General features: G+C 66.5%; 85 protein-coding genes, 1 tRNA gene, 1 other RNA gene, 1 pseudogene and 1 riboswitch. Of the genes and pseudogenes, 43 read left to right on the top strand and 45 right to left on the bottom strand.

Annotated elements, in window-relative coordinates; translation table 11 throughout:
• The 3 genes from G3O00_RS02400 to G3O00_RS02390 all read left to right on the top strand — a co-directional run.
• Window positions 1-669: CobD/CbiB family cobalamin biosynthesis protein (locus tag G3O00_RS02400; protein WP_206141918.1), on the top strand; the 669-nt coding region annotated here is incomplete at its 5' end.
• Window positions 662-1,681 (top strand): threonine-phosphate decarboxylase CobD, encoded by a 1,020-nt coding sequence (gene cobD / locus G3O00_RS02395; protein WP_206141917.1) that lies wholly within the window; start codon window positions 662-664, stop codon window positions 1,679-1,681. The genes G3O00_RS02400 and cobD, both read left to right, overlap by 8 nt.
• A complete protein-coding gene (locus G3O00_RS02390; protein WP_206141916.1) occupies window positions 1,678-2,592 on the top strand; it encodes a cobalamin-binding protein in 915 nt (304 codons plus the stop codon). The genes cobD and G3O00_RS02390 overlap by 4 nt, the downstream gene beginning before the upstream one ends.
• 89 nt (window positions 2,593-2,681) lie before the next feature.
• On the opposite strand, the gene cobC is transcribed toward G3O00_RS02390, so the two are convergent.
• From cobC to G3O00_RS02365, 5 genes are read right to left on the bottom strand one after another with little or no spacing between them, the layout of a single operon-like run.
• Entirely contained in the window at window positions 2,682-3,266 is a 585-nt protein-coding gene (cobC, locus tag G3O00_RS02385) for an alpha-ribazole phosphatase (RefSeq protein ID WP_206141915.1), read from the bottom strand.
• Window positions 3,251-4,027 carry an adenosylcobinamide-GDP ribazoletransferase gene (locus tag G3O00_RS02380; RefSeq protein WP_206141914.1) on the bottom strand — a complete coding sequence of 259 codons (777 nt, stop codon included), beginning with the start codon at window positions 4,025-4,027 and terminating at the stop codon, window positions 3,251-3,253. Before G3O00_RS02380 ends, cobC begins: the two co-directional genes overlap by 16 nt.
• Entirely contained in the window at window positions 4,017-5,072 is a 1,056-nt protein-coding gene (gene cobT / locus G3O00_RS02375; protein WP_206141913.1) for a nicotinate-nucleotide--dimethylbenzimidazole phosphoribosyltransferase, read from the bottom strand. Before cobT ends, G3O00_RS02380 begins: the two co-directional genes overlap by 11 nt.
• Window positions 5,073-5,124: 52 nt before the next feature.
• Window positions 5,125-5,940, bottom strand: coding sequence for an ABC transporter ATP-binding protein (locus tag G3O00_RS02370; RefSeq protein WP_011352903.1), 816 nt, complete (start codon window positions 5,938-5,940; stop codon window positions 5,125-5,127).
• Window positions 5,937-7,052, bottom strand: a complete 1,116-nt coding sequence (locus G3O00_RS02365) for an iron ABC transporter permease (RefSeq protein ID WP_206141912.1) — start codon at window positions 7,050-7,052, stop codon at window positions 5,937-5,939. The genes G3O00_RS02370 and G3O00_RS02365 overlap by 4 nt, the downstream gene beginning before the upstream one ends.
• Before the next feature lie 41 nt (window positions 7,053-7,093).
• A riboswitch (cobalamin riboswitch) is annotated at window positions 7,094-7,345 on the bottom strand.
• Window positions 7,346-7,499: 154 nt separating this feature from the next.
• Here G3O00_RS02365 and G3O00_RS02360 point away from each other — a divergent pair.
• The 5 genes from G3O00_RS02360 (at window position 7,500) to G3O00_RS02340 (ending at window position 9,879) form a co-directional block, all read left to right on the top strand.
• Entirely contained in the window at window positions 7,500-7,850 is a 351-nt protein-coding gene (locus G3O00_RS02360; protein ID WP_011352905.1) for an ATPase, read from the top strand.
• Window positions 7,847-8,161: a cell division protein ZapA gene (locus tag G3O00_RS02355; protein WP_011352906.1), complete on the top strand. Its 315-nt coding sequence runs from the start codon at window positions 7,847-7,849 to the stop codon at window positions 8,159-8,161. The genes G3O00_RS02360 and G3O00_RS02355 overlap by 4 nt, the downstream gene beginning before the upstream one ends.
• Window positions 8,162-8,242: 81 nt before the next feature.
• Window positions 8,243-8,424: non-coding RNA, 6S RNA (ssrS, locus tag G3O00_RS02350), on the top strand.
• A 71-nt stretch (window positions 8,425-8,495) separates the two neighbouring features.
• Complete coding sequence (locus G3O00_RS02345; RefSeq protein ID WP_122946043.1) at window positions 8,496-8,957, top strand: EVE domain-containing protein; 462 nt, start codon at window positions 8,496-8,498, stop codon at window positions 8,955-8,957.
• Between the two features lie 181 nt (window positions 8,958-9,138).
• Complete coding sequence (locus G3O00_RS02340) at window positions 9,139-9,879, top strand: SIMPL domain-containing protein (RefSeq protein ID WP_011352908.1); 741 nt, start codon at window positions 9,139-9,141, stop codon at window positions 9,877-9,879.
• 111 nt (window positions 9,880-9,990) lie between these two features.
• On the opposite strand, the gene lgt is transcribed toward G3O00_RS02340, so the two are convergent.
• Window positions 9,991-10,881, bottom strand: coding sequence for a prolipoprotein diacylglyceryl transferase (gene lgt, locus G3O00_RS02335; protein WP_206141911.1), 891 nt, complete (start codon window positions 10,879-10,881; stop codon window positions 9,991-9,993).
• Window positions 10,882-10,970: 89 nt separating this feature from the next.
• On the bottom strand, window positions 10,971-11,885 hold the full coding sequence (locus tag G3O00_RS02330) for a LysR substrate-binding domain-containing protein (protein WP_174941590.1): 915 nt from the start codon (window positions 11,883-11,885) through the stop codon (window positions 10,971-10,973).
• A 135-nt stretch (window positions 11,886-12,020) separates the two neighbouring features.
• Between G3O00_RS02330 and ilvD the strand changes: the two genes are divergently transcribed.
• On the top strand, window positions 12,021-13,694 hold the full coding sequence (ilvD, locus tag G3O00_RS02325) for a dihydroxy-acid dehydratase (protein WP_011352911.1): 1,674 nt from the start codon (window positions 12,021-12,023) through the stop codon (window positions 13,692-13,694).
• Window positions 13,695-13,820: 126 nt separating this feature from the next.
• Entirely contained in the window at window positions 13,821-14,147 is a 327-nt protein-coding gene (locus G3O00_RS02320) for a c-type cytochrome (protein WP_011352912.1), read from the top strand.
• 140 nt (window positions 14,148-14,287) lie between these two features.
• Here the strand turns inward: G3O00_RS02320 and G3O00_RS02315 are convergent, their stop codons facing one another.
• The 3 genes from G3O00_RS02315 to G3O00_RS02305 are packed head-to-tail and all read right to left on the bottom strand — an operon-like array spanning window position 14,288 to window position 17,037.
• On the bottom strand, window positions 14,288-15,049 hold the full coding sequence (locus G3O00_RS02315) for a DUF2486 family protein (protein ID WP_206141910.1): 762 nt from the start codon (window positions 15,047-15,049) through the stop codon (window positions 14,288-14,290).
• A 25-nt stretch (window positions 15,050-15,074) separates the two neighbouring features.
• Window positions 15,075-15,491 (bottom strand): DNA polymerase III subunit chi, encoded by a 417-nt coding sequence (locus tag G3O00_RS02310; protein WP_011352914.1) that lies wholly within the window; start codon window positions 15,489-15,491, stop codon window positions 15,075-15,077.
• A 34-nt stretch (window positions 15,492-15,525) separates the two neighbouring features.
• Window positions 15,526-17,037, bottom strand: coding sequence for a leucyl aminopeptidase (locus G3O00_RS02305; RefSeq protein WP_011352915.1), 1,512 nt, complete (start codon window positions 17,035-17,037; stop codon window positions 15,526-15,528).
• Between the two features lie 122 nt (window positions 17,038-17,159).
• Here G3O00_RS02305 and lptF point away from each other — a divergent pair, with 122 nt between their 5' ends.
• The 3 genes from lptF to G3O00_RS02290 are packed head-to-tail and all read left to right on the top strand — an operon-like array spanning window position 17,160 to window position 19,814.
• Complete coding sequence (lptF, locus tag G3O00_RS02300; RefSeq protein ID WP_011352916.1) at window positions 17,160-18,251, top strand: LPS export ABC transporter permease LptF; 1,092 nt, start codon at window positions 17,160-17,162, stop codon at window positions 18,249-18,251.
• 3 nt (window positions 18,252-18,254) lie between these two features.
• On the top strand, window positions 18,255-19,403 hold the full coding sequence (lptG, locus tag G3O00_RS02295) for an LPS export ABC transporter permease LptG (RefSeq protein WP_011352917.1): 1,149 nt from the start codon (window positions 18,255-18,257) through the stop codon (window positions 19,401-19,403).
• A gap of 27 nt (window positions 19,404-19,430) precedes the next feature.
• Window positions 19,431-19,814: a CbiX/SirB N-terminal domain-containing protein gene (locus G3O00_RS02290; protein ID WP_174931666.1), complete on the top strand. Its 384-nt coding sequence runs from the start codon at window positions 19,431-19,433 to the stop codon at window positions 19,812-19,814.
• An 81-nt stretch (window positions 19,815-19,895) separates the two neighbouring features.
• Here the strand turns inward: G3O00_RS02290 and cobA are convergent, their stop codons facing one another.
• The 6 genes from cobA to G3O00_RS02260 all read right to left on the bottom strand — a co-directional run bounded on the left by cobA (window position 19,896) and on the right by G3O00_RS02260 (window position 26,090).
• Window positions 19,896-20,645, bottom strand: coding sequence for a uroporphyrinogen-III C-methyltransferase (gene cobA / locus G3O00_RS02285; RefSeq protein WP_206141909.1), 750 nt, complete (start codon window positions 20,643-20,645; stop codon window positions 19,896-19,898).
• A gap of 70 nt (window positions 20,646-20,715) precedes the next feature.
• A complete protein-coding gene (locus G3O00_RS02280) occupies window positions 20,716-22,032 on the bottom strand; it encodes a sulfate adenylyltransferase subunit 1 (protein WP_011352920.1) in 1,317 nt (438 codons plus the stop codon).
• Between the two features lie 22 nt (window positions 22,033-22,054).
• On the bottom strand, window positions 22,055-23,017 hold the full coding sequence (cysD, locus tag G3O00_RS02275; RefSeq protein WP_174931664.1) for a sulfate adenylyltransferase subunit CysD: 963 nt from the start codon (window positions 23,015-23,017) through the stop codon (window positions 22,055-22,057).
• A 76-nt stretch (window positions 23,018-23,093) separates the two neighbouring features.
• Entirely contained in the window at window positions 23,094-23,846 is a 753-nt protein-coding gene (locus G3O00_RS02270; protein WP_206141908.1) for a phosphoadenylyl-sulfate reductase, read from the bottom strand.
• On the bottom strand, window positions 23,843-24,385 hold the full coding sequence (locus G3O00_RS02265) for a DUF934 domain-containing protein (protein WP_206141907.1): 543 nt from the start codon (window positions 24,383-24,385) through the stop codon (window positions 23,843-23,845). The genes G3O00_RS02270 and G3O00_RS02265 overlap by 4 nt, the downstream gene beginning before the upstream one ends.
• A 25-nt stretch (window positions 24,386-24,410) precedes the next feature.
• On the bottom strand, window positions 24,411-26,090 hold the full coding sequence (locus G3O00_RS02260) for a nitrite/sulfite reductase (protein ID WP_011352924.1): 1,680 nt from the start codon (window positions 26,088-26,090) through the stop codon (window positions 24,411-24,413).
• Between the two features lie 214 nt (window positions 26,091-26,304).
• Here G3O00_RS02260 and G3O00_RS02255 point away from each other — a divergent pair, with 214 nt between their 5' ends.
• The 4 genes from G3O00_RS02255 (at window position 26,305) to G3O00_RS02240 (ending at window position 28,965) form a co-directional block, all read left to right on the top strand.
• Complete coding sequence (locus tag G3O00_RS02255) at window positions 26,305-27,246, top strand: CysB family HTH-type transcriptional regulator (protein WP_174931661.1); 942 nt, start codon at window positions 26,305-26,307, stop codon at window positions 27,244-27,246.
• A 64-nt stretch (window positions 27,247-27,310) separates the two neighbouring features.
• On the top strand, window positions 27,311-28,468 hold the full coding sequence (locus tag G3O00_RS02250; protein WP_206141906.1) for an ABC transporter substrate-binding protein: 1,158 nt from the start codon (window positions 27,311-27,313) through the stop codon (window positions 28,466-28,468).
• Window positions 28,469-28,564: 96 nt separating this feature from the next.
• Window positions 28,565-28,649: transfer RNA gene (locus G3O00_RS02245), tRNA-Leu, on the top strand.
• Between the two features lie 148 nt (window positions 28,650-28,797).
• Window positions 28,798-28,965 (top strand): hypothetical protein, encoded by a 168-nt coding sequence (locus G3O00_RS02240; protein ID WP_206141905.1) that lies wholly within the window; start codon window positions 28,798-28,800, stop codon window positions 28,963-28,965.
• A gap of 44 nt (window positions 28,966-29,009) precedes the next feature.
• Here G3O00_RS02240 and G3O00_RS02235 read toward each other — a convergent pair whose 3' ends face one another.
• Window positions 29,010-29,912 (bottom strand): LysR family transcriptional regulator, encoded by a 903-nt coding sequence (locus tag G3O00_RS02235; protein WP_206141904.1) that lies wholly within the window; start codon window positions 29,910-29,912, stop codon window positions 29,010-29,012.
• A 117-nt stretch (window positions 29,913-30,029) separates the two neighbouring features.
• Between G3O00_RS02235 and G3O00_RS02230 the strand changes: the two genes are divergently transcribed.
• Window positions 30,030-30,767, top strand: coding sequence for an SDR family oxidoreductase (locus G3O00_RS02230; RefSeq protein WP_206141903.1), 738 nt, complete (start codon window positions 30,030-30,032; stop codon window positions 30,765-30,767).
• A gap of 40 nt (window positions 30,768-30,807) precedes the next feature.
• The gene (locus G3O00_RS02225; RefSeq protein ID WP_174931653.1) at window positions 30,808-31,707 is read left to right on the top strand and encodes an SDR family oxidoreductase; all 900 of its coding nucleotides are present in this window, start codon (window positions 30,808-30,810) and stop codon (window positions 31,705-31,707) included.
• 30 nt (window positions 31,708-31,737) lie between these two features.
• On the opposite strand, the gene G3O00_RS02220 is transcribed toward G3O00_RS02225, so the two are convergent.
• Window positions 31,738-32,628, bottom strand: a complete 891-nt coding sequence (locus G3O00_RS02220) for an alpha/beta hydrolase (RefSeq protein ID WP_206141902.1) — start codon at window positions 32,626-32,628, stop codon at window positions 31,738-31,740.
• A 106-nt stretch (window positions 32,629-32,734) separates the two neighbouring features.
• On the opposite strand from G3O00_RS02220, the gene G3O00_RS02215 reads away from it, so the two are divergent.
• Window positions 32,735-33,631, top strand: coding sequence for a LysR family transcriptional regulator (locus G3O00_RS02215; RefSeq protein ID WP_206141901.1), 897 nt, complete (start codon window positions 32,735-32,737; stop codon window positions 33,629-33,631).
• A 40-nt stretch (window positions 33,632-33,671) separates the two neighbouring features.
• Here G3O00_RS02215 and G3O00_RS02210 read toward each other — a convergent pair whose 3' ends face one another.
• The 4 genes from G3O00_RS02210 to copC all read right to left on the bottom strand — a co-directional run bounded on the left by G3O00_RS02210 (window position 33,672) and on the right by copC (window position 36,671).
• On the bottom strand, window positions 33,672-34,607 hold the full coding sequence (locus G3O00_RS02210; RefSeq protein WP_206141900.1) for a LysR family transcriptional regulator: 936 nt from the start codon (window positions 34,605-34,607) through the stop codon (window positions 33,672-33,674).
• Between the two features lie 166 nt (window positions 34,608-34,773).
• Window positions 34,774-35,547, bottom strand: a complete 774-nt coding sequence (locus G3O00_RS02205) for an SDR family oxidoreductase (RefSeq protein WP_174931649.1) — start codon at window positions 35,545-35,547, stop codon at window positions 34,774-34,776.
• Window positions 35,548-35,730: 183 nt separating this feature from the next.
• Window positions 35,731-36,231 carry a DinB family protein gene (locus tag G3O00_RS02200; protein ID WP_206141899.1) on the bottom strand — a complete coding sequence of 167 codons (501 nt, stop codon included), beginning with the start codon at window positions 36,229-36,231 and terminating at the stop codon, window positions 35,731-35,733.
• 65 nt (window positions 36,232-36,296) lie between these two features.
• The gene (gene copC, locus G3O00_RS02195; protein WP_206141898.1) at window positions 36,297-36,671 is read right to left on the bottom strand and encodes a copper homeostasis periplasmic binding protein CopC; all 375 of its coding nucleotides are present in this window, start codon (window positions 36,669-36,671) and stop codon (window positions 36,297-36,299) included.
• 114 nt (window positions 36,672-36,785) lie between these two features.
• On the opposite strand from copC, the gene G3O00_RS02190 reads away from it, so the two are divergent.
• Window positions 36,786-37,502, top strand: coding sequence for a 16S rRNA pseudouridine(516) synthase (locus tag G3O00_RS02190; RefSeq protein ID WP_206141897.1), 717 nt, complete (start codon window positions 36,786-36,788; stop codon window positions 37,500-37,502).
• A gap of 108 nt (window positions 37,503-37,610) precedes the next feature.
• On the top strand, window positions 37,611-37,796 hold the full coding sequence (locus tag G3O00_RS02185; protein WP_206141896.1) for a hypothetical protein: 186 nt from the start codon (window positions 37,611-37,613) through the stop codon (window positions 37,794-37,796).
• On the opposite strand, the gene G3O00_RS02180 is transcribed toward G3O00_RS02185, so the two are convergent.
• Window positions 37,779-38,816: an NAD-dependent epimerase/dehydratase family protein gene (locus tag G3O00_RS02180; protein ID WP_206141895.1), complete on the bottom strand. Its 1,038-nt coding sequence runs from the start codon at window positions 38,814-38,816 to the stop codon at window positions 37,779-37,781. The two genes, G3O00_RS02185 and G3O00_RS02180, sit on opposite strands and share 18 nt — an antisense overlap.
• A 107-nt stretch (window positions 38,817-38,923) precedes the next feature.
• Between G3O00_RS02180 and G3O00_RS02175 the strand changes: the two genes are divergently transcribed.
• The 3 genes from G3O00_RS02175 (at window position 38,924) to G3O00_RS02165 (ending at window position 41,902) form a co-directional block, all read left to right on the top strand.
• Window positions 38,924-39,955, top strand: coding sequence for a CDP-6-deoxy-delta-3,4-glucoseen reductase (locus G3O00_RS02175; protein ID WP_011352940.1), 1,032 nt, complete (start codon window positions 38,924-38,926; stop codon window positions 39,953-39,955).
• A gap of 293 nt (window positions 39,956-40,248) precedes the next feature.
• The gene (locus G3O00_RS02170) at window positions 40,249-41,433 is read left to right on the top strand and encodes an acetylornithine transaminase (protein WP_011352941.1); all 1,185 of its coding nucleotides are present in this window, start codon (window positions 40,249-40,251) and stop codon (window positions 41,431-41,433) included.
• Window positions 41,434-41,446: 13 nt separating this feature from the next.
• The gene (locus tag G3O00_RS02165) at window positions 41,447-41,902 is read left to right on the top strand and encodes a GNAT family acetyltransferase (protein ID WP_174931645.1); all 456 of its coding nucleotides are present in this window, start codon (window positions 41,447-41,449) and stop codon (window positions 41,900-41,902) included.
• Window positions 41,903-41,926: 24 nt separating this feature from the next.
• Here G3O00_RS02165 and G3O00_RS02160 read toward each other — a convergent pair whose 3' ends face one another.
• From G3O00_RS02160 to G3O00_RS43870, 9 genes are all read right to left on the bottom strand, one after another.
• Window positions 41,927-42,598 carry a DUF2278 family protein gene (locus G3O00_RS02160; protein ID WP_011352943.1) on the bottom strand — a complete coding sequence of 224 codons (672 nt, stop codon included), beginning with the start codon at window positions 42,596-42,598 and terminating at the stop codon, window positions 41,927-41,929.
• 288 nt (window positions 42,599-42,886) lie between these two features.
• The gene (locus G3O00_RS02155) at window positions 42,887-43,603 is read right to left on the bottom strand and encodes an ABC transporter ATP-binding protein (RefSeq protein WP_011352944.1); all 717 of its coding nucleotides are present in this window, start codon (window positions 43,601-43,603) and stop codon (window positions 42,887-42,889) included.
• Window positions 43,603-44,379, bottom strand: a complete 777-nt coding sequence (locus G3O00_RS02150; RefSeq protein ID WP_011352945.1) for an ABC transporter ATP-binding protein — start codon at window positions 44,377-44,379, stop codon at window positions 43,603-43,605. Before G3O00_RS02150 ends, G3O00_RS02155 begins: the two co-directional genes overlap by 1 nt.
• Window positions 44,380-44,403: 24 nt before the next feature.
• The gene (locus G3O00_RS02145) at window positions 44,404-45,573 is read right to left on the bottom strand and encodes an ABC transporter ATP-binding protein (protein WP_011352946.1); all 1,170 of its coding nucleotides are present in this window, start codon (window positions 45,571-45,573) and stop codon (window positions 44,404-44,406) included.
• Window positions 45,574-45,591: 18 nt separating this feature from the next.
• Window positions 45,592-46,542, bottom strand: coding sequence for a branched-chain amino acid ABC transporter permease (locus G3O00_RS02140; RefSeq protein WP_011352947.1), 951 nt, complete (start codon window positions 46,540-46,542; stop codon window positions 45,592-45,594).
• 211 nt (window positions 46,543-46,753) lie between these two features.
• On the bottom strand, window positions 46,754-47,431 hold the full coding sequence (locus G3O00_RS02135) for an amino acid-binding protein (protein WP_241024900.1): 678 nt from the start codon (window positions 47,429-47,431) through the stop codon (window positions 46,754-46,756).
• 269 nt (window positions 47,432-47,700) lie between these two features.
• Window positions 47,701-48,681 carry a 4-hydroxy-3-methylbut-2-enyl diphosphate reductase gene (gene ispH, locus G3O00_RS02130; protein ID WP_011352949.1) on the bottom strand — a complete coding sequence of 327 codons (981 nt, stop codon included), beginning with the start codon at window positions 48,679-48,681 and terminating at the stop codon, window positions 47,701-47,703.
• A gap of 2 nt (window positions 48,682-48,683) precedes the next feature.
• The gene (locus tag G3O00_RS02125; protein WP_021160755.1) at window positions 48,684-49,139 is read right to left on the bottom strand and encodes a peptidylprolyl isomerase; all 456 of its coding nucleotides are present in this window, start codon (window positions 49,137-49,139) and stop codon (window positions 48,684-48,686) included.
• An 11-nt stretch (window positions 49,140-49,150) separates the two neighbouring features.
• Window positions 49,151-49,276: a hypothetical protein gene (locus G3O00_RS43870; protein WP_256989988.1), complete on the bottom strand. Its 126-nt coding sequence runs from the start codon at window positions 49,274-49,276 to the stop codon at window positions 49,151-49,153.
• On the opposite strand from G3O00_RS43870, the gene radC reads away from it, so the two are divergent.
• From radC to nadB, 4 genes are all read left to right on the top strand, one after another.
• A complete protein-coding gene (gene radC, locus G3O00_RS02120; RefSeq protein WP_206141893.1) occupies window positions 49,275-50,048 on the top strand; it encodes a DNA repair protein RadC in 774 nt (257 codons plus the stop codon). The genes G3O00_RS43870 and radC overlap by 2 nt on opposite strands.
• 239 nt (window positions 50,049-50,287) lie before the next feature.
• A complete protein-coding gene (gene rpmB, locus G3O00_RS02115; protein ID WP_004186391.1) occupies window positions 50,288-50,521 on the top strand; it encodes a 50S ribosomal protein L28 in 234 nt (77 codons plus the stop codon).
• Between the two features lie 17 nt (window positions 50,522-50,538).
• Window positions 50,539-50,706 (top strand): 50S ribosomal protein L33, encoded by a 168-nt coding sequence (rpmG, locus tag G3O00_RS02110; RefSeq protein WP_006478046.1) that lies wholly within the window; start codon window positions 50,539-50,541, stop codon window positions 50,704-50,706.
• 160 nt (window positions 50,707-50,866) lie between these two features.
• Window positions 50,867-52,453 (top strand): L-aspartate oxidase, encoded by a 1,587-nt coding sequence (nadB, locus tag G3O00_RS02105; protein WP_174931641.1) that lies wholly within the window; start codon window positions 50,867-50,869, stop codon window positions 52,451-52,453.
• 97 nt (window positions 52,454-52,550) lie between these two features.
• On the opposite strand, the gene nadC is transcribed toward nadB, so the two are convergent.
• The 6 genes from nadC to purN all read right to left on the bottom strand — a co-directional run bounded on the left by nadC (window position 52,551) and on the right by purN (window position 59,596).
• Window positions 52,551-53,435: a carboxylating nicotinate-nucleotide diphosphorylase gene (gene nadC / locus G3O00_RS02100; RefSeq protein ID WP_206141892.1), complete on the bottom strand. Its 885-nt coding sequence runs from the start codon at window positions 53,433-53,435 to the stop codon at window positions 52,551-52,553.
• Window positions 53,432-54,568 (bottom strand): quinolinate synthase NadA, encoded by a 1,137-nt coding sequence (gene nadA / locus G3O00_RS02095; protein WP_174931639.1) that lies wholly within the window; start codon window positions 54,566-54,568, stop codon window positions 53,432-53,434. Before nadA ends, nadC begins: the two co-directional genes overlap by 4 nt.
• A 305-nt stretch (window positions 54,569-54,873) precedes the next feature.
• Window positions 54,874-56,067, bottom strand: coding sequence for an acyl-CoA desaturase (locus tag G3O00_RS02090; RefSeq protein ID WP_011352955.1), 1,194 nt, complete (start codon window positions 56,065-56,067; stop codon window positions 54,874-54,876).
• Window positions 56,068-56,288: 221 nt separating this feature from the next.
• Window positions 56,289-57,653: a mechanosensitive ion channel domain-containing protein gene (locus G3O00_RS02085; RefSeq protein ID WP_174931638.1), complete on the bottom strand. Its 1,365-nt coding sequence runs from the start codon at window positions 57,651-57,653 to the stop codon at window positions 56,289-56,291.
• Window positions 57,654-57,671: 18 nt separating this feature from the next.
• Window positions 57,672-58,937: an RsmB/NOP family class I SAM-dependent RNA methyltransferase gene (locus G3O00_RS02080; protein WP_011352957.1), complete on the bottom strand. Its 1,266-nt coding sequence runs from the start codon at window positions 58,935-58,937 to the stop codon at window positions 57,672-57,674.
• Entirely contained in the window at window positions 58,934-59,596 is a 663-nt protein-coding gene (gene purN, locus G3O00_RS02075; protein ID WP_011352958.1) for a phosphoribosylglycinamide formyltransferase, read from the bottom strand. Before purN ends, G3O00_RS02080 begins: the two co-directional genes overlap by 4 nt.
• A 122-nt stretch (window positions 59,597-59,718) precedes the next feature.
• Here purN and G3O00_RS02070 point away from each other — a divergent pair, with 122 nt between their 5' ends.
• The 5 genes from G3O00_RS02070 to dut all read left to right on the top strand — a co-directional run bounded on the left by G3O00_RS02070 (window position 59,719) and on the right by dut (window position 65,936).
• Window positions 59,719-60,711, top strand: a complete 993-nt coding sequence (locus tag G3O00_RS02070) for a bifunctional riboflavin kinase/FAD synthetase (protein ID WP_011352959.1) — start codon at window positions 59,719-59,721, stop codon at window positions 60,709-60,711.
• Window positions 60,712-60,815: 104 nt separating this feature from the next.
• The gene (ileS, locus tag G3O00_RS02065) at window positions 60,816-63,653 is read left to right on the top strand and encodes an isoleucine--tRNA ligase (protein WP_206141891.1); all 2,838 of its coding nucleotides are present in this window, start codon (window positions 60,816-60,818) and stop codon (window positions 63,651-63,653) included.
• Between the two features lie 2 nt (window positions 63,654-63,655).
• Window positions 63,656-64,156: a signal peptidase II gene (gene lspA, locus G3O00_RS02060; RefSeq protein WP_069248662.1), complete on the top strand. Its 501-nt coding sequence runs from the start codon at window positions 63,656-63,658 to the stop codon at window positions 64,154-64,156.
• Window positions 64,157-64,223: 67 nt separating this feature from the next.
• The gene (gene coaBC, locus G3O00_RS02055) at window positions 64,224-65,435 is read left to right on the top strand and encodes a bifunctional phosphopantothenoylcysteine decarboxylase/phosphopantothenate--cysteine ligase CoaBC (RefSeq protein WP_174931636.1); all 1,212 of its coding nucleotides are present in this window, start codon (window positions 64,224-64,226) and stop codon (window positions 65,433-65,435) included.
• Window positions 65,436-65,489: 54 nt separating this feature from the next.
• Window positions 65,490-65,936 (top strand): dUTP diphosphatase, encoded by a 447-nt coding sequence (gene dut / locus G3O00_RS02050; protein ID WP_059531700.1) that lies wholly within the window; start codon window positions 65,490-65,492, stop codon window positions 65,934-65,936.
• Window positions 65,937-65,988: 52 nt separating this feature from the next.
• On the opposite strand, the gene G3O00_RS02045 is transcribed toward dut, so the two are convergent.
• From G3O00_RS02045 to clpS, 4 genes are all read right to left on the bottom strand, one after another.
• The gene (locus G3O00_RS02045; RefSeq protein WP_206141890.1) at window positions 65,989-66,759 is read right to left on the bottom strand and encodes a hypothetical protein; all 771 of its coding nucleotides are present in this window, start codon (window positions 66,757-66,759) and stop codon (window positions 65,989-65,991) included.
• 141 nt (window positions 66,760-66,900) lie between these two features.
• Window positions 66,901-68,280 carry an amino acid permease gene (locus G3O00_RS02040; RefSeq protein ID WP_206141889.1) on the bottom strand — a complete coding sequence of 460 codons (1,380 nt, stop codon included), beginning with the start codon at window positions 68,278-68,280 and terminating at the stop codon, window positions 66,901-66,903.
• Window positions 68,281-68,384: 104 nt separating this feature from the next.
• Window positions 68,385-70,685 (bottom strand): ATP-dependent Clp protease ATP-binding subunit ClpA, encoded by a 2,301-nt coding sequence (gene clpA / locus G3O00_RS02035; RefSeq protein WP_011352966.1) that lies wholly within the window; start codon window positions 70,683-70,685, stop codon window positions 68,385-68,387.
• A complete protein-coding gene (gene clpS, locus G3O00_RS02030; protein WP_006398529.1) occupies window positions 70,682-70,996 on the bottom strand; it encodes an ATP-dependent Clp protease adapter ClpS in 315 nt (104 codons plus the stop codon). Before clpS ends, clpA begins: the two co-directional genes overlap by 4 nt.
• Window positions 70,997-71,541: 545 nt before the next feature.
• On the opposite strand from clpS, the gene G3O00_RS02025 reads away from it, so the two are divergent.
• Complete coding sequence (locus G3O00_RS02025) at window positions 71,542-71,745, top strand: cold-shock protein (protein WP_006478030.1); 204 nt, start codon at window positions 71,542-71,544, stop codon at window positions 71,743-71,745.
• 184 nt (window positions 71,746-71,929) lie between these two features.
• Here the strand turns inward: G3O00_RS02025 and G3O00_RS02020 are convergent, their stop codons facing one another.
• Complete coding sequence (locus tag G3O00_RS02020) at window positions 71,930-73,537, bottom strand: multicopper oxidase family protein (protein ID WP_206141888.1); 1,608 nt, start codon at window positions 73,535-73,537, stop codon at window positions 71,930-71,932.
• A 120-nt stretch (window positions 73,538-73,657) separates the two neighbouring features.
• Between G3O00_RS02020 and G3O00_RS02015 the strand changes: the two genes are divergently transcribed.
• Both G3O00_RS02015 and G3O00_RS02010 read left to right on the top strand, forming a co-directional pair.
• Window positions 73,658-73,996 (top strand): hypothetical protein, encoded by a 339-nt coding sequence (locus G3O00_RS02015; protein ID WP_206141887.1) that lies wholly within the window; start codon window positions 73,658-73,660, stop codon window positions 73,994-73,996.
• A 210-nt stretch (window positions 73,997-74,206) separates the two neighbouring features.
• Window positions 74,207-74,431, top strand: coding sequence for a hypothetical protein (locus G3O00_RS02010; RefSeq protein ID WP_006490888.1), 225 nt, complete (start codon window positions 74,207-74,209; stop codon window positions 74,429-74,431).
• A gap of 123 nt (window positions 74,432-74,554) precedes the next feature.
• Here the strand turns inward: G3O00_RS02010 and G3O00_RS02005 are convergent, their stop codons facing one another.
• On the bottom strand, window positions 74,555-76,783 hold the full coding sequence (locus G3O00_RS02005; protein ID WP_206141886.1) for an NADP-dependent isocitrate dehydrogenase: 2,229 nt from the start codon (window positions 76,781-76,783) through the stop codon (window positions 74,555-74,557).
• Window positions 76,784-77,063: 280 nt separating this feature from the next.
• The gene (gene icd / locus G3O00_RS02000) at window positions 77,064-78,320 is read right to left on the bottom strand and encodes an NADP-dependent isocitrate dehydrogenase (RefSeq protein ID WP_006478026.1); all 1,257 of its coding nucleotides are present in this window, start codon (window positions 78,318-78,320) and stop codon (window positions 77,064-77,066) included.
• Between the two features lie 277 nt (window positions 78,321-78,597).
• Between icd and G3O00_RS01995 the strand changes: the two genes are divergently transcribed.
• The 6 genes and pseudogenes from G3O00_RS01995 to G3O00_RS43230 all read left to right on the top strand — a co-directional run.
• Window positions 78,598-79,176, top strand: a complete 579-nt coding sequence (locus tag G3O00_RS01995) for a pseudouridine synthase (RefSeq protein ID WP_043190023.1) — start codon at window positions 78,598-78,600, stop codon at window positions 79,174-79,176.
• Window positions 79,177-79,457: 281 nt separating this feature from the next.
• Window positions 79,458-79,673 carry a hypothetical protein gene (locus G3O00_RS01990; protein WP_011352970.1) on the top strand — a complete coding sequence of 72 codons (216 nt, stop codon included), beginning with the start codon at window positions 79,458-79,460 and terminating at the stop codon, window positions 79,671-79,673.
• Window positions 79,674-79,833: 160 nt separating this feature from the next.
• The gene (locus G3O00_RS01985; RefSeq protein WP_206141885.1) at window positions 79,834-80,334 is read left to right on the top strand and encodes a DUF192 domain-containing protein; all 501 of its coding nucleotides are present in this window, start codon (window positions 79,834-79,836) and stop codon (window positions 80,332-80,334) included.
• Window positions 80,335-80,551: 217 nt separating this feature from the next.
• A complete protein-coding gene (gene fusA, locus G3O00_RS01980) occupies window positions 80,552-82,657 on the top strand; it encodes an elongation factor G (protein WP_206141884.1) in 2,106 nt (701 codons plus the stop codon).
• A gap of 163 nt (window positions 82,658-82,820) precedes the next feature.
• The gene (locus G3O00_RS01975) at window positions 82,821-83,831 is read left to right on the top strand and encodes a HoxN/HupN/NixA family nickel/cobalt transporter (RefSeq protein ID WP_206141883.1); all 1,011 of its coding nucleotides are present in this window, start codon (window positions 82,821-82,823) and stop codon (window positions 83,829-83,831) included.
• A 290-nt stretch (window positions 83,832-84,121) separates the two neighbouring features.
• Window positions 84,122-84,793: pseudogene (locus tag G3O00_RS43230) on the top strand (hypothetical protein); the annotation flags it as partial.

Below are 84,793 nucleotides of genomic sequence, written 5' to 3'. Positions count from 1 at the left end.
TTCGCACTCGGCGCGAAAAGCCTCACCGACCACGTCGCGCCGATCGCGGCGGCCTTGCTGCGGCATGACCTCGGCGCCGCCCGCGCGCTGACCGCGCGCATCGTGTCGCGCGACACGAGCGATGCGGACGAAGGCGCGCTGTCGCGCGCGGCCGTCGAATCCGCGCTCGAGAACGGCAACGACGCGATCTTCGGCGCGCTGTTCTGGTTCGTCGTCGCGGGCGGCCCCGGCGCGCTGCTGTTCCGGCTCGCGAACACGCTCGACGCGATGTGGGGCTACCGCACGCCGCGCTTCCTGACTTTCGGCTGGGCCGCCGCGCGCCTCGACGACGCACTGAACTGGGTGCCCGCGCGCCTCACGGCCGCGAGCTACGCGCTGCTCGGCGACACGGCCGCCGCATGGCGCTGCTGGCGCACGCAGGCGCGCCACTGGGACAGCCCGAACGCGGGCCCGGTGATGGCTGCCGGTGCCGGCAGTTTGAACGTGCAGCTCGGCGGCCCGGCCGTCTATCACGGCGAGATCGAGGACCGTCCCGCGCTCGGCACCGGCGCCGCGGCGACGGCCGTCCACATCGTCGCCGCGCTGTCGCTCGTCACGCGCACGCTTGCCCTGTGGCTCGCGCTGCTGGTCGCAAGCGGCGCACTCGCCATGGCCACCCATCATGTCTGACACCCGCATTGCGCACGGCGGCAACCTGCATGAAGCCGCACGCCGCTACGGCATTCCGTACGACGCATGGCTCGACCTGTCGACCGGCATCAATCCGGTCGGCTATCCGGTCCCGCCCGTCCCGGCCGACGCATGGCGCCGGCTGCCCGACGACGGCGACGGCCTCGCGGCCTGCGCCTCGCAGTACTACCACGCCCCCGATTCCGCACACGTGCTGCCGGTTGCCGGCAGCCAGGCCGCGATCCGTGCGTTGCCCGCGCTGCTGCCGACCGGCGACGCCGGTGTCGCGGCACTCGCGTACGGCGAATACGCGCCGGCCTTCGCGCGCCGCGGCCATCGCGTCGTCGCGCTCGACATCGACGAGGATACGCTGCCTGCGACGCTGCGCCACGTCATCGTCGGGAATCCGAACAATCCGACTGCCGAGTTCGTGCCGGCCGAACGCCTGCTCGGCTGGCACGCGCAACTGGCGGCGCGCGGCGGGACGCTGATCGTCGACGAGGCATTCGCCGATACGGGCGCGACACGGTCGCTCGCGCCGCACGTCGATCGCCCGGGCCTCGTCGTGCTGCGTTCGGTCGGCAAGTTCTTCGGGCTTGCCGGCATCCGCGCAGGCTTCGTGCTCGCGTGCCCTGACCAGATCGTCGCGCTGCGCGACATGCTCGGTGCATGGACGGTGAGCGGCCCCGCGCGCCATGCGGTCGCCGAGGCGTTCGCCGACCGCGCATGGCAGGCCGCCGCCCGCGAACGGCTCGCGGCCGACGGCGAGCGGCTGGCCGCCTTGCTGCGCGCGCACGGCTTCGCGGTTCGCGCGACACCGCTCTTCAGCTGGACCGACGATCCGCGCGCCGCAGCACTGCATGCGGCACTCGCGGCACGCGGAATCTGGACGCGGCACTTCCCGACACCGTCGAGCGTACGCGTCGGTCTGCCGGGCAGCGAAGCCGAATGGCAGCGCCTCGGCGACGCGCTCGCGCACTGCGTGCCGACGCTGCAACGGGAATCCGCATGAATCCGCTCATGGTTCGCCGGCTCGCGCCAGTCGCGTTACTGGCCGCGCTCGCTTACGCGCCACTCGTCCACGCCGATGTCACAACGCGCGACGACGCCGGCAATACGGTCACGCTGCCGGCGCCCGCGCAGCGCGTGATCAGCCTCGCGCCGCACGCGACCGAGCTGGTCTACGCGGCCGGCGGCGGAGCAAAGCTGGTCGGCACCGTCACGTACAGCGACTATCCGCCCGCCGCACAGGCCGTACCGCGCGTCGGCGACAACAAGGCGCTCGATCTCGAGCGGATCGCCGCGCTGAAGCCCGACCTGATTGTCGTCTGGCGGCACGGCAATGCCGAGCGGCAGACCGACGCGCTGCGTGCGCTGCACATCCCGCTGTTCCTCAGCGAACCGAAACATCTCGACGACGTATCGTCGTCGCTGCGCCGGCTCGGCACGCTGCTCGGCACGCAACCGGCTGCCGATGCGGCCGCGGCCGCCTATACGCGCGACATCGCGGCGCTGCGCACGCGTTACGCGGCGCGAGCGCCGGTCACGATGTTCTTCCAGGTCTGGGATCGGCCGCTGATGACGCTCAACGGTGCGCACCTGATCAACGACGTGATCGAGCTGTGCGGCGGGCGCAACGTGTTCGCCTCGCTCAAGCCGCTCGTGCCGACCGTCACCGACGAGGCTGTGCTCGCGGCGAATCCGGAGGCGATCGTGACGACCAGCGCGGGTACGACGCGCTCCGACGAACCGCTGCCGAGCCTGGCGCGCTGGCGCGCGTGGCCCGCACTGACGGCCGTGGCACGCAACAACCTGTTCGCGATCGACGGCGATCTGCTGACGCGGCCATCGCCGCGGATCGCGCAGGGTGCGGCTGCGCTGTGCGAGGACCTCGATGCCGCGCGTGCGCGGCGGCCGCGCTGATTTCCGGCGGCTTACGCGTTCATCGCGTGTCGGATGCCTGAAACGAATCGACCGCACGCTGCGTTGTTCACACGCAGTGACCGGCGCGCCTATTCGTCCCAGTGCACCACTTCCCACGTTTGCGTGGCGGCATCCACGCGCAGCCAGACGACACATCCTGTCGGTACGGGTCGAGACAGCACCGTATCGAGCGGTACGCGCAGAACATGCGATGCGAATGCGCGGATCACGCCCGCATGCGTCACCGCCCACTGCGGGCCATCGAACTGCGCTACCGCATCGGCCCGCCGGGCCACGCGCGCAGCAAACCGCGCAACGCTTTCGCCGCCATGCGCACACGCATGCATCAAGTCGGCTGCCCACGCATCGAGCGCCGCGCGATCGATATCGTCCCAGCGCCGCATTTCCCACGCGCCGAAATCCATCTCCTGCCAGTCCGCGTCGCGCCGCAGCGGCACGTCGCATGCGTGTGCGAGCCGTTCGGCAACCGATGCGCAGCGCGTCAGCGGGCTCGTCCAGACCTGTTCGGGAAGCGGTGCGCAGAGTGCCGACAGATGCGCGCGCACGGCCTGCGCACCGGTGTCGGCCGATGCAGCGAGCGGCACGTCGCTGCGTCCGTAGCAGATGCCCGGCTCGACGCCGACAGCCGGATGACGGATCAGGACGACGTCCATCCGAGCACCACGAGATAGATCGCCAGTTCGCACAGTTGCTGCGTGAAGCCGAGACAGTCGCCCGTATAGCCACCGATCCGCTTCACGAAATAGCGGGCGGCCCACGTGCGCACGAGCACGAGCGCAACGCATGTGGCGACGCCCATGCGCCAGTCGGGCCAGAACAGCCAGGGCAATCCGAATAGCGCCGCGACGCACGCCGCGCGTGCGCCCATCCGTTGCGCGACCGGTTTCGCCTTGCCTTCGGGCCGCACGTAGTTGAGCGTCATCAGCAAGCTCACGGCCACCGCGCGGCTCGCCGCGTGCGCGGCGATCATCGTCCACGCGGCACGCAACGGCAGCATGGACGCCAGCGCCTGCCATTTCACGCCGAGCGAGATCACGAGCGCGACCGCGCCGAACGTGCCGATCCGCGAGTCGTGCATGATGCGCAGCACGTCGTCGCGCGTATAGCCGCCGCCGAACGCATCGCAGCTGTCGGCCAGGCCATCCTCGTGAAAGGCGCCCGTTGCGAGCAGCGTCGCGGCCATCGACAACCCGACCGCGATCGACGACGGCAACACGCGCAGCGCCGCGAGATAGACGAGCGCGCCCCATGCGCCGACACAAGCACCGACGAGCGGGAAATATCGCGCGGCCTGGTCGAGATCGCCGGCTGCGTAGCCGATCGAGCGCGGCACGGGCACGCGTGTGAAATAGCCGAGCGCGACAAAGAAGTAGCGCAGTTCGGCCTGCACGCCGCGCGCGCGATCAGGCGTCACGATTGTCGACGCCGGCGGATTCGAAGCTCGCCATCTCCGTGAGGAACGCGGCCGCCGCACGCACGAGCGGCAGCGCGAGCGCGGCGCCCGTGCCTTCGCCTAGCCGCAGGTCGAGCGCGAGCAGCGGCTTCGCGCCGAAATGCTCGAGCATGCGCCGGTGCCCGGCCTCGTGCGACGTATGCGAGAACACGCAGTAGTCGCGCACGCCGGGCGCGATGCGCTCGGCAACCAGCAGCGCGGCCGTCGCGATGAAGCCGTCGACGAGGATCGTCATCCGCTCGCTCGCGGCCGCGAGATACGCGCCCGTCATCATCGCGATCTCGAAGCCGCCGAACGTCGCGAGCACATCGATCGGCGCAATGGCGTGCGAGTGCTTGACGAGCGCACGGCCGAGCACCGCACGCTTGTGGGCGAGGCCCTGGTCGTCGAGGCCGGTGCCGCGCCCGACGCACGCGTCGATCGGCACGCTGAGCAGGCGGCTCATCAGGCACGCGGCCGACGACGTGTTCGCGATCCCCATCTCGCCGAAGCCGATCACGTTCGTGCCGAGCGACGCGTGCAGGTGCACGCGCGCCGCGCCGGCCGCGAGTGCCGTCATCGCCTCGTCGCGCGTCATCGCCGGCTCCGCCGCGAAGTTGCGCGTCCCGCGCGCGACCGGCAGCGACACCAGCCGGTCGGACAGCGGCAGCGGCGACGCAACACCCGCATCGACGATCTCGAGCGTGCTCTGCGCGACGCCCGAGAACGCGTTGATTGCCGCACCGCCGGCGAGGAAGTTCGCGACCATCTGCGCAGTCACCGCTTGCGGATAAGGACTCACGCCCTCGACGGCAATCCCGTGATCGCCGGCAAACACGATCATCACCGGACGCTGCACGACCGGCCGCTCGGTGTGCTGGATCAGGCCGATCTGCAACGCGATCGCCTCGAGCTGGCCGAGGCTGCCGGGCGGCTTGGTCTTGTGGTCGATCACGTGCTGCAGGCGCTTGCGCAGCACATCGTCGAGCGGCGCGATCGCGGGCGGGAAGTGGGTCGAGGTCGTCATCGAAAAGCCGTGTCGTTGGCGCGGTGTGCGCCGCGCATCGGAAAAGAAAGGGTCATTGTCGCTCGGGCCACGCCGGCAGCAGCGCATCGCGGCCATTCTCGCGGATCAGCACGAGCGGATAACCGAACGCATCGCTCGCGCGCTCGGGCGTCAGCACGTCGTGCACGGGGCCGGCCCACGCATGGCCGCGGCCGTCGAGCAGCAGCGCATGCGTCGCGAAACGCCGCGCGAGATTCAGATCATGGCACGAGAACAGCACCGTGCGCGGGCCCGCGTCGAGCCATGCAGCCAGCGCGGTCAGGCAATCGATCTGGTGATGCAGGTCGAGATGCGCGAGCGGCTCGTCGAGCAGCATCAGCGGCGCATCCTGGCACAGCGTCGCGGCCAGCGCGACGCGCTGGCGCTCGCCGCCCGACAGCGACAGCACGTCGCGCGACGCCAGAGCCGTGAGGTCGAACGTCGCCAGCGCGTCGCGCGCGGCCGCGCGATCGCCGTCACGCTCCCAGCCCCAACCCCCGAGATAGGGAAAACGGTTGAGCAGCACCGTGTCGAATACAGTCGCGCTGAATGCGTCGTGCAGTTGCTGCGGCATCAGCGCGCGGCGCTGCGCGAGTTGCTCGGGCGGCCATGCGGCAAGCGGCCGGCCGTCGATCTCGACGTGTCCGCCGGCCGGCGGCTGCAGCCCCGCGAGTGTCGCGAGCAGCGTCGTCTTGCCCGCGCCGTTCGGCCCGGCGACGCACCAGATTTCGCCGGGCCGAAACACCTGGGTGAAGCCGTCGAGCAGCGTGCGCGCGCCGGCCTTCAGCGTCAGGCCGACGGCCGCGTAGTTCATGTCGCCTGCCGTGGCGTGCAGTGCGGCCCCCGTCATCGCATCGGCCTCCTCAACAACATCCACAGGAACACCGGCACGCCGATCAATGCGGTCATCACGCCGACTGGCAGTTGCGCGGGCGCGATCGCAGTGCGTGCGAGCAGGTCGGCCGCCATCACGCCGCCGCCGCCCGCGAGCATCGCGGCCGGCAGCAGCATCCGCTGGTCGTTGCCGAAGGCGAGCCGCAGCGCATGCGGCACGACGAGGCCGACGAAACCGATCGTGCCGGCCGTCGTCACCGCGGCCGCGGCGGCCAGCGACGCGACGAGATAGATCCGCACGCGCAGACGCGCAACGGGCACGCCGAGCGCGAGCGCGGTCGCATCGCCGCGCAGCAACACGTTCAGTTGCGGCGCGGCCGGCAACGCGACGCATGCGGCCAGCAACAGCGCACCGCACGCGAACCACGGCGTGGTCACGCCGTTCAGGTCGCCGGTCAGCCAGAAGATGATCCCGCGCAATCGTGCATCGGGCGCGAGCGACAACAGCAGCGTGACGAGTGCGCCCCACCCCGCCGCGATCACGACGCCCGTGAGCAGCAGCCGCGGCGACGCATCGCGCGATTCGCCGCGCCACAGCTCGCGGCGCGCAAGACCGAGCACGAGCGCGACCGACACGAGCGAGCCGGCAAACGCCGACGCATCGACGAGCCACCACGCGCCGCCCGCGATCATCGCGACGAGCGCGAAGCCGGCTGCGCCACCCGACACGCCGAGCACGTACGGCTCCGCGAGCGGATTGCGCAACAGCACCTGCAGCAGTGCACCGGCCAGCGCGAGCAGCGCGCCGCATGCGAAGCCCGCGAGCGCGCGCGGCAGGCGCAGCGTGCGGACGATATCGGCGAACAGCGCGTCGCCGCCATGCGGCATGAGCGACGCGAGCGCCTGCCATGGCGACATCGGCACGCTGCCGATCGACAGCGACGCGACGAACAGCAACGCGACCGCTGCAGCCAGCACGGCCCAGATCGCGGTGGCGCGCGCGGCGCTCATGCCGCGTACGGCGCCGCACACGACGTGCGGCGCACCCGCTTGCGGGTGCCGGCCGGTCGTGACTTGAGCGCCGCGCGGACGATTGGGGTCAGCATCGAAGAAGATTCCGTGAAGCATTGCGCGCCCCGCCTCCCCGCAGGCCGCGCGTCATGAAGCCCGTGCGGGCTCCCCGTCTCGGCCGGTATCCGGGCTGGCGGCGGTCCGGCTCGCCTTCCCGCGCGATGACGCGCAGTGGCCCGCGTCCGCATGCAGAACCTGCACATGAAACGCGCCCGAGCCGGCCTGCGTCATCGGACGCGGCCGCTTACCGTTGCGGGGGCAGCGCAGGTTGGCGGGCTTCCGGCGCCCGCGCCCTGCTTCCCGTTTAACCGCGCGTTCCACGCGCGAGCACCGAGGCGGCGCCAGTTTAGGAGCGGGTCGCGCGAGCGTCAAGGAAGCGTCCGGACACGCACAGGCAGCGCTGATTCGCGGCAAGAAGCAGGGGTGTTACGACTGGAAACGTTACAGATGTCGGATTGCGCGTTATTCCGCGCTAAAATGCTGGGTCTTTAGAGGACGCAGCAAATGCTCAACGAACTCGAAACCCTATCTCAAAATATTGGCCGTCTGATTTCGCTGAACAAGCGCTATCACTCGGAACGGCTCGCGCTCGAGGAGCAGGTCGCGCAATTGCGCGCGGATGCGGACGCTGTCCGCGCGGAACTCGCGCAACTGCGCGACGAACGCAATGCACTTGCGGCCGAGCGTGACACGCTGTCGGCAAAGATCGACGACGCCCAGGTGAAACTGAACGCGATTCTCGAAAAGCTGCCGCGCTCGAAAAGTGCGGAGCAAGCCGACAACCAGCTCGACCTGCTGGATGGGCAGGCGCGTGCGGATGGCGATGACGCGGCCAGCCACGGAGAACATGCATGAGCACCAAGCAGATCGAAGTCTCGATTCTCGGTCAGGCCTATCGGCTCGCCTGCTCGGCCGAGACCGAAGCGGCGCTGCTCGAAGCGGTCGCACGTGTCGACGCCGAAATGTCGAAAATCCGCTCGAACAGCTCGGTACGCGGCACCGATCGCATCGCCGTGATGGCGGCGCTGTCGCTCGCGTCCGAATTGCTGCGGCTGCAAACGAGCGTGCGGCACGGTGAAGCATTTCCCGCGGAGGAAATCCGTCGTACAATGCACCAGATGAACGAACAGCTCGGCGCGGTGCTCGCACAGCACGAGACGCAGTAAGGTTTTAATCGATGCGTCGATTCCCCTTGATCTCGGCGATCAACGGTGGTCAAATTGGCGCATCGAATCACAGTTCAGTCAGCTTCCCTGCCTGGTTCGCCAAGGTCATATATTCCTTGAACCAATGCCATGTGCACGGTTGCGGAAATTTGTAGCACGGGCGCGCGCGTCACTCTGTCTGATGTACCCGAAGTGCTGCTAACTGCGACCAATTCTGAACCTCAGGTTCAGGATGCCGGCCTAGCGGCCAAGGCGGGGGCCTATCCAACGGCATCGGGCGAAGCCCGGTGCCGTTTTCTTTTGTAGCAGCCTCTTTCTGCGTCGATCACGATCCATGCAATACTGGCTGATGAAGTCCGAACCGGACGAAGCAAGCATCGACGATCTCGCCAACGCACCGCAGCGCTCGCTGCCGTGGACCGGCGTGCGCAACTATCAGGCGCGCAATTTCATGCGCGACACGATGAAGATCGGCGACGGCGTGCTGTTCTATCACTCGAGCTGCCCCGAGCCGGGCATCGCGGGCCTCGCCGAAGTGTCGTCGACGCCCTACCCCGACCCCACGCAGTTCGATCCGAAAAGCCCCTATTACGACCCGAAGTCGACTCAGGAAGCACCGCGCTGGCTGCTCGTCGACGTGCGCTACGTGAAAAAATCGCCACTCGTGCCGCTTGCGGCGCTGCGCGAACACGACGAACTCGCCGACATGCGCGTGCTCGCACGCGGCAACCGGCTGTCGATCACGCCGGTCACGCGCACCGAATGGCGCTTCATCACCGAAAAGCTGATGAAGTAGGCGCACGCCAAAGGTCAAATCTGGTCAGTACGCACCGCCGCCACGGAACTCGCGGCACTTTCGCGCGGCCTAAGCAACCGCTGTCGGCCGATCAGGCCGGCTGTCGTTTTTTTCGTCGCGCGGTACGCCCGCGTCGTGCACGCGCGATCCGCGTGTACGCCCTCGCACAAGGAGTCCAACAATGACCAAGAAATCCGCACTCGCGCTGTCGCTCGCCCTTGCCGCCGCCGTCCCCGTCGCGCTGACGCTCGCGTCGACCACCGCGCACGCGCAAACCGCGAACCCGCACTTTCCGGAGCCGGCAGGTGTGCTGTCGCTGTCGTCGCAGGCCAGTGCCGACGTGCCGCAGGACATCATCCACATCACGCTGTTCTACGAGCAGCAAGCCAAGGATCCGGGCAGCCTCACCGCGCAGTTGAACCAGCGCGCCGACGCAGCGCTGTCGCAGGCGAAGGGCGTATCGGGCGTCACCGCGCACACGGGCGCATTCTCCGTGTACCCGAGCACCGATCGCGACGGCAAGATCTCCGCATGGCGCGGCCGCACCGAGGTCGCGCTCGAATCGCGCGATTTCGCGGCGGCGTCGAAGCTTGCAGGCCAGTTGTCGAACCTGATGCAGGTCGCGAACGTCGAGTTCTCGCTGTCGCCGGAAGCCCAGCGTGCAGCCGAGCAGAAGCTCACGACCGAAGCGATCAAGTCGTTCCGCGCCCGCGCGGACGAAGCCGCGAAGGCATTCGGCTACGGCAGCTACACGATCCGCGACGTGAACGTCGGCGGCGGCCGCAACGTGCAGCCGTACCCGCGCATGATGGCGATGGCCGCGGCGCCGATGGACAGCGCAAAGATGAGCGCACCGATCGCAGTCGAAGGCGGCAAGGCCACCGTGTCGGTCACCGTCAACGGCTCCGTGCAGATGAAGTAACGCACAGCGCACGGCAGTCCGAAATGAAAAACGCCGGCCCGAGGGCCGGCGTTTTTCATTGACCTGCATGTTGCCGATGCACACGCCGATCGCGCGTGCATCGGCGCCGCATCACGCAGCGGCATTCGCCGCGCGGCGGCGATACGCCCAGACCATCAGCGCGACGCCCGCGAGGATCATCGGCAGCGACAGCCACTGCCCCATCGACAGGCCGAGCGCGAGCAGGCCGAGGAAGTCGTCGGGCTCGCGCGCGAACTCGACCGTGAAGCGCGCGAGGCCATAGCCGATCAGGAACAGCGCGGACACGGCGCCTATCGGCCGCGACTTGCGCGCGAAGAGGAACAGCGCGAAGAACAGCACGATGCCTTCGAGCGCGATTTCATAGAGCTGTGACGGATGGCGCGGCAGCATCTGGTATTGCATGAACACGTCGGCGAGATGCCACTTCTCGACGAGCTCCGGATGCTTCGGCAACCATGCGGCATCGTCGCGCATCGCGCCCGGGAACAGCATCGCCCACGGTGCGGACGGGTCGGTCACGCGGCCCCACAGTTCACCGTTGATGAAGTTGCCGAGCCGCCCGGCCGCGAGCCCGGTCGGCACCATCGGCGCGACGAAATCGGTGACCTGCAGCCAGTGGCGCTTGCGCTGCCACGCGAACAGCATCATCGCAAGCGTCACGCCGAGGAAGCCGCCATGAAACGACATGCCGCCTTCCCACACCTTGAACACGTCGAGCGGATGCGAGAAATAGAAGTCGGCCTTGTAGAACAGCACATAGCCGAGCCGGCCGCCGAGCACGGTGCCGAGCACGCCGTAGAACATCATGTCGTCGATGTCCTTCGCGGTCCAGCCCTGCGCCGCGACGTGCGGCAACTTCAGGCGGATCCGGCCGACGACGATCGCCGCGATGAAGCCGACGAGATACATGAGCCCGTACCAGCGCACGGCCAGCGGCCCGAGATGGATCGCAACGGGGTCGAAATTCGGGTGAATGATCATGGGTTAGCGAAGAAGTTTTCGAATGCGGTACGGCCGTCGCAAACGCGCAGCACCGCGCGTTGGACGGCGCCGGTGCGTCATCGTTCACGTCACGTGGCGAGGCCCTGCGCGCGCACGACGTCGATGAAGCCGGCCAGCACGGGGCTCACGTCGCCGGTGCGCCACACGAGGCCTGTCTCGACGACCGGCGCGTGATCGGCAAGCGGCCGGTAGACCACGCCGGTGCGCCGCAGGTTACGCAGCGATTGCGGCACCAGTGCGACGCCCATGCCGGCCGACACGAGGCTGACGATCGTCTGCATCTGGATCGCCTCCTGGCCGATGTGCGGAGTTTCCCCCGCCGCGCCGTAGCAGCCCGTAATGATGTCATAAAAGCCGGGCGCCAAACGACGCGGAAAGATCACGAGCGGCAACGCGGCTACCTCGGCGAGACGGACGGGCTCGTCTTCCGGCGCGTCGCTCGCCGCCGCCGGCATCGCGACCACCAGCGGCTCGCGCACGACGGGCAGGTAGGACAGCCCGGCCGCGTGGCGCGGCGGCACGGGTGGAATGACGAGCCCCGCGTCGATGCGGCCGGCGACGAGTTCGTCGATCTGCACGTCGCTCGTCGCCTCCGCGAGTTGCAGCCGCACCTGCGGATAGCGCGCGCCGAACGCACGCAGCAGCGCAGGCAGCAGCCCGTAATCGGCGGTCGACACGAACGCGAGCGACAGCGAGCCGGCCTCGCCGCGCGCAAGCCGTCGCGCAAGCGGCGGCAGCGCATCGGCCGATGCAAGCAGCCGGCGCACGTCGGGCAGCAGCGCCGCGCCGACCGCAGTCAGCGCGACCGAGCGCTTGGTGCGCGCGAACAGCGCGACGCCAAGCGCATCCTCCAGCGCACGGATCGCCTGTGACAGCGGCGGCTGTGTCATCGACAGGCGTTCGGCCGCGCGGCCGAAATGTCGCTCGTCGGCGACGGTCACGAAATAGCGCCACTGGCGCAGGTCGGGAGTCGGATCGGCCATGCCTTTTTCATTCAGTAAACGACTTAATACACGACAAATAATATATTGGACATCCCAATCCGGAAACTCCATTCTTGATTGATCCGAACCTGCACGCCGTTCACCGGCGTTGCCCAGACAACGATGGAGTCCCCCATGGCTTACAACCGTCGCTCGAAGCACATCACGCAAGGTGTGGCCCGCTCGCCGAACCGCTCGATGTATTACGCACTCGGCTACCAGAAGGACGATTTCGACAAGCCGATGGTCGGCATCGCGAACGGCCATTCGACGATCACGCCGTGCAATTCCGGCCTGCAGCGCCTGTCGGACGCGGCCGTCGCGGCCGTGAAGGCGGCCGATGCGAACCCGCAGATCTTCGGCACGCCGACGATTTCGGACGGCATGTCGATGGGCACCGAAGGCATGAAGTACTCGCTCGTGTCGCGCGAGGTGATCGCCGACTGCATCGAAACCTGCGTGCAGGGGCAATGGATGGACGGCGTGGTCGTCGTTGGCGGCTGCGACAAGAACATGCCGGGCGGGATGATCGCGCTCGCACGCCTGAACGTGCCGGGCATCTACGTGTACGGCGGCACGATCCGCCCCGGCAACTGGAAAGGCCGGGACCTGACGATCGTGTCGTCGTTCGAGGCGGTCGGCGAATTCACGGCGGGCCGGATGTCGCAGGAGGATTTCGAAGGCGTCGAGCGGAACGCATGCCCGACGTCGGGGTCCTGCGGCGGGATGTACACCGCGAACACGATGAGCTCGTCGTTCGAGGCGCTCGGGATGTCGCTGCTGTACTCGTCGACGATGGCGAACCCCGACCAGGAGAAGGTCGATTCGGCCGCCGAATCGGCACGTGTGCTCGTCGAGGCCGTGAAGCGCGACCTGAAGCCGCGCGACATCATCACGAAGGAGTCGATCGAGAACGCGGTGTCGGTGATCATGGCGACGGGCGGCTCGACCAATGCGGTGCTGCACTACCTCGCGATCGCGCACGCGGCCGAGGTCGACTGGACGATCGAGGACTTCGAGCGCATCCGCAAGCGCGTGCCCGTGATCTGCGACCTGAAGCCGTCGGGGAAGTACGTCGCGACCGACCTGCACCGGGCCGGGGGAATTCCGCAGGTGTTGAAGATCCTGCTCGACGCGGGGCTGCTGCATGGCGACTGCATGACGATCACCGGCCGCACGATTGCCGACGAACTGAAGGACGTGCCGAGCGTGCCGCGCGCGGACCAGGACGTGATCTTCCCGATCGACCGCGCGCTGTACAAGGAAGGCCACCTTGCCATCCTGAAAGGCAATCTCGCGGAAGACGGCGCGGTCGCGAAGATCACCGGCCTGAAGAACCCGGTGATCACGGGCCCGGCACGCGTGTTCGACGACGAGCAGAGTGCGATGGATGCGATTCTCGGCGACCGGATCCGCGCAGGCGACATCCTCGTGCTGCGCTACCTCGGCCCGAAGGGCGGCCCCGGCATGCCGGAAATGCTCGCGCCGACGTCCGCGATCATCGGCAAGGGGCTCGGCGAATCGGTCGGCTTCATCACCGACGGCCGCTTCTCGGGCGGGACCTGGGGGATGGTGGTCGGCCACGTCGCGCCCGAGGCGTTCGTCGGCGGCACGATCGCGCTCGTGCAGGAAGGCGACTCGATCACGATCGACGCGCATCGGCTGCTGCTGCAGCTGAACGTCGACGACGCGGAACTCGCGCGCCGCCGCGCCGCGTGGCAACAGCCGGCGCCGCGCTACACCCGCGGCGTGCTCGCGAAATTCGCCGCGCTCGCCCGCCCGGCGAACCAGGGCGCCGTCACGGGTTGATACGTGCCCGTCAAAAAATGCGACCCCAATAAACATGGCCGCCGGGGGAACGCGCAAAACGCGCTTTCCCTTTGCTTTTATAATGCGCGGACCATGTAGCCGGCCTCCCCGCCGGCGGAGAACCGCATGAAACACTCGATATTGCGCGTCCTGCTCGCCACGCTGCTGATCGGCAGCGCGGCGGCGGCGCGCGCCGACCAGGCCGACGGGCTCGCGCTTGCCCAGCGCAAGAACTGCATGGCCTGCCACGCGATCAGCAAGCCGCTGATGGGCCCGTCGTTCCGCGACATCGCCGGCAAGTATGCGGCGCGCAGTGACGCCGTCGATTACCTCGCTCAGTCGATCGTGAAGGGCAGCGTCGGCGTATGGGGCAGCGTGCCGATGCCCGCCAATACGCAACTGACGAGCAGCGAAGCCCATACGCTCGCGCAATGGGTGCTGTCGGTGCGCTGAACCGGACCGGAGGAATAGCCACCCTGCCGGATTCCGCCGACTGGCGGACATGCCCCGGCTGATCCGTGCAGTGCCTCGCCGGCAGCTTCGCCGGCTTCTACTCGAATCGCACCCCGTTTTTCACCGGGACGTCCGCGTGCTTAGCCGGAATGACCGGCGCGGCGGCGTGCGATCTCTTCGTCGACCGCGTCGCGGACCCAGTCCATCACCTCGGTTTCCAGCGCGAGGGCCACTTCACGCGTGATCTGGCCGACCAGCCAGGCCGAATGCTCATGCAGCGCGTCGCGACAGCGGGCTTCGATCGCGTCGCGCCCTTCCCCCGTCAGATAGTTCGTCAGGCGATTGCGCAGGCGCTCGGCGATGTGCTGGGCATCTTCCGGCGTCAGCCCGGCTGCGGCCTGCGCATCCGGCTGCGGCGCGGCGGCCGGTACGACGGCTTCCGGCAGGTGCGCTTCATGCGCGTGCCCCACCGCCTCGTGTGCCACCGCGGCGAACGCGGGTTGCGGCACATCGTCGTCGGCCAGCGACGACGGCAGCGGCGCACTCATAGCCGCCGAATCTTCGGCGACCACATGCTCGGCGGCGCCGGGTTCGGCCGGCGCATCGGTCTCGCCCATCGCCGCCGCGGCGGCCGTCGCCACGTCGCCCGGCAGTTCGACCGCCGGCACATGCGGCGTCGGCACGGGTTCGACCACGACGGAATCGGGGTCAAGTGCACTTTGTGCGGAATCGACCGGTGCCGCACCTGCGGCGTGCGGCGCGACCACGTCGGTGAGCACCGGAATCGCCGCGCTGGCGGGCGGCTGCGGTGCATCGGGCGCGGGCGTGCGCGCCGGCACCGGCTTGCCCGGCACCAGCACGTCGGTCAGTGTCGGGATCGAAGATGAATCGGCTTCTGTCACGGGAACACTCCGTTGACGGTTGCGGCTAGCTGCCCTGCTTGTAGTTGTTCAGCGCGTAGCCGCGGTCGCGGTAGAACCGGTAGCGGTCGCGGCCCGCGGCCAGCTCGTCCGGCGCGTTGCCGACCACTTCGAGCAGGCGCTCGAAGCGGGCGAACTGCGCGGGCACGGCTGCGCCGAGGTTCAGCAGCACGTGATGATGCGGTGTGCGGTCGAGATCCGCGGCCAGCACGATCGGCGTGCCGGCTGCGTGCTCGCTGTCGACACCGCAATGCGGGATGAAATCGAGTGGCGAGAACGTCCAGAGCCGCTCGTCGAGCGCGCGCAGTCGCGCGGGCTCGGCGAGCACGACGACCGGCTGCCCGGCCAGGTAGGCCTTGCGCAGCAGCCGGCACGCGTACGCGAGCGAATCGCCGACGTTCGAGTGGAAATCGATCCGCGTCATTGCCCGCGCACCCGCAGCGTCGTCAACACCGCCATCACTGGCCGGCGCGGTCGATCAGGAACTGCGCGAGCAGCGGCACCGGACGGCCCGTCGCACCCTTCGCCGCGCCACCCTTCCAGGCGGTGCCCGCGATGTCGAGGTGGGCCCACGGATAGCTCTCTGTGAAGCGCGACAGGAAGCACGCGGCCGTCACGGCGCCGGCCGGGCGCCCGCCGATGTTCGCGAGATCCGCGAAATTCGACTTCAGCTGATCCTGGTACTCGTCGTCGAGCGGCATGCGCCATGCCGGGTCGTTCGCTTCGCGCGACGCGTCGAGCAGTTCGCCCGCGAGCGCGTCGTCCGTCGAGAACAGGCCGCTGTTGTGGCCGCCCAGCGCGATCACGCACGCGCCCGTCAGCGTGGCAACGTCGATCACGGCGGCCGGCTTGAAGCGTTCGGCATACGTGAGCGCGTCGCACAGGATCAGACGGCCTTCGGCGTCGGTGTTCAGCACCTCGATCGTCAGGCCCTTCATGCTGGTGACGATGTCGCCCGGCTTCGTCGCGTTGCCGCCCGGCATGTTCTCGCAGGTCGGCACGATCGCGACGACGTTGATCTTCAGGCCCATCTCGGCGACCGCACGCATCGTGCCGAGCACGGAACCCGCGCCGCACATGTCGTACTTCATCTCGTCCATGCCCTCGCCCGGCTTCAGCGAGATGCCGCCCGTGTCGAACGTGATGCCCTTGCCGACCAGCACGACCGGTGCAGCCTTCGCGGCGGCGCCCTGGTAGTGCAGCACGATGAACTGCGGCGGCTCGACCGACGCGCGCGCGACGGACAGGAACGAGCCCATCTTCAGCGCCTGGATCTGCTTGAGGCCGAGCACTTCCGCCTTCAGGCCCCAATCCTTCGCGATCTTCTTCGCGGTGTTGCCGAGGTAGGTCGGCGTGCAGACGTTGCCCGGCAGGTTGCCGAGGTCGCGGGTGAGATCCATCCCGTTCGCGAGCGCGACGGCCTGCTTGACCGCGACCTTCGCGGCCTTTTCGTCGGACGGATCGACGCTGAACACGACGCGCTTGAGCGTGTGCGACGCCGGTTCCGGCTTGCTCTTCATCTGCGTGAAGCGGTACGTCTCGTTGCGCAGCGCGAGAATCGCGGCGCGCACGCCCCAGTCGGAGCTGCGCTCGTCGACCGGCAGTTGCGCGAGCGTGAACGTGACCTGGACGACCTTGGTCGCCAGCAGCGCGCGCCATGCGGCCGTCACGGCATCGTTATAGGCTTTCTGATTGAAAGCATCCTGCTTGCCGAGGCCGACGAGCAGCACGCGCGACGCGCCGATGCCCGACACTTCGTGCAGGAACAGCGTCTTGCCGCGCTTGCCGTCCATGTCGCCGGCCTTGATCACGCGCGAAATCAGCCCCTTGGTGGCCGTGTCGATGTCGAGCGCCGCGCCCGACAGGGTCTGCGCCTCGAAGATGCCGAGCACGATGCAGTCGGACTTCCCGGTCAGGAACCCCTTCGCCTCGCCTTTGCTCCAATCACAGCCTTTTATGCTAAAGTCCATCGCGCTTGTCCTCGGATAAAATCTGGGCTAAGGATGAAAGCCGCAATTATCCGCTATTTTTCCCGTGGCGGCGCGAGCGCTCCACCACGCGTGCGCAGCCTCCCGCCCACTTCTCATCAAGAATGATCTTCGAACGCTCCCTCCAGCGCGAGCTTGCGTATACGGCTGGCGCCGTGTTCATGGTGCTGCTCACGATCATGCTCACGACGATGATGATCCGCATCGTCGGCTACGCCGCGTCCGGTGAAATCGATCCGCGGGACGTCCTCGTGCTGATCGGCCTCACCGTGATCGGCTACCTCGCCGTGATGCTCGTCGTCACGCTGTTCGTGTCGATCCTGTTCGTGCTGACCCGGTGGTACCGGGACTCCGAAATGGTCGTGTGGCTCGCGTCGGGCGTGAGCCTCACGCGCCTCATCAAGCCGATCGGCGTGTTTGCCACGCCGATCATCCTGCTGATCGCCTTCTTCGCATTCGTCGGCTGGCCGTGGTCGAACCAGCAAAGCAAGATGATCAAGGCACGCTTCCAGCAGCGCGACGAGATCTCGCTGCTCGCGCCGGGCCAGTTCCGCGAGTCGGCCACGAACCACCGCGTGTTCTTCATCGAGAAGATGACGCCCGACCAGAGCAAGGTGCAGAACGTGTTCGTGACCTCGACCGAGAACGGCAAGGTCAACGTGGTCGTGTCGCAGACGGGCCATACGGAAACGCGCGATGGCAGCCGCTTCGTCGTCCTGGAGGACGGCCGCCGCTACGACGGCACGCCCGGCCAGCCGAACTTCAAGATCATGGAGTTCGAGCGCTACGGCGTGAAGATCACGAGCACCCCGGTCACCAACGTGCCGACCACCAACAGCACGCCGACGCCGGACCTGCTGCGCAACCCGACGAACGACAACCTCGCGGAATTCGCGTGGCGCGCGGGGCTGCCGCTGATCGCGATCAACCTGATGGTGCTCGGCATTCCGCTGTCGTACCAGAACCCGCGCCGCAGCCGCACGATCAACCTCGTGATGGCCGTGCTGATCTACCTCACGTACTCGAACCTGCTGAACGTGGTGCAGTCGCAGATCGAACAGGGCAAGATGTCGTTCGGCGTCGGGCTCGTTGGCCTGCATCTGGTCGTCGCGGTGATCGTCGCGTTCATCTTCTGGTTGCGCGTGCGCAATCGTCCGCTGTTTACACGCGCGCTGTTCGGCCGCTCGGGAGCATGATCGATGCGGCTCTATGAAAAGTACTTCGCGCGGCAGATCTACGTCACGTTCGTCTTCATCCTGTTCGCGTTCTCGGGCCTGTTCTTCTTCTTCGACCTGATCAGCGAACTGAACTCGGTCGGGCACGGCAACTACAAGTTCGGCTACGCGGTGTTGCGCGTCGCGCTGCAGACCCCGTCGCGCTTCTACGAAATCATCCCGGTCGCCGCGCTGATCAGCGCGATCTACGTGTTCGCGCAGATGGCCGCGAACTCGGAATTCACGATCTTCCGCGTGTCGGGCCTCGCGACCAACCAGGCGCTGCGCTCGCTCCTGAAGATCGGCGTGCCGCTCGTGATCATCACCTACCTGATCGGCGAATTCGTCGGCCCGTATGCCGACCAGCTGTCCGAACGCGTGCGGCTGCAGGCGCTCGGTGCGTCGGTGTCGTCGAACTTCCAGTCGGGCGTGTGGGTGAAGGACACCCTTGCGGCCCGTGAAAACGGCGAGCAGGTCACGCGCTTCGTCAACGTCGGCAGCCTGTCGCCCGACTCGACGATCAGCAACGTGCGCATCTACGAATTCGATTCGAAATTCCAGCTGCGCAACGTGCGGATCGCGCAGACGGGCCGCTACGAGCCGCCCGGCCACTGGCTGCTGAAGGGCGTCACCGAAACCGAGCTGACGCCGATCAAGCCGATCAGCGGCCAGCCGGCCGACGCGCTGAACCCCGTGTACCGGTCGCAGCAGGTATCGCTGCCCGAATACCGGCTGCGCTCGGACCTGACCCCGCAGATCCTGTCGGTGCTGCTCGTGTCGCCGGAGCGCATGTCGATCATCAACCTGTTCCGCTACATCCAGCACTTGCGCGAAAATCAGCAGGACACGCAGCGCTACGACATCGCGCTGTGGCGCAAGCTGCTGTATCCGTTCGCGGTGTTCGTGATGCTCGTGCTGTCGCTGCCGTTCGCGTACCTGCACACGCGTGCGGGCGTGGTCGGCGTGAAGGTGTTCGGCGGCATCATGCTCGGCATGAGCTTCCAGCTCCTCAATACGCTGTTCTCGCACATCGGCACGCTGAACACGTGGCCCGCGCCGCTCACTGCGGCCACGCCGGGCCTGATCTATCTCGCGCTCGGCCTGTTCGCGCTCAAGTGGGTCGACCGGCACTGAGTGCCGCGTCATGACGGAGGCTTCGACATGAGTTCGCACGGCATCGTCCTGTTCGGCCACGGCGCCCGCGACCCGCGCTGGGCCGAGCCGTTCGAGCGGCTCGCCGCGCGACTGCGCGGCGCCCCCTCCCCCGCTGCACACGTGTCGCTCGCGTTCCTCGAACTGATGACGCCGTCGCTCGGTGACGCGATCGCCGCGCAGGTCGCGGCCGGCTGCTCGCACATCACCGTGGTGCCCGTGTTCTTCGGCCAGGGCGGCCATGTCCGCCGCGACCTGCCGCAGCTCGTCGACGCATGCCGCGCGGCGCATCCCGGTGTCGAGATCCGCTGCGCGACGGCCGTTGGCGAAGACGACGGCGTGCTCGACGCGATCGCGCGCTACTGCATCGACCAGATCGGCGACGGCGCGTAACTCAGGCCGTCACGGCCCACAAAGAAAAAGCGCTGGCTTCCGCCAGCGCTTTTTTCGTTCGGGACTCCAGCCGGATTCCGCTCAGGCCGCATTTCGCAGCGCATCGCCCGCCTTCGCCTGCCCGGCGCGCTCGGCGAACGCATCGCCGATCATCAGCAGGCTCGGTTCCGCGGGATCGAGCCACGCCTGCGCGTCGCCCGCCGCCATCTGCGCGAGCGTCAGCGTCAGCGTGCGTTCGCGCACGGTGCTGCACGCCTCGACGATCGCCACGGGCGTCGCCGGCGCACGGCCCGCATCGATCAGCTCCTGTGCGATGCCGGGTGCACTGTCGCGGCCCATGTAATAGACCATCGAATCGGCGCGCGCGGCTTCGCGAATCTCGTCGCTGCCCGGCGCACGGCTGTGCGTCGCGAACGCGACGCTGCGCGACACGCCGCGCAACGTCAGCGAACGCTTCAGCGTCGCCGCCCCGGCCAGCGCCGCGGTGATGCCCGGCACGACCTCGTAGTCGATGCCGGCTGCTTCCAGCGCGCGCATCTCCTCTTCGGCACGACCGAACAGCATCGGGTCGCCGCCCTTCAGCCGCACGACACACGCATGCTCGCGTGCCGCATCGACGATCTGCTTGTTGATGAAGTGCTGCGCGGTCGAGCGCTGCCCGCAGCGCTTGCCGACCGCGATCCGGCGCGCATTCGGCGCGTAGTCGAGCATCGCGGGCTCGACGAGCGCGTCGTGCAGCACGACGTCCGCCTGTGCAAGCAGCCGCGCGCCGCGCACCGTGATGAGGTCGGCCGCGCCCGGCCCTGCTCCGATCAGATACACCTTGCCCATGTTTGTCGCTTCGCCTTCCAGCGGGCGTCGGCTCCGGTCCGCGCCGCCGCAAAGCGGCGCGGCTTCCCGGTTACGCCGAGAACGCCCGGATCATCCCTGCGGCGACCGTGTGGTGCGTCGCCTCGTCGATCAGCACGAACGCACCGGTACCCGGATGCGCGTCGTACGTGTCGCAGACGATCGGCTTCTGCAGCGTCAGCGCGACGCGGCCGATGTCGTTCATCTTCAGATCGTGACGGTCGGTCGCGTGCGACAGCGTGTGCACGTCGAGCACCTGCTTGACGCCACCGATCTTCGCGAACACCGTGCTGGTGGTCTGCTTCAGCAGGTACTTGCGCTGCGGCGACAGCGGCGTCTCGTCGAACCAGCACAGATCCGCTTCAAGCTTCTTCGCCGGCTCGACCGGCTCGCCGGACGTGACGAACATGTCGCCGCGCGACACGTCGACGTCTTCCGCGAGGCGGATCGTCACGGCCTGGCCCGCGAACGCGTGCGGGACGGACGCAGTGCCGCCCGGCACCGGCGCGACGATCTCGGCGATCGTTGCCGTGCGGTTCGACGGCAGCACGACGATCTCGTCGCCGACCTTCACTTCACCCGACTCGATACGGCCCATATAGCCGCGGAAATCGTCGGCCGAGCTGCCGTCCTGGCGCGCGACCCACTGCACCGGGAAGCGCAGCGCGTCATGCGCCTGCGTCTCGACCGGCAGCGATTCGAGCACGTCGAGGAGCGGCTCGCCCGCGTACCACGGCATGCGCTCGCTCGCGCCGACGATGTTGTCACCCTTCAGCGCCGACACCGGCACGAAGCGCACGTCGGTGAGGCCGAGCTGCTTCGCGAGCGTGACGTACGCATCGCGGATCTCGTTGAAGCGCGCTTCGCTGTAGTCGACGAGGTCCATCTTGTTGATCGCGACGATCACGTGCTGCAGCGCGAGCAGCTTGACGATCGCGCTGTGGCGCTTGGTCTGCGGCAGCAGGTCGGCCACGCCGTTCTCGATCGTCACGCGCGTCGCGTCGATCAGGATGATCGCCGCGTGCGCGGTCGATGCGCCCGTCACCATGTTGCGCGTGTACTGCTCATGGCCCGGCGTATCGGCGATGATGAACTTGCGCTTCGCGGTCGCGAAGTAGCGGTACGCGACGTCGATCGTGATGCCCTGCTCGCGCTCGGCTTCGAGACCGTCGGTCAGCAGCGCGAGGTCGAGCTCGTCGCCGACCGTGCGCTTGTTCTTCGCACGCGACAGCGCGGACAGCTGGTCGGACAGCACGGCCTTGCTGTCGTACAGCAGGCGGCCGATCAGCGTGCTCTTGCCGTCGTCGACGCTGCCTGCGGTAATGAAGCGCAGCACGCCGAGGTCTTCGGTGTTCTCGATGATGCTCATGATGTGAATGTCCTCGTGTGCTTCAGAAATAACCTTGCTTCTTGCGCTGTTCCATCGCGGCTTCGGAGGCCTGGTCGTCCATCCGGGTCGCGCCGCGCTCGGTGATCTCGGTCACCGCCGTCTCGGCGATGATCTTCTCGACGTCGTCCGCGTCGCTCTCGACCGGGCACGTGCAGGAAATGTCGCCGACCGTGCGGAAGCGCACCTGCGCGAGCTCGCTCGTCTCGCCGTCACGCATCGGCGTGAGCGGCGTGACCGGCACGAGCAGCCCGTTGCGGCGCACGATCTCGCGCTCGTGCGCGTAATAGATCGACGGCAGTTCGAGGTTCTCGCGCGCGATGTACTGCCACACGTCGAGCTCGGTCCAGTTCGAGATCGGGAACACACGCAGGTGCTCGCCCTTGTGCAGGCGGGCGTTGTACAGGCTCCACAGTTCCGGGCGCTGCGCCTTCGGATCCCACTGGCCGAATTCGTCGCGGAACGAGAAGATGCGTTCCTTCGCACGCGCCTTCTCTTCGTCGCGGCGCGCGCCGCCGATCAGCGCCGTGTAGCCGTGCTGCTCGATCGTCTCGAGCAACGTGACGGCCTGCGCGGCATTGCGCGAATCGGTTTCGCGGCGCAGCACGACCGTGCCGCGCTTGATCGAATCCTCGACGTGGCCGACGACCAGCTCGGCGCCGAGCTCTTGCGCGCGGCGATCGCGGAAGTCGATCACTTCTTCGTAGTTGTGGCCCGTATCGATGTGTACGAGCGGGAACGGCAGCGTCGTCTTGCGGTTCGCGCCGAGGCCGAATGCTTTCAGTGCCAGATGCAGCACGACGACCGAATCCTTGCCGCCCGAGAACAACAGCGCCGGCTTGCTGCATTCGGCGACCAGTTCGCGCAGGATGTGGATCGACTCGGCTTCGAGCCAGTCGAGGTGGCCCATGCGGCTGTCGGCACCGGCGGGCGGGGCAAAGGCGGATTGCTCGAGCGTCGTGCTCATGATTTCAGTCCTTCTCTTCTGGGTTCGTGCCGCCCGCTGTCGCAGGCGGCGCAATATTCAGTTTCTTGTCAGGCTTTCAGTGCGTGGCGCCGGCAACGGCATCCGCGGGAATCGGCGTGATCGTCGTGATGTGCAGCCCGCATTCCTTCGTATCGCGCGACTCCCACCACCAGCGGCCCGCGCGGCTGTCCTCGCCGGGACGGATCGCCCGCGTACACGGCTCGCAGCCGATGCTCGGGTAGCCGCGCGCATGCAGCGGATTCACCGGCACGTCAAACGCATTAAGGTACGCCCACACGTCGCTTTCCGTCCAGTCGGCGAGCGGGTTGTACTTCGCGATCCCGCGCGCTTCGTCCTGTTCTTCCTCATGCAGCTCGGCACGCGTGACCGACTGCTCGCGGCGCTGGCCCGTGACCCAGGCACCGACGTCCGCGAGCGCGCGATTCAGCGGCTCGACCTTGCGGATGTGGCAGCACGACTTGCGCAGCTCGACGCTCTCGTAGAACGCGTTCAGGCCGTGCTCGGCGACGTACTGGTCGACCGCGTCCTGCAGCGGATGGAACTGCTCGATCTCGTAGCCGTAGCGCTCGCGCACACGGTCGATCATGCCGAGCGTTTCCGCGTGCAGGCGGCCCGTGTTCAGCGAGAAGATGCCGATTCGCGCGCCCTTCGACAGGATTGCATGCGTCAGCAGCATGTCTTCCGCCGCAAGGCTGCTCGCGAACTTCACCTTCTCGTGACGGGCGCCGATCTGCGCCAGCAGCGCGTCGAGGCGCTCGACCTTCGCGGCGAGCTCCGGCGTCAGCACGGTGGCGGTCGCGGTGCTCATGCGTTCACCTTGGCGTCGGGCGCCGCGGCGCGACGGCGGAACAGCGGTTCGGGCTGGTCGAACGCGCCCTGGTAACGCTGCGTGAATTCCGTGAACGCATTCAGCGCATCGTGAATGTCCTTGTCGGCGCGCACGGCGTATGCGTCGAACCCGCAACGCGACATGTACAGCAACTGGTCGCGCAGCACGTCGCCGATCGCGCGCAGTTCGCCCGTCCAGCCGTGACGCTCGCGCAGCAGGCGTCCGATGCTGTAGCCGCGGCCGTCCGCGAAGCGCGGGAACTCGACGGCGATCAGCGAAATCGCGCCGAAGTCGGCCACGAGATCGGCCGGCTCGCTGTCCGGTGCGAGCCACACGCCGAGCTCGTCCTTCGTCTTCGCGGCGACGAGCGCCGCGCGCTCGGCCTGCCACAACGCGAACGGCACCAGCACCTTGCCGGCCGGCAACGCGTCGACCGCGGGCAGTGCACCGTCTTCTGCCGCGCGCACGACCTGCCATGCATCGTCGATCACTGCGCGGTTCTTGATAATCGAAGCCATCTGCTAATTCCTTCTACCCGGTTGGTTACGCGTTCACTGCCTGGCGCGCTGCATACACGCGCTCCTTGAACGGCGCGATGCCGATGCGATCGTACGTTTCGACGAAGCGCTCGCCGTCGACGCGCGATTCGACGAACGTGTCGATCAGCTTCGCGATCACGTCGGGCACTTCTTCCGCCGAGAACGACGGCCCGATCACGCGGCCGAGGCGCGCGCCGTTCTGGCCCGTGCCCTGCTCGCCGCCGAGCGACACCTGGTACCACTCGGCGCCGTCCTTGTCGACGCCGAGGATGCCGATGTTGCCGACGTGGTGGTGACCGCACGAGTTCATGCAACCGGAAATGTTCAGCGACAGGTCGCCGAGGTCGTACACATAGTCGAGATCGTCGAAACGCTGCTGGATTGCCAGCGCGATCGGGATCGACTTCGCGTTCGCGAGCGAGCAGAAGTCGCCGCCCGGGCACGCGATGATGTCGGTCAGCAAGCCGATGTTCGGCGTCGCGAAACCGGCTGCCTTCGCCTTTTCCCACACCGCGAACAGGTCGCGCTTCTTCACGTTCGCGAGAATCAGGTTCTGCTCGTGCGACACACGCAGCTCGCCGAACGAGTACGCGTCGGCCCAGTCGGCCACCAGCTCCATCTGCTGGTCGGTCGCATCGCCCGGCGCGACCCGGTGATCCTTCAGCGACAGCGTGACGGCTGCATAGCCGGCCACCTTGTGCGGTGCAACGTTACGCTCGACCCAGCGCGCGAACGCCTTGTTCTCGAGCAGGTGCTGTTCGAACGATGCGTCGGTGTCGGCCAGCTTCTCGTAGACGGGCGGCTGGAAGTATTGCGACACGCGATCGACTTCCGCCTGCGTGAGCGTCGACGGGCCGTCCTTCAGGTGCTGCCACTCTTCCTCGACCTGCTGCGCGAACTTCGCGGGCGACAACGCCTTCACGAGGATCTTGATACGCGCCTTGTACAGGTTGTCGCGGCGGCCGTAACGGTTGTACACGCGCAGCACGGCTTCGCAGTAGGTGAGCAGGTGCTGCCACGGCAGGTCTTCCTTGATCACCGCGCCGATGATCGGCGTACGGCCGAGGCCGCCGCCCGCGAGGATGCTCGCGACCACTTCGCCTTGCGCGTTCTTCTTCAGGTACACGCCGAGGTCGTGGATCTGCACGGCCGCGCGGTCATCCTTCGAGCCCGACACCGCGATCTTGAACTTGCGCGGCAGCCATGCGAATTCGGGATGGAACGTCGACCACTGACGCAGGATTTCCGACCACGGACGCGGATCGATCTCTTCGTCCTGCGCGACACCGGCGAACTGGTCGGCCGTGATGTTGCGGATGCAGTTGCCCGACGTCTGGATGCCGTGCATCTGCACCGACGCGAGCTTCGCGAGGATCTCGGGCGTATCTTCCAGCTCGATCCAGTTGAACTGGATGTTCGAGCGGGTCGAGAAGTGACCGTAGCCGCGGTCGTGTTCGCGGGCGATGCGCGCCAGCATCCGGAGCTGGTCGCTGCGCAGGTTGCCGTAAGGAATCGCGATGCGGTGCATGTACGCGTGGCGCTGCATGTACAGGCCGTTCTGCAGGCGCAGCGGACGGAACTCTTCTTCGCTCAACTCGCCCGACAGCCGGCGGCGCACCTGATCGCGGTACTGCGCGACACGCTCATCGACGATCGTCTGGTCGTATTGGTCGTACTGATACATTCGGGGACCCCAGGGTTTTCGTGGTGACCGCGCGACGTCCTAGCCACGTCGCGCCCGAATCTCCGTTCCGCCGTCACCGCCCCCATCCGCTGCCGGGTGGATTGCTAATGACGAAAACAGATATCCATATTTGAAAAACTCCGGTGAATCGTAATAAACTCGCCTTATATTTCAAACGACTAAAAAATTCTGTTGATATGCGGAAGGGTTATAAATGAACCTGCACCAATTTCGCTTCGTGCGCGAGGCCGTCCGGCAGAATTTCAACCTCACCGAGGCCGCCAAGGCCCTCTACACGTCGCAACCGGGGGTATCGAAGGCGATCATCGAGCTCGAGGACGAGCTCGGCGTGGAGATCTTCACGCGGCACGGCAAGCGTGTGCGCTCGCTCACCGAGCCGGGCCGGATCATCCTCGCGTCGGTCGAGCGGATTCTTCAGGAGGTTGAAAGTCTTAAAAGGGTCGGGAAAGATTATGCAGCGCAGGATCAGGGCAACCTGACCATCGCCGCGACCCATACGCAGGCCCGCTACTCGCTGCCGGCCGCGATCGCCGAATTCAAGAAGCGTTTCCCGAAGGTGCACCTGTCGATCCTGCAGGGCAGCCCGACGCAGGTGGCCGAGATGGTGATCCACGACCAGGCCGATCTCGCGATCGCGACCGAGGCGATTTCCGACTACAAGGAGCTCGTGTCGCTGCCCTGCTTCCAGTGGCACCACGCGGCCGTCGTGCCGGCCGACCATCCGCTGCTCGAACGCAAGCCGGTCACGCTCGACGATCTCGCGCAGTACCCGCTGATCACGTACGAAGGCGCGTTCGCGGGCCGCAAGAAGATCAACCATGCGTTCGCGCTGCGCGGGCTGTCGCCGGACATCGTGCTCGAGGCGATCGACGCCGACGTGATCAAGACCTACGTTGAACTCGGCCTCGGCGTCGGCATCATGGCCGACATCGCGTTCAATCCCGAGCGCGACCGCAACCTGCGGCTGATCCCGGTCGGCCACCTGTTCGGCAGCAACGTGACGCGCGTCGCGCTCAAGCAGGGCGCCTACCTGCGCAGCTATGTGTATACGCTCGTCGAACTGCTGTCGCCGACGCTGAACCGCAAGCTGATCGAGCAGGCGCTCAAGGGCGAATCCGAATCGTATGAACTCTGAGCGGCGTGTATAAACACGGGGGCGCACATCGCGCCCCTTTTTGCTGTCCGACGGAGAATTCCGCATGACGCTTCCCGCCCTGTTGCGCCGCACCGCCGCCGGCGCCCTCGTACTGGCTTGCGCCACCGCGCATGCCGACCTGAAGGTCGGCGTCGACCTGTCGTCGACCGGCCCGGCCGCCGCGATCGGCATCACGAGCAAGAACGCGATCCTGATGTGGCCGAAGACGATCGCCGGGCAGCCCGTCCAGGTGACGGTGCTCGACGACGCATCCGACCCGGGCACCGCGGTGCGCAACATCCGAAAGCTGGTGGACGAGGATCACGTCGACGTCGTGGTCGGGCCGAACATCACGCCGGCCGCGCTCGCGGCGCTCGACGCGGTGGCCGCCGGGCAGACGCCGATGATCACGCTGGTCGGCTCCGGCGCGATCGTCGAGCCGCAGGAAGGCGCGCGGACCTGGGCGTTCAAGATGGCGCAGAGCGACAGCGCGATGGCAGACGTGATGACGCGCTATATGGCGAACCACGGCGTGAAGACGGTCGGCTTCATCGGCTTCGCGGACAGCTACGGCGACAGCTGGCTGAACGAGTTCACGCGCTTCGCGGACCTGCGCAAGATCCGCGTGGTCGCGACCGAGCGCTTCAACCGCACCGATGCGAGCGTCACGGGCCAGGCGCTGAAGCTGATCGCGGCGAAACCCGACGCGATCCTGATCGCGGGCTCCGGCACGCCGGCCGTACTGCCGCAACGCACGCTGATCGAACGCGGCTACAAGGGCTCGATCTACCAGACGCACGGGATCGCGACGCCGGAATTCATCAAGCTGGGCGGCAAGGACGTCGACGGGACGCTGTTCCCGACCCAGCCGGTGGTCGTCGCGCGCACGCTGCCGGCCGATCACCCGGCCCGCAAGGCCGCGCTCGCGTTCGTCGACGCGTACGAAGCGAAGTACGGCGCCGGCACGGTCACGCAGTTCGCGGGCGACGCGGCCGGTGTCTACCCGCGCCTCGCTGACGCGGTCGGTCGCGCGCTGAAGGCCGCGCAGCCCGGCACGCCCGCGTTCCGCGCCGCGCTGCGGCGCGAGCTGGAACGCGCGCACGAGCTTGTCGTGCCGAACGGCGTCGTCAACACCAGCGACAAGGATCACGTGGGACTCGACCAGCGTGCGAGCGTGATGGGGATCGTCAAACAGGGCCGGTTCGTCTACCTGAGCCAGTGACGTGCGCGGGCGGCAACCGGGCAGCTTGCCCGGCGCCGGGATTTCGGACATAATCCGCGTTTCGCCGCGCACAATCGCGTGCGCGGCCAGGATCAAGCCCAGGTGGTGAAATTGGTAGACGCAGGGGACTCAAAATCCCCCGCCGCAAGGCGTGCCGGTTCGATTCCGGCCCTGGGCACCAGCATTCTCGCAGCGTGACACGCTGCGCCTCCCGAAACCCGCGCAAGCTCGCCGCTTCGCGGGTTTTTTGTTTTTGCCGTGCGCGCCGCAACGCGTGCCCCAGCGCAACAGTCCAAGCATCATGAGGATGCGCGACACGGAGGCACGCCATGTCCATGCGCACGATTTCATCCCTGCTCTGCCGCCGCGTGTTCGCCGTGGCACTGTCGCTCATGCTGGCGGGGTGCGACGTACTGACCGCGCCGCCGGTGCCCGACTGGCCGGGCCCGCACGCGCCCTACCCGTTCCCGGACAACATTCCGCATCGCACCGAATGAACGCGCGGGAAGGCCGCCGTCGGCACGTCAACTCAAGCTCAGGCTCAGGCCATCAACGCCCGCACGAAGTCGAGAAACACGCGCACCTTCGCCGAAACGAGATTGGACGCATGGTGATACGCGTAGAGCGGAAACGTCTCGTCCGCCCATTCCGGCAGCAGCAGCATCAGCCGCCCGTCGGCGAGGATGTCGCGCGCATAGAGTTCCAGCAACTGCGCAATCCCCGCGCCGCCCATGCACGCGCCGAGCAGCATGCCCGTGTCGTTGACCATCAGCCGGCCGGCCGCATCGAACGGCACCACCTCCTTGCCGCGATGGAATTCCCATTCGAAAGGCCGCCCCGTCACCGGATCGCGGATCAGCACGCAACGATGCCCGTCCGCAAGATCCCGCGGGTGCCGCGGTTCGCCATGACGAGCGACATAGGCCGCCGACGCGCAAGTGAGCACGCGCGTTTCCAGCAGCAGCCGCGCACGGTATGACGACGGCTCCGGAATACCGAACCGCACCGCCACGTCGAACCCGTCGGCGACGAGATCGCCCATCCGGTCGCGCACGCTGATTTCGACCGACAGGTCGGGAAAGCGGTCGAGAAACTCCGCCATCTTCGGCGCCAGCACGTAGTGGCCGAAGGTCGCGTCGACGTTGACGCGCAGCCGCCCCCTGACACGCGCCTTCGACTGGCCGGCGTCGATCGCCGCATCTTCGATGCCGGCCAGCAGCGGCGCGACCGCTTCATAGAAGCGCCGCCCTTCGTCGGTCAGCGTGATCGCGCGCGCCGTGCGGTTGAAGATCCGGATGCCGACGCGCTCTTCCAGCCGGGCGACGGCACGGCTCACCGCCGGCTGCGTCAGCCCCATCGCCTCGCCGGCGCGCGCGAACGTGCCGGCCTCGATCACCGCCGAGAGCACGCCGATGCCGCTCAAAAGCCTGCTGTCGAATGCCATGAGACATACTTTCAGTCATTCTTGATCTGATCATTATTCATTATTTTTATTGACCGAGGAAGCCTACATTAGTCCTGTCGCCGGATCGCACGGCACTCACGAATCAAGGAGCAGGACATGAGCACATCGGAACAGGTCGCCCTCGTGACGGGCTCGTCGCGCGGCATCGGCGCGGAAATTGCCCGCCGTCTCGCCCGCGACGGTTTCAGGGTCGTCGTGAACTATGCCGGCGGCGCCGGCCCGGCCCGGGAAGTGGTCGACGCGATCGTCGCCGACGGCGGCACGGCCGTCGCGGTGCAGGCGGACGTCGCCGACCCGGTGGCGGTAGCCGCGCTGTTCGACGCGGCCGAGCGGGCATTCGGCCGGATCGACGTCGTCGTCAACAGTGCGGGCGTGATGAAGCTCGCGCCGCTCGCCGAGTTCGACGACGCAGCGTTCGACCAGACCGTCGCGATCAACCTGAAGGGCGCGTTCAACGTCAGCCGCGAGGCAGCGAAGCGCGTGCGCGACGGCGGCCGCATCGTCAACCTGACCTCGAGCGTGATCGGCATGCGCCTGCCGACCTACGGCGTGTACATCGCGACCAAGGCCGCCGTCGAGGGGATGACGCAGGTGCTTGCGCAGGAGATGCGCGGTCGCGACATCAGCGTGAACGCCGTCGCGCCGGGCCCGGTGGCGACCGAGCTGTTCCTGCAGGGCAAGAGCGCCGAACTCGTCGACCGGATGGCGAAGATGAACCCGCTGGAGCGGCTCGGCCAGCCGGCCGACATCGCCAGCGTCGTCGCGTTCCTCGCCGGCCCCGACGGCGCGTGGGTCAACGGTCAGGTCCTGCGCGCCAACGGCGGCATGTGCTGACCGGCCGCCCGTCACGCTCCCCTCTTACCGGAGATCGATCATGAAGGAAGTCATTCTCGTCACGGGCGCGTCCAGCGGCTTCGGCCTGCTGACGGCCCAGGCGCTCGCCCGCGCCGGCCATACCGTCTACGCGTCGATGCGCGAAAGCGCCGGCCGCAACGCGCCGCGCGTCGCCGTCATCGCCGCCTACGCGCAGGAACACGGCGTCGACCTGCGCACCGTCGAACTCGACGTCGGCGACGACGCGTCCGTCGGCGCCGCCATCGATCGCGTGATCGCGGACAGCGGCCGCCTCGACGTCATCGTCCACAACGCCGGCCACATGGTGTTCGGCCCGGCCGAAGCATTCACGCCCGAGCAGATCGCCCAGCTCTACGACATCAACGTCGTGTCGACCCAGCGCGTGAACCGCGCGGCGCTGCCGCACCTGCGCCGCCAGGGCCGCGGCCTGCTCGTGTGGGTGTCGTCGTCGTCCGCGCGCGGCGGTACGCCGCCGTTCCTCGCCCCCTACTTCGCCGCGAAGGCCGCGATGGATTCGCTCGCGGTGTCCTATGCGGCCGAACTCGCCCGCTGGGGGATCGAGACGTCGATCGTCGTGCCGGGCGCCTTCACGCAGGGCACGAATCACTTTGCCCACGCAGGCAAGCCGGCCGATGCGGCCGTTCAGGCTGCCTACGTCGACGGCCCCTATGCGGGCGTCGCCGAGCAGGCGCTTCAAGGCCTCGCCGCGCTCGAACCGGCGGACGCCGATGCCGGCACCGTCGCGACCGCGATCGCCGACATCGTCGCCGCCCCCGCCGGCAAGCGCCCGTACCGCGTGTTCGTCGATCCGTCGCAGGACGGCGCGGAGGAAGTGTTCCGCGTCGGCGATCGCATCCGCCGCGAGATGTTCAGGAACATCGGCCTCGCCGACCTGCTCGCGGCCCGCGTCGGCGGCTGATCCACCGTGCGCCGGCCACGCCGGCGCGCATCAGCCTTGCGCGCAGAATCCGAGGATCGCGTCGGCGACCGCCGCGGGCGCCTCGCGCTGCGGAAAGTGGCCGACGCCGTCCAGCACCTGCCGTGCGTAGCGCCCCGCAAAGAACCGCTCGCGCCCGGCCGAACCGTCCGGATGATTGCAGGTGTCCGCGCCGCCGTGCAGTACGAGCGTCGGCAGCGCCAGCACCGGCGCGGGATTCAGCCGCGCATCGTCGTCGGCACAGGCCGGCGTGCCCGGGGTGAATCCCCACCGATGCCGGTACGAATGCAGTACGACGTCGATCCAGTCCGGCCCGTCGAACGCGGTGGCGGCCGCCTCGAAATCGCTGTCGCGATACCAGCCCGGCGGCGACCACGTGTCCCACATCAAGCGGGCAAATGCGCGGCGATCGTCGCGCAACGCCTGCTCGCCGCGCGGTGTCGCCATGAACCAGTGATACCAATAATTGCGCGCCTGTAGCAGTGACAGCGGCTGCCCCGGATCGTTGGTGCCATACCCTACCGACAGCATCACGAGATGCGATGCGACGCCGTCGCGCAGCCCGCACGCGTTCGCGACCGCCCGGGCGCCCCAGTCGTGCCCGACCAGCACGGGCAGCTCGACGCCAAGCGCATCGACGAAGTCGAGCAGGTCGCGCCCAAGCGCCGCAAGCTGGCCGCTACGCGGCACGGACGCGTCGCGAAAGCGGGTCGGCGCAAAGCCGCGCAGCGCGGGCGCGAGCACGCGGTAGCCGCGCGCGGCGAGCGCGGCCGCCACGGCGTCCCAGCCAACCGGGCTGTCCGGCCAACCGTGCAGCAGCACGGCCACGCGCTCACCGCGCGGGTTCCATTCGAGATAGGCAATGTCGAGCGACGCGGTCGTCGCATGCGCATAGGTCGTCATCGTGCACTCCGTTGGGTCGATCCGAGTGCACGATGGTAGGCCGGCCTTTCATCACGATTCACGGAGTATCATTGTTCATTCTTCGAGTATTGCGTTGAATTGATCCATGGACCCGCTGACCGATCCCGCATCGACCTCGCTCGACATCACGCTGCTGCGCACCTTCCTCGAAGTCGTCGACAGCCGCGGGTTCGCGCCGGCCGCGGAACGGCTCGCGCTGACGCCGTCCGCCGTCAGCGGCCACATCAAGCGGCTCGAACAGGCGGCCGGCACGGTGCTGCTCGCGCGCACGACCCGCCGCATCGCGCTTACGCCAGCCGGCGACACGCTGTACGCGTACGCGCGCAACATCGTCGACATGGAGCGCGAAGTGCGCGCGAGGCTGCGCGGCGCGCCGGCGCACGGGCCGCTGCGGGTCGGCGCGTCGGAAGATTTCGCGGGCGCGTGGCTGCCGCAGGTGCTGCGCACGTTTCGCGACCGTCACCCGCGCACGTCGATCGAGCTGAAGGTCGGCATCACCGCGTCGCTGCTGCGCGAGCAGACGCTCGGCCGGCTCGACGTCGTGTTCGGCAAGCAGTGCCGGCAGGTCGACACCCCGGGCGAACTGCTGTGGGAAGAACCGCTCGTGTGGGCGTTCGCGTCGGATCGCGCGCTCGACGCCGGCGGCGACGTGCCGCTCGCGCTGTTTCCGCAGCCATGCGTCTATCGGGAAGCCGCCGTCGCGGCACTTGCCGCTGCACTGCGGCCGTTCCGCGTGCTGTTCGAGAGCAGCAGCATGGCCGGCTGCGTGTCGGCCGCGCTCGCGGGCTTCGCGGTCACCGCGCTGGCGCGCAGCCAGTTGCGCGACGGCCTGCGCGAATGCGGCCCGCAAGACGGTCTGCCGGCGCTGCCGGCCGCGCGCTTTTACGCATTCGCCGCGAAACCTGACGGCGCCGGCGCGGCATTGATCGACGCGGTACGGGAAACCGGGCGCAACCGGCAGTTCGCGGCGCTGCCCGGCTGAAACACGCGCGACGGCACGGGACGCCAACCGGCCGTGCCGGTCAGTCGCCCTCCGCGCCCGCGCCCTCCCCGCCGCTCGTCAGCGCGTTCGCCATCAGTTCCCCGAACCATTCGATGAACGCATTGAGCCGGCGCGAACGATGGCGCCGATGCGGATAGACGGCCGACACGTCCATCGGCGCGGCACGATGGTCTGGCATCACGTCGACGAGTGCACCGCTGTCGAGCAGATGTTGGACGTCGAAGCGCGGAATCTGGATCAGCCCCATCCCGGCGATGCAGCTGGCGATATAGGTTTCGGCGTTGTTGACGATCACGCGGCTCGGCAGCGCGAGTGTGTGCCGCTCGCCGTCCGCACAATATTCCCAGTCGAGTTCGCGCCCGGTCGTCGGCGACACATAGCCGATCGCCCAGTGTCCGTGCGCAAGTGCATCCGGGTGCCCGGGCACACCGCATTCGCGCAGGTAGTCGGGGCTCGCGCAGTTGATCAGCGTGAACTGCCCGAGCGGCCGCACGACGAGGCTGCTGTCCGCGAGCCGCCCCACGCGAATCGCGCAGTCGACGCCCTCCTGCACCAGGTCGATCGAACGATCGGTCGAGCCGAGCGACAGTTGCAGCTTCGGGTAACGGTGAAACAGCGACGGCAGCGCGGGCGCCACCATGCGGCGCGCGATCCGGCTCGGCACGTCGACGGTCAGCCGGCCGATCACGTCGCGGTCGCGGCCGCGGAACAGGCGGTCGAGCTCGTCGGCCTCCGACAGCAGGCGCCGGCCGCGTTCGAGCAGCAGCGCGCCGTCGGCGGTCAGCTGGACCTGGCGTGTCGTGCGGTGCAGGAGGCGTGTGCCGAGCCCCGTCTCGAGCTGCTGCACGGCCGCCGACACGGTCGCGCGCGGCACGTCGAGCGCATGGGCGGCCTTGATGAAGCTGCCCATCTCGGCAACCTGCAGGAAGATTCTGACCTGATCCAGCTTGTCCATCGGCAGGGAACCCAGGTTCGGACGAACGCCGCCGCCAGCCGTCGCGCGTCGCGGCAAGGTCCGGCGGCACAGAGAAAACGGGCACGCAGCCGCGAGGCCACGCGCCCGTCCATTGTCCACGCAAACGCGCCATTGCGGTGCGCCGCGCGGCCCGTTGCCGGGTCGGTTACTTGGTCGTATAGCCGCCGTTGATCAGGATCGTCTGGCCCGTGATCCACCAGCCGTCGGTGACGAGATGGCGGATGAACGGCACGACGTCCTCGATGTCGGTCAGGCCCGTCTTGCTGAACGGCGACAGCGCGGCCGCCGTCTTGTGATACGCGACCGCATCGGCGCCTTCGGCCGGGTAGAAGAACGGCGTGTCCATCGGGCCCGGCCCGACGGCCGTCACCGAGATCCCGCGCGCGCCGTATTCCTTCGACGCCGCGCGCGTGAAATGCTCGACCGGCGCCTTCGACCCTTCGTACGCCGCATAGAACGGCGTGAACGCGCCGAGCAGCGACGTCACGAGCGTGACGAGCTTGCCGTGATCCTCGAGGTGCCGCCCCGCTTCCTTGATGAAGAAGAACGCCGACTTGCTGTTCACCGCGAACATCTCGTCGTATTCGGCCTCGCTGATCTCGGTGAACGGCTTCTTCAGCACCTTGCCGACCGTGTTGATCGCGATGTCGATCTTGCCGAAGTGCTGCTTCGCGTCGTCAAACAGCTTCTCGACCGCGGCGGCCGTCGTCAGGTCGCCCTGGAACGTTGCCGCTTTCGCGCCGGCGGCACGCACCGCGGCAGCCGTTTCCTCGGCCTGCGCCTGCGATGCGGCACTGTTGTAGTGAATCGCCACGGCCTTCGCGCCGTGGCTCGCCAGATCCCGCGCGATCAGGCCGCCGAGATTCTTTGCGCCGCCTGCGATCAGGACGACCTTGTCTGCGAGCGTATGAGTTGCCACGGTTGACTCCTTTTCTCGTTGAACGAAGCTTGGAGTGTAGGCACGCGCGACGCACCGGTCAGCCGGTCGCGGCTGGATGGATTATCCAGAAAAACGATCCAATCGAAGCGCGGCAGTGCAGCCTGCCGTACCGACAACTGCGCCGGAATCTGCGCTCGATTGATTACGCAAATGCCGGCCGGCTCAGTGCGTGTACAGCGTCGCGTCGATCTTGCCGAGCAGCCACTGCATGCCGGCCAGATGCTGCTGGTCGTGGCTGCACAGGTAGTGGACGAGCCCGCGCACGGTCAGCGAACCGTAGCCGTCGAACGCCCCGATGCGCGCGAACTGTTCGGGCGTGAGGCGCGACACGAGGTCGAGCGTCTCGCGCCGCGCTTCGCGGATCGCCGCGAGCACGTCGGACGCATACGCATCGTTGTAGCGGCGCTCGATCGCGAGCGCGTCGCCATCGATCGACACGAGCAGCGGCCGGTCTTCGTCGAGCATCCGCCGCAGCCGCACGTGATAACCGTCGATCTCGATGTCGCGCACGTGGCAGAGCTGCCCGAGCGGCGAGAAATGCTCGCTCGGGATCCCGGCCCAGTCGTCGGGCGTCCAGCGCGCGTAGCCGTCGGGTACGGCCGCGAAATACGCTTCGAGCTGACGGGGGAAATCGGCGAGTGCGTCGAGCGTCGTCGGGTTCATGCGGGAAACTCCCTGTCGGATGAGGGCGACGGCAACCCTGGCACGGGCCTGCCGCCGCCGTTGCGTCACTTCACGCTGAAGCCGTACGCGCCCTGCGTGCGGTGCCCGTCGGTCGCGACGGCCACCCATTTCACCGTATAGGCACCGGTGCCGACCGCCGTGAGCGGCACCGTCATCTGCTTGCGGTTCGACGCGTCGATGCGCGCACGGCCGTCCGACACCGTCTTGCCGTCGCCGTCGACGACGACGATCGAGCTGAACGCCGGCTCCAGCGGCTCGGTGAAGTCGATCGTGACGGCGGCCGGTGCGGTAGCCACCGCCGCGCCCGCCGCCGGATCGCTCTTCGCGAGGTGCGCGTGCGCGAACGCGGCCGACGAGACGGTGGCGGCCACGATGACGGCGGCGGCCTTGCGGCCGAACGGGAACGAAGCAAAAGACATGGGCTTTCCGTGAAGAATGAACGGGCGCCGCGCCCCGCGCGGCGTACCGGCAGCTTACCAGTGCATGCATGTTCACGCCGATCACGCGCCATCGCTTGATAGAATGCGCGCGCTATGGATCTCGAAAGCATTCTCTACACCCAGGGCTTCGGCTCGCGCCGCCAGTGCCGCGGCCTGATCGAAGCAGGCCGCGTCACCGTGGCGGGAGCCAGCGCGATCAACCCCGACGCCACGTTCGATACCGACGGCCTAGTGTTCTCGGTCGACGATACGGCGTGGCCGTTCCACGCGCATGCATATCTCGCGCTCAACAAGCCGGCCGGCTACGAGTGTTCGCGCGATCCGCAACACCACGCGAGCGTGTTCAGCCTGCTGCCCGCACCGCTCGTCGCGCGCGGCGTGCAGTGCGTCGGACGTCTCGACCAGGACACGACGGGCCTGCTGCTGCTGTCCGACGACGGCCAGTTCGTGCACGCGTACACGTCGCCGAAGCGCAAGGTACCGAAGACCTACGTGGCGACCGTGCGCCACCCGCTCGACGACACGCAGTTGAACACGCTGCGCACCGGCGTGCAGCTCCATGGCGAGCCGAAGCCGATCGCGGCGGTCGCCGCCGACGCGCGCGACACGCACGCGCTCGCGCTGACCGTCCTCGAGGGCAAGTATCACCAGGTCAAGCGCATGGTCGCAGCGGCGAGCAATCGCGTCGAAGCGCTGCATCGCGAAAGCATCGGCGGCTTCACGCTGCCGGGCGATCTCGCACCGGGCGCGTGGCGCTGGCTCGATGACGCCGACCTTTCAGCACTGCGCAATCCCGTCAAAACCCTGTAAGGGAAAATCCGCACGACCGTTCGACGTCCAGCCGCATCTCGGCCGCATGTTCCCCCGCTATACTGAAATCACAAGCTGTAAGAGAACAGCGACGTAGGGGGAGGCATCATGAACAACCATACTTTTGAACTGTCGTACGTGATGATCGCGTTCGCGGTCATCGGTGTCATCGTGATCGGCGGGCTGCTGGCCACGATGCACATGAAGCACAAATATCATCCGAACCTGATTGGCGCGCTGATCGGCGCGCTGCTGTGCTTCCTGCTGATCGAGGCGTTACCGGCGCTCACCTGATGCGCTGCCCGGCGCGAGCGTTTGAAGGAAATCATCTACGGTCGGATAGCGCAACGTCACGCACAATTCGGCCTTGAGCCGTGCGTTGGACAGGCGCCGCGACTCGCGCATGAACGACAGCAGTGTCGGTTCGAGCTGGCGCTCGGCGTCCGCGCGGCTGACGCGTGGCGGCCTCGGCAGGCCGAGCACCTGCGCGACCCGGTCGAAATACTCCCCCATCCGCAGTTCGCTGTCGTCCGACGCATGCACGGCGCGCGCCGGCTTGCCGCGTTCGGCCGCGCGGCGCAGGATCGCCGCGAGATCGTCCGCGTGGATGTGGTTCGTGTAGACGTCGTCGGCCGGTTCGAGCGCCGGCGTGCCGCGCTCGAGCCGTGCGATCGGCAGACGGTTCGCCGCGTAGATGCCCGGAATGCGCACGATGCGCGCGGACAGCACGCCGCGCACCGTCGCCGCACGCAGCTGCCGCTCGGCCGACACGCGCCGGAACGCGCGTGGATTCGCGGGACGCAGCGGGTGCGTCTCGTCGATGCGCGCACCGCCGCAGTCGCCGTAAACGCCCGTCGTACTGGCGTAGACGAGCCTCGGCGCACGAAGGCCGTCGGGTACAATACGCGCTGCCCGAATGGGCGCGCCGGCCTGTCGGGTCGCGGTGCGCAGCGTTCGGAGCCGGCCGACCGCCGGTGCCGGCGGCACCGGTGGCCGTCGTGCAGGCACGGTCGTTGCGGCGATGAGCGCACGCGTTCGCCGGTCGTCGCGGCCATCGGACTGCGGCGGCGCGAGATGCAGGATCGTGCGGGCCAGGCCCGCGAGGCGGCCGAGCGTCGCCCGGCGATCGAGGTCGCCGACGATCGGCGTCGCGCCTGCGGCGCGCAGTTCGTCGCGGCGGGCCGGATGGCTCGTCAGCGCGAAGATCCGCAGGTTGCGGCGCGTGTCGCGCCATTGCGCGACGCAGCGCATGCCGACGTCGCCGCAGCCGACGATCAGTGCGCGCGGCCGGCGCAGGATTCGAGTCGCGATCATGTTGGTTGCGAAATCAGTAGCCACCGCTGCGCGACGCGCAACGGGTTTGCATTGTAGCTGCCGTGCTCGACATGCACGGTCCCCACATTTTGTTCTAGTTTGGTTCTATGGCATTCAACGTCACTCTCAAGCAAAGCGGCCGGCAATTCCAGGTCGAGTCGGACGAAACCGTGCTGGCGGCTGCGCTGCGCCAGAACGTCCATCTGCCGTACGGCTGCAAGAACGGCGCGTGCGGCTCCTGCAAGGGCCAGATCGTGTCGGGCCAGATCGAACAGGGCCCGCACGCCGCGTCGGCACTGTCCAACGACGAACGCACGCGCGGCCTCGCGCTGCTGTGCTGCTCGAAGGCGCAGTGCGATCTCGAAATCGACGTGCGTGAAATCGCCGGCGTCGACGGCGTGCAGGTCAAGAAGCTGCCGTGCCGGATCGCCGCGCTCGAGCGCAAGGCCGACGACGTGATGGTCGTGAAGCTCCAGTTGCCCGCCAACGAACGCCTGCAGTATCTCGCGGGCCAGTACGTCGAGTTCATCCTGAAGGACGGCTCGCGCCGCAGCTACTCGATGGCGAACGCGCCGCACGAGGAAGGCCCGGTCGAGCTGCACATCCGCCACATGCCGGGCGGCAAGTTCACCGACCACGTGTTCGGCGCGATGAAGGAGCGCGACATCCTGCGCTTCGAAGGCCCGCTCGGCACATTCTTCCTGCGTGAAGATTCCGACAAGCCGATCGTGCTGCTCGCATCGGGCACCGGCTTCGCGCCGATCAAGGCGATCATCGAGCACGTGAAGCACACGGGCATCACGCGCCCGATGACGCTCTACTGGGGCGCGCGCCGCAAGAAGGACATCTATCTCGGCGAGCTCGCCGAGCAATGGGCACGCGAGATCCCGAACTTCAAGTACGTGCCGGTGCTCTCCGAGCCGGACGCCGGCGACCAGTGGACGGGCCGCACCGGTTTCGTCCATCGCGCGGTGATCGAGGACCTGCCCGATCTGTCGGGCCACCAGGTGTATGCATGCGGCGCGCCGGTGATGGTCGAATCCGCACAGCGCGACTTCACGCAGCACCACGCGCTGCCCGCCGACGAGTTCTACGCGGACTCGTTCACGAGCGCCGCCGATCTCGCGCATCCGGTCTAACGCCTGCGCACCCGCGTACCGCACTGCGCCCCGCGATGTCACATCCGTGGCATCGCGGCGGTTTACAGTGAGGCGCGGGATGCCTTATGCTTGCGCACATGAACTGCTTCCTGTCCGCCCTTCGACGTCGCCGCTCGCCGCTCCGCCCGGATGCCGCAGGCTCGTCACGGACTCGCGCGTAACCCCCACACTGCTTCACCGGTTACGCACAAGCTGTTCGACCCACCAGCCACGGCCTTCCGTGGCTTTTTTATTGCCTGTTTCCCTTTCAACGTCCGCTGGAGTCTGCTGCCATGCCCCTGAACGATTACCCGATCGACTCGCTGATGTACATCACGAACCGCCCCGACATCGTGTTTACGCACGGCAAGGGTTCGTGGCTCTACGATCACACGGGCAAGCGCTATCTGGACTTCATCCAGGGCTGGGCCGTCAACAGCCTCGGCCATTGCAACGAAGGCATCGTCGAAGCGCTGAAGACGCAGGCGGAAAAGCTGCTGAACCCGTCGCCCGCGTTCTACAACGAACCGATGGCGAAGCTTGCCGGCCTGCTCACGCAGCACAGCGTGTTCGACAAGGTGTTCTTCACGAACAGCGGCGCGGAAGCGAACGAAGGCGCGATCAAGCTCGCGCGCAAGTGGGGCCGCAAGTTCAAGAACGGCGCGTACGAGATCATCACGTTCGACCACAGCTTCCACGGCCGCACGCTCGCGACGATGTCGGCCAGCGGCAAGCCGGGCTGGGACACGATCTACGCACCGCAGGTGCCGGGCTTCCCGAAGGCCGAGCTGAACGACATCAACTCCGTCGAGAAGCTGATCACCGACAAGACCGTCGCGGTGATGCTCGAGCCGATCCAGGGTGAAGGCGGCGTGATTCCGGCGACGCGTGAATTCATGCAGGCGCTGCGCGCGCTGACGAAGCAGCACAACCTGCTGCTGATCGTCGACGAAGTGCAAAGCGGCTGCGGCCGTGCGGGCACGCTGTTCGCGTACGAGCTGTCCGGCATCGAGCCGGACGTCATGACGCTCGCGAAAGGCATCGGCGGCGGCGCCCCGCTCGGCGCGCTGCTGTCGAAGGCCGAGTTCGCAGTGTTCGAGGCCGGCGACCAGGGCGGCACGTACAACGGCAACCCGCTGATGACCGCGGTCGGTTATTCGGTGATCTCGCAGCTCGTCGCGCCGGGCTTCCTCGAAGGCGTGCGTGCGCGCAGCGAATACCTGAAGCGCAAGCTGCTCGAGCTGTCGGAAGAGCGCGGCTTCGAAGGCGAACGCGGCGAAGGCCTGCTGCGCGCACTGCTGCTCGGCAAGGACATCGGCCCGCAGATCGTCGAGAAGGCGCGCGACATGCAGCCCGATGGCCTGCTGCTGAACGCCGCGCGGCCGAACCTGCTGCGCTTCATGCCCGCACTGAACGTGACGACCGAGGAAATCGACCAGATGATGGCGATGCTGCGGTCGATTCTCGACACGCTCTAAGGAGAACCCGCCGATGGATGCCGCCGCCGATGCTGTTGCAATCCGCCCGTTCGAACGCGCCGACACCGATGCCGTGCTCACGGTATGGCGCGACGCGTTTCCGCAGTACGACGACGCGGACGCGCCGCCGCACCGCAATCCGCTGCGATCGATCGAGCTGAAGCTCGCGACGCAGCCGGAACTGTTCTTCGTCGCGACCAGCGGCGCACGCGTAGTCGGCACGCTGATGGCGGGTTTCGACGGACATCGTGGCTGGCTCTACTCGTTCGGCGTATCGAACGACGCGCGGCGGCTCGGCATCGGCCGCGCATTGATCGCGCATGCGGAGCGCGCGCTCGCCGCGCGCGGCTGCCTGAAGATCAACCTGCAGGTGCTGCCCGGCAACGACGATGCGTGCCGCTTCTACGCGGCGCTCGGCTATCGCGTCGAGGAACGCATCTCGTTCGGCAAGACGCTGCCGGCCGCGTGACGCGAAGGCCGGCAGCCCGCGATCTCAACGCGTGATCGGCCCCGCGCCCGGCAGCGGATTGCCGAGCGCGTCGGTCGGCACGGCCTGCTGCTCGAACGCGGCGAAATACGCGGCCCACTGCGTGTCGCTCACGCGCACGATCAGCGCACCGTCCTGCCAGATGTCGTTGTGGTCGTTGTGGTCGTCGCCGGCGCGATGCAGGTAGTTCGAGCCGGTCGACCCCTGGTTCATGTGCGTGTCGTGGATGCCGTTGCCTTCGGTATACGAGCGGCCGAACACGACGACGTCGAGCCCCTGCGACTGCGCGGCGTTCACCAGCCGCAGCAGCGACGGGATCGGCTCCTGATTCTCCGTGCCGTCCATCACGGCGCTCGGGCGCCATGTGCCCGTGTCGTTCAGGATGTCGCTGCGCATGTAGTCGAGCGCGGGCAGCGCGGCCTGCCCTGTCAGGTCCGTATAGCCTTCGGCCGCGGCTGCAAGCGTCTGCGTGATCGGGTGGTGGAAATCGTAGACGAGCTTGTAGTTCAGCAGGTCGTCCGCGTCGTTGGTGCCGACGTTGATCGCGACGTCCCAGTCGCCTCCGGGCAACGCCAGCGTCAGGTGAATGTGATACTGGATCTCGCTGCCGTGCGGCGAGCCCTTCAGCTTCGCCACCGATGTCACCTTCGCCTTCACGAAACCGTAGTCCAGACTCATGCGTGTTCTCCGTGTGCCGATGGGCCGCCGATGCTACACGGCCCGTGTGTCGGTTTGCGGGCGACCGGCTGCGGGCGACCGGCAACCAGCAGCAGCCTCCATCGTTCCCGCGCCGCATGCGCGGCGCAACAGTCGAATGGAGTCGCGCCCGCCCGCACAAGTTCGACCGGAATCGCATCACACGAAAAAAAAGGCTGTCACGGCATCCCGTGACAGCCTTTCGAAAGCCCGTGTGCGACGCGCCCGGCATCTGCCGTCGCGCGCCGCCGGGCCCGCTCATTCACTCACTCATTCACCCAGGTACGCGGCACGCACCTTCGGATCGTCGAGCATCTGCTTCGCATCGCCTTCCATCGTGACCGTGCCCGAATCCATCACGTAGCCGCGGTCGGCCGCCTGCAGCGCGAGGCGCGCGTTCTGCTCGACGAGCAGCACCGTAATGCCCTCCTTCGAGATTTCACGCACCACTTCGAAGATCTTCTCGACCATGATCGGCGACAGGCCCATCGACGGCTCGTCGAGCAGCAGCAGCTTCGGCTTCGAGAGGATCGCGCGCGACATCGCCAGCATCTGCTGCTCGCCGCCCGACAGCGTGCCCGCGAGCTGCGTCGCGCGCTCCTTCAGACGCGGGAAGAAGCCGAACATGCGGTCGACGTCCTTCTTGATCTGCTCGGTGTCGTTGCGCAGGTACGCGCCCATCTGCATGTTCTCGATGATCGACATCCGCGCGAAGATCCCCCGGCCTTCCGGCACCATCGCGAGGCCGCGCTTGAGCAACTCGTGCGTCGGCATGCCCTTGATCGACTTGCCGTCGTACTCGATGTCGCCTGCCGAATACGCCTTGAGACCCGTGATCGCCTTCATCGTCGTGGTCTTGCCTGCGCCGTTCGCGCCGATCAGCGTCACGAGCTCGCCCTGACGAACTTCCATGTCAACACCCTTGACGGCCTGGATGCCGCCGTAGTTGACCTGCAAGCCCTTGATTTTCAACATTGCCGCTGCCATCAGTGCACCCCTGCGCCGAGATATGCCTCAATCACCTTCGGATTCTTCTGCACGTCCTGCGGCAGACCCTCGGCGATCACCTTGCCGTAATCGAGCACCGTCATCCGGTTGCACAGCCCCATCACGAGCTTCACGTCGTGCTCGATCAGGAGAATCGTGCGGCCGTCCGAGCGGATCTTGTCGAGCAGGCGCGTGAGTTCGACCTTCTCGGTCGCGTTCATCCCGGCTGCCGGCTCGTCGAGCGCGAGCAGCTTCGGGTCGGTGGCCAGTGCGCGCGCGATCTCGAGACGGCGCTGGTGGCCGTACGACAGGTTGCGCGACGTGTAGTCCGCGTATTGCAGCACGCCGACGTATTCGAGCAGCTCGATCGCACGTTCCTTGATCTCGCGCTCTTCCTGGCGTTCAGCGGGCGTCTGGAACACCGCGCCGAGCAGCCCGTGCTTGGTGCGCACGTGGCGGCCCACCATCACGTTCTCGAGGGCCGTCATCCCGCCGAACAGGCGGATGTTCTGGAACGTGCGCGCGATCCCCGTCTTTGCGACCTGATGCACCGCGGTCGGCTTGTATTCCGTGCCGTCGAGCTTGAATTCGCCGGAGTCCGGCGTGTACAGGCCCGTGATCACGTTGAAGAACGTCGTCTTGCCGGCGCCGTTCGGGCCGATCAGGCCGTAGATCTCGCCTTCCTTGATCTCGAGGCCGACGTCGGACAGCGCCTGCAGGCCACCGAAGCGCTTGTTCACGCCTTTGACGGACAGTCGGATTTGTTTGTCGCTCATGTGTATATCCCCTGTGTCCGTCGATTAAGCACGAACCGGCTTCTTGCTGTTGCGCTTCGCCAGTTTCGCGATCTTGTCCTCATGCTTCGGTGCGGGCCACAGGCCTTCCGAGCGGTACAGCATGATGACCACCATCGCGAGGCCGTACAGCGCCTGACGGATCACTTCGGTATCGACGACGTCGTGGCCGAAGATCGCGTGCTGCAGCGGGCTCATCGTCGAGCGCAGGAATTCCGGGAAGATCGCGAGCAGCACCGCACCCAGGATCACGCCCGGGATGTGGCCCATGCCGCCGAGCACCACACAGGCGAGCACGACGATCGATTCCCAGAACGTGAACGATTCCGGCGACACGAAGCCCTGGAACGAACCGAACATCGCACCCGACAGGCCGCCGAACGACGCACCCATCGCGAATGCGAGCAGCTTCACGTTACGGGTGTTGATGCCCATCGCCTTCGCCGCGATTTCGTCTTCGCGGATCGCCGCCCATGCGCGGCCGATACGCGAGTGCTGCAGGCGCGTACACACCCAGATCACCAGCAGCGAGCACAGCACGAACAGGTAGTAATACATGTAGACCGACGGCAGCTGGATCCCGAACAGCGAATGGGTCTGCGCGAGGCTGAAGTCGCCGATGTGCACCGGATCGATGCCCGTGATCCCCTTCGGGCCGTTGGTGATGTTCACCGGACGGTCGAGGTTGTTCATGAAGATCCGGACGATTTCACCGAAGCCGAGCGTCACGATCGCCAGGTAGTCGCCGCGCAGGCGCAGCGTCGGCGCGCCGAGCAGGATCCCGAAGGTCGCCGCCAGTGCCATCGCGATCGGCACGATGACGAAGAACGGAAAATGCAATCCGTTCGGCGCCAGCGCCGCGATCCACTCGAATTGCGAGCTCAGGTGCGGCGAGCTCAACAACGCCGCCGTGTACGCGCCCACCGCGTAGAACGCGATGTAGCCCAGGTCGAGCAGGCCGGCGAAGCCGACCACCACGTTAAGACCCAGCGCGAGCATCACGTACAGCATCGCGAAGTCGAGCACGCGGACCCAGTAGTTGCCGCCGGCCGAGCCGATGATGATCGGCGCCGCGATCACGAAGACCGCGGTCAGGACACCGATGATGATGGTCTTGGTGGTGTTGCGCTCTTCGACGAGCGACGTCGAGGATTCGATCGGTTGAATGGATGTCATGTTGTTTGCTCCCTTCCGTTACGCGCGATCCGCGACACGTTCGCCCAGCAGGCCGGACGGACGGAACACCAGCACGATGATCAGCACGATGAAGGCGAACACGTCCTGGTAGTTACTGCCGAATACGCCGCCCGTGAGGTTGCCGATGTAGCCGGCCCCGAGCTGCTCGATCAGGCCGAGCAGCACGCCGCCGACCATCGCACCGCCGAGGTTGCCGATCCCGCCCAGCACCGCGGCCGTGAATGCCTTCATGCCGGGGATGAAGCCCATGTAGAAGTGCACGTTGCCGTATTCGGATGCAATCATCACGCCGGCCAGCGCGGCGAGCGCGGAGCCGATCATGAACGTCGCGGAGATCACGAAGTTCGGGTTCACGCCCATCAGGCTCGCGGTGTTCGGGCTTTCGGCGATCGCGCGCATTGCACGGCCGAGCTTGGTCTTGTGCACGAGCAGCAGCAGGCCGGCCATCACGATGAACGCCACCGCGATGATCACGATTTCAGTCACCGAGATCACGGCGCCGGGCGTCGTATCGGTTGCCTTGATCACGTTGATCGGATCGGTCGGCAGCAATTGCGGGAACGGCAGCGGGTTGCGCGACCAGATGATCATCGCGGCGGTCTGCAGCAGGATCGACACGCCGATCGCGGTGATCAGCGGGGCGAGGCGCGGTGCGCGACGCAGCGGCCGGTATGCGACCCGTTCGATCGTGAAGCCGACGAACGCACAGACGACCGCGGCGATGCCCAGGCCGATCGTCAGCGTCGCGACGTTGCCGAGTCCGGGGAAATGGTTCTGCAGCACGGTGATGGCCGACAGGGCGACCATCGCGCCGATCATCAGCACGTCGCCATGCGCGAAGTTGATGATGCCGAGAATGCCGTACACCATCGTGTAGCCCAACGCGATGATGGCGTAGACACTGCCGAGCACCAGCCCGTTGAGAACCTGCTGGACGAAAATATCCATTTAAAGCTCCTTGGCCCGTGCTGCCGGAGGACGTTGCGCCCCGCGGGTAAGCGAGGAATCGCGCCTTCTCGGCGACACTGCGGGTACTAGTCGATACCGGTAAGGGTGGATCGTCCCGGCGCGCGCCGCCCGGCCTGTACGGCCGGACCTGCCGCCGGAGCGGATACAAAAACGGCACCGCACTGTTCCGGTGCCGTCATGAGTCCCGTCGCTAAATCGTCACGACATCGAGGACGGTGTTCGTGGCCTCCTTGAAGTCGTAGGGCAGCATGCCGAGACGGCCATCGTCCGGTTGCCCGGCATCCGTGCCTTTTCCTGTCCGGCGCGAGGCAAGCCCCGCACCCGGGCAGATCGGATTCCGTGCCGCGCGACCTCGCAAGGCATCGCGAACGCCGCGCCCGACATTCGTCAGGACTGCGTCGGAATCCATCGTACGAACCAGGGCGCGCGCCGCGACACCATTGCTCGCGGCAACGCGCTGTTTCGTCGAATCGAATTGAAAGGGGACTGGCGACATCGGCACGCTGCCGGCATCGCCGGGCACCCTGGCCGGCCTGCGTCGAGCGGCGCGCACGGTCGCTGTCACGCCACGACCGGCGGCTTGCGGTGCTGCAACCTGCGTGCCCGCTGCCTGGCCGTTCGCCAGGCCAAGCGCGTTGATTTCCTCGATCGCCAAACGTGCCCCGTTTTCCTTGTCCTTGCCCAATTGCGCGATGCGGCACGCGAACGATGCCGCACGACCGGTTCCGGCGACGCGCACGCCGCTGGCCGGCGGCGCCGCGAACACCGCAGCCTCCCTCCCCGCCCCGTCGTCGCTCTTTTTGCTGCAGCCGGCAAGCATTGCAACCGGTGCGGCGACGGACACGGCGTAAGCCAACTTCACGTGCATTGAGTGGTCTCCCGCGCCTTGCCAAAATCCGATTTCAAAGCCATTCAGGCCTGAAAACGGGCGCATTGTAACTCCATTTATAGGACGCCAATAATCCTGATTCGATGGGGTTTTCCTGCATTGCAACCAATTTTGAGAGACGCTTGGAAGCGTTCAGAGCAACCCGGTTGCACCATTAATCCGAATAATGGTTGCGATTGCAATTTCGACAGGCAAAAAAAAGCGCGCCGTAAGGCGCGCTTCGGTGTTCCGCAGATGCGATGCGTCAATCAGGCAGCGGGCGGCAGGTTCAACCCGCGCGGCAGCGGAAACGACACGTTTTCCTCGATGCCGTCGAGCGCGCGCACATTGCGCACGCCGAGCTCGCGCAGTCGCGCGATCACGGCCTGGGCGAGCACTTCGGGCGCCGACGCGCCGGCTGTCACGCCGATGCGACGCTTGCCTGCGACCCATGCCGGATCGATCTGGTCGGGCGCATCCACCATGTACGCGTCGACGCCGCGCTTCTCGGCCACTTCGCGCAGGCGGCTCGAATTCGAGCTGTTCGGGCTGCCGACGACGATCACGACATCGCACTGCGGCGCCATGAACTTCACAGCGTCCTGGCGGTTCTGCGTCGCGTAGCAGATGTCCTGCTTCTTCGGCTCGCGGATCTTCGGGTACTTGGCCTTCAACGCGCCGATGATCTCGGCTGCGTCGTCGACGGACAGCGTGGTCTGCGTGACGAGCGCGATGCGCTCGGGATCGGCGAGCTCGAGCTTCTGCACGTCCTCGACGCTCTCGACGAGATGCATGCCGCGCTCGACCTGCCCCATCGTGCCTTCGACTTCCGGATGGCCCTTGTGCCCGATCATGACGATGTCGACGCCGTCCTGGCGCATCTTCGCCACTTCGACGTGCACCTTCGTGACGAGCGGGCAGGTTGCGTCGTAAATGCGCAACCCGCGCACGTCGGCCTCGTCGCGCACGGCCTTCGACACGCCGTGCGCACTGAAGATCACGGTATTGCCGGCCGGCACTTCCTCGAGTTCCTCGACGAAGATCGCGCCTTTCTTCTTCAGATCCTCGACCACGTACTTGTTGTGGACGATCTCGTGACGAACGTAGATCGGCGCACCGTGCATCGCGATGGCGCGCTCGACGATCTCGATCGCGCGGTCGACGCCCGCGCAGAAACCGCGCGGCTGGGCCAGCAGGATTTCGGCATCGGCGGCGACGGTCTGCCCGGACAGCGTATCGGTGGTGCTCATGATTACAGGATTCCGATGATTTTCACTTCGAACGTGAGCGCTTGGCCCGCGAGCGGATGATTGAAGTCGAACAGTGCCGAGGTTTCGCTGACTTCCTTCAGCACCCCCGCATATCGGCCACCGTCCGGCGCGTTGAACTCGATCAGTTCGCCCGGCGTGAAATCGTCGCCGACCATCCCGTTCTCGCGCAGCGTCGACAGCGTCACGCGCTGGAGCATGTCGGGATTACGGGGGCCGAACCCCTGTTCGGGCGATAGCTGAAAAGTCGAATGGTCGCCGACCCTGAGGCCGATCAGAATCTGTTCCAGCGACGGCGCCAGTTGCCCCGCGCCGAGCAGCAGCGTGGCCGGCTTGTCGGTGAAGGTATTGACGATATCGGCGCCGTCGGCCAATGCCAGCCGGTAATGCAACGTGACGTGGGAACCGGGCTTCACTTCGGATAGATCGATGAGGCTCATGAATTACTCGTTCAGTCGGCGCCCGATACGGCCGAAAGGCCCGGCGCAAAGCCAATATTGTAAGTCACCTGAGCGCGCAAGGCGGAAAGTGCGACGACGTCGCGCACACCGCCCGCCGCCAATGGAGTTTCGAGCATGCTGTCACCCTGCCCAGCCTTGCCACCCGTCGAATGTCGCGACAGCACCGATCTGCCGGCCGATCCGCCCGGTCGCGTCCTCCCGCTCCACCGGCTCAAGCGCCGCCCGCGCGGCTGGCGGCCCGAGCGGCCGCGCGAGCGATTGCTGGAGCGCGGGCCGGCCGCGCTGACCGACGACGAACTGATCGCCCTGCTGCTCGGCACGGGCAAGCCCGGGCACGACGTGTTCGCCACCGCCCGCGCGCTGGTCACGCAGTTCAAGTCGTTGCACGGGCTGCTCGAGGCGACCGCCGACGATTTCGAGGCGCACCCCGGCATCGGCCCCGCGCGCTCCGCACGGCTGGTTGCGGTCACCGAGATCGCGCGTCGCATGCTGAAGGAGAAAGCGCACGAGAAGCAGCCGATCGATTCGCCCGGCGCGGTCGAGGACTATCTGCGGCTGAAGATCGGCGCGCGCCCGTACGAGGTGTTCGCCGCGGTCTACCTCGACGCGCGCCACCGCCTGATCGACATGGAGGAAATCACGCGCGGCTCGCTGACGCGCATGGCCGTCTACCCGCGCGAGATCGTGCGCCGCGCGATGGTGTACAACGCCGCGGCACTGATCGTCGCGCACAACCATCCGTCGGGCGCGGTGCAGCCCAGCGCGGAAGATCGCCGCCTGACCCGCGTGCTGCACGACGCGCTCGCGCTCGTCGACGTGCGACTGCTCGATCACGTCGTAATCGGCATCAGCGATACTTTTTCGTTCGCACGGGCCGGCTGGCTGTAGACTGTGCGGTTGCGGCCCGCCCAAGGGCGCCGCAACGGCGATGCGAAATTAGGTTTGATTTTCCTGAGCTTTTTCTGCTAGAATCGCCGTCTGTATTTTTTCCAACCACAGTTCTAGCCATCGAAGGGCCTTGTCTGTAAGGGCTTCGGCGTTCTGAGTGCAGCCATGGATCACGTGGCGGTGCGATGGAACCTTCACCGGCGATCGAACCCCGAATTTAGCGTATTAGGAGTGCTCTCATGGCACGCGTATGCCAAGTAACTGGGAAAGCGCCGATGAGCGGCAACAACGTTTCCCACGCCAACAACAAGACGAAGCGCCGCTTCCTGCCGAACCTGCAAAACCGCCGGTTCTGGGTGGAGAGCGAAAACCGCTGGGTGCGCCTGCGCGTCTCGAACGCCGGCCTGCGCCTGATCGACAAGAACGGCATCGATTCCGTGCTCGCTGACCTGCGCGCACGCGGCGAAGCCTAAGCCCAAGGAGCACAATCATGGCAAAAGGCGCACGCGACAAGATCAAGCTTGAGTCGACCGCTGGTACGGGTCATTTCTACACGACCACGAAGAACAAGCGCAACATGCCGGAAAAGATGGCGATCAAGAAGTTCGATCCCGTCGTCCGCAAGCATGTGGAATACAAAGAAACCAAGATCAAGTAATCTCCGGTTTCTGCTAGCCTGACGGCGACCGAAAAGCCCCGCACATGCGGGGCTTTTTGTTTTGCGCGCACGCTCCGGCGCGACGCGGTATGCTCTCCCCTTTCCGCGGCCACGGCCGCCGGAACGCACAAGATCAAAAGCGTAACGATGGAGATGCAGCATGAAATTCGACGTGGCGATCGTCGGCAGCGGCCTGGCAGGGCTGTCGGTCGCACTCAACCTGGCCAGCACGCGACGTGTCGCGCTGATCGCGAAGCGGTCGATGATGGAGGGCGCGAGCGATAACGCGCAAGGCGGCATCGCGGCTGTCCTCGATTCGGCGGACAGCATCGAGAACCACGTCGACGACACGCTGGTCGCCGGTGGCGGCTTGTGCGACGAAGGCGCGACGCGCTATATCGTCGAGCACGGCCGCGAAGCGATCGAATGGCTGATCTCGCAGGGCGTACCGTTCACGAAGGACGACGCGGCCGAGCTCGGCTTCCACCTCACACGCGAAGGCGGCCACAGCCACCGCCGGATCATCCATGCGGCCGATGCGACCGGCCATGCGGTGCTCGCCACGCTGTCGGCGCGCGCGCGCCAGCATCCGAACATCACGTTCTTCGAAAACCACCACGCGATCGACCTGATCACGTCGGACCGGCTCGGCCTGCCCGGCCGCCGCTGTCACGGCCTGTACGCGCTCGACGTCGACAACGATCGCACGATCACGATCGAGGCACCGCATACGGTGCTCGCAACGGGCGGCGCCGGCAAGGTCTACCTGTACACGACGAACCCCGACACCGCGACCGGCGACGGCATCGCGATGGCGTGGCGTGCGGGCTGCCGCGTGTCGAACATGGAGTTCATCCAGTTCCACCCGACCTGCCTGTTCCATCCGTATGCGAAGTCGTTCCTGATTTCCGAAGCCGTGCGCGGCGAAGGCGGCCTGTTGAAGCTGCCCGACGGCACGCGCTTCATGCCCGCGCACGATCCGCGCGCCGAACTCGCGCCGCGCGACATCGTCGCGCGCGCGATCGACTTCGAGATCAAGAAGCGCGGGATCGACTGCGTGTATCTCGACATCAGCCACCAGCCGGAAGCGTTCCTGCGCGAACACTTCCCGACGATCCACGCGCGCTGCCTCGAATTCGGCATCGACATCGCGAAAGAGCCGATTCCCGTCGTGCCGGCCGCGCACTACACGTGCGGCGGCGTCGTCACCGACCTCGCCGGGCGCACCGATCTCGCAGGCCTGTATGCGGTCGGCGAAACGTCGTACACGGGGCTCCACGGCGCGAACCGGCTCGCGAGCAACTCGCTGCTCGAATGTCTGGTGATCGGCCGCGCGGCAGCCGAGGCGATCGAGGCAGCCGGCTTCGATGCCGAAACGCCGGCCACGCTGCCCGCGTGGGACGAAAGCCGCGTGTCGGATGCGGACGAGGAAGTCGTCGTCGCGCACAACTGGGACGAGCTGCGCCGCCTGATGTGGAACTACGTCGGCATCGTGCGCACCGACAAGCGCCTCGAACGCGCGAAGCACCGGCTGTCGCTGCTGCGCGACGAGATCCACGAGTACTACGCGAACTTCCGCGTGACGCGCGACCTGCTCGAGCTGCGCAACCTCGTCGACGTGGCAACGCTGATCGTGAAGAGCGCACACTCGCGCCGCGAAAGCCGCGGGCTGCACTACAGCCGCGACTGGCCGAACTCGCTGCCGAAGGCGCTGCCGAGCGTGCTCACGCCGCGCGCGCGCCGCTGACCGGCACGCCCTTCCTGGCTGCCGCCGCGGCCGCACATGAAAAAAGCCGTTGGCGTTTGCGCGCCAACGGCTTTTTTGTCTGATCGACGGTGTTCGGTCAGTCGACGATCCGCATCGAATAGTCCGTCGCGCGCACGTCCTTCGTCAGCGCGCCGATCGAGATGCGGTCGACACCCGTCTCCGCAAACGCACGCACCGTATCGAAATTGACGCCGCCCGACACTTCGAGCACGGCCTTGTCCGCAGCCACGCGCACCGCTTCACGCATCATGTCGAGCGTGAAGTTGTCGAGCAGCACCGACTGCGCGCGGTGCGCGAGCGCCGTATCGAGTTGCGCAAGCGTCTCGACTTCGACCTGTACGGGCACGCCCGACTCCAGCGCGAACGCCGCGTCGAGCGCCTCGCCCACACCGCCTGCCGCCGCGATGTGGTTTTCCTTGATCAGGATGCCGTCATACAGCGCGAGACGCTGGTTCTCGCCGCCGCCGACGCGCACCGCGTACTTCTGCGCGAGCCGCAGGCCCGGCAGCGTCTTGCGCGTATCGAGGATCTTCGCGCGTGTGCCTTCGACACGATCGACGTAACGGCGCGTTGCGGTCGCAACACCCGACAGCAGTTGCAGGAAATTCAGCCCGTTGCGCTCGGCCGTCAGCAGCGCGCGCGCCGGCCCTTCGAGTTCGCAGACGGTCGAGTCAGGCGTCATCCGGTCGCCTTCGCGATAGCGCCATTGCACGACGATCGCCGGATCGATCCGTGCAATCACGGCCTCGAACCACGGCACGCCGCACAGCACGGCTTCCTCGCGCACGATGATGCGAGCACGGCGACGCCCGCCGGCCGGTACGAGCCGCCCGGTCTGGTCGCCGGTGCCAACGTCTTCCGCGATTGCATCGGCCACGTTGCGTGCGATCGCGTCGTCGAATGCCGCGCCGTATTGCTCGCGGACGCTGCCGAACAGCGGGGATACTGCGGAGTTCGTCATGCAGCCCCCACGGTCGCAAACAGTTGCTGGTCACGCTGCAGATCGCCGCTCGCCTGCACGCGCTTCTTGTGCGCGGCTGCGAAATCGAGCATCCGGTCAATCGGCAGGCGTGCGCGCTCGCCGATCGCGGGATCGACGAAGATCTCGTTGTGACCGCGTTCGAGCACGTCAGCGAGGTTCGCGAGGCCGTTCATCGCCATCCACGGGCAGTGCGCGCAGCTCTTGCAGGTGGCGCTGTTGCCGGCCGTCGGCGCGGCAATGAAGGTCTTGCCGGGTGCCGCAAGCTGCATCTTGTGCAGGATGCCGAGATCGGTCGCGACGATGAAGTGCGTCGCGTCGAACTTGACCGCCGCATCGATCAACTGCGTGGTCGAGCCGACCACATCGGCCTGCGCGACGACGTTTTCCGGCGATTCGGGGTGGACGAGCACCTTCGCGTCCGGATACTCGGCGCGCAGCAGGTCGAGCTCGATGCCCTTGAATTCGTCGTGGACGAGACACGAGCCTTGCCACAGCAGCATGTCCGCGCCGGTTTTCTTCTGGATGTAGCTACCGAGATGGCGATCCGGTGCCCAGATGATCTTCTCGCCGCGCGCATGCAGGTCGGCCACGATCTCGAGGCCGATCGACGACGTGACCATCCAGTCCGCACGCGCCTTCACGGCAGCGCTGGTATTCGCGTAGACGACGACGGTACGATCCGGATGCGCATCGCAGAACGCCGAGAATTCGTCGACCGGGCAGCCGAGGTCGAGCGAGCAGGTCGCGTCGAGATCGGGCATCAGGATTCGTTTGTTCGGGCTCAGGATCTTCGCGGTTTCGCCCATGAAGCGCACGCCGGCGACGATCAGCGTCTGCGCGTCGTGGTCACGGCCGAAGCGGGCCATTTCGAGCGAATCGGCGACACAGCCGCCGGTTTCGTCGGCAAGCTCCTGCAATTCGGCATCGACGTAGTAGTGCGCGACCAACACGGCCTTTTCACGCACGAGCAGTGCCTTGATGCGCGCCTTCAGCGCGGCCCGCTCTTCGGCGGACGGTGCATCGGGCACCTTGGCCCAGGCCTGCCCCACGCCGCACACGGTCCCTGCTGCAACGGGCCGGTCGTACTCGACGGGTTTGATCGTCGATTGCATCTCCATATCTCCTGTCGACCAGCGTTAGCGCTTTAGCGCTTACGCTGGTCCCATGCTTCGCGGTCGATCCGAGTTAGCGCTTTAGCACTTACTTGGGTCCCATGCTTCGCGGTCGATCAGCGCCAGCGCTTTAGCGCCAACCCCGATCCCATCCCCTGATCTCGCCCCGGAGCAGGCACTTCCACGCTGCCCCAAGCCTCATACGAATCCAGCCCTGCCGATCACCCTTCGAAAACCGGCGAACCAAATAAAAAACCCCGCCAACGCGGGGTTTTTGACGTCCTTAGATTCTAATCGATTTCGAATCAGGCGTAGCGGCGCAGGCGCGTCGCGAATTCCTGCAGCGCCTTGATGCCGCTTTGTTCTGCGCGATGGCACCAATCCTGCAATTGCGCGAGAAGCTGTTCGCGCGATGCGGTCGAACGATCCCAGATCGCGGCGAGATCCTGGCGCAACTGGAAGTAGGTTTGCAGCTTCTGGCTGTTCGCGAAGATTTCCGGCAGCAGCTTCTTCTGCGGCTCGTCGAGGCCGTCGGCATCCTTGTGGAACCACTTGCGTGCGCCGCGCATCATCTGGTACTTCTCGCCGCCGATTTCCTTCAGGTGCGCGAGTTCCTGGCGATATGCACGCTTCACGGCCTTGCCGTAGCGCGCCATCACTTCGTAGCGGTTCGACAGCACGGCCTGCAGCGTTTCCTGGTCGAGCACCGTCTTCGGCTTGTTCAGGCGCGGTGTCGGCGCGACCTTCTTCACCTTCGCGAGACCGAATGCCGACATGATGCGGATGTACATCCAGCCGATGTCGAACTCGTACCACTTGTTCGACAGCTTCGCCGACGTCGCGAACGTGTGGTGGTTGTTGTGCAGCTCTTCGCCGCCGATCACGATGCCCCACGGGAACAGGTTCGTGCTCGCGTCGGTCGAGTTGAAGTTGCGATAGCCCCAGAAGTGACCGAAACCGTTGACGACGCCAGCCGCCCAGAACGGAATCCAGACCATCTGCACAGCCCACACGGTCAGGCCGATCACGCCGAACAGCGCGACGTCGATCACCATCATCAGGCTGATGCCGAGAATCGGGTACTTCGAATAGACATTGCGTTCGACCCAGTCGCTCGGCGTGCCATGGCCGAACTTGCGCATCGTCTCTTCGTTCTTCGCTTCCGCGCGATACAGCTCGGCGCCTTCGAGGAACACCTTCCAGATGCCGCGCGTCTGCGGGCTGTGCGGATCTTCCTCGGTCTCGCACTTCGCGTGGTGCTTGCGGTGAATCGCGGCCCACTGGCCGGTCAGCATGCCGGTCGTCATCCACAGCCAGAGGCGGAAGAAGTGGCTCGCGATCGGATGCAGCTCAAGCGCGCGGTGCGCCTGGCAGCGGTGCAGGTAGACCGTCACGCCGATGATCGTGACGTGCGTGACGGCGAGCGCGAACAGCGCGACCTGCCACCACGAAAAATGCAGGAGCCCGTGGGAAAGAAAATCGAGCAGGGAATTCAACAAGGCAGTTACCTGTGATGAGAGCGACGCCGGCCCGCGCCAAGCGTCAGAAAAATGAAAGCATACCGCGTGTAGACCAGAATTTTACTTCAACCGTTCCAAGTCTTTGTAAAAAATGAATATTTTCTTGCCCTGACGCAACAAACCCAGTCCATGGGCGGACTTGGAAAGGCCCGCGATCCGGTTCCGACCGCGGGGTCGATACGATTGGCGACCGGCGCGCGTCATGCAGCCGGTGCGTGCCCGTCCACGGCGCCGTTGCCGGCCGCCGCGCCCGCGGCGGGGAAGCCGTCGGGCAACCCGACGACGCGCACTTCGCGCTGCGGGAACGGAATCGAAATCCCGTGCTCGCTGAACAGGCGCCAGATGTTGCGATTCACGGTCGAACGCACGCCGGACGTGCCTTTCGCGGAATCCTCGATCCAGAAACCGAGCTCCAGGTCGATCCCGTCGGCCCCGAAACTCACCAGATACGGGGTCGGAGCAGGCTCCGCCAGCACACGCGGCACGCCCTTGGCTGCATCGGCGAGCAGCGTGAGCGCGTACTCGACATCGCTCGTGTATGCGACCTGCACCGCGACCTTCGCGTAGCCGCGTGTCAGGTACGACGACTGGTTCTGCACGACGTCGGTGATCAGCTTCTCGTTCGGGATCAGCGTCTCGTTGCCGTCGAGGCCGCGCACGACCGTATAGCGCGTGCGGATCTGCGTGACGACGCCCTGCAGCCCGCCGACGCTGATCGCGTCGCCGAGCCGCAGCGAGCGGTCGAGCAGGATGATGAAGCCCGACACGTAGTTGCTGGCGATCTTCTGCAGCCCGAAACCGAGGCCAACACCCACCGCGCCGCCGAACACGCCGAGCACCGTCACGTCGATGCCGACCAGCGACAGCCCGATCAGGATCGCCGCGAACACGAGCAGCGCGCGGCCGACCCGCGACAGCACGACCTTCAGGTTCGCGTCGAGCGTGGTCGCGCGCGTGAGGCGATCCTCGAGCACCGAGCCGAGCCACATCGCGACCATCAGCGTCACGCAGACCCACAACGCGCCGGAAATCACCGACAGCAGCGTGAGGTGCGCATTGGCGACACGGAACTGCACGCTGTCGAGCCAGCCGAGCACGTCACGCTGGATGCCGAGCACGGTCAGCACCATCGCGGCCCACACGACGGTCGACACGATCTTCTCGACGATCGACAGCCACGCATGCGTGTGGCCGTCGCGCGCAAACACGCGCCGCGCAAAGAAGAACAGCACGTAGATCAGCCCGATGCCGAACAGCGGCACGAGCGCGAGCGACAGCAGCGACGTCGACATGAACGGGTCGAACGCGAGCTGCGCGCCGCCCACGAACACGCTGCCGAACAGCGGGAACAACGCGCGCTTCAGGCTTTGCGCACCCGCGCCGGGCGCGCGTCCGGCCGCCCGGCGGCGCGCGTCGATCCGGCCGTGCACGAAGCGCGCAGCCACCCAGGCGAAGCACAGCGCACCGATGAGGATCGCCGCCTGCCAGATCATCACCGGCTGGTGGAAATCGCGGATGACCGACGCCAGCCGGTGCGACAGCAGACGGCTCTGCAGATTCTCCATCGTCCGTCCGGCCCGCCGTTACTGCGCAGCGCGCCGTTCGAGCACCGCGGCGAAGAAGCCGTCGGTCGCGTGGCGGTGCGGCCACAGCGACAGGTAGTCGCCCGTCTCGAGCTCGATGCGCTGGTCGTCCAGCACCTTCTGCGCCGGCACCAGCACGAACTCGGGATGGTCGGCCAGGAACTGCTCGACGATGCGTTCGTTCTCGGCGTCGAGCACGCTGCAGGTCGCGTAGACGAGCCGGCCGCCCTTCTTCACCAGGCGCGCGGCGCTCGCGAGAATCGACGCCTGCTTCGGCGTCAGCTCGTCGATCGCCGTACGCGTCTGGCGCCACTTCAGATCCGGGTTGCGGCGCAGCGTGCCGAGGCCACTGCACGGCGCATCGACCAGCACGCGGTCGATCTTGCCGGCGAGCCGCTTGATCTTCGCGTCGTGCTCGCTGTCGATCAGCACGGGATTCACGTTCGACAGCCCGCTGCGCGCAAGGCGCGGCTTCAGCTTCGCCAGGCGCTTCTCCGACACGTCGAACGCGTAGAGTCGCCCGGTCGAGCGCATCATCGCGCCCAGCGCGAGCGTCTTGCCGCCCGCGCCCGCGCAGAAATCGACGACCATCTCGCCGCGACGCGGCGCGACCAGCGAACACAGCAGCTGGCTGCCTTCGTCCTGCACCTCGATCGCACCTTCCTCGAACAGCCTCAGGCGCGTCAGCGCCGGCTTGCCGACCACGCGCACGCCGAACGGCGAAAACGGCGTCGCGCCCGCATCGATGCCTTCCGCGCGCAACCCGTCGATGACCTGATCACGGCTGGCCTTCTGCACATTGGCACGCAGGTCGAGCGGCGCCGGGTAGTTCAGCGCGGCCGCGAGTTGCGCGAGCTCGTCGGCGTCGAAACGGGCCGACAATGCCTGGTGGATCCAGTCGGGCAGGTTCGTACGGATGCGCACCGGCAGGCTCGCCGGGTCGATCTTCGACACGTGCTCGAGCCATGCGGACTCGGTGTCGGACAGGAACGGCTTCAGCGCATTGCGGCCAGCCGTCTGCATCAGGCCGAGCAGCGTGAGGCGCCGCGCAGGCGTGCCCGTGCCGCTCTCGGCGAGGTGCGAAAACTCCATCTTCCGGCGCAGCACCGCGAACACCGCCTCGGCGATCACGCCGCGCTCGGCATGCCCGAGCTTCGGGTGCGCGCGGAAGAACCGGCTCGTCGTTGCGTCGGCAGGGCCGGCGAACTTCAGCACCTCGGCCAACAAAGTCTCGGTCTGGCCGATCAGGAATCCGTGCAGTTTCATACGCCCTCACTCGTTTCGGTATGCGGTTGATCCGCGAAAATCCAGCGCGCCTCTTCCGGCGCCACCACTGCACGGCCGTTCTCGAGGCGCAGACGCCCCTCGATGAACCAGCGCACCGCGCGCGGATACAGCACATGCTCGACCGTCAGCACACGCTGCGCGAGCGCGGCCGCGTCGTCGCCCGCGCGCACGGGCACCGCGCCCTGCGCGACGATCGCGCCGCTGTCGAGCTCGGGAATGACGAAATGCACGCTTGCGCCATGCAGCGCGACACCCGCGTCGAGCGCCTGCTGGTGCGTGTGAATGCCCTTGAAGCTCGGCAGCAGCGACGGATGGATGTTCAGCAGCCGGCCTTCGTATCGTCTGACGAATGCGGGCGTGAGGATGCGCATGAAGCCGGCGAGGACCACGAGATCGGGGGCGAACCGGTCGATCTCGGCGGCGAGCGCCGCGTCGAAGCTGTCGCGGCCATCGAACGACCGGTGGTCGACCACCGCCGTCGCCACCCCGTGCGACGCGGCAAATGCCAACCCGGCCGCATCGGGCCGGTTGGCGATCACGGCGGCAATCTCGGCCGGCCAGCGTTCCTGCGCGCACGCGCGGACGATGGCCTCCATGTTGCTGCCGCGACCGGAAATCAGGATCACGAGTTTTTTCATCCGCGAATTTTACCATTCGCCCCCGCGTTTCCCCCCTTCTCGGCCGCCGGCCCGCCCGAACGTTTATAATCTTTTGCTTTGCGGCACCCCACCGCCCATTCCCCGACGCTGCATCCGCTATCGTGAAAGTCTTCCGCGGCCTGCCCAACGCCGAGAGCCGCGCCCCGTGCGCGCTGACGATCGGCAACTTCGACGGTGTCCATCGCGGCCACCAGGCCCTGCTCGCGCGCGTGCGCGCAGCAGCGGACGCGCGCGGCCTGCCCGTGTGCGTAATGACGTTCGAGCCGCACCCGCGCGAATTCTTCAATCCGGCCGGCGCGCCGCCGCGCATCGCGATGCTGCGCGACAAGCTCGAGGCGCTGCGCGATCACGGTGTCGACCGCGTGGTCGTCGAGCACTTCAACCACACGTTCGCGAGCCAGTCGCCGCAGGCGTTCGTCGAACGCACGCTGGTGAACGGGCTGCACACGCGCTGGATGATGGTCGGCGACGATTTCTGCTACGGCGCGAAACGCGCGGGCACCTTCGACACGCTGCAGGCGGCCGGCGCGCAGTACGGCTTCGAGGTCGAGCAGATGGGTACGGTGGCCGGCAGCGACGGCACGCGCATCTCGAGCTCGGGCGTGCGCGCCGCGCTCGCGGCGGGCGATCTCGATGCGGCCGCGCAAGCGCTCGGCCATGGCTATGCGATCAGCGGCCACGTCGCGCACGGGCTGAAGCTCGGCCGCGACCTCGGCTTCCCGACGCTGAACCTGCCGATCGCCCACAAGCGGCCGGCGCTCGCCGGCATCTTCGTCGTGCAAGTGCACGGCCTCGGCCCCGCCCCGTTGCCGGGCGTCGCGAGCCTCGGCCTGCGCCCGACCGTCGACGATTCGGGCCGCGTGCTGCTCGAAGTCCACCTGCTCGACTGGCACGGCGACGCATACGGCAAGCTCATCCGCGTCGAATTCCTGAAGAAGCTGCGCGACGAGGCGAAATTCGACGATCTCGAGGCGCTGTCGCGCGCGATCGCGCTGGACGTCGCGAATGCGCGTGCGTACTTCATCGAGCGCGACCGTGCGCCGGGCAGCCGCGCCACGGGCTTCTCGACGTCGGCCACCGACCGAATTAGCTGATCCGGACGGCGGCGCCCCGCGCCGCACCCTCGCGCCGCCCAGTCGCGCGCATTCCCGATTCACGACGCTCGCGCGTCCCCCGAGATTTAGATAGCGATCCCATCATGAGCAACAAGAAAGCCGATTCGAAACCGCAGGCCAAGTATCCGGTCAACCTGCTCGACACGCCGTTCCCGATGCGCGGCGACCTGCCCAAGCGCGAGCCGCAGTGGGTCAAGGAATGGGAAGAGCGCGGCCTCTACGAGAAGATCCGCGCGGCCAGCGCCGGCCGTCCGAAGTTCATCCTGCACGACGGCCCGCCGTATGCGAACGGTGACATCCACCTCGGCCACGCCGTCAACAAGATCCTGAAGGACATCGTCGTCAAGTCGCGCAACATGGCCGGCTTCGACGCACCGTACGTGCCGGGCTGGGACTGCCACGGGATGCCGATCGAAATCCAGATCGAGAAGCAGTTCGGCAAGTCGCTGCCGGCGGCCGAAGTGATGAGCAAGGCGCGCGCGTACGCGACCGAGCAGATCGAGAAGCAGAAGGTCGGCTTCAAGCGCCTGGGCGTGCTCGGCGACTGGGCCAACCCGTACAAGACGATGAACTTCGTCAACGAGGCGGAAGAGCTCCGCGCGCTCGGCAAGATCATCGAAAAGGGCTACGTGTATCGCGGGCTGAAGCCGGTGAACTGGTGCTTCGACTGCGGCTCGGCACTCGCGGAAGCGGAAGTCGAGTACAAGGACCGCACCGACCCGACGATCGACGTGATGTTCGCGTTCGCGGAACCGGAAAAGACTGCACAGGCGTTCGGCCTGCCGGCCCTGCCGCGCGCCGAAGGCGGCATCGTGATCTGGACCACCACGCCGTGGACGATCCCCGCGAACCAGGCGCTGAACCTCCATCCGGAAATCGTCTACGCGCTGGTCGACACCGAGCGCGGGCTGCTGATCATCGCGGAAGAGCGCGTCGAAGCCTGCATGACCGACTTCAAGCTGACCGGCCGCGTCGTCGCAACCGCGCCGGGCGTGAAGCTCGCGGGCCTGCGCTTCCACCACCCGCTCGCGTCGGCTCACCCCGGCTACAAGCGCACCGCGCCCGTCTACCTCGGCGACTACGTGACGACCGACACGGGTACCGGCGTCGTGCACTCGTCGCCCGCGTACGGTATCGAGGACTTCGTGTCCTGCAAGGCGCACGGGATGACCGACTCGGACTTCATCAACCCGGTGATGGGTGATGGCCGCTATATCGAATCGCTGCCGCTGTTCGGCGGCCTGTCGATCTGGGACGCGAACCCGAAGATCGTCGAGGCGCTGAACGCAGCCGGCTCGCTGCTGCGCAGCGAGAAGTACACGCACAGCTACATGCACTGCTGGCGCCACAAGACCCCGATCATCTACCGCGCGACGTCGCAGTGGTTCGCGGGCATGGACGTCACGCCGCGCGACGGCGGCAAGACGCTGCGCGAAACGGCGCTCGAAGGCGTCGACGCGACCGCGTTCTACCCGTCGTGGGGCAAGCAGCGCCTGTTCAGCATGATCGCGAACCGTCCCGACTGGACGCTGTCGCGCCAGCGCCAGTGGGGCGTGCCGATGGCGTTCTTCGTGCACAAGGAAACCGGCGAGCTGCATCCGCGCACGCTCGAGCTGCTCGAGGAAGTCGCGAAGCGCGTCGAGCAATCGGGCATCGAAGCGTGGCAGACGCTCGACCCGCGCGAGCTGATCGGCGACGACGCGAACCTGTACGAAAAAAACCGCGACACGCTCGACGTGTGGTTCGATTCGGGCACGACGCACTGGCACGTGCTGCGCGGCTCGCACAAGGATCAGCTGCAGTTCCCGGCCGACCTCTACCTCGAAGGCTCGGACCAGCACCGCGGCTGGTTCCACTCGTCGCTGCTCACGGCGTCGATGATCGACGGCCGCGCACCGTACAAGGGCCTGCTCACGCACGGCTTCACGGTCGACGGCGAAGGCCGCAAGATGAGCAAGTCGCTCGGCAACGGCATCGACCCGCATGAAGTCGCGAACCGCCTCGGCGCGGAAATCATCCGCCTGTGGATCGCGTCGACCGACTATTCGGGCGAGCTCGCGATCTCCGAGGAAATCCTGAAGCGCGTGACCGAAGGCTATCGCCGCATCCGCAACACGCTGCGCTTCCTGCTCGCGAACCTGTCGGACTTCGATTTCGCGCAGCACGCGGTGCCGGTCGACGAATGGCTCGAGATCGACCGTTATGCGGTCGCGTTCTCGCAGCAACTGCAGACGGAACTGCTCGGCCACTACGAGAAGTACGAATTCCACCCGGTCGTCGCGAAGCTGCAGACGTACTGCTCGGAAGATCTCGGCGGCTTCTACCTCGACGTGCTGAAGGATCGCCTGTACACGAGCGCGGCCGATTCGCGCGCCCGCCGCTCCGCACAGACGGCGCTGTACCACCTGACGCACGGCCTGCTGCGCGTGCTCGCGCCGTTCCTGTCGTTCACGGCGGAAGAAGCGTGGAAGGTGTTCCAGCCGGCCAGCGACACGATCTACACGGAAACCTACTACGCGTATCCGGAAGTCGCCGGCTCCGCCGCGCTGATCGAGAAGTGGGCGCTGCTGCGCGATGTGCGCGGCAACGTGACGAAGGCGCTCGAGGAAGCACGCACCGCGAACCGCATCGGTTCGTCGCTGCAGGCCGAAGTCGCGGTGCACGCGAGCGGCGCACGCTACGACGCGCTCACGAGCCTCGGCGACGATCTCAAGTTCGTGCTGATCACGTCGGCTGCGACGGTCGTCAAGGTCGACGACGAAGCGCAGGAAAGCGTCGACGTGGCCGCGTCGAAGTACCAGAAGTGCGAGCGCTGCTGGCACTACCGTGAAGATGTCGGCGCGCACGCCGATCATCCGACGCTGTGCGGCCGCTGCTTCTCCAACCTGTTCGAAAACGGCGAAATCCGGAGCGCTGCTTAAATATGGCGAAAACCCTGTCGAAACCGGCCAGCGGTGCGCTTGCGCCCTGGCTCGGCATTTCGCTGATCGTGATCCTGTTCGACCAGCTGTCGAAGATCGCGATCCTGAAAACGTTCGCGTACGGCGCGCAGCATGAGCTGACGTCGTTCTTCAACCTCGTGCTGGTGTACAACCGCGGCGCCGCGTTCGGCTTCCTGTCGACCGCGGGCGGCTGGCAGCGTTGGGCGTTCACCGCGCTCGGCATCGCCGCGACGCTCGTGATCTGCTTCCTGCTGAAGCGTCACGGCCAGCAGCGGCTGTTCAGCCTGTCGCTCGCCATGATCCTCGGCGGCGCACTCGGCAACGTGATCGACCGGCTCGTCTACGGCCACGTGATCGACTTCCTCGATTTCCATCTCGGCGCCTGGCACTTCCCGGCGTTCAACCTCGCCGATTCCGCGATCACGGTCGGTGCGGTGCTGCTGATCTACGACGAACTGCGTCGCGTGCGCGGCTCGCGCTAAGCGCGCATACTCGGCGTCGACGGCCGGCTTCGCGCCGGCCGTTCCGTTTGACCCTTGGAGGCCTGAGTTGGCACACGCAGAACTCGCAGGAAAACACCTCGTTCTCGGCCTGACGGGCGGCATCGCCTGCTACAAGATCGCCGAACTCACCCGGCTGCTCGTGAAGGCCGGCGCGACCGTACAGGTCGCGATGACCGAAGCCGCTACCCAGTTCATCACGCCCGTCACGATGCAGGCGCTGTCGGGCCGGCCCGTCTACACGAGCCAGTGGGACGCGCGCGTCGACAACAACATGGCGCACATCGACCTGTCGCGCGAAGCCGATGCAATCGTGATCGCGCCCGCGTCGACGGACTTCCTCGCGAAGCTCGCGCACGGATTCGCGGACGACCTGCTGTCGACGCTGTGCGTCGCGCGCGATTGCCCGCTGCTCGTCGTTCCCGCCATGAACCGCCAGATGTGGCAGAACCCGGCCACGCAGCGCAACGCCGCGCAGCTGCGCGCGGACGGCGTGTCGGTGCTCGGCCCGGATTCGGGCGCGCAGGCCTGCGGCGAAGTCGGCGACGGCCGCATGCTCGAACCCGAGGCGATCTATGAAGCGATCGTCGCGCACTTCGCGCCGAAGGTGCTCGCGCACCGGCGCGTGCTGATCACGGCCGGGCCGACGTTCGAACCGCTCGACCCGGTGCGCGGCCTCACGAACCGCTCGAGCGGCAAGATGGGCTTCGCGCTCGCGCGTGCCGCACAGCAAGCCGGCGCCGACGTGCATCTCGTCGCGGGGCCGGTGGCGCTCGACACGCCGTGGGGCGTCTACCGACAGGACGTGCAGACGGCCCAGCAGATGTACGACGCGGTCATGCATGCCGTCGCCGATGCCGATATCTTCGTCGCGGTCGCTGCGGTCGCCGACTGGCGCGCCGCCCAGCCGGCCGAGCACAAGATGAAGAAGACGGCCGACCACAAGGTGCCCGCGCTCGCGTTCGTCGAGAATCCCGACATCCTCGCGTCGGTCGCGGCGCTGCCCGATCCGCCGTTCTGCGTCGGGTTCGCGGCCGAAAGCGGCGACCTCGACGTGCACGGCGACGAGAAGCGCAAGCGCAAGAACGTGCCGCTGCTCGTCGGCAACCTCGGCCCGCTGACGTTCGGCCGCGACGACAACGAAGTCGTGCTGTTCGAGGCCGCCGGCCTCACGCGCCTGCCGCGTGCGCCGAAGGACGAACTCGCGCACACGCTCGTCGCGGAAATCGCGAAGCGCCTGCCCGACAACCGCCTGATCTGATCTCCCGCGCGGCAGCGTTGCTGCCGCGCCCTTCCCGCCCCATCCGACGACCGCATGAAACTCGACCTGAAGATTCTCGACGCGCGCATGCGCGACTACCTGCCCGCCTATGCAACCACCGGCAGCGCGGGCCTCGACCTGCGTGCGTGCCTCGATGCACCGGTCACGCTGCAGCCGGGCGAAACGACGCTCGTGCCGACCGGCCTCGCGATCCACCTCGCCGACCCCGGCTACGCGGCGCTGATCCTGCCGCGCTCGGGCCTCGGCCACAAGCACGGCATCGTGCTCGGCAACCTCGTCGGCCTGATCGATTCCGACTACCAGGGCCAGTTGATGATCTCGACGTGGAACCGCGGCCAGACCGAGTTCGTGCTGAATCCGTTCGAGCGGCTCGCCCAGCTCGTGATCGTGCCGGTCGTCCAGGCGCAGTTCAACATCGTCGACGACTTCGCGGAAAGCGATCGTGGCGAAGGCGGCTTCGGCAGCACCGGCCGTCACTGAACGGCGCAACAAAAAAAGGGGCCTCGCGGCCCCTTTTTCTTTTCCTGCGCCGTCATTCCTCGACGGCTTGCGCGATCCGCGCGGGTGTCAGGTCGCGCTGCCGCGATTGAGCCACGATCGCGTAGATCACCATCGCGACCAGCACGCCGAGCAGCACGGCCGACGAACCAATCGTGCCGAGCGCGAGGCCGCCCTTCGCAACCGGCTTCGTCAGCAGGTCGCCGACCGTCGCGCCGAACGGACGCGTGAGCACGAAAGCGGCCCAGAACAGCAGCACGCCCGAGATCCGCGTGAAATAGTGCGCCAGCACGATCACCGCGAGCAGCCCGCCGATCAGCAACGCGCCGCCGCCGAAGCCGAGCCCGGAGCTGTCCGCGAGGAAGTCGCCGAGCGCGGTACCGAGCGTGTTCGAGAACAGGATCGCGATCCAGTACAGCAGCTCGACCTTGCGCGTACGGATCAGGTCGACCGACAGCGATTCGCCGCTGAGGCGCCACACGGCGAAGATCGCCAGCAGGATCGCGATGAGGATCGACGAGCCGGCCGCATAGCCGAGGCCGAGCGTGCGGTCCATGAAGTCGGACATCGTCGTGCCGGCCGTGCTCGTCGCGACGATCACGGCCCAGTAGATCGCCGGGCGATAGCGTGTCGTCCTGAGCTGCGCACCCAGCGTCACGAGAAAGAAGCCGAACAGCAGGATGGAGCTCACCGCGTAGCCGACGTTCAGCGTCATCGACAGCAGGTCGCCGCCGGTTTCGCCGAGCGTCGTCGCGCAGATCTTCATGATCCAGAATGCGAGCGTGATTTCGGGAAGTTTGTTCATTCGAACCCCTTTTGCAGGAAAGCGGCAGGCCGGCGCGTGCCGGCCCGCCTTGCAGACAGGATCGAATGTAGTCGCCGCTGGCTTAACGGAACCTTAGCGAACGGGGAAGCGGCGTAGGCGGGGCAGGCCGCGCCGTGGCCATCAACGCGCGTGTTGGTGCCGGTAATGCAGCGCGTACGCGAGCGTGAGCAGCACGGCGAACACGACGCCGACCACCATCGTCATCCGGAATTCGCGCGTGAACACGGTCGTGAACAGGATCGCCGCGACGAGTCCCGCACCGAGCAGGCTGCCGAACGGGTGTCCCCACATCCGGAACGCGAGCGCGGGGCCGCGATACCGCGAACGGAAGCGCAGGTGCGTGACGAAGATCATCAGCCACGTGAACAGTGCACCGAACATCGCGATCGCCATCATCACGGTGAACGCGGTGTCCGGCGCCAGCGCGACCAGCACGGCCGCCACCGCGACACCGCTCGTCGAGATCCACAGCGCCGCGCGCGGCACGCCGTTCGTGCCCAGCCGGCCGAACACCGCGGGCGCGAGCCGTGCGCGCGACAGGCTGAACATCATCCGCGTCGTCACGTAAAGCTGGCTGTTCATTGCCGACAGCGCCGCGATCAGCAACACGAAGTTGATCACGCCTGCCGCGTACGGCACGTGGGTCGCGGCCATCACCTTCACGAACGGGCTTTCGTCGGTACCGGCCTGCGTCCACGGCACGATCGCGAGCATCAGCGACAGCGTCAGCAGGTAGAACAGCACGAGCCGGAACACGGTCGAGCGGAACGCACGCGTGACCGCGTGCTGCGGATCGCGCGCCTCGCCGGCCGCGATCGCGACGGCTTCGATGCTCATGTAACTGAAGATCGCGACGATCACCGCGACCCAGGTGCCCCACGGCCCCTTCGGCATGAAGCCGCCGTGCGCGGTGTAGTTCGCGAAACCGATGCCCGACGCGGCCGGCGCCGACCACACGAGATAGGCGCCGAGCACGATGAACACGACGATCGCCGCGATCTTCAGCAGCGAGAACGCGTATTCGACCGTGCCGTACAGCGTGACGCTCGCGAGGTTCACGGCGATCAGCAGCGCGGAGAAGCCGATCACCCAGTACCAGCCGGGCACGGCCGGGAACCAGTACTTCATGAACACGGCGATCGCGCTGATCTCGGTGCCGATCGCGAACACGACCGCGAACCAGTACGCATAGCGCACCAGGAAGCCCGCCAGCGGGCCGACATAGTGCTCGGCATACGCGCCGAACGAGCCGGCCGTCGGATGCGCGACCGTCATTTCCGCGAGCGCGCCCATCAGCAGCAGCGCGATCAGCGCGCCGATCGCGTACGAAACCAGCACGCTCGGGCCGGCGAGCCCGATCGCGAACCCGCTGCCGAGGAACAGCCCCGTGCCGATCGCGCCGCCGATCGCGATCATCGCCATCTGCCCAGACGTCAGCGCATGGCGCAAACCCTGTTCGCGCGCGACGATGTCGTCGAACGTCCGTTGTTGTTGTGTCACTGCGTTGCCACTCCCCTGCACCACCATCGCGCCGCCGGCGCCAGATAAAACGAAACGGCGCGGAAAACATCCCGCGCCGTTCGCATGAACTACCCGATTATCGCTTACTCGACTTCGACCGCCTCTTCGTTCGGCTTGTGCGGCGGATTCGCCAGCTTGTCGAACGACAACTGCACCTTGTCGTTTTCGTCGACATCGACCGTCACGTGGCCGCCGTTGACGAGCTTGCCGAACAGCAGCTCGTCGGCCAGCGCGCGCCGGATCGTGTCCTGGATCAGCCGCTGCATCGGCCGCGCGCCCATCAGCGGGTCGAAGCCGTGCTTCGCGAGATGCTTGCGCAACGCGTCGGTGAAGAGCGCGTCGACCTTCTTCTCGTGCAGCTGTTCCTCGAGCTGGATCAGGAACTTGTCGACCACGCGCATGATGATTTCCTCATCGAGCGAGCGGAAGCTGATGATCGAATCCAGGCGGTTGCGGAACTCCGGCGTGAACAGACGCTTGATGTCGGTCATCTCGTCGCCCGTCTCGCGGCGCGTCGTGAAGCCGATCGTCGCCTTCTGCATCGACTCGGCGCCCGCGTTCGTCGTCATGATGATGATGACGTTGCGGAAATCCGCCTTGCGGCCGTTGTTGTCCGTCAGCGTGCCGTGGTCCATCACCTGCAGCAGCACGTTGAAGATGTCCGGATGCGCCTTCTCGATTTCGTCGAGCAGCAGCACGCAGTGCGGCTTCTTCGTGACGGCTTCGGTCAAGAGGCCACCCTGGTCGAACCCGACGTAGCCCGGCGGCGCGCCGATCAGGCGGCTCACCGCGTGACGCTCCATGTATTCCGACATGTCGAAGCGGATCAGCTCGATGCCGAGCGTGAACGCGAGCTGGCGCGCCACTTCGGTCTTGCCGACGCCCGTCGGGCCGGAGAACAGGAACGCACCGATCGGCTTGTCCATCTTGCCGAGGCCCGCGCGCGCCATCTTGATCGAGGCAGCGAGTGCGTCGATCGCCGGATCCTGGCCGAACACGACGCTCTTCAGGTCGCGATCGAGCGTCTGCAGCTTGCTCCGGTCGTCCTGCGACACGCTCTGCGGCGGCACACGCGCGATCTTCGAGATGATTTCCTCGATCTCGCTCTTGCCGATCGTCTTCTTCTGCTTCGACTTCGGCAGGATGCGCTGAGCGGCACCCGCTTCGTCGATCACGTCGATCGCCTTGTCGGGCAAGTGGCGGTCGGTGATGAAGCGCGCCGACAGTTCAGCCGCGGCCGACAGCGCACCCGACGAATACTTGACGCCGTGATGCTCCTCGAAGCGCGACTTCAGCCCGCGCAGGATCGCGACCGTCTGCTCGACGGTCGGCTCCGTCACGTCGACCTTCTGGAAGCGCCGCGACAGCGCCGCATCCTTCTCGAAGATGCCGCGATATTCGGTGAACGTGGTCGCGCCGATGCACTTCAGCACGCCCGACGACAGCGCCGGCTTCAGCAGGTTCGACGCATCGAGCGTGCCGCCCGATGCGGCGCCCGCGCCGATCAGCGTATGGATTTCGTCGATGAACAGGATCGCGTGCGGACGCTCCTTCAGCTCCTTCAGCACCGTCTTCAGACGTTGCTCGAAATCGCCGCGGTACTTGGTGCCCGCGAGCAGCGCGCCCATGTCGAGCGAGTAGACCTGCGCGTTCGCGAGGATGTCCGGCACTTCGCCGCGCGTGATGCGATAGGCGAGCCCTTCCGCGATCGCGGTCTTGCCGACACCGGCCTCGCCGACGAGCAGCGGATTGTTCTTGCGGCGACGGCACAGCACCTGGACCACGCGCTCGACCTCGGGCTCGCGACCGATCAGCGGATCGATGCGGCCGTCCTTCGCCATCTGGTTCAGGTTCTGCGTGAATTGCGCGAGCGGCGTTTCCTTCTGCGCATTCGCGTCTTCGCTTTCCGCATTCGCATCGGCCGACTTCGCGGCTTCGCCGTTGTTCGTCTTCGCGATGCCGTGCGAAATGAAGTTCACGACGTCGAGGCGCGTGACGCCCTGCTGCTGCAGGTAGTACACGGCGTGCGAATCCTTCTCGCCGAAGATCGCGACCAGCACGTTCGCGCCGGTCACTTCCTTCTTGCCGTTCGACGTCGACTGGACGTGCATGATCGCGCGCTGGATCACGCGCTGGAAACCCAGCGTCGGCTGGGTATCGACATCGTCGGTGCCCGGGACGGTAGGTGTGTTGTCGTGGATGAAATTGCGCAGGTTCTGACGCAAGTCCTCGATGTTTGCCGCGCACGCGCGCAACACCTCGGCTGCCGTCGGATTATCCAGCAGGGCCAGCAGCAAATGCTCGACCGTAATGAACTCATGGCGCGCCTGGCGTGCTTCCATGAACGCCATGTGCAGGCTGACTTCCAATTCCTGGGCAATCATGCTTCCTCCATCACGCACTGCAGCGGATGCCCGGCCTGCCGCGCATGGGTAACGACTTGCTCAACCTTGGTCGACGCGATGTCCCGCGTATAGACCCCACAAACCCCTCGCCCTTCGCGATGGACCTTCAGCATGATCTGCGTGGCCGTCTCGCGATCCTTCTTGAAATACTCCTGGACCACCATCACGACGAACTCCATCGGCGTGAAGTCGTCGTTCAGCAGCACCACCTTGTACATCGAAGGCGGCTTGAGCTTCTGCTGCTTGCGTTCCAGGACGGTGCTGTCCTGCTTGTCCGGGATAATCGCCATACACCCATTCTAAACAACTCGGACAGGCCCGCAATCCTGCCATTACCCGACCGACCGGCCGGCGCCCTCCCCGGAATCCCGGAACACGCGATCTTCTTCGCGCCATACGAAAGCCGGCTGCGGTGCCGGCTTTCACGCGTGGCGCGGAACACGAACCGTCAGGGGGAACGGCACCGAACGTCGTGTCCGCATCCAGTATCCCACAAGCCGGGACGACTCGAACGCGTGTCACTCGAGCCTGGTATATGAGCCGATTATGCGGCTTTTCAAGACCTCGCGCTTGGCCGCGTGCTGCTAAGCAAAGCCGGAAAAACCCTGAAAATGGGTTCTTTACAACGTCCCTCTAAACGTCTAAAAATTCCACTTGACACTCCAATAAAGAGCGCCAACAATCAAGCTGGCACTTTTTTCAATTTGCCAGTTGGCGAAATGAAAGAGGCCGAGGTGAGCTTGTGAGGGGGGAACGGCTGCGTTTTCAGGTCGTTTAGCTTTTCGAGCGTGCTCGTGGTAAGTAGCAGCGACTGTGTGACAGGGGAAGTAGGAAAATGGCAACTGGTATCGTTAAGTGGTTCAACGACGCGAAGGGCTTCGGTTTCATCACTCCCGATGAGGGCGGTGAGGATCTGTTTGCGCACTTCTCGGCTATCACCATGAATGGCTTCAAGACGCTGAAGGAAGGCCAGAAGGTGAGCTTTGACGTCGTTCAAGGACCGAAGGGCAAGCAAGCGTCGAACATCCAGGCCGCATAAGGCACCGGATATCAGACGAAGAAACCCGGCGCATGGTTTGCGCCGGGTTTCTTTATTTGAGGCCGGCCAATCGATTATCGATTGGCCGGCCTTTTCGTTCAATCCCGATAATTGAACACGTATTGTCTTGTCACGCGCGCAGATCAAATACTCATCCGGCGCGTGAAACATAATCGCCACTTCGTTACACGACCTTCAGCGTGCCCATCATGCCGAGATCCTCGTGTTCGAGAATGTGGCAATGAAACATGCGCTCACCCGGCATGTCTTGCGTGACGAGAATCGTCACGGTTTCACCGCTGCGCACGTTCACCGTATCGCGCCATGCGCGGAACGGTTCGCTCGTGCGCGAACCGCCCGACGCGCGCTCGATCACCTGGAACTGCGTGCCGTGCAGGTGGAACGGGTGATCCATGTCGGTGCCGTTGCGGATCGTCCAGCGCTCGACGTCGCCCCGGCGGCTCGTCAGCGTCGCGCGGTGCGGCGCGTAGGTGTCGCCGTTGATCGTGAAGCGCATGCCCGCCGGACGGCCGTGCGCCGCGCCTTTCATCATCGCGTCCATGTCCATCTCTTCGCCGAACGCAACTTCCTTGTGGGCGACCGGCTCGCCCAGCGACGGCACCGCGCGCAGGGTCGCCGGCAGCGCGCGGGTGGCGGCCGGCGCGAATGCGACGTCAGCCAGGGCCAACGTCGGATCGGGCGGCAGGCTGCCATGCCCGTCATCGTGCGACATCGACATCTTGCGGCGGTCGTATTCGGCCGCCTGCAGCACGGCGCGCGACGCGCGATCGCCGGCACGCACCAGCAGCTCCGCCCGTTCGCCCGGCGCGATCAGCAGCGACGTGACGCGGCGCGGCGCGTCGAACAGCCCGCCGTCGGTGCCGGCGTGCTCGAACGCGCGGCCGTCGTCGAACGCGATGCGCAGGTAGCGTGCGCTACATGCGTTCCACACGCGCCAGCGCTCGTCGCCCGCGACGTCGATCCGCGGCCGGCGTGCGCCGTTGACCAGCACGAACTGGCCCTCGCGGCCATTCATCCAGTCCATCATGTCGTTCGGTGCAATCGTGCCGTCGCGTGCAAGCTTCAGGTCCGACACGAACAGGTTGCGCTCGGGCCAGCCTGCCAGCGGATCGTCTGCGGCGCGCACGACGAACGGGCCGGCGAGCCCGCGGAAGACTTGCTCGGCCGTCATCATGTGCGGATGCGGGTGGTACCAGTAGGTACCGGCACTCCCCTTCGGCAACGTGAAGCGGTACACGCGCGACGCGCCGGGCGCGACGGGATCGGAAGGATTGCCGTCCTGGTCAGGCGGCACGGGCAGGCCGTGCCAGTGGATCGTCGACGGCTGCGGCAACTTGTTCACGAACTTGATCTCGACCGTGTCGCCCTCGCGCACGTCGATCAGCGGACCGACGACGGGGCCCTGCGTGCCCGCGCCGAACTGCCAGAACGTGGTCGGCCGTGCACCGTGCAGCATCGGGCGCGCCACGGGCTGTGCCACCAGCGTGGCCCGGAACGTACCGGGCTCGCGGCTTTCGTTCGCGAGCGTGCGCAGCGCCGCAAGCGGCGCGCCCGCCGGCAGCGCGTCGGCGGCCGCGAGCGCAGCCGGTGCGGACTTGCCGTGCTGCCCGTGACCCGCCATCCCTGACATGCCCGACATGCCGGGCATGTCGTCCATCGCGTCCATGCCGGCCATGCCAGCGTGACCGGCATGCTGCGCCCACGCGGCGCGCGCGAACAGCGACGCGGCCGCGACACCGATGGCGCGCGACAGGAAGGTTCTCCGTATCATCAATCGTTCCTCGTTATCCATGCTGGGTCGCGCGGCCGCCGCGATGCCCGCACCGGCCGGCTGAAGCGCCGATGCGCGACGCAAATCCTGATGCCCGCGTCATCATAACCGCAGGCCCAAATGGAGAAGCGCCGTGGCCGGCCGGGCGGCGATACGCCGCAGGGCTCGACAACGCCGCCCGATTCGGCCTGCATCGACCCGCATCGTCGATCGATGATGCACAGCCCTTCGCGCGCAGCCGAAGCGCCACCCAACCCTGCCCCGAACGGCTCCCACGCGGTCGCCCTGTGCCTGCCGTTCGCCCCCGCCTCGACGCCGATCGCTTCACCGATCCGCAAACCCGCCAATATTTCACGATGTGGAACAAGTCTCTGCGTTGTAAAAATTCGTGGTGCAGGGCACAAATTTCCCGTTTCGCGATGCCAAAAAACGTTCCGCAATACAAAACGCAAAGAATAATTACTTGTTTTTAAAAGAGAATTTTTGTTTAGTGAAGCCGTTCTACATGCACCATCCGACCGGGTCGCGGACGTAGACTTTGTCCCATGCACTGACGCTTCGCCACGACGTTCGATACGGAACCCGGCGCAAGCAGCCAGTCGGGCCACAGCCGGCCGAACCGGCAGGCGGCACAACAGAATCGCTTGTGATCAGAAAGGGAGAACGGAAATGAAGGGATTTCGCTTTGGTTCAGCGCTCGGGTCGTTCTACATCCTGCCGGGTAACGGCGGCTGGGAAGCGACGTTCGGCAACGCCCTGCTCGGCGCATTCTCGTGCCCCGAAGTGGCAGCCGACCACATCTCCCGCGGCGACTGCGAGCAACTGTCCGAACTGGACACGGCAACGCTCGAAGTGCCGCACGAAATCGCCGAATGGGAAATCGTTCACGTCTGAATGGCAAGCCAGCAACGAAAAACGCCCCGGGCGTCCGGGGCGTTTTTCTTTTTTAGCCGGCGGCAGGCAGCAATGCCTGCCGCACCAGCACACGCATCGGCCCGCGCGATCGCGCGGCCTGCGTCAGGCGACTGCGTCGACGATGCCGTTCAGCGTCGCGCTCGGGCGCATGGCCTGGCTCGTCAGGTCGACGTTCGGGCGGTAGTAGCCGCCGATCGCCTGCGCCTTGCCCTGCGCGGCCGCCAGTTCTTCCAGGATGCGCGCTTCGCTGTCGGACAGCGCCTTCGCCACACCTTCGAACTGCGCCTTCAGCGCTGCGTCCTCGGTCTGCTCGGCCAGCGCCTGCGCCCAGTACAGGCACAGGTAGAAGTGGCTGCCGCGGTTGTCGAGGCCGCCGACCTTGCGCGCCGGCGACTTGTTCTCGTCCAGGAACTTGCCGGTCGCCTGGTCGAGCGTCTTCGCGAGCACGACCGCCTTCGGGTTCTGGTAGGCGTTGCCGAGGTGTTCGAGCGACGCGGCCAGCGCGAGGAATTCGCCGAGCGAATCCCAGCGCAGGAAGCCTTCCTCGACGAACTGCTGCACGTGCTTCGGCGCCGAACCGCCTGCACCCGTTTCGAACATCCCGCCGCCGGCCATCAGCGGCACGATCGACAGCATCTTCGCGCTGGTGCCGAGTTCCATGATCGGGAACAGGTCGGTCAGGTAGTCGCGCAGCACGTTGCCGGTGACCGAGATCGTGTCCTTGCCCGCACGGATGCGCTCGAGCGAGAAACGCGTCGCGTCGACCGGCGTCATCACGCGGATGTCGAGGCCGTTCGTGTCGTGATCCTTCAGGTAACGCTCGACCTTCGCGATGATCTGCGCGTCGTGCGCGCGCGCCGGATCGAGCCAGAACACGGCCGGTGCGCCGGTCGCGCGTGCGCGGTTGACCGCGAGCTTGACCCAGTCCTGCACCGGTGCGTCCTTCGTCTGGCACATGCGCCAGATGTCGCCCGCTTCCACTGCATGCTCGAGCAGCACGTTGCCCGCTTCGTCGGTGACGCGCACGACGCCGTCAGCCTGGATCTGGAACGTCTTGTCGTGCGAACCGTATTCTTCAGCCGCCTGCGCCATCAGGCCGACGTTCGGCACGCTGCCCATCGTGACCGGATCGAACGCGCCATGCTGCTTGCAGTCCTCGATCACGGCCTGGTAGACACCTGCGTAGCAGCGGTCCGGAATCACGGCCTTCGCGTCGTACAGCTGGCCGTCCGGGCCCCACATGCCGCCCGAGTCGCGGATCATCGCCGGCATCGATGCGTCGACGATCACGTCGCTCGGCACGTGCAGGTTCGTGATGCCCTTGTCCGAGTTGACCATCGCCAGGCGCGGACGCACGGCGTATTCCGCCTTGACGTCGGCTTCGATCGCTTCGCGCGTATCGGCCGGCAGGTCCTTCAGGCGTGCGTACAGGTCGCCGATCCCGTTGTTCGGGTTGAAGCCGACCTGCGCCAGCACGTCAGCGTGCTTCGCGAGCACGTCGCGGTAAAACACCGACACGAAGTGGCCGAACAGGATCGGGTCCGAGACCTTCATCATGGTCGCCTTCAGGTGCACCGAGAACAGCACGTCCTGGGCCTTCGCATCGGCGATCTGCGCGTCGATGAAGCTGCGCAGCGCATTGCGGCTCATCACCGACGCGTCGATCACTTCACCGGCCTTCACGGCCGTCTTTTCCTTCAGCACCTTCTTCGCGCCGTCGGCCGTCGTGAGTTCGATCTTCACACTGCCGGCATCGGCGATCAGCACCGACTTCTCGCTGCCGTAGAAGTCGCCTTCGCTCATGTGCGCAACGTGTGCCTTCGACGTGGCCTTCCACGCGCCCATCTTGTGCGGATGCTTGCGTGCGTAATTCTTGACCGACAGCGGCGCGCGGCGGTCGGAGTTGCCTTCGCGCAGCACCGGGTTCACCGCGCTGCCCTTGATCTTGTCGTAGCGAGCCTTGACCGCCTTCTCTTCGTCCGTCGACGGATCTTCCGGATAGGCCGGCAGCTGGAAGCCCTGCGCCTGCAGTTCGGCGATCGCGGCCTTCAGCTGCGGTACCGATGCGCTGATGTTCGGCAGCTTGATGATGTTCGCTTCCGGCTTCAGCGTGAGCTGGCCCAGTTCGGCCAGATCGTCGGAACCCTTCTGCTCGGGCGGCAGGACGTCTGCGAATGCCGCGATGATGCGGCCGGCGAGCGAGATGTCGCGCGTTTCGACGGCGACGCCGGACGAGCGCGTGAAGGCCTTGACGATCGGCAGCAGCGAATAGGTCGCGAGCGCGGGCGCTTCGTCAGTGAGGGTGTAGATGATCTTGGGCGAAGTGGACATGGTCGATGCGTTGCTACGTGAAAATTTGGACTGAGAACGCCGGCGGGTAACCGGCGGGGAGCGACCGGGTCGGTCGCGAAAGGGGCACGCCGGCTCAGCCGGGCGATGGTGTTGCGAGGGCCGTCATGTTCTACCTTGCAGGGGCTCCGGGCCGCATCGCGGCGCCGCGGCCCGCATGCCGGACCGCCCTGCCAACAAACCTGCCATCCACGAAACGCTCCGGCGCCGGCAGTAGGCGCCGGGGCGGCCGGACATGCGCCGGCCCACCCCGGAAGGGGACTTACATGTTCTCGATCAGCACTTCACCGAAGCCCGAGCACGACACCTGCGTCGCACCTTCCATCAGGCGCGCGAAGTCGTACGTGACGCGCTTCTGCAGGATCGACTTCTCCATCGCGGCGATGATCGTGTCGGCCGCTTCCGTCCAGCCGAGGTGGCGCAGCATCATTTCCGCCGACAGGATCTCGGAACCGGGGTTCACGTAATCCTTGCCCGCGTACTTCGGTGCGGTGCCGTGCGTCGCTTCGAACATCGCGACCGAATCCGACAGGTTCGCACCCGGCGCGATCCCGATGCCGCCGACCTGTGCGGCCAGCGCGTCGGAGATGTAGTCGCCGTTCAGGTTCAGCGTGGCGATCACGTCGTATTCGGCCGGGCGCAGCAGGATCTGCTGCAGGAATGCATCGGCGATCGAATCCTTGATCACGATCTCGTTGCCCGTCTTCGGGTTCTTCACGCGCATCCACGGGCCGCCGTCGATCAGCTCGCCGCCGAATTCCTTCTGTGCAAGCGCGTAGCCGGCGTCACGGAACAGGCCTTCCGTGAACTTCATGATGTTGCCCTTGTGCACCAGCGTGACCGACTTGCGATCGTTGTCGATCGCGTACTGGATCGCCTTGCGCACGAGACGCTCGGTGCCTTCGGTCGACACGGGCTTGACGCCGATCCCCGAGGTTTCCGGGAAGCGGATCTTCTTCACGCCCATCTCGTCCTGCAGGAACTTGATCACCTTCTTCGCCTGCTCGGAGCCCGCGGCCCATTCGATGCCCGCGTAGATGTCTTCCGAGTTCTCGCGGAAGATCACCATGTCGATCTTTTGCGGCTCGCGCACCGGCGACGGCACGCCCTTGAAGTACTGCACCGGGCGCAGGCACACGTACAGGTCGAGTTCCTGGCGCAGCGCGACGTTCAGCGAACGGATGCCGCCGCCGACCGGGGTCGTGAGCGGCCCCTTGATCGACACCACGTATTCCTTCAGCACCTGCAGCGTTTCGTCCGGGAGCCACACGTCCGGGCCGTACACCTTCGTCGCCTTCTCGCCCGCGAAAATCTCCATCCAGTGGATCTTGCGCTTGCCCTTGTAGGCATGCGCGACCGCCGCGTCGACGACCTTGATCATGACCGGCGTGATATCGAAGCCCGTACCGTCGCCTTCGATATAGGGAATGATCGGCTGATCGGAAACGTTGAGCGAGAAGTCCTTGTTGACGGTGATCTTGTCACCGCCTTCCGGAACCTTGATGTGCTGATACGGCATGATCGACTCCAGTGACGTGGCTGAGCAGGTGATGCTGGTCGAAGCTGCGCGCGCGGCGGGGGCGCGGCATGGCCACCCCGTGACGGCAACAGCGAGCCGCTATTCTAGCGCCCCAACCGGGCACTTCGGCATGAAGCGCGGCACTGCGTATCAAGACCCCACTTATGTCTTATATAAGACAGAGGACTTGCCGTTCCGTATTATGCATTAAGATTCCGCCATTTGCCATAGACCGCCCGCCCCCGCTTCCCGCGGCGCGCCGGGCGGACGCCCCGCCATGAACCTGATCGCCCTCAACAAGCCGTTCGGCACGATTTGCCAGTTTTCCGCGCACGAGACGCGCCCGTCGCTCGGCGACTGGGTAAAAACGCCCGGCGTCTACGCGGCCGGCCGGCTGGACGCGGACAGCGAGGGGCTGCTGCTGCTCACCGACGACGGCGCGTTGCAGGCGCGCATCGCCGAGCCGCGCCACAAGCTCGTCAAGCGCTACTGGGCGCAGGTCGAAGGCGCGCCCGGCCCCGCCGACCTGAAGGCGCTCGCGCGAGGTGTCGACCTCGGCGACTACGTGACGCGTCCGTGCCGCGCCGAATTCATCGAACCGCCCGACACGCTGTGGCCGCGCAATCCGCCGATCCGCTACCGCGCCGCGATCCCGACGACGTGGATCGAGCTTGCGATCACCGAGGGCAAGAACCGGCAGGTGCGCCGGATGACGGCGGCCGTCGGCTTCCCGACGTTGCGCCTGGTGCGTGTCGGCGTCGGCGCACTGGATATATTCGCGCTCGGCATTGCACCCGGAGAAACAATCGCGCTGCCGCCGCGCGCGCCGTGGGATGGTTTCGCGCCCGCCGGATGACGAATTCGGGACGGGCGAATTTTTCGTCATCTTTTTCGTCAACCGCCTGCGAAGATCGCGCGTTAAACCACGCAGATGCCAACCTTAGCTATCCGGCATTGGCAGCCGAACCCGTGTTTGCGTCACGAAAGCGACGTTTTTATCGAATACGATTCGGCGCCCGCAGCGCAATGAGAAATTTCTCGAAGCGTCTGTCAACCGAAAGGTGGATGGCACCGTTAGACGACATGACTCCTATTGCCGGGTCATTTGGTTAATTAACTAAAGCTGAGGAACACAACATGAACAAACTGATCGCCGCTCTGGTCGCTGGCCTCTTCGCAACGGCTGCTTTCGCACAAGCATCGGCTCCGGAAGCTGCTCCGGCTGCTGCTGAAGCTGCTTCGGCACCGGCTAAGCACGCTGCCAAGAAGCACCACGCAGCTAAGAAGCACCACAAGGCATCGAAGAAGGCTGCAGCAAGCGACGCAGCAGCACCGGCAGCTGCTTCGAACTAAGTAAGCTTGCTGTAATAACGCAGTCAAGAACACGCAGTCTTGCCGTTCTTACGGCGTTGAAAGGCAGATCACCGCAAGGCGATCTGCCTTTTTCTTTTTTGTGCCCGTGAGCACGCATCGCGTACCATGCGGGTCTTGTTTTCCAGATAGGAGCCTTGCTGTGCAATTCTCCCTGCGCTCGTCGCTCGGCCGCCTTGCGCGCGCCGCCGTGTTTCCCGCCGCGCTCGCCGTCATGGCGCTCGGCATGCAGGCCGCCAGCGCGCAAGTGCCGCCCGGCGCCAAGCAGCCGAGCGAATTCCCGCGCGTGAAGCTGCGCGCCGGCATGTACGTGATCGACGCGGCCGTCGCCGCGAACGACCCCGACCGCGAACAGGGGCTGATGTACCGTTCGCAGCTCGCGCCGAACGAAGGCATGGTGTTCGTGTTCAACGAGAACGCGGTGCACTGCTTCTGGATGAAGAACACGCTGATCCCGCTGTCGATCGCGTTCATTCGCGCGGACGGCACGATCACCGACATCGACGAGATGAAGGCCGAGACGACCGACAACCACTGCCCGCGCAACAACGGCGTCTATGCGCTCGAAATGAGCAAGGGCTGGTTCGCGGCGAAGGGCATCAAGCCCGGCATGAAGCTCGAAGGCCTGCCGCAGGCCCAGTAACGGCCATCGCCGCGGCGTCGCGCCGCGTACCGACCGAAGCCGGCCGCCCGTTGCGCGCCGGCTTTTTTTTCGCCCGCCGGCGGTGACACCCGGCTTGATTCCGCCGGCGCCGGCCGCATCTGCAAAAGCCACGCGCAAGCGCTATGCTTTAAGTCTCGCTTGTCCAGACCGGGCCGGCACCGCCAGCCCGCTTACATCCGAACCCAAGGAGGTTCACGTGCCCCGCAAAACCCCCATCGAGCGCTATCGCAATATCGGGATCAGCGCTCACATCGATGCCGGCAAAACCACGACGACCGAGCGCATCCTGTTTTACACCGGCGTGAGCCACAAGATCGGTGAAGTGCACGACGGCGCGGCCACGATGGACTGGATGGAGCAGGAGCAGGAACGCGGCATCACGATCACGTCGGCTGCGACCACGGCCTTCTGGAAGGGCATGGCCGGCAACTATCCGGAGCACCGGATCAACATCATCGACACGCCCGGGCACGTCGACTTCACGATCGAAGTCGAGCGCTCGATGCGCGTGCTCGACGGCGCGTGCATGGTCTACGACTCGGTCGGCGGCGTGCAGCCGCAGTCCGAAACCGTCTGGCGCCAGGCCAACAAGTACAAGGTGCCGCGCATCGCGTTCGTCAACAAGATGGACCGCATCGGCGCCGATTTCTTCCGCGTGCAGAAGCAGATCGGCGAGCGCCTGAAGGGTGTCGCCGTGCCGATCCAGATTCCGATCGGCGCGGAAGATCATTTCCTGGGCGTCGTCGATCTCGTGAAGATGAAGGCGATCGTGTGGGACGACGAAAGCCAGGGCGTGAAGTTCACGTACGAGGAGATCCCGGCGAACCTCGCCGAGCTCGCACACGAGTGGCGCGAGAAGATGGTCGAGGCCGCAGCGGAAGCGAGCGAGGAACTGCTTGAGAAGTACCTGCACGACCATGAATCGCTGACCGAGGACGAGATCAAGGCCGCGTTGCGCAAGCGCACGATCGCGAACGAGATCGTGCCGATGCTGTGCGGCAGCGCGTTCAAGAACAAGGGCGTGCAGGCGATGCTCGACGCGGTGATCGACTACCTGCCGTCGCCTGCCGACGTACCCGCGATTCTCGGCCATGACCTGCACGACAAGGAAGCGGAGCGTCATCCGAACGACGAGGATCCGTTCTCGTCGCTCGCGTTCAAGATCATGACCGATCCATTCGTCGGCCAGCTGATCTTCTTCCGCGTGTATTCGGGTGTGGTCGAATCCGGCGACACGGTGCTGAACGCGACGAAGGACAAGAAGGAGCGGCTCGGCCGGATCCTGCAGATGCACGCGAACGAGCGTAAGGAAATCAAGGAAGTGCGCGCGGGCGACATCGCGGCGGCCGTCGGCCTGAAGGAAGCGACCACGGGCGACACGCTGTGCGATCCGGCGCACCCGATCGTGCTCGAACGCATGATTTTCCCGGAGCCGGTGATTTCGCAGGCCGTCGAGCCGAAGACGAAGGCCGACCAGGAAAAGATGGGCCTGGCGCTCAACCGTCTGGCACAGGAAGATCCGTCGTTCCGCGTGCAGACCGACGAAGAATCCGGGCAGACGATCATTTCGGGGATGGGCGAGCTTCACCTCGAAATTCTGGTCGACCGGATGAAGCGTGAATTCGGCGTGGAGGCGACGGTCGGGAAGCCGCAGGTCGCTTATCGCGAGACGGTGCGCACGCCGGCGAAGGACGTCGAAGGCAAGTTCGTCAAGCAGTCGGGCGGCCGCGGCCAGTACGGGCATGCAGTGATTACGCTCGAACCGAACCCCGGCAAGGGCTACGAGTTCGTCGACGCGATCAAGGGCGGTGTGATTCCGCGTGAATACATTCCGTCGGTCGACAAGGGCATCCAGGAAACGCTGAAGAGCGGCGTGCTGGCGGGCTATCCGGTCGTCGACGTGAAGGTCACGCTGACGTTCGGTTCGTACCACGACGTCGACTCGAACGAAAATGCGTTCCGGATGGCCGGTTCGATGGCGTTCAAGGAAGCGATGCGCCGCGCGAAGCCGGTGCTGCTCGAGCCGATGATGGCCGTCGAGGTGGAAACGCCCGAAGACTTCATGGGCAACGTGATGGGCGACCTGTCGAGCCGGCGCGGCATCGTGCAGGGGATGGAAGACATCGCGGGCGGCGGCGGCAAGCTCGTACGCGCCGAAGTACCGCTCGCGGAGATGTTCGGCTATTCGACGTCGCTGCGTTCGGCCACGCAGGGCCGCGCGACCTACACGATGGAGTTCAAGCAGTACGCGGAAACGCCGGCCAACGTATCGGAAGGCGTGATCAGCGCGAAAGTGAAGTAAGCGCGGCGCGCTCGCGCGCTGCCGCTTGCAGGCAAGGCCCGTCCGGTTCCGGACGGGCCTTTTTTATTCGGCGCGCGCGGCGTTCGCGGCTTTTTGATCGGCACGCCAGGCATTTTTTTCGCGTGCCACAATGGATCGCGATTCGTCAGATGGAACCATCCCGATGCCGCCCACCCCTGCCCTGCGCCGCCTGCTGATCCTCTATGCCGGCCTGATCGCCGCGAACGCCGCCGTCTGGCTGTGGGCGCTCGCCGTGTTGCGCGATCATCCGCTGCTGCTCGGCACCGCGGCGATCGCGTATGGGCTCGGGCTGCGTCATGCGGTCGACGCCGATCACATCGCCGCGATCGACGTTGCAACGCGCAAGCTGATGCAGGAAGGGCAGCGTCCGGTGAGCGTCGGGCTGTTCTTCTCGCTCGGCCATTCGACGATCGTGATCGCCGCGACGCTCGGCATCGCGCTGACCGCGTTCGCGCTGCGCGACCGGTTCGATGCATTCCGCGAGATCGGCGGCACGATCGGCACGGCGGTGTCGGCCACCTTCCTGCTCGTGCTCGCGTGCGTGAACCTGGTGATCCTGCGCGACGTGTGGCGGCGCTATCGCGGCACGCACAGGCACGCACACGATGCCGCGCATGTGCACCGTCCAGCCGGGCTCGTGTCCCGGCTGCTGCGTCCGCTGTTCCGGTTCGTGTCGAAGAGCTGGCACATGTATCCGGTCGGCGTGCTGTTCGGGCTAGGTTTCGATACTGCAACCGAAATCGGCCTGCTCGCGATTGCCGCCGCGCAGGCGAGCCAGGGGTTGCCGGTCTATACGGTCATGCTGTTTCCCGCGCTTTTCACCGCCGGCATGACGCTGATCGACTCGACCGACAACGTGCTGATGATTCACGCGTACGGCTGGGCGATGGACGATCCGCAGCGCAAGCTGCTCTACAACGCGAGCATCACGTTCGTGTCGGCGGCCGTCGCGCTGGCGATCGGCGGGATCGAGGCAGCCGGCCTGCTGGCCGACAAGCTGTCGCTGACGGGGTCCGTGCGCGACGCGCTCGATGCGCTCGGCGAACGCTTCGGCTCGATCGGTTACGGCATCGTCGCCCTGTTCCTCGTCTGCTGGATCGCGTCGATCCTGTTTCACCGCTGGCAGCGCGCGGCCGATGCGCCTGCGCGCTGAACTTAGCTCAGACGTTTCATTCCGGAAACAAAACTCCCCCCAAAGACGTTGCATGCGCCGTCGCGCGCTTGCGTGCGCCTTGCGCGACGGGCGCAAGCGGCCGGTGGCACGGATCTCGCAGATAGGGATTCGCACGGCGGGCCCGCATGCCGTTTCGCACTCTCGGCTGGCGTCCAGCGCCCGCCCGAACGTGATCGGCTGCCGACAGGACTACGAACCTTTACCGGCCCCCTGCACCACAGGTAGATAGCCGCGCGGCGACGAGGCATCGCGCGCATGGGGAGGCCATGATGCTCAAGACGAAACAACCGTTCCGTACGCCGGGACGGCGCTATCGCGCAACCTTGTTCGCCGCAGCCGCGTTCGCGTGCTGCTGCTCATACGCCGTCGCACAGGATGCGACACCGGACGCCACGGCCGATGCAGTTGCCCACGCGGACGCCATCATGACGCTGGTCGACGACGCTTCGCCTTGCGCAGCCAATCCGGCTGCGTGCGCGGTGCACGTCTTCGCCGGCGGACGTGTTGGCGGTAATGGCGCAGGCCCGGGCAGCAATGGCAGCGGCGGCAGCCCCGGTAGCGGAAATGGCAACGGCAGCGGTAGCGGCAACAACGGGAACGGCACCGTCGGGCCCGCTGGCGTCGGCGGAACGACGAGCGGAACTTCCGGCAGCACGAGTGGTTCGGGTGGCTCGGGCCGCGGAGGCAATGCGTCTGGCAGCGGGGGGTCGGGTGGTGGATCTTCCGGGGGGGGTTCTTCGGGTGGCGGTACTTCAGGTGGCGGTACTTCCGGTGGCGGTACTTCCGGTGGCGGTACTTCCGGTGGCGGTACTTCCGGTGGCGGTACTTCCGGGGGCGGTACTTCGGGTGGCGGTACTTCGGTTGGCGGTACTTCGGGTGGCGGTACTGCGGGTGGCGGCGCTTCGGGGGGCGGTGCTGCGGGTGGAGGTACTCCCGGTGCG

It is taken from the genome of Burkholderia sp. Ac-20384 (assembly GCF_017104605.1).
Classification (GTDB): domain Bacteria; phylum Pseudomonadota; class Gammaproteobacteria; order Burkholderiales; family Burkholderiaceae; genus Burkholderia; species Burkholderia lata.
Note: the sequence above shows the minus strand (reverse complement) of the source record. Positions and strands in the feature narration are given on the sequence as shown.

Bases quoted from the DNA above. Each gene is read 5' to 3' on its own strand.
- G3O00_RS02270 (WP_206141908.1), bottom strand. From the start codon at position 23,846: ATGAGCACCGCGACCGCCACCGTGCTGACGCCGGAGCTCGCCGCGAAG.
- lptF (WP_011352916.1), top strand. From the start codon at position 17,160: ATGATCTTCGAACGCTCCCTCCAGCGCGAGCTTGCGTATACGGCTGGC.
- rpmB (WP_004186391.1), top strand. From the start codon at position 50,288: ATGGCACGCGTATGCCAAGTAACTGGGAAAGCGCCGATGAGCGGCAAC.
- G3O00_RS02210 (WP_206141900.1), bottom strand. From the start codon at position 34,607: ATGGACAAGCTGGATCAGGTCAGAATCTTCCTGCAGGTTGCCGAGATG.
- G3O00_RS02185 (WP_206141896.1), top strand. From the start codon at position 37,611: ATGAACAACCATACTTTTGAACTGTCGTACGTGATGATCGCGTTCGCG.
- G3O00_RS02085 (WP_174931638.1), bottom strand. From the start codon at position 57,653: ATGGAGAATCTGCAGAGCCGTCTGCTGTCGCACCGGCTGGCGTCGGTC.
- G3O00_RS02165 (WP_174931645.1), top strand. From the start codon at position 41,447: ATGGATGCCGCCGCCGATGCTGTTGCAATCCGCCCGTTCGAACGCGCC.
- G3O00_RS02150 (WP_011352945.1), bottom strand. From the start codon at position 44,379: ATGAGCGACAAACAAATCCGACTGTCCGTCAAAGGCGTGAACAAGCGC.
- clpS (WP_006398529.1), bottom strand. From the start codon at position 70,996: ATGGCGATTATCCCGGACAAGCAGGACAGCACCGTCCTGGAACGCAAG.
- lspA (WP_069248662.1), top strand. From the start codon at position 63,656: ATGGCGAAAACCCTGTCGAAACCGGCCAGCGGTGCGCTTGCGCCCTGG.
- lgt (WP_206141911.1), bottom strand. From the start codon at position 10,881: ATGATCATTCACCCGAATTTCGACCCCGTTGCGATCCATCTCGGGCCG.
- ispH (WP_011352949.1), bottom strand. From the start codon at position 48,681: ATGAGCACCACCGATACGCTGTCCGGGCAGACCGTCGCCGCCGATGCC.
- G3O00_RS02365 (WP_206141912.1), bottom strand. From the start codon at position 7,052: ATGCTTCACGGAATCTTCTTCGATGCTGACCCCAATCGTCCGCGCGGC.
- G3O00_RS02005 (WP_206141886.1), bottom strand. From the start codon at position 76,783: ATGTCCACTTCGCCCAAGATCATCTACACCCTCACTGACGAAGCGCCC.
- G3O00_RS02010 (WP_006490888.1), top strand. From the start codon at position 74,207: ATGAAGGGATTTCGCTTTGGTTCAGCGCTCGGGTCGTTCTACATCCTG.
- G3O00_RS02355 (WP_011352906.1), top strand. From the start codon at position 7,847: ATGAGCACCAAGCAGATCGAAGTCTCGATTCTCGGTCAGGCCTATCGG.
- G3O00_RS02145 (WP_011352946.1), bottom strand. From the start codon at position 45,573: ATGACATCCATTCAACCGATCGAATCCTCGACGTCGCTCGTCGAAGAG.
- G3O00_RS02235 (WP_206141904.1), bottom strand. From the start codon at position 29,912: ATGGCATTCGACAGCAGGCTTTTGAGCGGCATCGGCGTGCTCTCGGCG.
- cobD (WP_206141917.1), top strand. From the start codon at position 662: ATGTCTGACACCCGCATTGCGCACGGCGGCAACCTGCATGAAGCCGCA.
- radC (WP_206141893.1), top strand. From the start codon at position 49,275: ATGCTGTCACCCTGCCCAGCCTTGCCACCCGTCGAATGTCGCGACAGC.
- G3O00_RS02360 (WP_011352905.1), top strand. From the start codon at position 7,500: ATGCTCAACGAACTCGAAACCCTATCTCAAAATATTGGCCGTCTGATT.
- purN (WP_011352958.1), bottom strand. From the start codon at position 59,596: ATGAAAAAACTCGTGATCCTGATTTCCGGTCGCGGCAGCAACATGGAG.
- G3O00_RS02265 (WP_206141907.1), bottom strand. From the start codon at position 24,385: ATGGCTTCGATTATCAAGAACCGCGCAGTGATCGACGATGCATGGCAG.
- G3O00_RS02170 (WP_011352941.1), top strand. From the start codon at position 40,249: ATGCCCCTGAACGATTACCCGATCGACTCGCTGATGTACATCACGAAC.
- nadB (WP_174931641.1), top strand. From the start codon at position 50,867: ATGAAATTCGACGTGGCGATCGTCGGCAGCGGCCTGGCAGGGCTGTCG.
- copC (WP_206141898.1), bottom strand. From the start codon at position 36,671: ATGTCTTTTGCTTCGTTCCCGTTCGGCCGCAAGGCCGCCGCCGTCATC.
- G3O00_RS02200 (WP_206141899.1), bottom strand. From the start codon at position 36,231: ATGAACCCGACGACGCTCGACGCACTCGCCGATTTCCCCCGTCAGCTC.
- G3O00_RS02125 (WP_021160755.1), bottom strand. From the start codon at position 49,139: ATGAGCCTCATCGATCTATCCGAAGTGAAGCCCGGTTCCCACGTCACG.
- G3O00_RS02175 (WP_011352940.1), top strand. From the start codon at position 38,924: ATGGCATTCAACGTCACTCTCAAGCAAAGCGGCCGGCAATTCCAGGTC.
- clpA (WP_011352966.1), bottom strand. From the start codon at position 70,685: ATGATTGCCCAGGAATTGGAAGTCAGCCTGCACATGGCGTTCATGGAA.
- cobC (WP_206141915.1), bottom strand. From the start codon at position 3,266: ATGGACGTCGTCCTGATCCGTCATCCGGCTGTCGGCGTCGAGCCGGGC.
- cobT (WP_206141913.1), bottom strand. From the start codon at position 5,072: ATGACGACCTCGACCCACTTCCCGCCCGCGATCGCGCCGCTCGACGAT.
- G3O00_RS01975 (WP_206141883.1), top strand. From the start codon at position 82,821: ATGCCGCCCACCCCTGCCCTGCGCCGCCTGCTGATCCTCTATGCCGGC.
- G3O00_RS02020 (WP_206141888.1), bottom strand. From the start codon at position 73,537: ATGATACGGAGAACCTTCCTGTCGCGCGCCATCGGTGTCGCGGCCGCG.
- G3O00_RS02080 (WP_011352957.1), bottom strand. From the start codon at position 58,937: ATGAAACTGCACGGATTCCTGATCGGCCAGACCGAGACTTTGTTGGCC.
- G3O00_RS02025 (WP_006478030.1), top strand. From the start codon at position 71,542: ATGGCAACTGGTATCGTTAAGTGGTTCAACGACGCGAAGGGCTTCGGT.
- G3O00_RS02220 (WP_206141902.1), bottom strand. From the start codon at position 32,628: ATGACGACCTATGCGCATGCGACGACCGCGTCGCTCGACATTGCCTAT.
- G3O00_RS02045 (WP_206141890.1), bottom strand. From the start codon at position 66,759: ATGAACAAACTTCCCGAAATCACGCTCGCATTCTGGATCATGAAGATC.
- G3O00_RS01990 (WP_011352970.1), top strand. From the start codon at position 79,458: ATGAACAAACTGATCGCCGCTCTGGTCGCTGGCCTCTTCGCAACGGCT.
- cysD (WP_174931664.1), bottom strand. From the start codon at position 23,017: ATGAGCACGACGCTCGAGCAATCCGCCTTTGCCCCGCCCGCCGGTGCC.
- nadC (WP_206141892.1), bottom strand. From the start codon at position 53,435: ATGACGAACTCCGCAGTATCCCCGCTGTTCGGCAGCGTCCGCGAGCAA.
- G3O00_RS02280 (WP_011352920.1), bottom strand. From the start codon at position 22,032: ATGAGCATCATCGAGAACACCGAAGACCTCGGCGTGCTGCGCTTCATT.
- G3O00_RS02160 (WP_011352943.1), bottom strand. From the start codon at position 42,598: ATGAGTCTGGACTACGGTTTCGTGAAGGCGAAGGTGACATCGGTGGCG.
- G3O00_RS02255 (WP_174931661.1), top strand. From the start codon at position 26,305: ATGAACCTGCACCAATTTCGCTTCGTGCGCGAGGCCGTCCGGCAGAAT.
- G3O00_RS02250 (WP_206141906.1), top strand. From the start codon at position 27,311: ATGACGCTTCCCGCCCTGTTGCGCCGCACCGCCGCCGGCGCCCTCGTA.
- G3O00_RS02015 (WP_206141887.1), top strand. From the start codon at position 73,658: ATGGAGAAGCGCCGTGGCCGGCCGGGCGGCGATACGCCGCAGGGCTCG.
- G3O00_RS02260 (WP_011352924.1), bottom strand. From the start codon at position 26,090: ATGTATCAGTACGACCAATACGACCAGACGATCGTCGATGAGCGTGTC.
- ileS (WP_206141891.1), top strand. From the start codon at position 60,816: ATGAGCAACAAGAAAGCCGATTCGAAACCGCAGGCCAAGTATCCGGTC.
- G3O00_RS02345 (WP_122946043.1), top strand. From the start codon at position 8,496: ATGCAATACTGGCTGATGAAGTCCGAACCGGACGAAGCAAGCATCGAC.
- dut (WP_059531700.1), top strand. From the start codon at position 65,490: ATGAAACTCGACCTGAAGATTCTCGACGCGCGCATGCGCGACTACCTG.
- G3O00_RS02290 (WP_174931666.1), top strand. From the start codon at position 19,431: ATGAGTTCGCACGGCATCGTCCTGTTCGGCCACGGCGCCCGCGACCCG.
- ilvD (WP_011352911.1), top strand. From the start codon at position 12,021: ATGGCTTACAACCGTCGCTCGAAGCACATCACGCAAGGTGTGGCCCGC.
- G3O00_RS02310 (WP_011352914.1), bottom strand. From the start codon at position 15,491: ATGACGCGGATCGATTTCCACTCGAACGTCGGCGATTCGCTCGCGTAC.
- G3O00_RS02330 (WP_174941590.1), bottom strand. From the start codon at position 11,885: ATGGCCGATCCGACTCCCGACCTGCGCCAGTGGCGCTATTTCGTGACC.
- G3O00_RS02135 (WP_241024900.1), bottom strand. From the start codon at position 47,431: ATGCACGTGAAGTTGGCTTACGCCGTGTCCGTCGCCGCACCGGTTGCA.
- cobA (WP_206141909.1), bottom strand. From the start codon at position 20,645: ATGGGCAAGGTGTATCTGATCGGAGCAGGGCCGGGCGCGGCCGACCTC.
- G3O00_RS02390 (WP_206141916.1), top strand. From the start codon at position 1,678: ATGAATCCGCTCATGGTTCGCCGGCTCGCGCCAGTCGCGTTACTGGCC.
- G3O00_RS02155 (WP_011352944.1), bottom strand. From the start codon at position 43,603: ATGGCAGCGGCAATGTTGAAAATCAAGGGCTTGCAGGTCAACTACGGC.
- G3O00_RS02320 (WP_011352912.1), top strand. From the start codon at position 13,821: ATGAAACACTCGATATTGCGCGTCCTGCTCGCCACGCTGCTGATCGGC.
- G3O00_RS43870 (WP_256989988.1), bottom strand. From the start codon at position 49,276: ATGCTCGAAACTCCATTGGCGGCGGGCGGTGTGCGCGACGTCGTCGCA.
- G3O00_RS02240 (WP_206141905.1), top strand. From the start codon at position 28,798: ATGTCCATGCGCACGATTTCATCCCTGCTCTGCCGCCGCGTGTTCGCC.
- G3O00_RS02225 (WP_174931653.1), top strand. From the start codon at position 30,808: ATGAAGGAAGTCATTCTCGTCACGGGCGCGTCCAGCGGCTTCGGCCTG.
- G3O00_RS02340 (WP_011352908.1), top strand. From the start codon at position 9,139: ATGACCAAGAAATCCGCACTCGCGCTGTCGCTCGCCCTTGCCGCCGCC.
- G3O00_RS02215 (WP_206141901.1), top strand. From the start codon at position 32,735: ATGGACCCGCTGACCGATCCCGCATCGACCTCGCTCGACATCACGCTG.
- G3O00_RS02305 (WP_011352915.1), bottom strand. From the start codon at position 17,037: ATGGACTTTAGCATAAAAGGCTGTGATTGGAGCAAAGGCGAGGCGAAG.
- lptG (WP_011352917.1), top strand. From the start codon at position 18,255: ATGCGGCTCTATGAAAAGTACTTCGCGCGGCAGATCTACGTCACGTTC.
- rpmG (WP_006478046.1), top strand. From the start codon at position 50,539: ATGGCAAAAGGCGCACGCGACAAGATCAAGCTTGAGTCGACCGCTGGT.
- G3O00_RS02140 (WP_011352947.1), bottom strand. From the start codon at position 46,542: ATGGATATTTTCGTCCAGCAGGTTCTCAACGGGCTGGTGCTCGGCAGT.
- G3O00_RS02180 (WP_206141895.1), bottom strand. From the start codon at position 38,816: ATGATCGCGACTCGAATCCTGCGCCGGCCGCGCGCACTGATCGTCGGC.
- nadA (WP_174931639.1), bottom strand. From the start codon at position 54,568: ATGCAATCGACGATCAAACCCGTCGAGTACGACCGGCCCGTTGCAGCA.
- G3O00_RS02370 (WP_011352903.1), bottom strand. From the start codon at position 5,940: ATGACGGGGGCCGCACTGCACGCCACGGCAGGCGACATGAACTACGCG.
- icd (WP_006478026.1), bottom strand. From the start codon at position 78,320: ATGCCGTATCAGCACATCAAGGTTCCGGAAGGCGGTGACAAGATCACC.
- G3O00_RS02190 (WP_206141897.1), top strand. From the start codon at position 36,786: ATGGATCTCGAAAGCATTCTCTACACCCAGGGCTTCGGCTCGCGCCGC.
- G3O00_RS02230 (WP_206141903.1), top strand. From the start codon at position 30,030: ATGAGCACATCGGAACAGGTCGCCCTCGTGACGGGCTCGTCGCGCGGC.
- G3O00_RS01995 (WP_043190023.1), top strand. From the start codon at position 78,598: ATGAACCTGATCGCCCTCAACAAGCCGTTCGGCACGATTTGCCAGTTT.